Source organism: Bradyrhizobium sp. KB893862 SZCCT0404 (assembly GCF_018130885.1).
Classification (GTDB): Bacteria; Pseudomonadota; Alphaproteobacteria; order Rhizobiales; family Xanthobacteraceae; genus Bradyrhizobium; species Bradyrhizobium stylosanthis.
In genome coordinates, this window is the sequence record NZ_JAFCLT010000004.1 from 112,468 (window position 1) to 224,127 (window position 111,660).

Here is a 111,660-nt window from a genome sequence, read left to right on the forward strand (position 1 = left end):
TCGGCGCAAGCGGCAGCACGTAGCCCCATTGGTCCGACATCGCTTGCGTAAGCGTCCAGCCCTCGTCGTAGCTGGCGACCTCGTGATCGATGAACCAGATCTTGCCGAAATGCGCCTCGTCGATCGTCATGCAGATCGGGTTGCCGCCATGGTCGCTCATGATCCACAGCAGCTCGTCGATGGTCGGCCATTGCGGCGTCTTGCGCGTGCGGACCAGCGAGCAGACGTCGCTCCGCAATCCCAAGACCTCCTGGATCGCGCCGGCCCAGTGCCCTTCCGGCCAGTTGAACTCGGCCGAGCCCCGAAAATAACCGCCGGCGCAGGCCAGCAGGAACCGGCGATACTCATCCGGCAGGCGGCAGCCGATCGACTTCTCAAATGCCTCGAGCGCCGCCTGCGTCGGCCGCTTCGTGCCGGCGCGATCGACGCTTGCAATAAATTCGGAGATATCCATGCGACTCCATTCCTCGGCGCGAAACGCGCCAGGTTTGGTCGCAGCCCCCAGGGAACAAGTTCGACGGGATGGCCGTAGCCCGGATGGAGCGAAGCGCGATCCGGGACGGACTATCGCGCAGTGAAAGCTGCGAAAGCGCGCTCAGAGCAGCTTCGCGCTCACGAACAGCGCGCGCACCGCGTTGGTCGCCTGCACCGCCAGCATGGCATTGCCGGCCGCGCCCTCGAGGGCCGCAACTGCGTCCTCATGCAGCGAGCGGAATTCCATCCACTCGACTGATTTGAAATTGGTCAGGAATTGATAGGCCTGGCCGACGGTCGCAATCGCCAGCGTGTCTCCGTTCAGCTTGATCTTGAACGTCGTGCGCAGTGGGGTTTCGGAGTTTGCTGGATCACTCATGGGCTGCTTCTGAACGATGACGGCTTAACGAAGGGGAAACGGCAGCCCCGCCGCAGCAGGCAAATGTCAGACATCAAATATCAGGAGTCGGTGCTGGCGCGCTGCGAGGCGGTCGCCGATCCGCCCAGGCTCGGCACCACGACCAGGCGGTTGAACTCGCCATTGTCCCAGGCCTTCAGGAAGCGGTCATAGTCCTTGATCGAGACGCAGCCGTTGGAATCGCCGCGCGGACCGAGCATGTAATTGTGCGTGAGCAGGCCGACGCGGCCGAGTGCACTGGTCCCATCGGTCGGGGTCAGGCGCAGCGCGCGGACGCCGTGGAACAGCTTCTCGCGGGGCTTCAAATCGTAGGTCGCCGGCGGGGTCGCTCCCACCATGCGCTGGTCGACATGCTGGGGGTCGTCCATCAGCGCGCCCATGCCCGAATGCGCTTCCAGCGCGACGCCGCTCGGCAAGTAAAGCGCCTTGGCCGAGATGTCGTAGACCGCCGTGCGCGAATCATAACCCAGCGCGGCGAGATCAGGCGCCTTGCCGAACAGGCCGTCGCCGGGCGTCAGCGAGGCCAGCTTGATCTTGTCGGTGAATTTCTCGAAGAAGTTGCGGTTGTCGACCCTGGGATTGGTCTCGGCATAGGACTGGCTCGAGGCGATCTGGGCGGAGAAGTCGGCCTGGACCGGACGCGAGCGCGGCATCGGGACAGCGGCGTCGGCGCGCTGCGAGGGCTTCGCCTCCTCGGCCACATGCCGGTCGTCCTCGGTCAGGGTCGAGCGCCACTCGTCGCCCTGGAGCTTCTGGGCCAGCATCGCCTTGGCATCGCGCAGCTTGAGCTGGACCGCGTTCACGGCGGAGCGCTCCAGCGACCGCAGGCCGAGCTCGCGGGCGGGCGGGTTGGCCGACGCCGACGCGAAACGGTCCTCGAAGGACGGTGAATTGGCAGGCGGCAGCGCGGCGGTGACGAGCGGGGTCGAATCGCCGATATCGGCGACCCAGGCGGCAGCGCCGAGCGCCAGCGCGACGGCCGCCAAGGACAGCATTATCGTCTCCGCTCGCCCAATACGGCGGCGCGACAACAGCCTCTCGGCGCGTGCGCGGTCGGAAACCATCAGATCCCCAAATCGACCCCCGGGGGGGCCCAACCCCCGCCCGGAGACTCTATACCAGCTACCACATTGGGAGCCAAAAGTTAGGCATAATCGCGGCCGGATAGGCGGCACCAAGGTATCCCATGACCGATCCTTTCGACCTAGATCGCTTCGTCCGGGCCCAAAACCCGGTTTTTCGCGACGTCCAGGGGGAGCTGGCGAGGGGCCGGAAGCAGAGCCACTGGATGTGGTTCGTTTTCCCGCAAATCGCCGGCCTCGGCTTCAGCACCATGTCGCAGCGTTATGCCATCGGCTCCCACGCGGAGGCCGTGGCCTATCTCGCCCACCCCCTCCTCGGCCCGCGGCTGATCGAGTGCACGCGACTCGTGCTTGGGGTCGAGGGGCGGACCATCAACGCGATCCTCGGCGCGCCCGACGATGCCAAGTTCCGCTCGTCGATGACGCTGTTCGGCGCCGTGTCCGACGAGCCCGTGTTCGATCAGGCGCTCGCCCGGTATTTCGCGAGCGAGCGCGACGCTGCGACGCTGGAGATCCTCGCACGGCTCGATCGGCCGGCGTAGCGCCTGCGATCAGCGCCCTTGGAAGACGGCCGCGCGACGCTCGATGAAGGACTGGATGCCCTCCTTCGCATCCGCGCTGCCGAGCACGCGATCGCGAATTTTCGGAATGTAGGCGATCGCAGCCGCCTCGCCGGCTTCGACATATTTCGCTGCCGCTTCCTTCGTCACCTGGATGCCGAGCGGTGCGTTGCGCGCGATGATGGCGGCGAGCGCCATCGCCCGTTCGATCTGTTCACCCGCAGGCACGACCTCCTGCACGAGGCCGATCGCATGCGCGCGCTGCGCCGAGAACTCGTCGCACAGGAACAGATGATACATCGCATCGCCCCAGCCGGCGCGCGACAGGAAGCGGAAATGCGCGCCGCCGAGCGGCGCGATGCCGCGCTTGGCTTCCATCTGGCAGAAGCGTGAATCGTCGGCCGCGATCACGATATCGCCGGCGAGCATCAGCTCGATGCCGATGGTGAAGACGATGCCCTGCACCGCCGTGACGACGGGCTTGCGGCAGCGCTTGTTCAGCCCGAACGGATCGACGTTGCCCTCCTTGATGTTGCGCTTTTCTGCCGCGGGACCGAAGAATTTCGGCATGTCGAGACCGGCGGTGAAGTCCTTGCCTTCGGCGCAGATCACGCCGACGCGGTAGGCCTCGTTGTCGTGCAGCTCGGTGAGGGCATCGGACAAGCGCTCCATCATCGCCGGGGTGAACGCGTTCTTCTTCGCGGCATTGTCGATGATGATCTTGAAGACGTGGCCGTGCACCTCGGTGCAGATCTGACCTTCGCTCATATGCTTCTCTCCGGATCGTTGGTGTTGGCAGAACGTCAGGCCGGCGACTTGATCGCCGCGCGGATCGCCTCGATCCGCGCCGGCGTGAACACGCCGGAGTCCAGAAGCTGAAGGATCGAGAGCACCCCGCCGCGCGATCCCCAGCTTCCCTCATCGATGATCTCGAAATTGACCCACCAGGTCGGCGACGGCGCCGGCATGCCGCAGGCCTCCGCAAGCCGCGCCAGCACGTTGCGGATCACCTCCGCGCGCAGCTCCGCGGGCCACGCCGCGTTCATCACCGCGATATTCACCGTGATGATGTCGCGTGGTGGATCCTGGTCGCACAGCAACCGGCCGCCGATCGCCATGCAGTCGGACGGCAGGTCGCGGAAGTGCACCTGAAAACCCATTCGCGCCGCCGGTGCGTGCTGGCCGACCTCCGGCTCGAGCACGGCGTCGGTCAGGCTTTCCGCGAGACGCCGGCGCTGCGGCAGGCCGAGCCGCCCGGCCGGCGCGGTCACGGTGATGATGGTCAAATCGGCCCTCCTTCGCGAATATGACACTCGTCATATTTCAGGACGACTTGCCTATGTCAAGCGTCATAGTCTAGATGGAGGCAGCCAATCGTGGGACTTCCGATGACCGCCACCACACGCGACAAGATGATCGCCGGCGCCGCCGACCTGATGAGCCGCCGCGGCGTCAACGCCACCAGCATGCGCGACGTCGTCCGCCACACCGCGACACCGCGCGGCTCGATCAGCCACCACTTCCCGGACGGCAAACCGCAATTGATCGCCGAAGCCGTGACCTTCGCCGGCCGACAGGTGTCCATCCCCCTGGAGAAAGCCATGAACGAACGCGGCGTGATCGGCGGTCTCAGGGCTTTCGTCGCATCGTGGCGCCGCCAGTTGGCCACAACCGGCTTCGAGGCCGGCTGCCCCGTGCTCGCCGTCGCCGTCGACCGCTATGTCGGCGAGCCCGGCGACAAGGACGACGCGGCGGCGCAGCAGCATTTGCTCGATCTCGCCGACGACGTGTTCGCCGATTGGCGGCAGATCATGCGCACAGCCTTGCTCCGCGAAGGTTTGGCGGCCGGCCGCGCCGAGCGGCTAGCAACGCTCGTCGTCGCCTCGATCGAGGGCACGGTCGCGATGTGCCGCGCCAGCCGCAGCGCCGATGCGCTCGATCAGGTTCAGGAGGAGCTGGAGACAGTCCTGTCCGCCGCCCTCGCCCACACCACCAAATAGATTGGATGTACACCGATGGATCTGTCCCGACAGCGCGAACTCGCGCGCCATCTCGCCAGCCTGCGCCGCGAGAGCCGGCAGCAAAGTGGTCTTGATGCGCATCTTGTGCCGCCGGATGCCGACACCGCGTATCGCGTCGCGCAGATGGTGGAAGAGGAGCTGGGCTGGGATGTCGTCGGCTGGAAGATCGCCGGCATGAAGCCCGAGCTCCAGCGCCAGCTCCGCATCTCCTCGCCGATCTACGGGCGGGTGTTCGCGCCGCTGATCGAGGTCTCACCCGCGACTGTCGAGCACGCCAGGCAGTGCAGCCCGATTCCGGAGGTCGAGTATCAGGCACGGCTCGGCGCAGACCTGCCGCCACGCACCAAGCCTTACACCGTCGAAGAGATCGGCGATGCCGTCGCCTCGCTGCACCCCGGCATCGAGCTTGCCGAATGCCGCTTCGTCCACGACGCGGCGTTTCCACCGATGGCGGCGATCCTGGCCGACGGCGCGGGATCGGGGACCATCGTCCTCGGCGAGGCGATCGCCGACTGGCGCAGCCGCGACATCGCGAATCAGGCGGTCGTGTTGAACTGCAACGGCGTGGAAAGGCGCCGCGGCAGCGCCGCCGAGGCTATCGATCACCCGCTGGTGCCGCTGACCTGGCTCGCCAACGAGCTGTCGCGGACCGGCATCGGTCTCAAGGCCGGACAAACCATCAGCACGGGCACCCTGACCGGCATGCTGCGGCCAAAGGCGGGCGAACCCTACACCGCCGATTTCGGTCCGTTCGGAACCGTAAGCGCGACCTACGCCTAGACGAATGGACGCATGCAGGCGGGGCATGCCGGGCGGCAGCGTAAACCCCCGATTAATACCGGCTGCCTATCGTTCGCGCAGAATAATTTTCTCCCGCGCCAATTGCCGGACAGATCATGAAAATCGGAACGCTCCTGACCACCGCCATCGTCTCGCTCTCGACCGTGGGCGGCGGCCTCGCCGTCTACGTCGCCGTGACGAAGTACCAGACCATGGAGCGGATCACCGAGGCGCAAGGCCGGCTCGCCATCGTCCGCGCCGTCAGCGACATCCCGCGCTATCTCAATCCCGAACGCGGCTTCTCCACCAACATCCTCTACGGGCCCGCAACCATCGACCCCACACTGATTGCCGAGCAGAACAAGCTGCGCGGGCAGACCGACGGTGCCCGTGACAAGATGAATGCGCTGCGCAAGGAGCTGCCCGGCCCGTTCGACGACGGCACCACCATCGGCAGCAACATCGACGGCGTCAATTCGAAGTTCACGGCGCTGCGCGAGGCGATCGACAAGGCGCTGGCCGGGCCGGCCGAGGCGCGCAAGGACGCCGCCAAGAAGATCGTTTCCGACAATGCCGTGCTCAACGGCGGCGTGACCGCCCTGCTCAACGAGCAGGTCCGCCGCATGGCGATCCTCAATGGCGATGCCTACCGGCAGGCCAGTTACGCCAACATCGCCATGACGCTGCGCGACGTCGGCGGCTTCAACTCCAGCCTCCACAAGAACCTCGTCGGCGGCAAGAAGCCGGCGACCGATGCCGAGAAGGCCGACATCAGCCGCTCGCAGGGCCGCAACGACCAGATCGTGATGTCGCTGCAGGAATTGCGCGGCAATCCGGCAACTCCGGCAAACGTCGCCGCCGCGCTGGAGAAGTTCAACGCGATCTATGTCGAGGAGTTCGGCCGCGAGCTCAAGCTCGTCAAGGACGGTGCGGTCACCGGCAAGTACGAACACGACATGGACACCTACTACGCCTCGACGCAGCGTGGTCTCAGCACCATCATCGAGGTCCGCGACGCCTTCTACGACAATGCCGAGCAGATCCTCGCCGGCGCATCCTCCGCCGCACGCACCAGCTTCACGATCGCGCTTGTCGGCCTCCTCGCCGTGCTGATCGCCAGCGCGGGGCTCATCGTCATGGTCCGCCGCCGTGTCTGCGCCCCGATCGTCGGCCTGACGAACCGGATGTCGCGGCTGGCCGACGGCGACCTCGCCGACGAAATTCCCGGTGCCGAGCGCTCCGACGAAATCGGCGCGATGGCCGCGGCCGTCCAGGTCTTCAAGGACAACATGATCCGGGCGGACCGCCTTGCGGCGGAGAAGCAGGCCGAGAACGACGGCAAGATGCGCCGCGCGCAGGCGCTCGACGAGCTCACCCGCGCCTTCGAGGCCAAGGTCACCGAGCTGGTCGGCGGCCTGTCCCAGGCCTCCTCCACCATGGAAAGCACGGCGCAGTCGATGACCTCGACGGCGGCCCAGACCAACAGCCAGGCCGCGGTCGTCGCCGCCGCCTCGGAGCAGACCTCGACCAACGTGCAGACGGTCGCCAGCGCCACCGAGGAGCTGACCTCGTCGATCGCCGAGATCGGCCGTCAGGTCGCGCAGAGCACCGAGATCGCCGCCCGCGCCGTCGACAATGCCCGCCGCACCGGCGACACCGCGCGTGCCCTCGCCGATGGCGCGCAGAAGATCGGCGACGTCGTCACGCTGATCCAGAGCATCGCGGAGCAGACCAACCTCTTGGCGCTGAACGCGACCATCGAGGCCGCCCGCGCGGGCGATGCCGGCCGCGGCTTTGCCGTCGTCGCCTCCGAGGTGAAGTCGCTGGCCGGCCAGACCGCCAAGGCGACGACCGAGATCTCCGAGCAGATCACCGCGATCCAGTCGGCGAGCGACGAGACCGTGGCCGCGATCCGCAACGTCGCCGACGTCATCGCCGAGATCGACCAGATCGGCACCGCGATTGCCGCCGCCATCGAGGAGCAGGGTTCGGCGACGCGGGAGATCTCCCGCAGCGTCCAGGAGGCCGCCCGCGGCACCCAGGAGGTCAACAGCAACATCACCGGCGTGCAGCGCGCCGCCGACGACACCGGAGCTGCCGCGAGGGAAGTGCTGGGCGCTGCCGAGCAGCTCTCGACCCAGTCGCGCGATCTTGCCGGACAGTTCGACCGCTTCCTCGGCGAGGTCAGGGCAGCGTAAGACCCAGCCCAGCGGGTTTCGTAGTCCGGATGAAGCGAAGCAAAATCCGGGAAAGTCTCACCGCGCATGCGCCGCCCCGGATTGCGCTACGCTACATCCGGGCTACGGGACTGTCCTCGCGGTAACGGATCTCAATACGGCGGCGCCTTCCGCGCCCGCTGCGCCTTCGCCGCCTCGATCCACCACAAGAGATCATCGGCAAAGCGCGGGAACGAGCGCTCCAGCGCCTTGCCGCCCTCGCCGATCGGCTCGCCCTCCGCCGACAAGGTCTGCGCGATCGGGCCGACGCCGATGGTGCTCGACACCACCACCATGCCCATCTCCGACAGCGTGCCGTGCCAGGCGGTCGCCGCGCGGGCGCCCGAGAAGCGGCCGGCGGAATAGCTCACGATCGCGGCCGGACGCCAGAACCATTCTTCGAGGAAATGGTCGGTCAGGTTCTTCAATCCCGGCTGAATGCCCCAATTGTACTCGCCGGTGACGAAGACGAAGCCGTCGGCGCCGCGGATCTGCTCCGCCAGCTTCTCGAGCGCCTCGGGCGCGGCACCCTTGGGGTGTTCCTTGTACATGCGGTCGAGCATCGGCAGGCCGATCGCCTTGGCGTCGATGAACTCGACCTCCTCGCCGCGGCTGCGCAGGCGATTGATGACGAAATTCGCAAGGCGGATGCCCATGCGGTCGGAACGGTAGGAACCGTAGAGGACGAGGATGCGATTGCTCATGGCGACAAGCTAGCACGAAAGCCGGCGGCGAATCCCGTCGATTTATCGCGCTAGCGCCCGCGGCCGCGGTCGAGCGTTTGCGACGGCGCCTCGCCGAACTGGTCCCGGTAGCTTCTGGAGAAGTCACTGAGATGCCAGAAGCCGAAGGCGAGCGCGACCGCCTTGACGCTGTCGGCGCCGGCGAGCAGGCGCTGGCGCACCAGCCAGAGCCGGCGCAGCCGCAAATAGCGGTGCAGGCTCATGCCGCGATAGCGTCGCACGACGTCGTGCAGGGTGCGCACGGACAGGCCGAGCTTGCGTGCGATCTCCTCGCTGTAGATCGGCTGCGAGAGATCCTCGGACAGCAGCGCGCGGATGTCCTGGAACACCCTGAACTGACGCCCGTCGTTCGGCCGCCTGGTCCATCGCGCGGCCACCAGATTGGCAAAGACGTCGTCGACCGCGCCGAACAGCGACTCCTTCATCGCGGCGCCCTTCAACGGCACCTCGGCTGCCTCGATTGGCCCGGCCGCGGCCGCCACCACCTCCCGAACCACTTTCCGCAGCCGAAGCAGTGCCGGCATGCTGGTCTCGAAGATCTTGAAGCTGGACTGCGTCTCGGGCCAGCCGCGGTCCTTCACCTCGGGGTGAAAGACGATCGAGGCGATCTGCCGCTGCACCTCCTCGATGGTATTGTAGGCCGCGCCGTTGCTGCCGATGACGATGACCGCGCGGTCGCGCTGGGCACCGTTGAAGCGGATGGGAACCTCGAGATCGTCCATCGCAAAGCCAACGGCCGTGCAATCGGCAACCAGTTGCGCGTCCACCACGCGCGGAAACGCGCGCGTGACATTCACGTCGCAGCCGGGCAGGCGCAGGATCACCTGCTCGGCCGCGATGCGTCGCACGAACGGCGTAAACTCGACGTTCAACCCGCGTATCGAACTGCGAAACTCGTCGACATCGGAGAAACGAAATATCTTTGGCGCCAACCCCGGCGCATCTTCAATGTTGCTCATGACAAATGAAAAGCCGCGTCGCGAAATGACGCGTCCGGCAAATCTGCCGATCTCAATATCCCCCTTTCGGTAGCGCCCGGACCGAAAGAATCACCCTAGCCTGTTCCGGCCAATTGGCGAGGGTCTGTTGCAAAGGACAAGCTGACGGTTTGCGTCCTGCCAAATTTCGATAGCGTTTCAAATGCGAACGACGGTGTGGTGATACCCGAGGCGCCTCGCCCAGAATCCCGCGTCTGTGCTTCCAGAGAGTTCCACTGGGATCGCAGTCGCACAAGTCACGGCAGATGATGACTGCGAAGGCCCTGTCTTCGCCGGCGGGTCGACGATGTGGTCGCGCCCTCGTCAGGAACGCGGCGGTCTAATGCGTCGCGCGGTAACTGGCGCGGCGCGGGATCGAGCGGCATGCCAGACCTTCGGCCAGCAGCTTCATGTCCTCGGGTCTGCCGCTTCGGATCAGCCGGCCGAACTCATCGGGTGTGAAAGGAAGATTGGGATCATCGTCGATCGGGCGCCGCGCTCGCGGGCCGAACAACCGTCGCACCAGGCTAGCCAGCCGCCGCATATCAATTCCCTCGCGCCAGCAACAAACCTTTCAGTCCGCATATTGTTCCTCCCGCACGTTGGAGATTGCAAGAGGCCGCCAGCCGGTCCGCACCAAAAATTTCGGGAATAGAATTTTCTCCTCCGCGCAGCGCCGATCGACTCACACGCGTTAATCGGCAAAGCCGACATAGCGCACGAACTCGTTGTTATGCTCGCGATCCGAGCGCACCGCGTTCGCGGCGAAGTCGTCGTCGGGATAGCCCATCGCGACGCAGGTCATGATCACCTCGTCCTCCGGAATCTTCGCGACCTCGCGCACGATGTCCGAGCGCATGATGCCCTGGCCGTTGATGACGGAGCCGAGGCCGCGGTCCCACGCCGCAAGCACGATGCCGTAGCAGAGCGCGCCGAGATCGAAATGACAGACCGCGCCCGGATCGAGCACGCGATCATAGGTCAAGACCAGCGAGACCGGCGCGTCGAACTGGCGGAAGCCGCGCAGCACCCAGTCCTGCCGCATCGGCTTGTCGTCGCGCGCGATCCCCATCGCGCCGAACAGCTTCTTGGCGATGTCGACCTGTCGCGTGCGATGCACGCCCTGGTACTCGCCGTGGCTGATGATGTCGCGCTTGACCTTGGCGCCGCCGATCATCTCCTCCATGTTGCGGCGGCGCACCTCTTCAAGCGGATGACCGGTGAGCACGTGGACATGCCAGGGCTGGGTGTTCATCGACGACGGCGCGCGCTTGGCGCTTTCGATGATCGCCTCGATCACCGTGCGCGGCACCGGCTTCTGCTTGAAGCCGCGCACGCTGCGGCGCGACTGGATCAGCGTTTCGAATTCCACGTGTTTGGTCTCCCTGCCCGTTCATTTCGTAGCATCGCACCACGGTTGCCGGTGCGGCGCGCAAAATCTATGCTAACCCGCAAGCAAGACCAAGATCCCTGGAGGACTGCCCATGGCCGCGCCGCTCGATCCCGTCATCGCCCAGATCATTCCACTGATGCCGATGCGGGATACCACCACGATGACGCCACAGAGCGCCCGCGATTCCTTGCGCGCACTGGCTGCCTCGCGCGCCGCCATCCCGCCGCCGCCGGTCGAGAGTGTGCAGGATATCAAGGTGAAAGGCGGCGCGGGCCCACTCGATGCGCGCGTCTATCGGGTCGGCACGACGCCCGCGCCCACCGTGGTGTTCTTCCACGGCGGCGGCTGGGTCGCGGGCGATCTCGAGACCCATGACAGGCAGGCGCGCAATCTCGCGATCGAGACCGGCGCGGTCGTCGTCTCCGTCGACTACCGCCGTCCGCCGGAGACGCGCTTTCCCGGCGCCTTCGAGGATGCCTTTGCGGCGGTGCGCGACATCTTTGGCCGCGTCGCGGAATTTGGCGGCGACGCAAAACGCCTCGGCGTTGCCGGCGACAGCGCCGGCGGCAATCTCGCGGCAACGACGGCCCTCGCCTGCCGCGATGCCGGCATCAAGCTCGCCGCGCAGCTCCTGGTCTATCCCGTCACCGATATCGTCGGCGGCTACGTCGATGCGGGCGAGAACGCGCGCTTTCCTTCACGCGCCGAGAATGCCGACGGCTACTTCCTGACCCGCGCCACGATGGAGTGGTTCTGCGGGCATTATCTCGCCGACCCCGCTCACGCCGGCGACTGGCGTGCCTCACCGCTACGCGCGCCGTCGCTCGAAGGCCTTGCACCCGCGATCGTCACCACCGCCTGGTTCGATCCCCTCCGCGACGAGGGCGCCGCCTATGCGCGGGCGCTGGAGGCGGCCGGCGTGCGGGTCAAGCACCATGAAGGCCCCGGCCTGATCCACGGCTATTTCGGCATGGGCGACGCCTCGGACGTCGCGCGCGCCGAGGCGCAGCGCGCGCGGGCCGACTTCAAGGCACTGCTCATGCGAGGGGTGTAGGCTTGCCGCCAAGTCCGTAGCCAGTAGCCCGGATGGAGCGCAGCGCAATCCGGGATTCTTGCCACACGGGCGGCCGGGCGATCCGGTGGGTCAGGCCCCGGATTGCGCTTCGCTCCATCCGGGCTACGCGAGCAGCTACTGCCCGCGCGCCCGCTGCGCCGCCGTGTGGCCCCAGGCCTCGTCCCAATCCTGACCGGAGGCATCGACCACGCGGCCGTCGGCCTCGAAGAACTTGTTCGGCACCTGGAAGATCGCAAGGATCAGCGCGCCGTCCGGGCACCAGGCCGCGTGCCGGCTCCCCGCCTCGCGCCAGATGAATTCGCCGGCCTTGCAGGCGATACCCCGGGCGGGCCCCTCCTTGTCGACGAGCGCGCCTTCAATCACGTAGCTCTGCTCGATGCCGACATGCTCATGGTCGGGCAGCACCGATCCCGGTGCGAAGCGCATCAGGGCCGTCATCAGGCCGGTGCTGCGATCGAACAGCAGCGTCTTGGCCTCGCAGCCGGGAAAGCGCGTCTTCTGCCATTCCATGGCCTGGGGTTGAACCAGATGGGAATGCTGGTCGGCGGCCTCAGGGCTCGTCACGGCGTCCATGGCAACGCTCCGTTCCTGCTGCAGTCAGATGAGCCTAGCAGGTTCGCATCGCACGGTCTGCGCGCAGTGCAGCAAGCGGCAGGCGAATCCTGAAGCAGCCCGTAGGCTGCGTGCGCGTCAAGGTAAGACGCATTCAGCGCATGCGGGAAAATTTGCGCAGGCCCGGCCCGCCACGCTGCGATCCTGCTTGATTGCGCCACGATTTGCGGTTCCAATCCGTTCGCCATTTCTGGTTTAGGAGACACCCATGATGAAGCGGATTTTCCTGGCTGCGATCGTTGCCACCTTTGCAGCGGGCTCGGCCTTCGCGGAGGACACCTGCGAGAGCAAGGCGGTCGGCAAGGACGGCAAGCCGCTGGCCGGCGCCGCCAAGACCTCGTTCATGAAAAAGTGCAAGGCCGACGCCTGCGCGCCCAAGGCCGTGAGCGCGGACGGCAAGCCGCTCGCCGGTGCCGCCAAGAACAGCTTTATGAAGAAGTGCGAAGTCAGCGCGTAATCGCGCGGCAACTCCGAGCACTCTCGTGCCCCGGACGCAGCGCAGCGCTCTTCAGCGATGCGCTGCAGAGCCGGGGCCCACGCTTCCACGTGCACAGTCCGATAGATGGGTCCCGGCTCAGCGGAGCGGCACTGCGCGCCGCACCGCGTCCGGGACAAGCCCTCACTCCCGCCTGAACCGATAATCGAACGCCGCACCAAGCGGCTTGATCACGCCTACCGTCGGCGCCGGAAAATGAACCGGCAGGATCAGCGTGTCGGTGTCCGCAACCGACGCGAAGAACTTTCGCCGTGAGGTCGCCGACTGCTTCGGATCCCAGTCCGGCTTTGCCGACCAGTCCGGTTCGCGGCACTGGATCTGGTGATGCATGAGGTCGCCCGCGACGACCGCGCGCTGCCCCTTCGAGACGATGTTCACGCAGCAATGGCAGGGCGAATGGCCCGGCGTCGGCGTCAGCGTCACGGTGTCGTCGAGCGCGTAATCGTCGTCGACCAGCAGCGCCTGCCCGGCCTCGACGATCGGCAGGCAATTGTCGCGAAACACGGTGCCGGGCGGGTTGTTGCCCTTGGCATGCTCGGCCTCCCAGGCCGCGTACTCGCCCTTGTGGAAGACATATTTCGCGTTCGGGAACGTCGGCACCCAGCGCCCGTCGCGCAAGGTCGTGTTCCAGCCGGTGTGGTCGATGTGCAGATGGGTGCAGAACACGTAGTCGATCTGCTCTAAGCCGATGCCGAGCGCGAACAATTCGTTGCGCCAGCGCGCCTTGCCGGGGAAATCGAATGGCGGCGGGTGGCCCTTGTCCTCGCCGGTGCAGGTGTCGACAAGGATGGTGTAGCGCGGCGTGCGCACCACGAAGGTCTGGTAGGTGATCACCATCATGCCGCGCGCGGCATCGAACACCTCCGGCTCCATCGTCGGCAAATGGCGCTTGAAGACGCCGTCGTCATAAGCCGGAAAAAAATCTTGCGGCCGCCGCCATGGCCCCTCCCGCTCGATCACCGCATCGATGGTGATGTCGCCGATCCTGAGCTGCTTCACGCATTTTCTCCCGATTTTTCTCAAGCGTAGCGAACGAGTTCGCACCGTTCAAGACGCATGAGCGCGTGCATGCACTGGTGCGAGTTCCCAGCGCGAGCGCGACTGCTCGTCACTCGGACTCCGGCGACAGCATTCCACAGCTGCGCACATGCGTCGTTCAAGCGTCACACGCGCGTCGTCAGCCACGCTCGATAATCTCCGTGTCATCGCCGGTTAAGCGTGCACAGATTGCGCAACAAGAACATGGGGCATTCACGTGAAAAAGCTCTTCTGCCTGATCTCTTCCCTGTCGCTCGCGGCAACGCTGACCGGCGTTGCGGCGCCGGCACACGCAGATCAGGATGACAACGGCCGCGACCGCGGCTCCGATAATTTCCGCGATCGCGACCATGATCGAGGCCATCACCACGGCCGCAAATCGCCTGTGGTCCTCATCTCGCTCGACGGCGCAAAGCCCGATTTCATCCAGCAATTCATCGAGGAAGGCGTGCTGCCGCGCGATGGCGGACTGGCGCGGCTGAGCCGCCATGGCGCCGTGGCCTTGCAGAACATCACGGCCTCGCCGTCGCTCACCGCGGTCTCGCATATCGAGATCGCGACCGGCTCGACCTCGGTTCACAACGACATCCCCTCCAACACCTTCCAGGCGATCGTCGGCCCGATCACATCGAGCCTCAGCGGCTTCGCGGCGCCGATCGGCGGCTATCGCGAGAGCCCGCTTGGACCCTCGCCGCGGCCCTCGGCATTGCCCCTCTGGGTGCAACTGCGCCAGCAGGGCAAGAAAGTGGTCACCGCGACGTGGCCGGGCGGCGACGGCGCCGACATCTCGATCAACGGCACCGTGGTGCAGCCGGCGCAGCCGATCCGCGTCACCGACTACACCGTGCCGTTCGGCGCGTTCGGTGGGCTCGGCGCGCAGGGCTTCCAGTTCACGCAGTCCAATTTCATCCCCGATCCGGCGGTAGGCGCGGCGCTGCAGGCCGCGGGCCGCTTCTCGTTCAGCCCGGTGATGGCAACGCCGACGCCGATCGAGACGTTCTCATGCGCGTCGGTGCCGACCGCGACCTGCACCAACGCGGCGACGCAGGACGTCAAATACGCGATCCGCGTGGCGGCGATCGACACCACCAACGACAACAAGGTCAATTACGACACCCTCGTCTTCTTCGACGCCACGCGCGGCATCACGGCCGGCCCGTTCGCGCCGCCGTCGACTGGCCCTGCCTATGCGAAGATCGGCGGCGAGAATGCCCCGTTCTTCTTCGAGGGCAGCGGCGCCAAGGTCGGCGCCGCCTATTTCGTCTCGCAGCTCGCGCCTGATCTGTCGGTGGTGCACTTTGCCCGCTACGGCGCCAACTACATCCCGCGCAACACGCCGGTGCTGGCCGACGTCGACGACATCAACAACAGCGTCGGGTTCTGGCGCCCGCAGGCCGATTTCCGCATTCCGGAGCGGCTCAGCCCGGGCTTCACGGGCTTCCCCGACATCGAGATCGAGGCGATGTTCGAGGACATGGTCAAGACCTTCGTGCGCTACCAGGCCGACATCGGCGAGCGCGCCATCAAGAACAATCCCGATGCCGACCTCGTCATGATCTACATCGAGCAGCCGGACGGCTCCGAGCATCAGTTCCTGCTCACCGATCCCCGCCAGGGCACCAATCCCAGGGATCCGAACTCGATCGGCGCGGGCCAGGACGCCGCCAAGGTCGCCCGCTACAAATCCTACATCCGCTTCGCCTACCAGACCGCCGACAAGGCGGTGAAGCGGATTGCGGACGCGGCCGGGCCGGACAGCAATATCATCGTCGTGTCAGACCACGGCTTCGCGCCGTTCCACACCTCGGTCAGCATGACCAACATCCTGAAGAATGCCGGCATCGACACCAGCAAGGTGGCGATCCGCACCTCGGGTCCGGCGGTCAACATCTACGTCAATTTGCAGCAGCGCGAACAGGGCGGCACCGTCGATCCCGCCACCTACACGGCGCTGGTGACGCAGATTACCGATGCGGTGAAGAACGCGGTCGATCCCAATCCGAAATTCAACGGCTCGCTCGAGGGTAGCAGGCTCTTCACCGTGGTCGAGACCCGCCCGCTCCAATGCGAGGCCGGGATCGGGCAATGCACCAGCAAGACCATCGGCCAGGATTTCGGCGATGTGTTCGCGCTGATGGCCCCGGGCTACAATTTCGACGGCATCCAGAACCCCGGCGTCGCACGCCTCAGCGACGCCCCGTTCAACGCCGCGACCACCACGCTGTCGATGCCGAACTTCTACGGCGCCCACGGTCACGATCCGAAACTGCCGGTGATGAGCGCGACCTTCATCGCCGCCGGCCCGCAGATCCGCAACAACACGACCATCCGCCGCATGCGCAATCTCGACGTCGCCCCGACCATCATGCAGATCCTCGGCGTCAGGCCGCACCAGGTCGACGGTGAGGTGCTGCGCGAGATTTTGCGGTAGGGACCGAAGGTCCCAATGGAGGGGCGCCGATCGGCGCTCCTCCATGACGCTCGCCGCAAATCAACCTCAAATGCCACCGAGGGTGATTCCGGAAATGGGAATCATCCGTGGGCCGGAAACTGAAATACACGGCGGCAGCCCTGCTTGCCGTTGCAGCAGGCACCTACCTCAACAACACCAGCCTTCTGGCGCCGCATCGTGACGGCAGGCCGTTGCTGCTCGCCCATCGCGGCATGGCGCAGCGCTTCGATGAGCGCGATCTGAAGAACGATACCTGCACCGCCGCACGGATGCTGGCGCCATCCCACGACTATCTCGAGAACACCCTGCGCTCGATGCGCGCCAGCTTCGAGGTTGGCGCCGATGCGGTGGAGCTCGACGTGCATCCGACCACCGACGGGGAGTTCGCCGTCTTTCACGACTGGACGGTGGACTGTCGCACCGACGGCCATGGCATCACGCGCGAGCAGAGCATGGCGAAGCTGAAAACGCTCGACATCGGCTACGGCTACACCGCCGATGGCGGCAGGACCTTCCCGTTCCGCGGCAAGGGCATTGGGATGATGCCAACGCTTGCCGAGGTGTTTGCCGCCCTCCCCGACAAGCAACTCCTCATCAACGTCAAAAGCCGCGATGCCAGCGAGGGCGAGAAGCTCGCCGCCGTCCTGAATGCATTGCCTCCAGAGCGACGGCGGAGGATCATGGTCTACGGCGGCGATGAGCCGGTCGGGATGATCCGCCGCCTTACGCCCGACGGTCGCACGATTTCGCGCTCGGCGATCCGGAGCTGCCTGCTCGGCTATATCGGCTACGGCTGGACCGGCCTCGTCCCACCGGCCTGCCAAAACGCGATGGTGCTGGTGCCGGTCAACGTCGCGCCCTGGCTATGGGGCTGGCCTGATCGCTTCCTCGCCCGAATGAACGACGCCAATAGCGTGGTCTTCGTGCTCGGACCCTACAGCGGCGGCGAATTCTCGACCGGCATCGACACGCCGGAATTGTTTGGCAGCCTTCCGCAAGGATATTCCGGCGGGATCTGGACTAACGAGATCGAGGTAATCGCCGCAATTGCGGGCAAGGCGAAGCCTTAGCTCCGCAACCCCGGCGCCTCCTGCCCGGTCCGCGCGACATACTCCGTGTAGCCGCCGCCGTACTGGTGGATGCCGTCCGGGGTCAGCTCGAGCACGCGGTTCGACAGCGTCGCCAGGAAGTGGCGGTCATGCGAGACGAACAGCATGGTGCCCTCGAAATCCGACAGCGCCGTGATCAGCATCTCCTTGGTGGCGAGGTCGAGATGGTTGGTCGGCTCGTCCAGCACCAGAAAGTTCGGCGGATCGAACAGCATCTTCGCCATCACGAGCCGTGCCTTCTCGCCGCCTGACAGCACGCGGCAGCGCTTCTCGACGTCGTCACCGGAGAAGCCGAAGCAGCCGGCGAGCGCGCGCAAGGAGCCCTGCCCCGCCGTCGGAAACTGGTCCTCCAGCGACTGGAACACGGTGCGCTCGCCGTCGAGCAAATCCATCGCATGCTGGGCGAAATAGCCCATCTTGACGCTGCCCCCCAGGGCCACCGTGCCCTGGTCCGGCTCGCTCGCACCGGCAATGAGCTTCAACAGCGTCGACTTGCCGGCGCCGTTGACGCCCATCACGCACCAGCGCTCCCGGCGGCGGATCATGAAGTCGAGGCCGTCATAGATGCGCTTGCTGCCATAGCCCTTGTGGACACCCTTGAGCGCCACGACGTCCTCGCCCGAGCGCGGTGCCGGCAGGAAGTCGAATGCGACGCTCTGGCGGCGGCGCGGCGGCTCGACGCGCTCGATCTTGTCGAGCTTCTTGACCCGGCTCTGCACCTGCGCGGCATGCGAGGCGCGCGCCTTGAAGCGCTCGATGAACTTGATCTCCTTGGCGAGCATGGCCTGCTGGCGCTCGAACTGCGCCTGCTGCTGCTTCTCGTTCTGCGCGCGCTGCTGCTCGTAGAACTCGTAGTCGCCGGTGTAGGTGGTGAGCGAGCCCGAGTCGATCTCGATCACCTTGGAGATCACGCGGTTGATGAACTCGCGGTCATGCGAGGTCATCAGCAGCGTGCCTTCGTAATCGTGCAGGAACTTCTCCAGCCAGATCAGGCTTTCGAGGTCGAGATGGTTGCTCGGCTCGTCGAGCAGCATGACATCGGGACGCATCAGGAGGATGCGGGCCAGCGCCACGCGCATCTTCCAGCCGCCGGAGAGCTTGCCGACGTCGCCGTCCATCATCTCCTGGCTGAAGCCGAGGCCGGACAGCGCCTCGCGCGCGCGGCCGTCGAGCGCGTAGCCGTCCAGCTCCTCGAACCGGTGCTGCACCTCGCCGTAGCGGGCGATGATCTCGTCCATCTGATCGGCCTTGTCGGGGTCGGCCATATCGGCCTCGAGCGCGCGCAGCTCGGCCGCGACCTCGCTGACGGGACCGGCGCCGTTCATCACCTCGGCGACGGCGCTGCGGCCAGACATCTCGCCGACGTCCTGGTTGAAATAGCCGATGGTGATGCCGCGGTCGGTCGAGACCTGCCCCTCGTCGGGCAGCTCCTCGCCGGCGATCATCCGGAACAGGGTGGTTTTGCCGGCGCCGTTCGGCCCGACCAGGCCGATCTTCTCGCCCTTGTTGAGGGCGGCGGAGGCTTCGATGAACAGGATCTGGTGGCCGGCTTGCTTGCTGACGTTGTCGAGGCGGATCATGGGGTCATTTTGGGGGATTTTTGCGTTGCAGCGTCATAGGCCATGCGAGCCGCCAGGGGAAGCCCGGCGGGGTACGGACTGCCCCGCCAAGCGCAGATTCCTCCCGATTGGCCCGATGTTTACGCCCGCGCGGGGCTTCTGCCCGCTGTTGACGGGCTCGCTGCCCACCCCCTGGAGCCTTGGCGGCCCAACGCGGGCTGTTTCCCGAAGACAGCCTAGGCGAAGAAGGGATGCGGCGCGTCGCCGGTTCCCTTCGCCTTCATCACGGCGACGCACGCGTCGATCTCCTGATCGGACAGGTTGAGCCCGAATTCGCCGCGCAGCACGTCCCTGAATTCGTTCTCCGTCGCCAGCCGGCGTTTCTCCGCGTGCCCGTCCGCGTCGCGGACGGTGACACGCGCATTGTACATGGTGATCCGGCTTCTGTTCGGTCCCGGCTTCGCCACGATGATGTTGCCCTGATAGGGCGTATCCGGATGGGTCGCGGTGTACCAATTGGTGATCTCGTATTCGCCGTCGTAGCGGGGATATGGGATCACCCGGTAGATGTGCTGCCAGCCATGCTTGAGCCGTGCCTGGAGCGTCAGCTCGCCGCCGACATCGATGAAGCGCATGACCTCATGCGGCGTCTCCTGCTCGACCTCGGGCACGAGCCTGAGCGCGGAGGTCGGCGCCAGATTGCCGAAGCCGACATCCGCAAGACAAGCGCCTTCCGGCAAATCCACCTTCAGCAACATGTGGATCGCCGGGCGCGGTGCGTCGATCTCCAGCCCGCGCACGACCCGCCCCTGCAGGCTTGTGATGCTGTAACCGAGCGAGCGAAGTCCGGCCCGGAACAGCATGTTCTGTTCGAAGCAGTATCCGCCGCGCCTGCTCTCGATCATCTTCCGCTGAAGCGTCGGCACGTCGAGCCTGGGCGGCCGCCCGAGCATGATGTCGAGCGTCTCGTAGGCGATCGCATGCGCATGCGCGAAGATCAGTTGGTTCAGCGTATCGAGCGTTGGCGTGAGCGGCCCGGCATAGCCGATGCGTGCGAGCCAGGCATTCCGATCGAATTGTGTGTCGGACATCTCACCCGCTCCAGACGACCAGGGCGCCCATATTGCCATTCTCCCGCCCTGCGTCCAGCGGCCGCCCGCCGGGGTACGCTCGACCGGCGCCTTGGCTTGGCGGCATCAGGCGTATTGATCTTGATCAAAGCTCTTCAACGATCATGGCGGAGCCTGTGACTTGAGCTGCTTGGCCCCAGGCGCAGCGCGCGGAGCTGAACCATGCAATGCAACATTGCGCAGCCTCAGGACGATTGACTGCAGATTGCCGGAAACGGCGCCGCTTGCGGGAGTGACGACCGATGAAGCAATGGCTGCCGGGACTGGATACGCTTCGTCGCTATGAAGCCGCCTGGCTTCCGCGCGATGTTTTCGCCGGCGTGGTGCTGGCGACGATGCTGGTCCCGGTCGGAATCGCCTACTCCGTCGCATCGGGATTGCCCGGCATCTATGGCCTGTACGCCACCATCGTGCCGCTGCTGGCTTACGCCTTGTTCGGCCCGAGCCGCATCCTCGTGCTCGGCCCGGACTCGGCGCTGGCGGGAATATTGCTCGGCGTCATCACGCCGCTGGCTGCCGGCGACCCCATGCGCGCCGTGACGCTCGCCGGCATGATGGCCATCGTCTCGGGGCTGGCTTGCATCCTGGCCGGCGTCGCGCGTCTGGGCTTCGTCACCGAGCTTCTCTCCAAGCCGATCCGCTACGGCTACATGAACGGCATCGCGTTGACCGTCCTGATCAGCCAATTGCCAAAACTGCTCGGCTTTTCCATCGAGGGCGAAGGACCGTTGCGGAGCTTGTGGGCGATCGCGAGCGCGATCCTCGACGGGCAGATCAACTGGGTCGCCTTCGAGATCGGATTCGCGACGCTGGCCGCGATCCTGCTGCTGAAGAACACCAGGCTGCCGGGCATCCTGATCGCCGTCGTCGCGGCGACCGTCGTGGTCGGGGTGCTCGATCTCGGGACGCGGTACGGCGTCAAGGTGCTGGGGCCGCTGCCTCAGGGGCTGCCGGGCTTCGTTGTCCCGTGGATCTCCACGAGCGACATCGTCCCGGTGCTGCTCGGCGGCTGCGCCATCGCCATGGTGTCGTTTGCCGACACCAGCGTGCTTTCACGCGCCTACGCCGCGCGATTGGGGATGCGGGTCGACCCCAATCAGGAGATGGTGGGGCTCGGTGCGGCCAATCTGGCGACGGGCTTTTTCCAGGGTTTCCCGATCAGCAGCAGCAGCTCGCGGACGCCCGTTGCGGAAGCCGCCGGCGCCCACACCCAGCTCACGAGCGTCGTCGGCGCGCTGTCCATCGCCCTGCTTCTGCTGGTCGCGCCAAATCTGCTGGAGGATCTGCCCACCGCCGCATTGGCCGCCGTCGTCATCGCGGCGGCAATCGGCCTGTTCGAGGTTGCCGACCTCAAGCGGATCTATCGCATCCAACGTTGGGAATTCTGGCTGTCGATCGTCTGCTTTGTCGGCGTGGCGGTGCTCGGCGTCATTCCGGGGATCGGTCTCGCCATCGCACTCGCGATCATCGAATTCCTGTGGGACGGCTGGCGGCCGCACTCTGCCGTTCTGGGCCGAGCCCAGGGCGTCAAAGGCTATCACGACATGACGCGATATCCGGCCGCCCGCCGGGTCCCGGGGCTGGTCCTGTTCCGGTGGGATGCACCGCTGTTCTTCGCCAACGCGGAATTCTTCCGGGAGCGCGTCATGGATGCCATCGCGACCTCGCCGACGCCGGTGCGCTGGCTGGTGGTCGCGGCGGAGCCGGTGACGAGCGTGGACGTCACCGCCTGCGATGTGGTCGCCGAACTGGACCAGACGCTGCACGCGCAGGGCATCGAGTTCTGCTTTGCCGAGCTCAAGGACCCCGTGAAGGACAAGCTGAAACGATTTGGCCTGTTCGCGCAGCTTGGCGAACATTACTTCTTCCCGACCATCGGCGTGGCGGTCTCCCGCTATCTCGAGATCAACAACGTCGAGTGGAACGATTGGGAGGATCAGGCCGAGAACGACCTCGAACCGCTCGCGGGCCGAAATCTCAAGGCTGGTCCCTAGCCGGGATGTCGACCTCGCTTGCCGCACCTGGCGGAGCCTTGTCGCCGGACGACAGAAGGGCCAAGGCGGCCCTCTCCGCGTCGTAAGGAAAGATCCACTCCGCCGCCGACATCCAGCCGCGCATCCTCTGCGCCTGCTCCGCGGGATCACCGCCGGCGGACCGGTAGAACCGGCCGGCAAGGCGTGAGGCTGCCTGCACGCGGCTGGTCCGCTCCAGCCTGAGGTCCTGGTAAGCTTTCAGTCGCGCCGGAATCTCGCCGCGTCCGGCGTGCTCCAGCAGGACGGCAAGTGCGAAGCCGTCCTCGATGGCCTGTCCAGCGCCCTGGCCGAAATGCGGCACCATCGGATGGGCGGCATCACCGAGAAGCGTGACATGCCCGCGCGACCAATACGGCAATGGCGGCCGATCGTAGATGCCCCAGCGAAAGGTGTGGTCGAGCGCCGCGACCAGGTCCCGGACCGGCGCATCCCACCCCCCGTATTCACCCGCGAGCGCGCAGACGTCGCCCGGTGCGAACCAGGTCTCCTCCATGTCACGCGTGCTCGGGACGAACGCGACGATGTTGATCAACCGCCCCTGCGACACCGGAAAGCAGATGAAGCTGCGACCATCCCCCATCCACATGTTGAGGCCTCGCAGCTCCGGGCCGAGGGCGAATTTCTCCGCCAGCACCAGGCCGCGATACGCCACCACGCCTTCGCTGGTCGGCTGCGCCGCCAGCCCGATCTGCCGCTGGACCACCGAATGGATTCCGTCCGCACCGATGACCACGTCCGCATCGCAGACGGCGCCATTGGCAAAGGTCAAGCGCGCTCCGCTCTGCATCTCGCCGACGGCGATACAGCGATGTCCGAACCGCACCGGTCCTTTGACCGCACCGAGCAGCATGTCGAGCAACTCGACCCGGTGGATCTGATAGCTCAGCGCCGTGGACGCGCCCGGCCTCGAAACCGGCAGTCCCTGCGAGGTTCGCAGCGTCAGCCCCTGGCTCCTCGTGGTGATCCGCTCGATAGCCTCGCGAAGCGAGGTCCGTCGGAGCAATGTCAGCGCATTTGGAGGAATGGAGAGCCCTGCCCCGGCCTCACGCGGCGACTCCGCTCCCTCGAAGACGGTGACGTTCAGGCCCCGTGCGCTCAGCGCCAGCGCTGCAGACAATCCGCCGATCCCCGCCCCGACAATTGCGATATTGAGCCGGCCGGTCATGGCCCGATCCCATCGAACATCGCCATCTCGGGACTTGATCCGTGGTCAGTTGCCGACGACGTCATCGAGCAGCACCCATCTGGTGCCGTCGAAACGCGCCATCCTCGCCGTTCTCCAGCCGATCCGGCGCGATGGAGTCACGTTGATCGCGATGCCGGGCAGGAACGTCGGCAGTTGGAGCGCGCGGATGTTGGTGGCCTGCCTGATGACATTGTCCCGCGACAGGTCGTCGCCGCACTGCTTCAGGACCTCGACGATGACCTGAGCGGTCGCATACGGGAAAATGGATTCCTCGATGTCTTCAGCCGGTGCCCACTCCTTCATGAAGGCCCGATACTCGCGCATCCCGGCATCGTCATCCCACATGGGATCTTCGGATGTCTTCAGCCAGAACGCGCTGACCGCCCCTTTCGCGGCTGCAAGTCCCGCCGGACGCAGGACGGCTGAAATGCTGCTCACCCCGGACAGCAGCACATGCTGGACCTTCCAGTTGAGCTCATGCGCCTTGCGGATGGCCTGCGCCGCAAAGCGCGGGTTGGAGGCGTGAAACAGGGTATCGGCGCCGGAGGCCTTGAGCGCCACGATCTGTGAATCGACCGTCGGCTCCATGATGTCGTACGCGGCCTCCGCGACCACCATGCTCGAAGCGCGCGATCCCAGGCCGGCCTTGAACCCGGCCAAATTGCCCTTCCCGAGATCGTCGTTCTGATAGATCACGGCGACTTTCGCGTCTGGCTTGGACTTCAGCAAATACTCGGCGTAGATCCTGGTCTCGACCGGCTGTGGCACCATGAACGTGGTCGTCCATGGCAGGTTCTCGGGATCGTCGAGCTTGGGCGTGCTGGCGAGCAGCAGGATCTGCGGGACCTGCTTGCCGTTGAGATATTTCGCCACGGCAAGGTTGGTCGGCGTGCCGATCGATCCAACGATCGCGAGCACATTGTCGTCCTCGACCAGCTTTCGCGTCTGCTGCACCGTCTTGGTCGGCGAAAAGGCATCGTCGAGCGAAACGAGCGTCACCTTGCGCCCGTTGATGCCGCCCGCCGCGTTGATCATCTTGAGATAGGCCGCCTCAATCCGGCCGAAGCGGCTCAGCGACGAGATCGGGCCGCTGTAAGGAACCGTCTGCCCGATCCTGATTTCAGTATCGGTCACGCCGGGACCGTATTTCTTGTCCGCGCCGGCAACGGGCGAAAGGCCGGCAATCGACAGACTGAGCGTCGCAAGGATCAGGGGCCGGATCATGGAGGCGCACCTTGGTTTGGCGGCTTCGATCGGAAGCGTTTTGCTATCCCGTACTGTGAGATGATGCTGTACAATCGAAGCTGCGTCCCGAAACTTTGCCAAAATTTTCCGAAAGAAGTTTCACGAGCCGCCCTTGCTGAAGTCGTCGCACCATTCCATTGCCGTCGGCGACCGGGTCGTGGACCTGGCCAATGAGACCTTGCGCGACGGTGGCGGCGGCAACGTCCCCTTGCGTCCGCGCGCCTGGGCGGTGCTGCGGCTGCTGGCGACACGGCCCGGGCAACTGGTCGGCAAGGACGAGATCATGGACGCGGTCTGGTCGGACTGCGAGGTGACGGAGGACTCCCTCGTCCAGGCGATCGGCGACATCAGGCGCGCCCTGGGAGACGCTGGCCGCTCGGCGCTGAAGACACTGCCCCGCCGCGGCTACATGCTGGTGGTTGATGAAGGGCCGATCGATGCCCGCCTCGTCCACGGCGATACACCCCGCCTATCCGGTATCGAAGAGCAGCCGGCGTCTTCGTCGACGCCGCCCCATCTGTCCATCGTCGTGCTGCCGTTCGCCAACATCGGCGGCGATCCCGCCCAGGATTACTTCGTCGATGGCGTGACCGAAAGCCTGACCACGGATCTGTCGCGGATTTCCGGCTCGTTCGTCATTGCACGCAACACCGCATTCACGTTCAAGGGAAAGGCCGTCAACGTCAGGCAAATCGGCCGTGAGCTGAATGTGCGCTACGTGCTGGAAGGATCGGTCCAGCGAGGCAGAGATCGGTGCCGGGTCAACGTTCAGTTGACGCAGACGGAGACCGGAAGTCACGTCTGGGCGGAGCGCTTCGACAAGCCGGCCACCGACTTGCTGGACATGCAGGATGAGATCGTATCCAGGCTCGCCAACAACCTGAATGCCGAACTCATCAAGGCAGAAGCCCGCCGCGCGGAACGGTCGCCGCATCCGGATGCGATGGATTTGTATTTCCAGGGCCGGGCTTGCATCAACAAGGGCGTGACTCCGGTATTCCTGGCGCAGGCACGCGACTTCTTCATGCGCGCCCTCGCACTTGATCCCGGCAACATCGAAGCGGCGGTCGCCGCGGCCCAGATCGACGTGTCGATAGGATCAGCCTTCCTGACGGACGACCCATCCGTGCAGTTTGAAGCCGCAGAGGCTGGCTTGAACAAGGTGCTTCTTCACGCGCCCTCTCATCCGAGAGCTCACATGCTGCTCGGCGCTGTTCACATGCAAAGCATGCGCGCTCTGGGGGGCATCGCCGAATGCCGACAGGCGCTGCTGCTCGATCCGAATTTGGCCGACGCCCATGGATTTATCGGGCTCGCGAAATTTCTGCTGGGGCGCGGTGAAGAGGTCGAGGCGCACATCCATGAAGCGTTGCGGCTGTCGCCTCGCGATACGCGCGCCTATCTCTGGTACATGTTCGTCGGGCTCGGCAAGTTGAGCCTCTGCGCCGACCGCGAGGCCGCGGATTGGTTTCGCCGGAGCATCGAGTTCAACCGAAATCACGCGCTCGCCCATTTTCACTTCGCGGCTGCGCTGGCGCTGCTGGGAGACCAGAAAGAGGCAAGCGCCGCTGCCGCAGCAGGCCTTGCCCTCGACCCCGGCTTCACGATCCGCCGCTACCGCGCCAATCCCAAAGTCGACAATCCGGTTTATCTTGCCAAGCGCGCCCGCTTCTATGAGGGGATGCGCCTGGCCGGCCTGCCGGAGGAATGACTCAAAGCGCGCGCGACAGGATCGGCAACAACCGCACGTCTCCGCGGCCGTAACCCTGCCGCCGCATTGCGCCGCGCTCGTCCATGCTGCTTCGACGAGCGGGGAGCGTCAGCCGGTTCGCTACCTCACCGCAAACGGCGCCTGATAAGGCCGGCCGAACGGCACGCCGTTGATGACCGTCTGGACCGGCTTGAGCTGGACCTTCCCGTCTCGCTTGTTGTTGCGGGTGTCGAGGAAGCTGACCGGCCCCTCCACCAGCTCCATGATGGCGACGTCGCCGGGCGCACCGACCTGCAGCGTGCCGATTTTCGGCGCGCGGCTGATGATTTTCGCCGGGGCTGTCGTGGCCATGGCCACCACCTGCTCCAGCGTGAAGCCGAGCACCATGAACTTGCTCATCACGTTGGGCAGGAACGGAATGCCGGGCGAATTGCCGGAGAAGACGTGGATGTCGGAGGAAATGGTGTCCGGCGTGCATCCACCGGGGATCGCCACTTCCGCCACGGTGAAATCGAAGCTGCCGCCGCCATGGCCGACGTCGAACAGGACGCCGCGCTGCTTGGCCGCCAGGGCTGCGGGCAGCAGCTTGCCCTCCTGGACGATATTGGTGAAGACATTGGACATGTTCGGGGCGCCCGAATAGGCATGCGTCAGCACGTCGCCCGGGCGGAGCAGATCGAGGATCTGCGACATCAGCTCCTTGGACTCGACGCCGCCAATATGCACCATCATCTTCGCCGGCCAGCCGCACATCTCGCAGGCCTGGATGGCGCGCTTGAGCGGCTCGAGCCCGTGCTTGTAGATCACGTTCTCCGACATCCGCACCTTGACCCCGAGGAGGAAGTCCTGGTTCTCGGCGAGCGCCATCGCGCAGGCCTCGGTCTGCGCGGAGTCGATATTGTAGAGCTCGGCGACGGGAAACGCCGAAAGGCCGTTGTTGGCGATGTGGACGAAGGCGTACATCCGCGCCCGTGTCTGGGCCACGATGAAGCGGCGCAGCGCCGCCAGATTGTTGACGCCGGCATCGCCGGCCGACACGACGGTCGTCGTGCCCTGGAATTGCACCAGCTCGTCGGCGGGAATGCCGATCGCCGAGCCGTAGGGATAGACGTGGCAATGCAGATCGATGAGGCCGGGCATCACCAGCTTGCCCGACGCGTCGATGCTCTTCAGGGCGCGCTCGGCGGGGATCGTCTCCTGGACGGTTTCGATCACGCCCCAGCGGATGCCGATATCGCGCTTGGCGCGCAGCGACTGGCTGGGATCGAGGACCTCGCCCCCGCGGATCACCAGATCGTACTTGTCATTCGGTCCCATCGCGGCGCGCGCCGGCGCGGCGAGGCTGATGGCTGCGGCTGATGTCGAAAGTGCAAGGAAATCGCGGCGTGACAACGCGGACATGATAACCCCCCTGTGCTTTTATTCGCCGGTGCGGCCGGCTTTGACGAGCGATCCCACGGCGCCACTTCCGCGTTCAAAACGAACACGCTGAAACTGACGACCGTTCCCTCGGGTGATCCGATCCTATGACGACAAATGGGCGCTGAGAAGCCGCGAAATTATTCCAGCATCAGTGGACCTTCCGGGACAAGCGCCGACCAGGCGAGCCGGGCCGCTTTGGCCGTGTGTGCCGAGAGCGCCTTCACTAGGTCCACCATGGCGCGTAGGATGGGTTGAGCCGTTGCGAACCCATCAGGCTTCATTCTCGCGACCGGATCGAACTAACGAGTATGACGAGATACGACGCCCGCCCGTCGCCGCGATGGGTTTCGCAATGATCGAACCCAGGTCCGTCGTGTGGTATCCTCTATCGGCCGAGTGTCGCTACAAGGAGGCAGGATGACATGCGTATCGCTGTGATGGCGGCCGGTGCCCTCGGCGGTTATTTTGGAGCACGCATGGCTGCGGCAGGGCACAATGTGTCCTTCATCGCACGCGGCTCCAACCTAGCGGCAATCAGGAAAAATGGTCTCAAGATCGAGAGTGTGCTTGGCAATCTTCATTTGCCTGAACCCAATGTGACCGATGACCCGGCCGCAGTTGGCCCGGTCGATATCGTTCTGTTCGCGGTCAAGCTTTGGGACAGCGAGAAGGCGGCCAGGCTGTCTCTCCCCCTGGTCGGCCCGCACACCCGGGTGATTCCATTGCAAAACGGCGTCGATAGCGCGGAGAGGATCGCCCCAATTCTCGGCGCCGACAATGTGGTCGCCGGGAGTGCCTATATTGCTACTGTGCTGTCTGCGCCTGGCGTCGTCACCCACACGAGTCAGTTCGCGCGCATGGTCTGCGGGAGGACCGACGGAAGGCCCGATGGGTGTCTCGAAGCCTTTGCCGACGCCGCTCGTGTGGCCGGGATCGACATCTCGGTATCCGACGCGATTGACCGGGAGCGCTGGCAGAAATTTGTATTTCTCGTCGGGCTATCGGGCGCGACCGCGACGACTCGCCAGCCGCTGGGGCCAATCCTGGCCGACCCGGATACACGAGCGTTCTTTTACGCCTTGATGAGCGAGGTCGTGGCGGTCGCCCGCGCCAAGGGCGTTCCGATATCGGAGAATTTTGCCGAGGACAGAATGAAATTCGCCGAAGCCTCGCCACCGACCTTCAAGGCTTCCATGCTGCACGATCTCGAACGCGGCAACCGGCTCGAACTCGACTGGCTCGCCGGAAAGGTAGTGGAGTTCGGGCGCTCGCTTGGCGTTCCTACGCCAGCCAACAATGCGGTCTATGCCATGCTTAAGCTGCACCGGATGGGTAATGCCCACGCTAGCTGAGCAAATTATCCCAGAGCACTTCATCGCGGGTCACTCGGGCAACCCTGCCTTCCGAAGCCCCTCGATCAATCGCTTCGCCTTGGCCTGACCACCCCGGCCGATATAGGTCGATATCGTAAAGGTCGGATCGTGCTCGATCACGCCGGCCGCCGCCTCGCGCGCCTGCGCGTCGTGGCCGAGATGGGCAAAGGCGCTTGCGAGGCACCGGTATGATGCCGCATGAGCGGGATTCTGACGAACAGCCTTCTTCGCTGCCATGATCGCCTCGTCATGGCGGCCGAGTTCGATGAGGGCCATCGCCATTCCGATCAGCGACCGGTGCAGTTGCGGATCGACCGGGCTCAAACGAAAGGCATGTTCGAAGTTTCTGATCGCCTCTTCCGGATGCCCCGCAATCCGGTACACCCAGCCTCTGGCATGCCATGCGACAAATGAGTTCGGGTTGAGTGCGACCGCACGATCCGCCATCTCGATCTCGCTTTCCCAATCGCCGACCATGAAGGCCGAGACGACGGCAGCATAAGCCAGGGTCGCGGGGTCGCTGTCGTCGATGTTCAGCGCCAGACGAAAATGGCGAATGGCTTCCCTGCGATCGAATTGAGGATCGACGGAGTAGCCCATGGTCACATTGAGCGAGTGGCAGGACGCTGCCAAAGCGGCCGCCAAGGCGAACCGGGGGTCCTGCTCCAGGGCATTGTGCGTGAGCCTTATCGCCTCGGCGATCCCTTCGCGGGTGGAGGCGGAATAATGCGGCAAAGCCCGCAGATAGAAATCATAGGCCGTAAGGTTCTCCGGCCGCCGCCGCGCCGCCAATGCGATTTCAGTTTGAAGCAATTTCGGCTCGATGGCCGAGACCACGGCAACGGCGACCTCGTCCTGAAGGGCGAACACGTCCGTCAGGTCGCGCTCGAACCTGTCGGCCCAGATGTGTGCGCCCGTCACCGCATCGATCAACTGCCCGGTGATGCGAACCTTGCCCGGCGACTTGCGAACAGACCCCTCGAGAACATAACGCACGCCGAGGCTGCGCCCGACCTCCTTGATGTCGACTGCCCTGCCCTTGAACGTGAAACTCGAATTACGCGCGATGACGAACAGCCATTTGAACCGCGACAGCGCGGTGGTGATCTCTTCGACCATGCCATCGGCAAAGTACTGCTGCTCGGGATCGCCGCTCATGTTCTCGAAGGGCAACACGGCGATCGAAGGCTTGTCTGGCAGCGCAAGTGCGGCCTTTGGCGAATCCGTATCACCGGAGTGAGCCGTGACGGCAGGTGGCCTGTCCTCCTCGCGGACCACGCCGACGAAACGAAAGCCCTTTCGCGGCAGCGTCTTGATCAGGCGCTGCTCCTCGCCGGAATCGCCGATCGCGCTCCGGGCCGCGTTGAGGCGGGTCGTCAGGGCGACGTCGGACACGATGCGTCCGTTCCAGATGGCGTTGACCAAATCGTCCTTGCTGACGACACGCTCCCTCTGGCGGATCAGGTAGCCGAGCAGGTCGAAAACCTGCGGTGCGGTCGGGACGATATGGGACCCACGGCGGAGCTCGCATCGGTCGGTGTCGAGATCGTAGTCCTCGAACAAATAGCGCACGCTACCGCTCCCTCGTCACCTCACGGGTCGCCTCACACGTTCCGGCACTGTCGGGAAACGAAAGAATATGCCGCCGGTAAGGAAAATGTAAGCCGGATGTCAAGCGCAACCCGGAGCGTCCTGGCATCCTTGCCTTGTCCAGGCAGATACCGGGGAGATTTCAGATGGCTACAACCTTCGATATGTCGACGTCGCGACAGACGCTCACGCCAGTTCGACTTGGCTCGGTTCGCTTTGGGCTGGTTCGATTTGGGCTGAACCTGCTCACCACTTGCCGCACCACCCTTCGCGAAAGGCACGAACGCCGACGGCTAATGGCCAGGCTGGACGACCTGAGCGACATGGCGCTCCACGATATCGGTATCTCGCGCGGCGAGATCGACTACGTCGCCGCGAACCGGGACGTCGATCCAAGAGGCGCCGCGATCCGGATGACCTAACCGAGCAGGACGGGCTCAACCCATCCTACACGCTATGCTTTTAATCGTGGATGCGGCCAGCCCGCATTGCGAGGCTCAACCACCTTCCCTCCACGCACCGACCTTTTCCAAAGGCCGTGCGGAGACCGTCAGTTGCGCCGATGATCCGGCAGTACAGAACTTGGCTACTTGGCCATCCCCGTCGTAGTTCCCGTCGCAGTCGTATCTGGCGTGCCGGGTGTGCCTCCACGCCGCACTTCACGCGCGTCACGGCGGCCTTCGCGGCGCACTTGGCGCGCGTCACGACGATCTTCGCGGCGCTGGTGGCGCCCCTCGCGTCGATCTTGGCGCCTTTCCATGCCAACGGTCTGCGCCTCGGCGTTGGGCGCCATCAGCATGCTCGGTAGCGAGGCGATTGCGGTTGCCAAGCCAAAAGATGAAAGAAGCTTCCGTCGAGAAATCATGACTGCCTCCTTGCTTGACTGCCCCAAGCTTGAAAAGCTACTCGCCTTGCCAGGCTTCAACTTGATCTATGTCATTGGACGGTCGCACTGCCAGATCCGACGCTTCGACGGTCCCCCGCCCTCAAGCGCAGAGCTGCGACATGTCCACCGCTAGCAGCGATGCGGGCCTTGGTCGAGCACCCCGATACCTGCGACTTGACCACGACTTGGCTTCTATCCGCCCTTGATCCAGATCAAAGTCGACGATTGCTCGACGCTCAGCAATGTCAGCAACACAGAGCCGGCTCTGGTCTCCTTTCAATGGCTCGGTGCGGGAGGACTATCATGAACGGGAAGCGTCTATCGATTGGATCGAGCACAGTTATGGGGGTTGCGATCAGCGCTTTGTTGGGCCTCGCAGCTCTCTCCTTCTCACCGGCACCCGCCCACGCGGTGATCTACTGCACCTATGTTGGTTATCCGGCAGGCTGCGTGGCAAGGGCGGGGGTCGTGCTCCGACCGCGTCCAGTCGCAAGAGCTGCGGTGCGCCATAACGTTGGCGGGAATGCCAATGGCGGCGTCAATCGCGTTGGAGTGCGGCGGTGATGCCGTCCTGCGGCTCACGAGCGCAGCAGTTTCCGGCGAGACAGCTTCTTGATCCGCTGAATGTCGAACAGTCGATGGTGCACTCTTGGTACGTAACCTTCGAAGTTCAGCGTCGAGGGATATTGCCAAAGCCAAGGCATCCCCGGCTCACCAAGACGTTCGAGACGGAGAGCGAAGCCAAGTCATTTGCGAAGGAGAAACTCGGTCAAGGATTGATCGTGGTAGCGGGGACGCTCAATCCGCACGCCCCCAAGCAAATCATTCCGTCGAGCGCCGTGTCGGTTTGGCTTACGCAAAGTGCGGACGAGTCTAACGATCTGAGCGACTGACGAGCACCAAGTTCGCAAATGACTCGTAGGTGGAGATCGCGGCGGCCTCTGTCCGCATCGAAGTCACTTTAGAAATTGCCTTTGTGATCATGAGCGCCGCCATGCGTCTTGTGGTCACAGAAGGTCTCGTTTTGATCGGTCACTCACCATGGAGAAGGTCATCGCCATGAGATGCGGGTTAATCATCCTGACGTTCGCGGCCTCGGTTGTTCCGGCTTTTGCCACGGCAGCGTTCGCCGCAACGGTCGATATTCGCAGCATAACCTGTGGTGAGTATCTCGCCATGCCAGCTTCATCGTCGAGCAAATTTTCGGCTTGGATGACCGGCTGGTTCAGTTATCAAAGCAGCAGGACGTATGTAGATTTCGACTTGCATCGGGCAAACGTCGCAAGTGTAAGAACGTGGTGCCAATCCAACCCGAGTGCCAGCGTGATGGCAGGCCTGGAAAAATCGATAGGTGTAGCCGCGACACCTAATGCCACGCTCGATTTCAACAAGATCACGTGTGGAAATTGGTTGGGGTACGGTCCGGAGGATCGTGCTTTTGTTACGTATTTTATGAGCGGCTACTACAATGCGACGGCAAGTAGCAGTGTATTGGACTACGAGCGCCTTCAGAAGAACTCAAGCGCCGTCGCCGCGTACTGCAAGAAGAACAAATCCCGCACTCTGCCAACGGCGATTCAGAATAGAGCTAGCTAGACGGCCCAGTTTTTCTGGCCACTGGCAAGCGACAGAAGGACGACTACCACGGATGCAGTCGGCCGTTCGCATGGCCCCTGCCGTGGTACATCGGGGGTCTCGGCGTGACCATCTACCGCTACTTGCAGAACATGCCATTCGGGCCAGAGGAGGTCACTGTCCTGGTCACGGCCTATGCGCGCGCGCTGAAAGCGGCAGGACTCGTGGACCGCAACGACCCTATCGCCGAAATGATCGCCAAGAAGGTCATCGAGATCGCGCAGCGGGGCGTCAAGGACCCCGCGAAAATAGCAGATCTGACGATCATGGAGCTCAGAGCGAAGTAGCAAGCCACTCTCTCGGACGATCACGCCATCTCCGCTTTACGCAATGCCCCCGAGCCGCCCGGACTGGCGGTGGGCCGTGTCTGCCTTTGACATTGGCTGGGGCGAGGCGTGAGGGCCTGCTTCAGCTCACGAAACGGACCCCGATGCCAATGAGCGCACGCCCTACGCCCTTCGCATCAGCTTGAGCGAAGCCGCAAGGCGCAGGCTGCGCTTGCCGGCCAGCGCGATGCCTTCGAGCTCGCCGCTGTCTTCCGTGCAGGTCCCGGAGAAGCCGATCCCGACCTCGAAGCCGCCGAACACGGGGTTCTCGCCCTTCGCCGGCGTGTGCTCCTGGTTCAGCATCTCGCCCTTCCAGCGGCCGTCCGCCGAGGAATAGGAGCCGAGATAGTAGAAGAACGCATCGCCGCCGAGGATGCGGCCGTCGATCAGCAGCATCACGCCGGACAGCCCGGCATCGACGCCGTCGAGCGCCCTCAGGCTCATCCCGTAGAGCCCGTTGGCGATGCCGCCCTGCCCGATCGCGCCGCGCGGCGGCAGCGCCCCATCGTCGAGCCGGGTCAGATTGGCCCAGAAATGGGCGCCCGGCATCGTATTCGCACCGCCCTGCAGGCGGATCTCGTTGCCGTGCAGCCGCCCCCGCGCCCCGATCGAGGCGACGTCCGCTCCCATCAGCGGCTTGTAGCCGGGATCGAGGTTATGCCGCTCGGTGATGACCTCGGCGACGATCTCGCCATCCTGCTCGGAATAGGTACCGAGATGCGCAAAGCCCGAATTGCCGCCCAGCATCTTGCCGTCGTGCAGGCACATGATGCTGCGCCCGAACGCATCGTTGACGCCGTATTCAACCTTGTAGAGTCCGTCCAGCAATGCAATGAGCCCGCAAATCCAAAAAGAATCGCCGGCTACCTAGCATTGCTGCCGCAGCGATTCCACCCGGCTTTTCCGCGCAGGGCCCCTTCAGGGCTCGCTTCAAGGCTCCCTGGGACCGCTCTGCCACCTTGCCATTATGCCCCTGTTTTGCCCGACGGGTCAAATCGACTTCGTAAAATCAGCAGATGGGAATTCCGCTGTGATGTCAGGCCCCCCGCTACTGTGCATGGGGTTGTTTTCGAGATTTTGTTTTGGAGGGCTGTCCGGGCGCCTCAGTGCCGCTTGAAATACTGCACCTCGCGCTCGTGCTTCTCGGCCGCCGCGCGGCTCTTGAAGGTGCCGAGGTTGCGGCGCTTGCCGGTCTTCGGGTTCACCTTGCGTGAGTAAAGGCGGTATTCGCCGGATGCCAGCTTGCGGATCATGATCGCGTCTCCCGCTTGTCGGAGTTCAACGGCCCTTGCCGGAGCTGGTTCCTCCTCCCGGAGGCGGCTTCGAACCGTCAGGCGCAGGCGCGCGACCAAGGGGCATGAACCAGACATCGAACCAGACAGAGCCATCCCCCGAAGAGCAGATCGCGGAATTCGTCGCGAGCGCAGCGAAGCAGCCGCTGCTCGATGCCGCCTTCGAACTCTGGCGCTGGCGCTATCGATTGAACTCGATCGAGGGGCGCCCGACCGCCGAGGAAGTCCGCATCAATCGCACCCTCACGCCGCACCAGATGGGCGAGAAATACCGCTACGACCGCGACCACGCCCATGAGGGGCCGATGTTCGGCTACCTCAAGCGCGCCCATCCCCGCGCCGACGACGAGGCGATCCGCAAAGCCATCATCACCGCCGTCAAGTTCGAGGGCGCGACGGAGGCGCATTTCAAATGGGATGGCGATTTCTGGGCCTGCGTCGTGCGCGCCGTCTCGCAGGCCGCAGCGGAATATCCAGACTTCCTCGAGACGACCTATCGCGACGCCCGCAACAATCTCGCCTACTACATGAAGTGAGCTGAGCCAGCGTCGCCCTCACCTCTCCCGAAGCGAGAGCTGGCTCAGAAGCACAGCGTGGTGACGAGCTTGCCCTGCTTGTCCTTGATCGCATAGGGGCAGCGCAGCCGCTCCAGCGCCTTCTTCGCGTCCTCGTCGCCGAGCGCAGCGGCGCGCTCGTAGTAGGCCTTCGCGGCGTCCTTGTCCTTGGGGCCGCCGCGGCCGTCCTGCGCGAAGGCGCCCATCCGCTCCAGCGCAGCGGGATGGTTCTGCGCCGCCGCCTTCTCGAACAGCGCGCGCGCCGCGACGTCGTCCTTGGCGCCGCCAGTGCCTTCGGACAGCATCAGGCCGAGCTGATATTGCGCCTCCGCGTTGGTCTCCGCGGCCTTGCCGAGCAGCGCGCGGGCCTGCGCGGGATCGGCCGGTGCCGCGCCGCCTGCGCCGCCGAGCGCGGCAAGGTTGCTGACGCCGCGGGCATTGCCCGACTGCGCCGCCTTCTCGAACAATTTGCGCGCCTGCGCTTCGTCCTTGGCAACACCGGCGCCGGTGCCGTAGAGCACGCCGAGCTCGACCATCGCCGCGCTCGATCCCTTGTCGGCCGCCTTGCGCCAGGCCGCGATCGCCTCCGCCGTCTGCCGGTTCGCCGCATAGGCGCGCCCGAGCTCGAACATCGCACGGCGCGAGGATGATGCCGCCTGCCTGCAGAACTTGATGGCGGTCGCGACGTCGGACGTCGCGATCTCCGCAACGCCTCTCACGTCGGCCGGCTTGTCGGGGTCGCTGGGGTCGGCGGCAACCCGGTCGCACAGGACGAGGTCCGCCGATTGCGCATGCGCCGCGAGGGGCGCGGCGAGCGCGAAGACGATGGCAAGGAGATAGATCCGCATGGGCGTCACGTTGCGTCCGCGCTCCGGCAAATTCAAGGCTCGAGTCCCGACTGGCGCAGCACGGGCACGACGTCCGGAGACGCGAGGTAGCGCAGCAGCCGATCGGCCGCGTCGGCATGCTTCGCATTCGCCATGCGCCCGGCGGAGAACACCGCCGGTGTCTGCAGCTCGTGCGGGACCGGGCCCACCACCTCGATGCCACCGACCTGCTTCAGCTCGCTGATCTGCTGCACGGCAAGGTCGGCCTCGCCGCTGACCAGCCGCTCGGCCGTAAATCCCTGCTCGACGATGGCGGCCTTCGCGTTGATCTCGGCCGCGATCCCCATCCGCACGATCAACTGGGCGAAGTACACGCCGCTCGCACCGAGCCGCGAATAGGCGACGGACCGCGCCGCAAGCAGCGTCCGGCGTAATGCGGCTTCCGTGGCGATATCAGGATGCACCTGCCCCGCAAGCACGGCAATGCCGACATAGGAGCGCGCCAGGTCGGCCGTGCCGTCCGTGATCACGCGGCGCTCGGCGATCATCTCATCCAGGCCCTCGCGGGTGAGGATGACGAGATCGGCGGCCTCGTCCGCGCGCAGGCGCTTGAGCAGCGCCAGCGTCGGCGCGTAGTCCGCATCGACACGAATGCCGCTGGCGGCCTCGAACGCGGAGGACAGGCTCCGCATCGCGCCCATCAGGCCGAGCGTCGAGAGCATGCGAATGGTGTTTGTCATGTGGATTCCCGAAAGTACGATCAGGCGCGGTGCAACAGCTTGAGCGCGGCAGTGAGGCGGAGACTGCGCTTGCCGGCCAGCGCCGTCGCCTCCAGCACCGCCCCCTCCGCATCATACGAGCCGGAAAAGCCGATGCCGACCTCGTGGCCACCGAAGATCGGATCGTCCTTGGCCGGCGTGTGCTCCTGGTTGAGGATCTGGCCCTTCCAGCGGCCCTTCGCGGCGGTGTAGCTGCCGAGATAGTAGAACGCCGCATCGCCGCCGAGGATGCGGCCCTGGTTGAGCAGCATCACGCCGCTGAGGCCGCCGTCGACGCCGTCGAGCATGCGCAGGTGGATCGAGTAGAGGCCGTCGCCAATGCCGTCCGCACCGACGCTGCCGGCGATCGGCACCTCGTCCTCGGTGATCGGCGTCATCAGCGACTGGAACGGCACGCCCGGCAGCTCCTTCAGCTCGCCCTTGAGGCGATAGAGATCGCCGTCGGCCCAACCCTTTGCGATCAGGGTCGCATCATCCGTGCCGGCCATGGCACGGTAGTTCGGATCGGGGTTGTGACGAACGGTCTTGATGACGATGTCGACGCCGGCTTCGGTTCGCTCATAGGTGCCGATATGGGCGAAGGCCGTATTGCCGCCCAGCAGCTTGCCGTTCGCCACATGCATCACGCTCCGGCCGACCGCGTTGCCGAGCTGAAATCTCGTCTTGTAGAAGCCCTCAAACACCAGCCGTCCCCGGCCCCGCGCGTATCCTGCCGGCACTCTACCCCGCTTTGGGCGGCGATGGACAGGCTTCAGGCCGGCATGGCCGGCAGACCCACAACAACGGCTGTCACGAGAATGCAAAAATCCGCCGGAGCGTTGCCGCTCCGGCGGATTGAGATCCAACCCAGGCCAGCCCCCCAGCCCAGGCCGGGAGGATGTTAGGCCGCGGCCTTCTTGTCAGCCGGGACCGACGCGATCGTCTTCAGGATCTGCGAAGCGATCTGGTATGGGTCGCCTTGCGAGTTCGGACGGCGGTCTTCCAGATAGCCCTTGTAGCCGTTGTTGACGAAGGAGTGCGGAACGCGGATCGAGGCGCCGCGATCGGCAACGCCGTAGCTGAACTTGTTCCACGGCGCGGTCTCGTGCTTGCCGGTCAGACGCTTGTCGTTGTCCGGGCCGTAGACGGCGATGTGGTCCATCAGGTTCTTGTCGAAGGCCGCCATCAGCGCCTCGAAGTACTCCTTGCCGCCGACCGTACGCATGTACTCGGTCGAGAAGTTGGCGTGCATGCCCGAGCCGTTCCAGTCGGTGTCACCGAGCGGCTTGCAGTGGAACTCGATGTCGATGCCGTACTTCTCGGTGAGGCGCAGCATCAGGTAGCGGGCCATCCACATTTCGTCAGCGGCCTTCTTGGAGCCCTTGCCGAAGATCTGGAATTCCCACTGGCCCTTCGCGACTTCCGCGTTGATGCCTTCATGGTTGATGCCGGCCGCGAGGCAGAGGTCGAGATGCTCTTCGACGATCTTGCGGGCGACGTCGCCGACGTTCGAATAGCCGACGCCGGTGTAGTACGGACCCTGCGGGGCCGGATAGCCGGCCTCGGGGAAGCCGAGCGGACGGCCGTTCTTGTAGAAGAAGTACTCCTGCTCGAAGCCGAACCAGGCGCCGGCATCGTCGAGAATGGTGGCGCGCTTGTTGGAGGCGTGCGGGGTCTTGCCGTCGGGCATCATGACTTCGCACATCACCAGCACGCCGTTGGTGCGCGCACCGTCCGGGAACACGGCGACGGGCTTCAGCACGCAATCGGAGCTGTGGCCTTCGGCCTGCTGGGTGGAGGAGCCATCGAAGCCCCAGAGCGGAAGCTGCTCGAGCGTCGGGAACGACGCGAATTCCTTGATCTGAGTTTTGCCGCGCAAGTTCGGAGTCGGCGTATATCCGTCGAGCCAGATGTACTCGAGCTTATACTTGGTCATTGAGCCTCTCTGTAGATGATGCGAAAGGTGGGGTTGAGAGCCCCGCACGTTTGTACCCGGCCATCATCGGCCAGCCTCCTACAAGCATTTTGCGTGCCAAAAGGACGCAGTCCGGGAGGTTTTCCACCGCGGTCGATCCGGCCGGGCTTCGGCCGATCGTCCACAGCCGCCTGCGTCATAGCCGCGCACCTTCGCGTGAAGCTGCACCGCAAAAATCCCGCGGAAAACGCCTGATTCTGGAGCAGGCCGACGGGCGCCGGAAGTTGCCGATGAAACGCGCATCAACGTCCGGCAATTTTCGCAAAGCATCCACCCCCTGCCTAGCAACCTTTGGAATGGCCCAGGCGTTAGCCACTCGCACGGTGCCTTGGGGGGTGCAGCCAGTCGCTTGCTCAAAAATTGGGCGGAAACTGATTTCCTTTTCAGCACTTCCCTATTCGGGAGCCGCGGCCGATATGGGGATTCCAGTAACCACAATCGAACGAGTCGAGCGCACCATGGAGGCCAAGGCGCTTCGACCAAGGAGAATCGCAATGATGAACAATGGTCTGAGTCACGGATCTGCGAAGATCTACCAATTCCCCGTCGGGGGCCGCGCGGCTCTCGCCGGACGCCGCTATGGCGAGACCCGCCTTCCCGCCGATCAGCTTTCGCTTCCCGCGAACGTCTCGATCTGCAGCGACAGCTGGTACCACCAGGACGCGGTCGACGAAGCCGAGCCCAAATGGGAACGCTGATGCCAGTTGCCGGTTTGGTACCGCCCCGCTCTCGCAAGCGGCCGGCGGCAGTTTGAAAAAGGGTCGAAACAACGGTGTTTCGGCCCTTTTTGATTCCAGAATTCCAGCGAAGGCTCCCGGCTAGATCGCGGGCTTTTCGACCGTCGTACAGGTCGTGACCGGCCGCTTCAGGTGCTTCACCGTGATGGGCCCGGTCTTGGGAATCCTCAGCGTGACCCCCGCCCCCGAATAGCGCGCACCTGAGACCGCCAGCCGCTTGGCGAGCGTGACAGGCTCGCCGTCGATCTGGAGGAACGCGCGCTTGTCGTAGTCATAAAACCCCACGATGAACTGCGTACCATCGGCACAGCGGTAGGTTTTGAAAGTCTGCGCATCGGCCTGCCGCGCACCGGAAATTCCGCCCGCCAGCATGATGGTCGCCAAAACAATGGCCTTGTGCCGGCCCATGATCGCCCCCTGTAATAGACCTCAAGGACGCCAGACGTGCGTCCGGTGGAACCATAACCCAAGCTGAGCCCATGCAAGACTCTTCCCTGAAAGACTCCCCTGCCCGTCATCTCGCCCTTCAAGGCGCCAGCAATTTCCGCGACCTCGGCGGCTACAAGACCATCGACGGCCGCACCACGCGCTGGCGGCACATCTTCCGCTCCAACCATCTCGGCCAGCTCACCGCGGCCGATGTCGAGATCGTCCGCGCGCTCGGCGTGCGCAGCGCCTTCGATTTCCGCGGCGTCGAGGAGCGCACGTCCGGCGTCTGCGTCGTGAACGAGATCGCGGTGCACTCGCTGCCGATCGAGCCGACGGTGGTGGCGGCGCTGCGCGCCGAGCTCGTCGCGGGCACGCTGACCGCAGCGGTCGCGCTCGAGCTCATGCGCGAGTCCTATCGCAACTATGTCCGCCACAACACGCACAGCTTCCGCATGCTGTTCGGCCATCTGCTGGAGGACCGCGCGCCGCTCGTGATCCACTGCACCGCCGGCAAGGACCGCACCGGCTTTGCCAGCGCGCTGATCCTGCATGCGCTCGGAGTGTCCGAGGACGTCATTGCCGAGGACTATCTGCTGACCAACCGGCACTACAAGCGCGACGCGACGGCGGCCACCGATTTGCCCGAGGACGTCCGCAACGCCATCGGCAATGTCGAGGCGTCGTATCTTGCGGCCGCGTTCGAAGCCGTCGGCAAGGAGTACGGCGATCTCGAAACCTATCTGCGCGACGGGCTCAAGCTCGGCACCGCAGAGCGGACTGCGCTGAAGGAGCGTTACCTGCAGGCGTGATCCGCGGCGGTAGTATCAGGCCATCGGCCCGAGGGCCTTGATGATGGTGTTCTTGAGCGCCAGGGACACTTGTTGGGTGCTCCAATCGTTCTGGTGCAGCTTGTCGGGATCACCCGTGTCGATCAATTGCTCGAACGAGACATTGTTCTGCACGTGCCAATGCCGCATCAGCGACCAGCGCTGAAACAAATTCACTTCGGCCTCATTGGCAGCTTCGCGGATCAGCCGGACCATCTTGTCAGCGAGTTCAGCGCGGTCGTCCCAAAGCATCTTCGTCACATATTGGGGATCAATCACCAGAACCTCGAAGCCGCGCGCGCGCAGTTGCGCCAGGCCCTTCCTGATGTTCCCGGCGACGACATCCACGTCGTATTTGTCGTTGTGAAAGACCGCGTTGGTTCCGACCTGCCAGATGACCAATGCCGGATCATCGCGAAAAATATCGGTCTCGAACCGCCCGAGCTCTTCGTTTGCCTCTTCGCCGCCCTTGCCCCGGTTCAGCACGTCAATCCTGACGTCCGGCCGCTGCACCACGTCCTTGAAATACTGCCGCAGATACATCTCCAGCCGATACGGATACGGGACGACATCGGCCCGTCCGGCCGTTGACGACGAGCCCATGGCGACGATGCGCACGGGTCCCTTGCCGTCCAACGCCTGTCGAAGCCGCATCAGCGGGTATTTGAGGTCGACGATCGCAGCGGGAAATTCGATGGTCGGCAAATTGTCGGGCATGAAATGGCCTCCTCAACGATCTAAAGTTGCATTTATAGCCCAGTCCTAGAGTTGCCGCCATTGCAAGCGCAATTCACCCCGCGCAATAGTCGGTGAAGGTTCAAACGACGGAGAGCATCGTGCAGGGAAAAGTCATTGTCGTGACGGGCGCGCTTGGCGCACTCGGCAAGGTCGTCGCTGAGACCGCGCAGGCGCGCGGCGCGCAGATCGCCGGCATTGATCACGCGCCCTCGCAATCGCCAGCGACGCCCGCGCGCATCGAGATCGGCGGTGTCGACCTGTCCGATGCAATGCAGGCGAAGAACGCCGTCGATGCGGCCGCAAAGCATTTCGGCCGGCTCGACGCATTGATCAACATCGCGGGCGGCTTTGCCTTCGAGACCGTCGGCGACGGCGACATCACGACGTGGCAGCGCATGCATGCGCTGAACGTGCTCACCGCTCTCAATGCCTCGCGCGCCGCGCTGCCGCATCTCGCCGCGTCCAAGGCCGGCCGCATCGTCAACATCGGCGCCATGGGCGCGTTGCAGGCCGGCAACGGCATGGGTCCCTATGCAGCGTCAAAAGCCGGCGTGCACCGCCTCACCGAGGCATTGGCGAGCGAGTGGAAGGGCAAGGTCACGGTCAACGCCGTGCTGCCGTCGATCATCGACACCAGGGCCAACCGCGCCGACATGCCGAAAGCGGATTTCTCCAAATGGGTGACGCCGCAGGAGCTCGCCGAGGTCATCCTGTTCCTTGTCAGCGATGCCGCAAGCGGCATCACGGGCGCGCTGATCCCGGTCGGCGGACGGGTGTAATCAATCCGGCACCAGCAGCCTTAGATTGCCCTTGAAACGGATGCTCTGCTTGCCCGCGAGCGCAATGCCTTCGCCGTACGCGGTCTCATCATTGTAGGTACCGCTGAAGCCGATGGTCACGACCTTGCGGCCCCATACCGGGCGCTCGTCGAACGAAGGCGAGTGCTCCTCGTTGGTCAATTCGCCCTTCCATTTGCCGTCGGCCGAGGTGTAGCTGCCGTAGGCGAAGAAGAATGAATCGCCGCCCCGCATGGTGCCGTCGCGCAGCACCATGACGCCCTGGTTGCCGCCCTGGACGGCATCCAGCATCTCGATGCGGATGTGATAGAGCCCATTCCTGATCGTCATCTTTGCAAGGTGCCCGACTGTCCCGTTCACAGGATAGCCGCACCATCGGTTCCCGGGCAAATGCCGGGGGAGCCCGAAGTCCGATCCGGGCTAGACTGCCCGCAACTGATTCTCCGATCGGACCGTCCGTGGAAACCGCGCTTTACCTGCCCGTCAAACGCTTCCTCGAGGAGCTCGGCTTCACCGTGAAAGGCGAGATCGGCGGCTGCGATCTCGTGGGCCTCAGCGCCGGCGATCCGCCCGTCGTGGTGATCGGCGAGCTCAAGCTCGCCTTCAATCTCGAGCTGATCCTGCAGGCGGTCGACCGCGCCCCGGCCGGCGACGAGGTCTGGATCGCCGCCAAAATGTCCGTGCGCGGCAAGGGACGCGAGAGTGACGCGCGCTACCGCAATCTCTGCCGGCGGCTCGGCTTCGGGATGCTTGGGGTCACCGACCGCGGCCAGGTCGAGGTGCTGGTGAAACCGCCGACCGCGGCCCCACGCCGCGAGCCGAAGATTCGCTCGCGACTCGTGGCCGAACACCAGCGCCGCCAGGGCGATCCGGCGCTCGGCGGCAGCACCCGGGCACCGATCATGACGGCCTACCGGCAACAGGCGCTCGCCTGCGCCGCGGCGCTCGCCGTGGGGCCGCAGCGGGTGCGCGATCTGCGCGAGCGCTGTCCCGATGCCGGCAAGATCTTGCTTAACAATGTGTATGGCTGGTTCGAGCGGGCCGAGCGGGGAATTTACGGGCTGACCGAGGCCGGACATGCCGCCCTGAAACGCTGGCCACAGCACAGCGTCGCGATCGATACGGGTGCGGCGTCACGGCCCTGACACCCGACCGGCGCATAGCTGTGATGCCACAGTGTTTTCATATTGCAATGCAACATCTCCAGCACTAGGTATCCCGGCATCGAAACGAGGCCGTTATGAGCGCAGACTGGAATACCAAATATGGCACGCGGCGCGTGCGTCACGATCCGCCCACCCTGGACGAGGCGATCTTCGCCGCCGTCGGCATCACCGACGATCAGGAGCAGCAGGCCGAGATCGCCGCAGCCCTGATGGGCATGCCGCTCGATGTCGTCCAGGCTGAGGTCAAGAAGCAGGCCCGCACCAACAGCCGCATCACCGCGACGCGCGTGATCGCCGGCGAACAGGGCGCCCAGCGCTCGGTGGTTGTGGAGCGCCGCGTCGTCCGCCGCTTCAGCACCGCGGCGCGCACCGGCACCTGAGCTCTTATTTCGCGATCCCAATACAAAAGCGGACCGGTTTTGCCGGTCCGCTTTTTGATTCCAATATCCGCTTCTGAATTCAGGCGGCGCGATTGCCGTACATGCTGGAGATGATCTTCCAGCAGGTCGAGTTGAAGCTGAGCAGAGCGCGACCGGCCTTGAAGGGCGAGGCCGCGAGATCGGCGAGCTCGTCTTCGGTCGTTTTGACCAGATCGATCGTGCCGGTCGATTCGCCATGCCGGAACTGCAGATTCGCTCCGAACTTCCTGGCGAGCGCCCGCATCGCGTGGTTCTCGGCGCCGGTGGTGATGCGCAGGCGCTTGTAGCCCTTCCAGCGCGCTTCCGCGATCAGCCGGCTGAACAACACGGTGCCAACGTTCTGGCGGCGGGCGGAGGCTTCCACGCTGAAGGCAACTTCGGGCAGCGAATCGCCCTCCGGCGGATGCAGCTCGGCTGCACCGCGGACCACGCCGTCGACGATGTAGGCGACGATCACGGTGCCGTCCTCGGCGCAACGCGCGGCGTAGCGCTCGATGAAGCTGTCGTCGAGAAAGCCGTTGAAACGGTCATGCCGGCTTTCGGCATCGAGCCTGAGCAGGTGATCGCGCAGAAGCGGCAACTCTTCCTGCTGGCTCAGGGTCCGCACATAGCCCTGAACGGACGGCGCGCGAACGGTGTCTTCAAGTACCACGTCAAAACTCCTCTTGGTGTCCCTCGAGGAGGCGTTCGAATCCCTAGGCCCCCTATATTGTGCATCGCAACAAGGTTTTCAAGACGGGAACCTGCCCAACTTAGCGGCACCGGACGCGACTAATTCGTTAACAAAATCAAGGCCCCGTAGTCTTACAGGACCAGCTGCGTCTGGGTCACGACGGCCACCAGCTTGCCGTCCTCGGTCTCCAGCCTTGTGGTCCAGACCTGGGTCCGCCGGCCCCGGTGGACCGGGGTTGCGGTGGCGATCACGGTGGTTCCCTCCTTGGCGCCGCCGATGAAGTTGGTCTTGCTCTCGAGCGTGGTCGTGCCCTTGGCGTCCTCCGGCAGGTTGATCACGGTCGCCGCCGCGCCGACGGAATCGGCCAATGCCATCACCGCGCCGCCATGGATGGTGTGGTGAAGGGTGCAGAGGTCCGGCCGGACCATCATCCGCGCCACCACGCGGTCCTTCCCGGCCTCGACGAATTCGACGCCCTTGAGCTCGGCGAACGGCATCTTCATCGCTTTAAGTTTCTCGAGCGGCGTCATCGGATCTCCTCCCAATTCATTGTTGTCTCAACGTGAATGGCTTCGCGCGGCAAAGCAATGACGTCCGAGGTAATGCTCGCCGTGACATCCGCCGCGGCATCAGCGCATATGGTCCTCATGCGCCACTACCCGCCCCGCCGCATCGTTTGCCTGACCGAAGAGACGGTCGAGACACTCTACTTGCTCGGCGAGCAGGACCGCATCGTCGGCGTCTCCGGCTACGCGGTCCGCCCGCCGCAGGTGCGGCGTGAGAAGCCGCGGGTGTCGGCCTTCGTTTCAGCAGATATCCCAAAGGTCCTGGCGCTGGAGCCTGATCTGGTGCTCGCCTTCTCGGACCTGCAGGCCGGGATAGTCGCAGACCTCGTGCGCGCCGGCGTCGACGTCCACGTCTTCAACCAGCGCGACGTCGCTGGAATTTTTGCAATGATCCGAACGCTGGGCGCGCTGGTCGGTGCCGCCGGGCGCGCGGAGGAACTCGCTCAACGCTTGGAGATTCGTCTTGCCGCGATCGCGGCAACGCCACGCCCCTCGCCGCGTCCAAAAGTCTATTTCGAGGAATGGGACGATCCGCTGATCTCGGGCATCGGCTGGGTCTCCGAGCTGATCGAGATTGCCGGCGGTGAGGACGTGTTTCCGGAGTTGCGACATCGGCAGGCGGCAAAGGATCGCATCATCCCGGCGGAGGCGGTGCGCGAGGCCGCACCGGACGTAATCCTCGCCTCCTGGTGCGGCAAGAAGGTCGTCCCTGCCCGCATCCGCGCGCGCCACGGCTGGAGCGAGATCCCCGCCGTCCGCGCGGACCGCATCATCGAGATCAAGTCACCGATCATCCTGCAGCCGGGACCGGCAGCGCTCACGGACGGGCTTGATGCGATCGTTGCGGCGTTGTGGAGCAATCGCGAGTAGCGAGGCCACCACTGCTATCGTGTCCCGGACGCGCTGCAACGCGCCAGCGTTGCTGCGCTGAGCCGGGACCCATCTCGCATAGAGCACCGTGCGGCGTGGGCCCCGGCTCTGCAGCGCACCGCCAACAGGCGCTGCGCCGCGTCCGGGGCACGAGACTGTCCCTCACGTCACCGCATTGACGACCTGATATTCCGGCCGGCGCCACACCTCGCCTGCGATCACCTCCTCGATGATCTCCGCCGCCCGCACGATCTCGGCTTCGCCGATGTACAGCGGCGTAATCCCGAACCGCATGATGTCGGGCGCGCGGAAATCGCCGATGACGCCGCGGGCGATCAGGGCCTGCATGGCAGCGTAGCCGCCCTCGAAGGCGAAGGAGACCTGCGAGCCGCGACGCTCATGGGCGCGCGGGGTGACGAGCTTCAAGGACGGGCAGCGGCGCTCGACCTCCGCAATCAGGAGATCGCCGAGCGCCAGCGATCGCGCGCGGACTTCCGCGATATCGACGCGGTCCCAGATGTCGAGCGAAGCCTCCAGCGCCGCCATGGCCAGCACCGGCGGGGTGCCGACGCGCATGCGCTCGACGCCGCCGGCGGCGGCATAGGCAAGCTCGAACGCAAAGGGTTTTGCGTGGCCCATCCATCCCGACAGCGCGGCGCGCGCTGTGTCGGCGTGGCGCGGCGCCACGTAGAGGAAGGCCGGCGCGCCGGGGCCGGCGTTGATATATTTGTAGGTGCAGCCTGCGGCGAAATCGGCGCCGCAGCCGGCGAGATCGACAGGCAGCGCGCCGGCCGAATGCGCGAGGTCCCAGACGGTGACGATACCGAGCGCATGCGCTTTCGCCGTCAGCTTCGCCATGTCGTGGCGGCGGCCGGTGCGATAGTCGACCTCGGTGATGTACAGGACAGCGACCTCCTCCGACAGAGCGGCCTCGATCTCCTCCGGTGCCACCAGGCGCAATTGATGGCCGCGCCCCAGGGTTTCGATCAGGCCCTCGGCCATGTAGAGGTCAGTCGGGAAATTGCCGGTGTCCGACAGCACGACCTTGCGCGATGCGTTCATGTCGAGCGCCGCAGCGAGGGCCTGGTAGACCTTCAGCGACAGCGTGTCGCCGACCATCACCGAGCCGGCTTCCGCGCCGATCAGCCGGGCGATGCGGTCGCCGACATGGCGCGGCTGCGCGTACCAGCCTGCGGTGTTCCAGGCGCGGATCAGCTCGTTGCCCCACTCGGTGGTGATGACGCGGCTGACGCGCTCGGCAACGCCCAGCGGCAGCGCGCCGAGCGAATTGCCGTCGAGATAGATCACGCCGTCAGGCAGATGGAACAGGGCCTTGGTGTCGTCATAGACGCGATATCTGGTCATGGCCATTTCTACAGGATGGTGCGGACACGCCAGAGCTCGGGAAACAGCTCGACCTCGAGCATGCGCTTGAGATAGCTGACACCGCCGGTGCCGCCGGTGCCGCGCTTGAAGCCGATGACGCGCTCCACCGTCGTCACGTGGTTGAACCGCCAGCGCCGGAAATAATCTTCGAAATCGACCAGCTTCTCGGCGAGCTCGTACAGCATCCAGTGCGTCTCCGGCGCCTCGTAGACGATACGCCAGGCCTGCAGCACGCCTTCGTTGAAGCTGTGGGTCTCGCGGACGTCGCGCGCGAGCACGGCCGCCGGCATCTTGAGCCCGTTGCGGTCGGCAAGCCTGAGCACCTCGTCATAGAGGCTGGGCGTCGCCAGCTCCGCCTCGAGCAGTCTGGTCGTCTCCACATCGTGCGCGTGAGGCTTGAGCATCGCATGGTTGCGATTGCCGAGCAGAAATTCGATCAGCCGGTACTGGCGCGACTGGAAGCCCGAGGACTGGCCGAGCTGAGAGCGGAACCGCGTGTACTCGCTCGGCGTCATCGTGCGCAGCACGTCCCAGGCGTTGTTGAGTTGCTCGAAGATGCGCGACATCCGCGCCAGCATCTTCATCGCGGGGGCAACCTCGTCTTTGGCGATCGCGCGGCGCGCGGCGCTGAGCTCGTGGATGGCGAGCCGCATCCACAGCTCCGTGGTCTGATGCTGGATGATGAACAGCATCTCGTCATGCGCTTCCGACAGCGGATGCTGCGCGCCGAGGATCGCATCCAGCGCCAGATAATTGCCATATGACATGCGCCGGGCGAAATCGGTCTCGGCGCCTTCGTTCGTGGGATCGTAATCGCTGGACGTCATGGCTGGCCCTTTCGATCGATCGTACCCTGCCTAGTCGAGGCCGATCAGGCGCGCGGTGATCGGCGACGACGGATCCTTCAGTCCGTCGATGACGGTGAAATGGTTCAGCCCGGGATCGACGACCAGACTCGTCGGCACATCGAAACCGGTCCAGACATTGGCCATCAGGTCGGACTGGCGGATGAATTCGGGCCGCTCGCTGCCGCCGACCCAGGCGGTCACCGGCGAATGCCCGCGCGGCAGATGCAGCGCGGCGCTTTCGAGCGTCGCCTCCTCCATGGTCATGCGCAGCGTCTCGTTCATCTTCGTCTTCAGCAGCGGCCGCAAATCGTGCAGGCCGCTGATCGAGAGCGTGCCGGCAACGCGGTTGAACACGGCAGGCTCGAGCCGGCTGTCGTCGCACAGCATGCGCGTCACGAGATGGCCGCCGGCGGAGTGTCCGGCGAGCCGGATCGGCCCGGGGACGAGCGAGGCGGCCTTGGCGATGGCGGCCGCGATCTCCGCCGTGATGTCGGAGATGCGTGCGCCAGGGGTCAGCGTGTAACTCGGCAGCGCCACCGTCCAGCCATGATGCCGGGCGCCTTCGGCAAGATCGGTCCAGGTCGACTTGTCGAACCGCATCCAGTAGCCGCCATGGACGAACACGACGAGCCCCTTGCTGTCGCCGTTGCTGTCGCCGTCGGGCAGGATCAGGTCGAGCCGCTGCCGCTCACCGGAGCCGTAGGCGATGTCGGCGCGAAGATCCTTCAGCCCGGCGCGGTAGGCCGCCGCCCGCTCCGCCCATTGCGCGGGCATCTTGTCCGAGCCCGGGATATGGGCCGAATTGGCGTAAGCATCATCCCAATCGCGCATCGTTCATTCCTCGGCGGACTCAGGCCTGGCGACCATGCGCCAGTCTGCCACCGGCGCGGCCGGCATCCTAGTCTTTATTTTAAGCTTAAAGGATTTGGGGCGCCGGTGGATTGGGCAGCGGAGCGGCAAGATATTTCCGCCGCCATTGCGATGAACGCAGCGACGAAGCAATTCAGGCTTGTCCCGCGGAAGGCTGCTGGATTGCTTCGCTGCGCTCGCAATGACGACGGACACGGTGCCGTAGGTTGGGCAAAGCGACTTGTCCGCCGTAGCTCGCAGAGCGAAGGCGGACGCGTGCCCACGCATGTGGTCATGTCGGAGACAATTGGTGGGCACGGCGCGAGCGCGCCTTTGCCCACCCTACGAGAGCTGTGTCTAGGGCCCCCTTACGCCTTCTCCACCCCGCACCATTCCGCGATGAACAGCGCCATCGCCTTGGTGCTCTTCTTCAGCGAGTCCAGGTCGACATACTCGTTGAAGCCGTGCATCTCGCCGCCGCTGGCGCCGAAGCACAGGCTCGGGATGCCGTGGTTCAGGCCGTAGAAGCGGGTGTCGGTCAGCGCGGTGAAGACGAGATCCTCCGGCATGCCGCCATAGACCTTGTTGAAGGCCTTGCCGAACGCAGCCTCGGGCTCCGCCGCATTGGTCAGCTCATAGCCTTCCGACAGGAAGCCCGACCATTCGATCTCGGGCGGATTGTTGGCGAGGAAGCGGTGATTGCGCGAGGCGGCCGCGACGCGCGCCGCAATCTCCTTCTGGTGATCGGCGACCGACCAGCCCGGCAACACGGCGATGCGGCAATCGACGTCGCACCAGGCCGGCACGCTGGAGGCCCAGTCGCCGCCCTTGATGATCCCAGGGTTGAAGTTGATGGGATGGTTCAGCGTCTTGAAATGCTTGTCGGCCTTGGCGCGCTCGTTCCATTCGATCTCGAGCTTTTGCAGGGCGTGGACCAGATGATACGCCGCCATGATCGCGTTGGAGCCCGAGCCGGCAAAGGCGACATGGGTCGGATGCCCCTTCACGCGCAGGCGGAACCAGATCACACCGACCTGCGAGCGCACCATCTTGCCGCCGGTCGGCTCCGGGATGAAGCAGGCATCCGCGCGATAGCCGCGCTGCAGCGTCGAAAGCGCGCCGACGCCGGTGCTCTCCTCCTCGATCACGGACTGGAAGTGAATCCGCGCCGTCGGCTTGAGGCCCGCGGCCTTGATCGCATCGAGCGCATAGAGCGCGCCGATGGTGCCCGACTTCATGTCGCAGGCACCGCGGCCGAACATCTTGCCGTCCTTGATCACGGGCGAGAACGGCGGCGTCTCCCACAATTCCAGCGGCCCCGCCGGTACCACGTCGCAATGGCCCTGGAGGATCAGCGATTTGCCGGCCCCGGTCGCGGGACGATAGGTGCCGACCACGCTGCGCGCCTTCGAGAAATCGTGCTCGATCGGGCCGAAGCCGCGCAAATCCTTGAGATCGTCGACCTTGATGTGCCAGTCATCGACCTCGTAGCCGCGCGCGCGCAGGAGGTCGCCGATCATGTCCTGGCACGGCCCCTCCGCCCCGCGCGTCGAGGGGATCGCGACGAAATCGCGTGTGGTCGCAAGCTGGGCCTCGAAGCCGGCGTCGACGGCGTCCAGAATCCTTTGCTGCGTTTCGGCATTCATCAGGCAACTCCAGGCATTTCATTCCTCAGGGAGCGCGCAAGCTAGCCGATTTCAGCCGTTCGGGTACTCCACAAAATAAGCATCCCGCAATGCATCTTCGAGCAGGCGGCCTTCGGAATAGCCATCTAGCGTCGCAGGCCGGCGCACGCCGTCGAGCAGGCGCGTGCAAGGTTCCGGCGCGCCGAGCACGGTGCGCACCGGAATGCGCTCGGCATAGATCGGCAACGCATAATCCTCGTCGTCGTCGGCCACACCCTTGGCGCGGATTTTTGCCGAGGCCTCCTCGATCTCCATGGCGATGAAGGAGGTCGCCTTGATCTCCTGCGTGCTGCTCGCCCGCAGGCTCGCGGTGCGGTCCGGGAAGAAGCGGTCGACCATGGCGATCACCGCCCGCTCCTTCTCGGCGGGGTCCGTGACGAGATAGGCGGTGCCGAACGCCATCACCGCGCGATAGTCGGCGGAATGGTTGAAGCCGCAGCGCGCCAGCACCAGGCTGTCGAGATGGGCCACCGTCAGGCAGACGCGCTCGCCTTTGGTCTGGTTGCGCAGCATGCGGCTGGCGCTCGAGCCGTGCCAGTAGAGCCGCGTGCCCTCGCGCCAGAAGAAGGTCGGCGTGCAGTAGGGCTGGCCGTCGATCGCATAGGAGACGTGGCACAGCATCGAGGAATCCAGGATGCGGTGAACCGTCTCGTGATCGTAGAAGCCCCGGTCGTGACGGCGCTTGACCTGGTTGCGCGCTGAGGTCGGATAGGAATTTGGGCTCTCGGTCTGGCTCACGGCCGCTCCTGTCGGGATTGGAACAATTCCTGAGCAGTTGTAGCCATGGATTTGGTCTGCGATAGTTCCAATTCCATGCGAAAAATTCCGACCAATTCTCCGGCCAAATCGCCCTCGCCGGCCAAGGCCGAGCTGCCGCTCGATCTCAGCGGCCCGCACATCACCGCCGGCGCCTCTTCGGCGCATCGCCTCTATCAGGCGCTGTGCGAAATGATCGTCTCCGGCCTCGTCAAGCCCGGCGAACCGCTGCCGCCGTCGCGGACGCTGGCAACGCAAACCGGCTTTCGGCGCAACGCCGTCGTCACCGCCTATGAGCGCCTCATCGCCGACGGCTTTGCCGACGCAACGGTCGGCTCCGGAACGTTCGTTGCCGCACGGATTCCGGCGCGCACGGCCGGGCCGAAGCAGGCGAAGGTCGTGGTCGACGCGCCCCGGCAAGGCGCGTTCTCGCTCGGCTGCACCCATATCGACGAGCGCGCGGTGCAGCGCTTTCGCGCCTTCGTCGGCCGCCGCATGCGCGCGTTCGGCTCCGAGCATCTGCACTACGGCGATCCGCGCGGCAGCCGCGAGCTGCGCGCGGCGATCGCCGATCATCTGCTGTCGGCGCGCGGCCTGCGCTGCGACCCCGATCAGATCATGCTGACCTCAGGCACGCTACATGCGCTGCGCATCGTGCTGAGTGCGATCCTGAAGCCCAATGACCAGGTGTGGTGCGAGGACCCCGGTTACCCCGCTGCGCGAAAAACCATCGCGCATTGCGGCTATCGTGCCGTGCCCGTTCCCGTCGACGAGCACGGCATGCGCGTCGCCAAGGGCCGCACTGCGGCGCCCCATGCGCGCGCGGCCTATGTAACGCCGTCGCATCAGTTTCCGCTGGGGGTGCAGATGTCGATGCCGCGGCGGCTGGAGCTCTTGGACTGGGCGAGGCAAGCCGGCGCCTTCGTGCTGGAGGACGATTACGACAGCGAGTTCCGTTATGACGGCGCCCCGCTGATGTCGCTCGCCGGCATCGATCATCTCCAGCGCGTGATCTACATGGGCACCTTCGCCAAGACGCTGTTTCCGGGCCTGCGCATCGGCTATTGCGCCCTGCCCGAGCGGCTGATCGGCGACGTGACCGCCGCGCGCGCCGCGCTCGACCGCTTTCCCGGCACGCTGATGGAGGGCGCGGTCGCCGACATGCTCAACTCCGGTGCGTTCGCCGCAAACCTGAAGCGCGTCCGAAAGCTTTATCGCGAGGCGCGCGATGCGCTGGCCGGAACGCTGGAAGCCGCATCCGACGGCATGCTGTCCGTGCCGGTGCCATCACAAGGCCTGCATCTTGTCGCCCGGTTCGATCCGTCGGTCGAACTGTCGGTCGCAGCGGAGGCCAAGCGAGCCGCGGGCGCTGAGGGCTGGCTGCTCGCCGACACCTATTCGCGCACGCGCCCACTGCCCGGCTTCGTATTGGGATTCTCAGGACATGCGGTTCCCGGGCTCGTGGCTTCCGCCGAGCGGCTCGCGCGGGAATCGCGGGTCGCGTTGCGCGCGAAAGGCAGGCCGGCCCGGCGGGCGTAGCCAGGCTTCCCTATCAGAATCGCCGATCGCTCCCTACATTGCGGCATCCAGTCCGGGAGCCTTCACGATGTCACTGCGCCGCGCGGCCTGCCTTTCGCTTCTGATCTCCATCGCGCTTGCCTCGACGGCAGGCGCGGCCACTGTCGGGCGCGAGCAGGACATCGTGGATCTGAAGCTCGGCCAGCGCGTGCTCGTGGATGACGGGACCTGCCCCGCCGGTCAGGTCAAGGAAGTGCGCGGCGCGAAGATGACCGACAAGGGCGTCGCGCGCACGGCCTCATGCGTGCCGCGGCACGGGCCGAAAACGAAATGATGATCTGAGAAGTTACTTCGCCGGATCGAACATGCACTGAAGGGTCGGCTTGGCGATCTTGGTGAAGGTCGGGCCGATCTCGCTCTGCTTTGACGTCGGCACCCAATCGGTCTCGATCGTGGGCACGCCGGTCTCGCTGATGCCGCGCAGCAGCGCTTCGCGCAAATCGCGGTCCTCGACGACGGCGGCGGCATGGTCATGCAGGCAGCCGCAGACCTCTTCCGGGTGCTCCCAGCGCCCGAGCATGCGCGGCGCACATTGACGGACGAATTCGCTGCGTGGATCGGGCAGACGCGAGGGCGCGCGTACCTGCGCCTGCACGGAATTGATTGTCAGAAGGCAGATGAACGCTGCGGCGCTGAAACGAAGCGACATGATGGTGCTTGCCGGCTGATTTCTTGCGGGATCAGAAACGCGCGGCGACGACGATCGGCTGCTGCGCCGGCGTCATGACCGGCGTACCGCTGTACTGGAAGGTGCCGACACCCGGCAGATTGCCGTCGGGCATGCCCGCGAACGAGGAACCAGCCAGCACGAAGCCGAAAGCAAGGATGAAGCTGAGCGCGCGCATGGTCTTGTCCCTCAATTCCGCAGCCGACGATCCGCCGTCGTCGTTGTGACGCTGATAACCATGGGCGGTTTCGCGCGTGATGCGCCAAAAGCCGAAAATGGTTTCATCTTCCTGCGAATTGTTTCGTCCGGGCCGAGGCGACGAAACAATTCTCGGAAAATGCCAATCATTTCAGAGAGGACACCGGACGCCTCAAAACCGCCCGGCAGGCCGGAGCTGCGCGCAACGGCGCCGGCGCGCAGCGCGCCGTCATGCGTCCGCCTTGCACGCTTCACACGCGTTTTACGTTTTTCTGCTGAAGAGAAGCCAAACGAAGGCTGGATCCTGTCGAACCGGGAACGCTTCGGCCGCGACCCAAGCCATCGAAACCGAGACGCCTGGGAATCACGGGCGCATTCACGTGAGGAATGGCCATCATGATGGCACGAGATCGCGCAACGCCGCGCGAGGCGGACCAGCGGACGGACCGCGAGGGCCATGCGCCCGTCCGCAGCAGCGCCACTGCGAGAAACGAAATGGCGCTGCAATCGAGCCGCGGCTATGAGGCCGCGCCGCAAATGTTCGTACGGCTGACCGGCTCGCATCTAGCGAAACCGCGCGCCGGTCGCACCGTCGTCACTGAGTGAAGAATTCGCCGCATTTCTGGACGTTGGCGTCGGCAGGCCCCCACGGCATGATCGGCACCGTCGAAGTCGAGTTCTTCGGCGAGCCTTCGATCAGCTTGTCCGAATAGACCATGTAGACCAGCACGTTGCGCTTGGTGTCGCAGCCGCGCACGATCTGCATCTTCTTGAAGAACAGCGAGCGGCGCTGGCGGAACATGTCGTCGCCCTGCTCCATCTTGCCCTTGAACTTGATCGGACCGACCTGGCGGCAGGCGAGCGAGATGTCCGAGACCTCCTCGGCCAGACCGAGCCAGCCCTTGAACCCGCCCTTCTCCGGTATGGTGAAATGACAGGCGACGCCCTCGACCTCGGGGTCGTCGAGGCCATAGGTCGCAAGCTTGTCGTTCGGGCTCATCCATTTGAACACGGTGGAGCGGCGGAAGATCAGATCGGGCTCGTCGGCAGCTTGGGCAGACATTGTGGGCAGAGCCACGGCCAGGAGGAATAAAGCGAGGCCTTTCAAGCGGATGCCCGAGAGACCGGGGAAACGAGATGACATGAAGTTCTCCGGTAACAAGTCCTGGCAATGTAGGTATCGTCTGGCGGGTCAGGAAGACGACGGGGAGCCGGGCGCGGCCGCCGTTTACCGCTCCGTGAGGCTTTTTTGCTACGTCTTGGACAAAAGTAGCTGATGGCAGAACCGCCTTGCTGGTGAACGCGTATCCCCTCTGCGAGACTAACGTCTGATTTGGATTATGGATTCGAGGATGAATAGCGTGAACGGGTCCGGTTTTGCTGCCAAGCCGACGCGGCTCTGGCAGGTCGCCATTCTGACGGCGGCGGGTGTGCTCGGTACGGCGAGCCAGGCGGACGCGGCGTTCTACTACTGGACGGATTATTCCGACGGGTCCTACGCCTCCCGGCAGGATCGGCATCCCGACATCCCGCGCCAGAAGCCGCCGCAAAAGCGCGGCGCAGCGGGCAAGAAGGCGATCGTCCCCGAGAAGGAAGCCGGCACCAAGCCGCAAGGCCCCCTCGTCATCGTCGTCTCGATCGATCGGCAGAAGGTCACCGTCTACGATACCAACGGCGTGTTCGCGGAATCCCCGGTGTCGACCGGCATGAAGGGCCATTCGACGCCGATGGGTGTGTTCAGCGTCATCCAGAAGCACAAATTCCACCACTCCAACATCTACAGCGGCGCGCCGATGCCGTACATGCAGCGGATCACATGGTCCGGCGTCGCTATGCATGCCGGCGTGCTGCCGGGCTATCCCGCCTCGCACGGCTGCATCCGCATGCCGATGGCATTCGCGGTGAAGATGTGGAATTGGACCAAGATGGGCGCGCGCGTCATCGTCTCGCCCGGCGAGATGACGCCGCACAGCTTCCAGCATCCGCTGCTCGCTTCGGTGCGCGTGCCGCCGCAGCCCGCGGCGAGCCTCGAGCCGCAGACCAATGTCGGCGACAAGAGCGACAAGGGCGCCGCCGCCAAGGTCACTGAGGGCAAGTCAGCCGAGACCAAGACCGCCAGCGCCGACGCGGTGCTGGAACTGCGCTCGTCGGTCGGCCACACCGTGATGTCGGACGTGACCACGGGTAACGCGCCGGCGCGCGACGAAGTGGCGGCAACGGCTGACAAGGTTGACGCGCCCGCGAAGTCCGAGATGAAGACCGCCGAGGCATCGGACGCGGCCAAGCCGGCGAACGCCGAAGCCAAGCCCGGCGAGACCGCGGAAGCGCCCAAGGCGCCCGTGCAGACCGATGACAAGGTCGAGACGGCCAAGAGCGACACGACGAAGTCTGACGCGCCAAAGTCGGAGCCTGCGAAGACTGAAGCTGCCGATTCCGCCAAGAAGCCCGATGCGGCAACTGCCTCGCCCGACCCGAAGAAGGACGAGACGCGCATCGCCGATCCCGCGCCGGCGGCAAAGCCGGACGCCCCCAAGCGGGCCGGCCAGATCGCCGTCTTCATCAGCCGCAAGGATTCCAAGGTCTATGTGCGGCAGAATTTCGCGCCGCTGTTCGAGGCGCCCGTGACGATCGCCGCCAGCGACCGCCCGCTGGGCACGCATGTCTTCACCGCCGAGATCGACAAGGCCGACTCCAATGCGCTGCACTGGTCGGTGGTGTCGCTGCCCGTCACCGCCCGCTCCGCTGCGCGCGAGGACGACGGCCGCGTGACGCGCCGCAAGGGCGGCGCCGCCGTGATCCCGGTCGCCGCAAAGCCGGTGGTGACGCCGGACAGCCCGGCCGAAGCGCTCGACCGCATCTCCGTGCCCGCCGACACCATGGCGAAGATCAACGAGATGCTGACCACCGGCGGGTCGATCATCGTCTCCGACCAGGGCATCAACCAGGGTGAGACCGGCGAAGGCACCGATTTCATCGTCCGCCTGTACTAAGCGCTTTCGAGCGACGTCAGTACAGGCGTCCCATCGCTCCCGATAACGCGGTGTTGACGAGTCAGGTCGCGGCCGCGGAGTAACATGCGCCCCGGATCATTTCGGGGGACGCCGTCATGATGAATCGCAGGACCATGCTCGTCGCAGCGCTCGCAGGCACTGTCGCGCCGGTGACGCGCGCATTCGCCGATGCCGGCATGAGCCGGGTCTCGGCCTACGCCTTTTCCTTCCCCGCGCTGTCAGGCGACGACATCCGCCTCGCTGCATTCACCGGCAAGCCGCTATTGGTGGTGAACACCGCATCGCTCTGCGGCTACACCCCGCAATATGCGGGCCTGCAGGAGCTCTGGGGCGAGTTTCGCGCGCGCGGGCTCACCGTGATCGGCGTGCCCTCCAATGATTTCGGCGGACAGGAGCCCGGCGGCGCGAGCGAGATCACGGAGACCGCACACCACCAATATGGCGTGACCTTCCCGATCGCAGCCAAGGCCGTCGTGGTCGGCGCGAAGGCGCATCCGTTCTACAAATGGGCGGCAGAGGCGCGCCCACGGGAAGTTCCGCGCTGGAACTTCCACAAATACCTGATCGGCCGTGACGGCTATATCGCCGAGGTATTTCCGTCCTCGGTCGAGCCGGCCGACACACGGATCAAGACGGCCATTGCCAAAACCCTCGCCGATACGTGACGCACGCTGGCCCAATCCGGTTGGGCACAATTGTGGCGGGATGCCAAACAGGCGTTGCCATGGCGATGGCCCACCATCTAGGCTAGGATCGTTTGGGGCAGGATGGTTTTGCCGGAGGCAAAAAGCCACGGCGGAACAACGGGATCAATCTCGAGGACAACACCATGCGTGTGGCGGCAGGACTGATTTTGGCAAGCGCGATGTCTGTTGCGATGACGGGCGCCGCATGGTCGCAGACCCCGGCCGCAAAGCCCGCGGCCGCAACGCAAGCCGCACCGGCGGCAACGCCGGCCGCCGCACCGCCCGCTGCAGCTCCGGCTGCCGCGCCCGCAGCCGCTGCCGCGCCGGCAGGCTTCGTCAATCCGCCCCCGCCGAAGCAGGCGCCGCAGCCGGCGCGCGCGGCCTGCAACACCCAAGGCGCGCTCGGCGTTGCCCGCACCGTCGAGATCGACACCACGGGCGGCCCCGGCTTCGGCTTCGAGCACTTCAAGGAGCTCGACTTCCTGCGCGACAAGGAGGTGGTGCTGACCTTCGACGACGGCCCCTGGCCGAAGAACACGCCCGCCGTGCTGAAGGCGCTCGCCGACGAATGCACCACCGGCATCTTCTTCTCGATCGGCAAGCACGCGACCTATGAGCCCGAGATCCTGAAGCAGGTCTACGCGGCCGGCCACACGGTCGGCACCCACACCTGGTCGCACGCCAATCTCAACAACAAGAAGCTCACCGAAGCCCAGCGCAAGGAAGAGATCGAGAAGGGCATGTCCGCGGTGAAATGGGCGCTCGGCGGCATCTCGCCCTCGCCGTTCTTCCGCTTCCCGGCGCTGCAGCACCCGCCGGAGATGGTCACCTATCTCGGCAACCGCAACACGGCGATCTTCTCCTGCGATATCGACTCCTTCGACTTCAAGGCCTCCAAGCCCGAGAAGGTGGTGGAGACCGTGATGAAGAAGCTCGACAGCAAGGGCAAGGGCATCATCCTGATGCACGACTTCCAGAAGCACACGGCCGAAGCCCTTCCCGAACTGCTCAAGCGCCTGAAGGCCGGCGGCTACAAGGTGGTGGCGATGCGCGCCAAATTCCCGGCCTCGACGCTGCCCGAATACGACCAGGAGCTGATGAAGGACATCAAGCTGCCGACGGTGAGCAGCCGGCCGGTCAATTCCGTGGTGACGACCGTTTCCGAATAGCCGGCACTTGTCTCTTCGTCTCGAAGGCTACGTCATCGTCTCCGCGGACGGCATGCTCGCCGACGCGAGCCATGTCATGCCCGACACCCTGAAGTTCGAAGGCGACAAGCTGTTCTTCGAACAGGCGCTCGATCGCGCCGCATTGATCGTGCACGGCCGTCGCTCGCACGAGCAGCAGCCGAATTCGCCGAAGCGCAGGCGCCTGATCCTCACGCGCAAGATCAAGGCCCTCACCGTCGATCCCGAAATGCCCAATGCGACATTGTGGAATCCGGATCACGCGAGCTTCGAGGAGGCCTGTGCCTTCGCGGACGTCGCGTCCGGCATGGTTGCGATCATCGGCGGACCCGTCGTGTTCGACATGTTCATGGACCGCTACGACACGTTCTGGCTGTCGGAAGCCCCACACCTGCGCCTGCCGGGCGGCGAAGGCTGCTTTGTCGGCGTGCCCGAGCGGACGCCGCATGAGATCCTGGCGTCGCACGGAATGAATCCTGGCGCGCCCTACCTGCTCGATGCCGCGCATGACGTCACCGTGACGCCGTGGCGCCGCGCCTAACGCAGGCGGCCTGCGTTACGGCGTAGGCAAGTGATAGACCAGCGAGCAGCGCAGCGTGTGGATCGTGCCGCCCGCGCTGAGACTGGTGAACAAGCTATCCGTGAGATCATCGCGCGTCTCGACATGTGTCAGGCGATATTCGGCGCGGGCCGAGACCCTGTCGCTGAAGAAGCGCTCGAAGCCGCCGCCAAAAGTGGCGCCATGATATTCGCGCTCGGGGCTCGTGCTCTGAATTCCGAAGAAGCTGTAAGTGATGGACCGCGCGGTCGAGCCGCTGTAGCCGCCGAGCACATAGAGCATCGTCTCCGGCGAGACGAGATAGCCAACGCGGCCGCCGACGGTCCAGGCCCATTTCACCGACGCCAGATCCGACGTGACCGTCCCCCCTGCGCCAGCCCCCGTTGCCGTGACGCTGGCCCCGCCATTCGTGGCGAGATCGATCAGGCCGAAGGCGCCAACCACCCATCTTGGCGCGATCTGACGATCGTAGCCGATGGTGAAGGTGCCGCCGACGTCCGCGCCGCCGAGACCAGCCGCGTTGAAATCCAGCGCTCCGGGGATCGATGCCGCCACATGAGGTGTGACGGCATCGCCGCCGATGCCCGCGCCGACATAGACGCCGGTCCACGCCGGATTGATCGCCGACGCGGCCGCTGCGGTCGTCGCGGGACCGCCAAACTGGCCAAACCGGTAGGCCGCGCCAATCCGGATCACATGCTCCGACAGGTCGGTGGTCCAGACCGGGCCAAGCGGATCGACGGTCGTGTTGTGCCCGAGGTCGACATAGCGATACTCGCCGCGCAGCGACCAGTTGTTGGCGAGGCGATATTCCACGCCGGCACCCACCGTATAGCCGTGCGAGGTCTGGGCGGATTCCTGTGCCGTGAACGAGGGACCGCCGATGATCGTGTAAGTGACGCTCCAGTTGTTGATGCGCATCTGGCTGTAGCCGGCGAGGCCGTAGAGCAGGATATCAGGCGTCGCCAGAAATCCTGCACGGCCACCGATGGTCCAGCCCTGGTCGAGCGACGGCATGACTGCCGTGGCGATCTGCCCGAAGGCATTCCCGCCCACGCTCACAGTCGTCCGCTGGCGCGACCAATCGTAGTCGACGAAGCCGCCAACCACGAAACGCGGCGCAACATGGACGTCGAAGCCGACGAACGCGGACAATCCGAGATCGGCGCCCTGAAGACCGTCGAGGCTGAACAGCGAGGGACCACCGCCAACGGGCGTCAGGTTCGAGCGTCCCGATGCGAAGTCGAAGCCAAGTCCCGCACCGACATAGAACTGGGTCCAGTTGGCAACGGGTGCCACGAGGGGCCGCGCCTTCACGGGCAGATCGGCGGCATGGACCGCCGTGACGGCAAAGGCGGCGACCTGCGCGGCTCCGAGCAAGGTCACCGCACGTACCAGCCTTCGCTTCGAATGAACCAAGTCTCGCCCCCGTCGCCCCGTGCCGGTCGCGCCCATGCAACCGGTCGAGCCGTCGTATTCGGTTCCGGGAGAGTCCGACAAGGCTAGAAACGCGCGCGCTCCTCAGCGGCTGCCATTATGTGGAACCGCTGTGATCTCAAAGCCATAACGTGTGAACGAAGGTTCACGCCACGCGCATCTGCGCGTGCCGCGTCGGCTACACGTCGCCGTAAGCCGCCTCGGCCGGACGCGTGGTGCGGCCATAGCCGATGATCATGCAGAGCGCACCGATGATCGAGAGGTTCTTGAGCGCGTCGACCAGCATCTTGGCGTTGTCGGGCGGCACCTGATTCCAGAAATCGTAGAACAGCACGGTCGCAACGGCGACGTAGACGATCAGCAGCATCGCAAAGAAGCGCGCGCCGAAATTCAGCGCGATCATCAGCCCGGCGATGATCTCGAGCCCGCCGACCGCAATCGCCAGCAGCTGCGGCGTGGTCATGGCGGTCGCCGTCTCGACCTGCTTGGCGTAGGGCGCGATCGCGTCGGGCACCACCAACTTGGTGGCGATGTAATCGGCTGTTGCCTGGATGGCGAAGAGCTTGGTGGCGCCCGTGTAGATGAACAGCACGGCGAACAAGATCCGCCCGAAAGTCACGAACGCTGGCATGATCGGCCTCTTGGCTCAGGCTTTTTGAAATTGGAACTTGGACTACGCGATTATGGAGAGTCCGTTTGCGGTTTTCAAACGGGGAAATGGAAAACTGCAAGCAATTCAAAAGTTGGCGGCGCGGGTGCTGCGATGGCGCTCCCTAGCGGAATCGAACCATAGCAGCGCGTTCTGCCCGCCCTCTCCGCGTCATGGCCGGGCTCGACCCGGCCATCCACGACTTGCCCGGCCGAACAAAGAACGTGGATGCCCGGGACAAGCCCGGGCATGACGCGTTCGCGAAAGCGTCGACCTTACGTGAACAGCGTCGGCTGCTGCCTCGCCGCGCGCTCCTGCGCTTCCACGACTGCCACCGCGGTCATGTTGAGGATGCCGCGCGCGGTCACCGAGGGGGTGAGGATGTGCGCCGGGCGCGCCGGCCCGACCAGGATCGGACCGACGGGCAGCGCGTCCGCCAGCGACTTGATCATCTGATAGGCGACGTTGGCGGTGTCGAGGGTCGGCATGATCATGATGTTGGCTTCGCCCTCGAGCTTGGAGTGCGGCAACACCATGCGGCGCGCAGCGGCGGAGAGCGCGGTGTCGCCCTGCATCTCGCCGTCGGCCTCGATCTCCGGGTGCTTCTCCTTCAGGAGCTGCGTCGCCCGGCGCATCTTGCGCGAGGATTCGGTGTCGTAGCTGCCGAAATCGGAGTGCGAGACGAAGGCGATCTTCGGCTTGATGTTGAAGCGCTGGACGTGCACCGCGGCGAGCGAGGCGATCTCGGCGAGCTCTTCCGCGCTCGGATTGGGGCGGACCTGCGTATCTGCGATGAAGAAGGCACCCTTGCTGGTGATCAGCAGCGCCAGCGCGGCGTAGTCGCTGATCCCCGGCGAGAAGCCGACGATCTCGCGGACATGGCGCAGATGGCTCATGTAGCGGCCCTCGACGCCGCAGAGCATCGCGTCCGCCTCCCCGCGCGTGACCGCGAGCGCCGCGATCACCGTGTTGTTGGTGCGCACCACCGTGCGCGCCGCATCCGGCGTCACGCCGCGGCGGCCGGCGACCTCGACATAGGACTGCACGTAGGAGCGATAGCGCGGATCGTCTTCGGGATTGACGAGATCGAAATCCTTGCCCGCCTTGATCGACAGGCCGAAGCGCTTGATGCGCGCCTCGACGACCGAGGGGCGGCCGACCAGGATCGGCGTCGCCAGCTTTTCTTCCAGCACCACCTGCGTCGCGCGGAGCACGCGCTCGTCCTCGCCTTCGGCGTAGATCACGCGCACCGGCTGGGTCTTGGCCTTGGCGAACATCGGCTTCATGACGAGGCCGGAGCGGAAGGCGAAGCGCTCGAGCAGCGCGGTATATTCGTCGAAATTGGTGATGGGCCGCGTCGCGACGCCCGATTCCATCGCAGCCTTCGCCACGGCCGGCGCGATGCGCAGGATCAACCTGGGATCAAAGGGGCTGGGGATCAGCGAGCCCGGGCCGAAGCCCTGCGTCTCGCCGGTGTCGAAGCCCTGCGCGACCGCATCGGACGGGGCCTCGCGCGCGAGCTGCGCGATGGCTTCGACCGCGGCATGCTTCATCTCCTCGTTGATGGCGCTGGCGCCGACATCAAGCGCGCCGCGGAAGATGAAGGGGAAGCACAGGACGTTGTTGACCTGGTTCGGATAGTCGGAGCGGCCGGTGCAGATCATCGCGTCGGGGCGCACCTTGCGCGCCTCCTCCGGCATGATCTCCGGCGTCGGGTTGGCGAGCGCCATGATCAGCGGCTTGTCGCCCATTGCCTGCGCCATCTCCGGCTTGAGCACGCCCGGTGCCGACAGCCCGATGAAGATGTCGGCGCCGCCGATGACGTCGCCGAGCGTGCGCTTGTCGGTCTTCTGCGCATAGACCGCCTTCCAGCGGTCCATCGAGGTGTTACGGCCCTCATGGACGAGGCCGTCGATGTCGCAGACCCAGATGTTCTTGCGCTGCGCGCCCATCGACACCAGCAGGTTCAGTGTCGCGATCGCCGCGGCCCCCGCCCCCGACGCCACGATCTTGACGTCCGATAGCTTCTTGCCGTTCAGCCGGAGGCCGTTGGTGATGGCGGCGGCGACGATGATGGCGGTGCCGTGCTGGTCGTCATGGAAGACCGGGATCTTCATGCGCTCCTTCAGCCGCGCCTCGATCTCGAAGCACTCCGGCCCGCGGATGTCTTCCAGGTTGATGCCGCCGAAAGTCGGCTCGAGCGCCGCCACGGTCTCGACCACGCGGTCGATGGTGTCGGCGGCGATCTCGATGTCGAACACGTCGATGCCGGCGAACTTCTTGAACAGGACCGCCTTGCCCTCCATCACCGGCTTGGAGGCCAGCGGGCCGATATTGCCGAGCCCGAGCACTGCGGTGCCGTTCGAGACCACGGCGACCAGATTGGCGCGGGTGGTCAGCGTGGCGGCCTCGGCCGGGTTCTTGGCGATCTCGGTGCAGGCCGCGGCGACGCCGGGAGAATAGGCAAGCGCGAGGTCGCGCTGGTTGGCAAGCGGCTTGCTTGCCTGGATCTCGAGCTTTCCGGGGCGCGGCAGACGATGGTAGGCGAGCGCCGCCTGGTGGAGATCATCAGAATAGGACGACATGCGGTGTCTCGCCTCGCGTTACCGGCCTCAAAATGCACGATCCGGAGCGGTCGTCCAAGCGGGCGATATTTCCGGGTCGTGGAAACGGGATGAAGCACGGCCGCAGGCCCGGTGGCAACATCCGATTGCGGCCCCATCAACAGGGCGCATGGTCAAATATCTGATAGCGCTAGCTTTCCGCTAGCTTTCTCTGGACCGCGCCGCGCTTCCCGAATATGGCAGGTTGCGCGGTGCAAAACGAGCAACTGGAGCTGGGAATGAAGCGGATCCTGATCGGCCTGGTCGTGGCAGCCGCGCTCGCCGCCGGCGGCTGGTTCGGCTTCAACCTCTACGTCCAGCACCGCGCCACGGCCGAGGTCGAGGCCGCCTTCGAGCGGATGCGCAGCGGTGGCGGCAAGGCGAGCCATGGCAAGATCACGTTCGAGCTCGCCACCCGGACGCTGACGATCGAGGATATCGCGGTCGAGCCCACCCAGCCCGAGCTGGCCAACGTCAAGGTCGCAAAGGTCACCGCCGTCGGCATACGCCAGCCGGACGAGGCCCATTTCTCGGCCGACAGCATCGAGGTATCCGGGGTCGAAGCCGCCTTCACATACACAGAGCGGACGAAGCTGAAGGCGAGCTACAAGATCCCCGAGATCACCGCGCGCGACTTTTCCGGTCCCACCCGTGCGGCCAGCGCTCCGCTGTCCGGCACGGTCATCGACATGTACCGCTTCATCCTCGCGCAATACGCGACCATCTCGGCGTCCTCGATCGTGGCGCCGACCATCGCGGCGACCGTCGATGCGGGCGCCGGCAAGGCCGGCAGCGGAGACTTCCTCTATTCCGGTCTAGAGGTCCGGAACATCAATCGCGGCAAGGTCGAAACGGCGAAGACGGACCGTATCACCTACTCGCTCGATGTGACCCAGCCGGGCAAGCCCGAGAAAATGAAGGGCGAGCTATCCGGTCTGGCTGTCTACGATTTCGACGGCCACACATTGGCGGCTGCGCTCGATCCGCAAGGGTCGAGCGACGACAGTTTCCGCAGGATCTATCGACGCGTCGCGGCCGCTTCCTACGCGGTGACAATGGCGGCAGGCGTGCGCGTTCAAATCGCCGATGTCGGCATCGACGACATCGCGATCCGGCCCTCGAAATTCCGTCCGGCTGAAATCATGGCGCTGGTGCCGGCTGACGGCTCGATCCCGACGCCGGCGCAGTCGCGCGACATGATCGAGAAGGTGGCCGACTTTTTCGACGGCTTTCAGATCGGCAAGGCCGAAATCGGCAAGCAAACCATCGAGACGCCGCAAGGGACGGCGAGGCTCAACGCCGTCAAATACGATCCGGAGAAGATCGCGCTGGAAGGCCTCGATATGCCGATGCCGCAGGGGCAGCTCAAGATGGAGCGCTTTGCACTGAAGTCCTTCAGCGCGGCCAATCTGATGCGCTGGGCGGCAAGCGTCAGGACATCCGGTCAGACGCCCTCTCCGGACCAGATGATGGGACTGTTCCGCGTGCTCGAGGGCGCCGAGATCAAGGGCGTGGTCTCGCCCTACAAGAACACCCGGCAGCTCATCACCATCGACACGATCAGCTTGAACTGGGGGCAGCTGGTCGGCTCGGTCCCGACCAAGGCCAACCTCGTCGTAAAGATGGTGACGCCCACCGATCCCGCCAATCCGGCGCAGCGGCCGCTGATCATGGCCGGCGTGGACAAGCTCGCGATCGACCTCGATCTCGGCGCCGCCTGGACGGAGTCGTCGGGCGCCTTCGCGCTCGCTCCGGCCACGCTCGATCTCGGCAATCTCGCGCGGGCGCAGGCGAGCCTCGCGCTCGCCAACGTGCCGCGCGGCCTGTTCACCACGACAGATCCGATGGAGGCCATGGGTCATTTGGCGGAGGCCGAGACCGGCGCGATCGAGCTCTCGCTGCACGACAGCGGCGTGGTCGATCTCGTGGTGGCGCAGTTCTCGCGGATGCAGAACCTCAGTCGCGACGCCGCGCGCAGCAAGATCGTCGAGATGATCCGCGCCCAGGGCGAGCGGATCGCCGCCTCCAATCCCGACACCAGGGTTGCCGTGGACGCGCTCGCCGGCTTCGTCGAGACCTCGGGGCAGACGCTGACGATCAGGCTGACGCCACTCGGCAAGGTGCCGGTGATCCAGCTCTTGGACGCGCTGAGCGACGAGCCGATCGTCGCGCTGGCGCAGTTCAGGATCGAGGCGTCGACGGGGCTGTAGATCGAGTTGTCGCGTGTCCCGGACGCGCTGCGGCACGCAGTGACGCTGCGCAGAGCCGGGACCTAGAAAGCTTGTTACTCGCGGAGACATGGGCCCCGGCTCAGCAGCGCACCACTAACGTGCTGCGCTGCGTCCGGGGCACGAGCAACCGGCTCGCCTCACTTCTGCGGCAGGTTCACCCGCACATGCAGCTCGCGGAGCTGCTTTGTCGTCGCTTCCGACGGCGCGCCCATCAGGAGGTCCATCGCCTGCTGGTTCATCGGGAACAGCGAGATCTCGCGCAGGTTCGTGGTGCCGCAGAGCAGCATCACGATGCGGTCGACACCCGCGGCCATGCCGCCATGTGGCGGCGCGCCATACTGGAACGCGCGGTACATGCCGCCGAAGCGGTCGACCACTTCCTGCTCGCCGTAGCCGGCGATCTCGAACGCCTTCACCATGGCTTCCGGCACGTGGTTGCGGATGCCGCCCGAGGCGATCTCGTAGCCGTTGCAGGTGATGTCGTACTGGAACGCCTTGATGGTCAGCGGATCCTGGCCCTTCAGCGCGTCCAGGCCGCCCTGCGGCATCGAGAACGGGTTGTGCGAGAAGTCGACCTTCTTGTCGTCCTCGTTGTACTCGTACATCGGGAAGTCGACGATCCAGGCGAGCTCGAACCGCTCCTTGTCGGTGAGGTTCAACTCCTCGCCGACCTTGTTGCGGGCAAGGCCTGAGAACTTCCAGAACTTGTCGGGATCGCCGGCGACGAAGAAGGCGGCATCGCCCTCCTTGGTGCCGATCTGCGCGCGGATCGCCGCGGTGCGCTCAGGCCCGATGTTGTTCGCAAGCGGACCAGCGCCCTCGCCGCCCTCGCGCCACATGATGTAGCCGAGGCCGGGCTGGCCTTCGCCCTGCGCCCACGAGTTCATGCGGTCGCAGAACGCGCGGCTGCCGCCGCCCGTGGCCGGGATCGCCCAGACCTGGTTCTTGGGATCTTCGAGCATGCGCGCAAAGACCTTGAAGCCGCTTCCGCGGAAGTGCTCGGAGACGTCCTGCATCTCGATGGGGTTGCGCAGGTCCGGCTTGTCGCTGCCGTACTTCCGCAGCGCCTCGGCGAACGGAATGCGGCGCCAGTTCTTGCTCACCGGCTTGCCCTTGGCGAACTCCTCGAACACGCCGGTGATCACGGGCTCCATCGCCGCGAACACGTCTTCCTGCGTGACAAAGCTCATCTCGACGTCGAGCTGGTAGAACTCGCCCGGCAGACGGTCGGCGCGCGGGTCCTCGTCGCGGAAGCAGGGCGCGATCTGGAAGTAGCGGTCGAAGCCCGACATCATCAGCAGCTGCTTGTACTGCTGCGGCGCCTGCGGCAGCGCGTAGAACTTGCCGGGATGGATGCGCGAGGGCACCAGGAAGTCGCGCGCGCCCTCCGGCGAGGACGCGGTCAGGATCGGCGTGTTGAACTCGAAGAAGCCCTGCCCCTCCATGCGCCGGCGCATCGACTTGATGATCTCGACGCGGGTCATGATGTTCTGGTGCAGCTTCTCGCGACGCAGGTCGAGGAAGCGGTACTTCAGGCGGATGTCTTCGGGGTATTCCTGGTCGCCGAACACCGGCAGCGGCAGGTCGCCGGCCGGGCCCAGCACCTCGATCTCGCTGACATAGATCTCGATCTTGCCGGTCGGCAGCTCGTCATTGTCGGTGCCATCGGGGCGGCGGCGGACCTTGCCGTCCATCTTGACCACGAATTCCGAGCGCAGCTTTTCGGCCAGCGAGAACGCCGGCGAGTCCGGGTCGACCACGCACTGGGTCAGGCCGTAATGGTCGCGCAAATCGATGAACAGCACGCCGCCATGGTCGCGAACGCGATGGACCCAGCCCGAGAGGCGGATGGTCTCGCCGATGTTGCTCTCGCGGAGCGCGCCGCATGTATGTGACCGGTAGCGATGCATGGTCGTCCCAAAATCAATGTCGGAGGAAGCGAATCGGACGGCCTGAAACGACCGGTCCGAAGTTGCGGCAGGGTTTACCCGACGAGGCGGGGGGCGGCAACCAAGGGAACGGCCTGATTTGGGCTAGAAGCGCCCATTTTTGGCCGATCTGGCCTCAAGGCTTTGCCATCAGGTGTTCCCCGCCTATCTTTACCTCCATGACCGTCCATTTCCCCTTCCAGAACTCGTATTCGGCCCTGCCGGACAGCTTCTTTGCCCGCGTCGCGCCGACCCCTGTCGCCGCCCCCCGGCTGATCAAGCTGAACCGCCCGCTGGCGGTCCAGCTCGGGCTCGATCCGGACCTCCTGGAGACCCCTGAGGGGGCCGAAATCCTGGCCGGCAAGACCGTCCCCGCCGGGGCCGATCCCATCGCCATGGCCTATGCCGGCCACCAGTTCGGGCAGTTCGTGCCCCAGCTCGGTGACGGCCGCGCCATCCTGCTCGGCGAGGTCATCGACCGGGACGGCGTCCGCCGCGACATCCAGCTCAAGGGCTCGGGCCCCACCCCGTTCTCCCGCCGCGGCGATGGCCGCGCGGCGCTCGGGCCGGTCCTGCGCGAATACATCGTCAGCGAGGCGATGTTTGCGCTGGGCATCCCGACCACGCGCTCGCTCGCCGCCGTCGTCACCGGCGAGCACGTCATCCGCGAGACCGCCCTGCCCGGCGCGGTGCTGACCCGCGTTGCCTCCAGCCATATCCGCGTCGGTACCTTCCAGTTCTTCGCCGTCCGCCGCGACACCGGGGCGATCCGCCGGCTCGCCGATCACGTCATCGCCCGTCACTATCCGCACCTGCTGCATGCGGCGCGGCCCTATCACGACCTGCTCGCGGCCGTCGTCGCGCGCCAGGCCGATCTCGTCGCGCGTTGGCTCTTGGTCGGCTTCATCCACGGCGTGATGAACACTGACAACTCGTCGATCTCGGGCGAGACCATCGACTACGGCCCCTGCGCCTTCATGGACGCCTACAATCCTTCGCAGGTGTTCTCCTCGATCGACGAGATGGGCCGCTACGCCTACGCCAACCAGCCGCGCATCGCGCTGTGGAATCTGACGCGCCTCGCCGAATGCCTGCTGCCGCTGTTCTCGGACGACCAGGAGAAGGCGGTCGCCGAGGCCCAGGACATTCTCGGCGCCTTCGGCGAGATCTTCAGCGACGCCTATCAGGCCGGCCTGCGCAAGAAGGTCGGCCTATTCACGGAGCGCGACGGTGACGAGGCGCTGATCCAGGACCTGCTCGATGCCATGGCGAAGAACCAGGCCGACTTCACCCTCACCTTCCGCAAGCTCGGCGACGCCGCGGCCGATGACGGCACTGATGTGCGCGCGCAGTTCATGGAGCCCGCCGCCTTCGACGAATGGGCCGGCCGCTGGCGCGCGCGCATCGCGCTGGAGCCGCAGAGCGCAGCCGAGCGGCAAGCCGCAATGCACGCCGTCAACCCGATCTTCATCCCGCGCAACCACCGCGTCGAGGCCGTGATCCAGGCCGCGGTGAACAACAACGACTACGCGCCGTTCGAGGAATTGGTGAAGGTGCTGGCAAAGCCGTTCGAGGACCAGCCGGATGACGCCGCCTACGCCGATCCGCCGCTGCCGGACCAGCGGGTGCTGCAGACGTTCTGCGGGACGTAGCGACGATTCCCGGTGCGTAGGGTGGATTAGCCGAAGGCTGCGCGAAGCGCAGTCCGCTGGCGTAATCCACCACTTTTCCGAACGAGTCGAAAGCAAGGAGGTGGATTACGCTTCGCTAATCCACCCTACGGACCGGCGCAACCTTCATACCCGCTCGCCAAACTCGCCGACAGCCTTCACGTCGCCGCCCCAATCCGCCGGAAACAATCCCTCGCGGACATCGCGGTGAAACGACGAGTACGGCCAGTCGCCTACCTTCGAGACATAACCGTGCTTGACGGGATTGTACTAGCAATACTCGACATGGCGCGCATAGTCGGCTTCGTCACGAATGAGATGCTCCCAAAACCGACGTTGCCAGATGCCGCGCTCGTTGCGTGCCGCACGAACCGCGCTCAGCCGTTCGGTCGACGGTAGCGACTTGGCGAAGCGTGTCTTGATCAAGCGCCAACGCACCGAAAAATTGGAGTCGCCTGGCGGCAATTGCCAAATCGCGTGGAGATGATCCGGAAGAACCACGAAAGCGTCGATCTCGAAGGAATGGCTTTGACGTGTTGCGGCGACTGCGCGCCGCAGAATGTCGATCTGGTCGGTCAAGAGAGCCTTGCGCCGATCGAGCAGATTCACGGTGAAGAACCAGCATCCTCCGGGGACGAATGCACGGCGGTAATCGGACATCTGCAACCGATATCACAACTTGAAGTTGGCCCACAGTGGTGGATTACGCCTTCGGCTAATCCACCCTACGGCCTTGGCCGTTGTGGACACGGGAACCGCTGTCATCAAACTGAAACACACGCGCTCTAACGGGCTGGCAGGGTCGTCTTGCCGGAGGCGCCCATCCTCCAACCGTCCCGACAAAGCGTGCCATGCCCTTCAAGTTCATCCACATCACCGACACGCATCTCGCGAACCCCGGGCTGAAGCTCTATGGGCTCGATCCGCGCGCCCGGCTGGATGCGGCGATCGCCGACATCAACAAGCACCAGTCCGATGCCGCCTTCGCAGTCGTGACCGGCGATCTCACCCATTGGGGCGAGGCTGAATCCTACGCCAATTTCGCCGACGCGATGGCTGCGCTGAAAATCCCGTACATCGCCATGGTCGGCAATCACGACAAGCGCGTCGCCTGCCTCGACGGTCTTCGCTCCGCGCCGCGCGATCCCAACGGGTTCGTGCAGGGCACCCGCACCACCGAGCACGGCCTGTTCGTCTTCCTGGACACGCTGGACGAGACCAGCCACGCCGGCGAGATGTGCGGAAAGCGCCTCGGCTGGCTCGCGAGCACGCTGGCGGCCGCGCCCGCCGACCAGCAATTCGTCGTGTTCATGCACCACCCGCCCTTCCCGGTCGGCGTCCACGCCATGGACGAGATCGCGCTGAAGCAGAGCGCCGAATTCGCCGAAGCGATCGCGCCGTATCGATCCCGCATCCGCCACCTGTTCTTCGGCCATGTGCACCGGCCGATCTTCGGCAGCTACGGCAACATCCCGTTCTCGACGCTGCGCGGCACCAACCATCAGGTCTGGTTCGAGCTCGACGCCAAGGCCACCGACCATCTGGCGAGCCACGAGCCGCCGGCCTATGGCGTCGTCCTGATCGACGATCAGAACCTCGTCGTGCACAGCCACGATTTCCTCGACACCAGTCTGCGCTTCCCCTTCGAGCCACCGGCAGGAGTGGATGGCCGCGACTATGCGCTCAATTTCCCGGCGCGATGAGATGAGCCTCGCTGAACCCGCGGCTCTCCCGGTCGCGGCATCAGTGGCACCGCGTCTGCACGTCCTGAAGCGGTTTTCGAGCCGTTTCAAAACCTCGCTGCCGGCCTATCTGCTGCTCCTGCCCTCGCTGGTGTTCCTCGCGCTGTTCACCTATGGCGCGATGGGGCGCGTGTTCATCGATGCGCTCTACCAGCGCGCCACGCCGAAGGCGCCGGTTCGCTTCGTCGGCCTCGACAACATCAGCGCCGTGCTCGCCGACCCCGCCTTCATCGGCGCCGTCGTCAACAATTTGATCTATGCCGTCGGCACGGCGATCCCGAGCATCGGACTTGCGCTGCTGTTTGCGCTGGCGCTGTCACGCACCCATGCCGTGAACAGTGCGCTACGCGCCGCTCTGTTCCTGCCGGTGCTGATCCCGATGGTGGCCGCGTCGGCGCTGTTCCTGTTCATCTTCCTGCCGAATGTCGGCCTGCTCGACCACTACATCGGCCGGCTACTTCCGGTCCTGCCGAACTGGCTCGGCGACCCCGACATCGCGCTCTATGCGATCATGGTCATCACCATCTGGAAGAACGCGGGCTATTATATGCTGTTCTTCCTCGCCGGCCTCCAGGCCGTGCCCGAGGACGTGATGGAAGCCGCGCATCTCGACGGCGCGGGGCCCTATCGGCGCTTCCGCCACATCATCCTGCCCGAGCTCAAGCCCACCTTCCTGTTCGTCATCGTGATCGCCACGCTGAATGCGGTGACGCAGGTCGACCACGTCTTCATCATGACCAAGGGCGGCCCGTCCAACTCGACCAATCTGGTGCTGTTCTACATCTACCAGCAGGCGGTCGAGCACTACGACATCGGCAAGGCCTCTGCGGCAACGCTGCTGACGCTTGCCGCGCTGATGGGCCTCACCGCGCTCTCCTTCCGCACCATGGCCAACCGCGAGGGCGGGCCATGAAGCTGCTCGATGCGCTCTGGAAGGACGCCCCGCTCGCCACGCGCGGCGAGATCACGCCCAAGCTCGGCTTCCTGCTGACCGTGCTGCTCGCGATCGTCTGGCTGATCCCGTTCCTGTGGATGGGCGTCGCGACGCTGCGACCGGCCTCGGACGGCATCAACGCCATGGCCGAGCTGATGCCGAGCCTGAAGCCGACGCTCGACAATGTCAGGGATGCCTGGGAGATCGGCGACTTCCCGCGCTACGCCCTCAACACCACGTTCATCTGCGCGGGCATTCTCCTCGTGCAGTTCGTCACGATCACGCTGGCGGGCTTTGCCTTCGCGCGCCTGAGCTTCACCGGCAAGACGCTGATCTTCTACATGTTCCTGATGCAGCTGATGCTGGTGCCGGTGCTGCTGATCGTGCCGAACCTGAAGCTGGTCGCGCAGCTCGGCCTCTACGACACGCTGACCGGCGTGATGATGCCGTTCTTCGCCTCCGCCTTCGGCACCTTCCTGATGCGCCAGGCGTTCGAGGCGATCCCGACCGAGCTGGAAGACGCCGCGCTGATCGACGGCGCCAGCCTGTTCCAGCGCATCCGCCACATCTACGTGCCGCTGTCGATGCCGAGCTTCTCGGCCTTCGCCATCATCTCCGTCACCAGCCACTGGAACGACTTCCTGTGGCCGCTGATGGTGATCAATTCGCCGGACAAGCGGCCGCTCACGGTCGGGCTCTCGGTGTTCACCGCGACCGCGGAGGGCACCCAGGCCTGGGGCACCATCGCCGCGGGCACGCTGATGGTGATCGCGCCGCTGCTCGTCACCTTCCTGATCTTCCAGAAGCGTTTCATCAGTTCTTTCGTCACCTCAGGCATCAAATAGGAGAGTTTTCGATGCTGTTTACCCGCAGGCTCATGCTTGGCCTCGCCATGGCTGGCACAATGGCAGGCGTCCTCGCCGTTCCGGCGATGGCCGAAGGTCCGACCGAGATCGACCTGTTCTTCCCCGTTCCCGTCGACGGCAAGCTCGCCCGCGACATGGGCACCTTGATCAAGGAATTCAACGAGACCCATCCCGCGATCAAGGCGACCGCCGTCTACACCGGCTCCTATGACGACACGCTGATCAAGACGCGCGCATCGATCAAGGCCGGCAAGCCGCCGGCCGCCGTGATCATGTCGGCCAACTTCCTGCTCGACATGCAGATCGAGAACGAGCTCACCAATCTCGATCCCCTGATCGCCGCCGACGGCATCACCAAGGACCAGTTCCTGGGCCAGTTCTTCCCGGCGCTGCAGGGCAACGCGGTGATCAACCGCTCGGTCTACGGCGTGCCCTTCCACAATTCGACGCCGCTGCTCTACATCAACGCCGACAAGGCCAAGGAAGCGGGCCTCGATCCGAGCAAGCCGCCCCAGACCTGGGCCGAGCTCACCGATTGGGCCAAGAAGCTCACCAAGCGCGAGGGCGACAAGGTGACCCAATGGGGCATCGCGATCCCCTGCGCCTATGACTATTGCGGCTGGATGATGGAAACGCTCACCATGAGCAATGGCGGGCGCTACTACAACGAGGAGTTCGGCGGCGAAGTCTACTACGACACGCCCTCGATGCTCGGCGCGCTGACCTGGTGGAACGACCTTGTCACCAAGCACAAGGTGCATGCGCCCGGCGCCACGCCCGGCCCGGCCGTCAGCACCTCCTTCATCTCCGGCAATGCCGCGATGATGATGCTGTCCACGGGCTCGCTGACCTATGTGCGCGACAACGCCAAGTTCAACTACAAGGTCGCCTTCATCCCGCGCAACGTCCGCAACGCGGTGCCGATCGGCGGCGCCTCGCTGATCGTGCCGGCCGGCCTCGAGGCCGACAAGCAGAAGGCCGCCTGGACGCTGATCAAGTGGATGACCTCGCCCGAGAAGAGCGGCTGGTGGAGCCGCGCCACCGGCTATTTCGCGCCCAACATGGCCGCCTACAAGACGCCCGAGATGGTCGACTTCCTCAACAAGAACCCGGATGCCAAGACCGCCGTCGAGCAGCTCGACGTCGCAAAACCGTGGTTCGCGACCTACAAGACCGTCCCCGTCCGCAAGACCCTCGAGGACGAGGTGATGCTGGTCCTCAACGGCAAGAAACAGCCGAAGGAAGCTCTCGCCGCCGCCCAGAAGGCCGCGGATGAGACGCTGAAGCCGTACAACGCGGAGACATCGCTGAAGCTGCCGTAAGGCGTTTTGTAGGGTGGATTAGCCCGCGGCTGCGCGAAGCGCAGTCGCGGGCGTAATCCACCTCTTCTGCCCCCCGCGGACATGAACAGTGGTGGATTACGCCTTCGGCTAATCCACCCTACCGCTCCTCAGATCGTCACCACGATCTTGCGAGATCATGCCCGCCGGCAGGCTAAGGCTCGACGATCTCCAGGCGATCGCCGATGCGGCTGTACAGGGCATGGGTCTCGCCTGGCTGCCCTACTGGCTGGTCCGCGAGCGCCTCGCCACCGGCGTGCTGGTCGGTCTCTTCGGTGGCCAACCCGAATTCCTCTACGACTGCCACGCGCTTTGGCCGCGCTCCCCCCGCATGTCGCCGAAGGTTCGCGCCGCCGTGGATACGCTGGCCACAGCCCTGCCGAAGCTGATGACGTAAGATGTGGGCGGGCCGACCACCTAGGCCGATTCTGCCCCTGCCGAGCCCCGTTAACCCCTCGTCCACCATCCGGCCCGCCCCTCCGCCGGTAACCATCGCAATTAACAGACCATCAACGCACCGCCGACAAATCTAGCGATGTTTCTGGAGATTTCCGCCGTGGATCTGTTGGTTTTCGAGTTCCTGGGGCTGGCACTTGTGGCCATGTGCGTGGTCGTGGTGGCGCTGCCCTGCGCCCGCAAATCCTCGCACCGGATCCGCTACGAATAGGAATTTCGTCGGAAACAGGCGATTCCAGCGGGTTGCAAGGCTCGAATTCGCTTAGAGCCCCTTGACATCACAGCACTTTCGGCAGAACGGCTGATACCACGTGTCATGGGCCGTTCATGGATTTGATTACCACCACCGCTGACCTCGCGGCTGCCTGCAGCCGGCTGGCCAAGCACCCCGTCATAACAGTCGATACCGAGTTCCTCCGCGAAACCACCTATTACCCGCTGCTATGCGTGGTGCAGATGGCGAGCGCCGAGGAAGCGATCGTCATTGACGCCCTCGCCGAGGGCATCGACCTCAAGCCGTTCTTCGAACTGATGGCCAACGAGGGCGTGCTGAAGGTGTTCCACGCCGCGCGCCAGGACATCGAGATCATCTGGCACCAGGCCAACATCATCCCGCACCCGGTGTTCGACACCCAGGTCGCCGCCATGGTGCTCGGCTATGGCGACAGCATCGCCTACGACCAGCTGGTCGAGAAGGTGACCGGTCACCGCCCCGACAAGACCCACCGCTTCACCGACTGGTCGCGCCGGCCGCTGACCAAGGAGCAGATGCATTACGCGGTGTCCGACGTCACGCATTTGCGCGATGTCTTCGCCGCCCTCGACGCCGACCTGAAGAAGCGCCGCCGCAGCGAATGGGTCTCCATCGAGATGGAGATCCTGACCTCGCCGCGAACCTACGACTTCCACCCCGAGCGGGCCTGGGAGCGGCTGAAGACGCGCGTGCGCAAGCCCAAGGACCTCGCCGTCCTGATGGAGGTCGCCGCCTGGCGCGAGCAGGAAGCGCAGAGCCGCGACGTGCCGCGCGGCCGCGTGCTGCGCGACGAGGCGATCACCGACATCGCCACCCACGCGCCGAACACGCTGGAGAAGCTCGCGAACCTGCGCTCCGTGCCGAAGGGTTTCGAGAAGTCCAAATGGGGCGCTGATATCGTCGCCGCGGTCGAGCGCGGCCTGGCGCGGGATTTCTCGACGCTGCCGAAGCTGGAGAAGCCGCGCAACAATTCCAACGGCGCGGCCATCGTCGAGCTCCTGAAGGTGCTGCTGCGGATGACCGCCGAGCGCCACGCGGTGGCAAGCAAGGTGATCGCCACCGTCGACGACCTCGAAGAGATCGCGGCCGACGATGCCGCCGACGTCCCCGCCTTGCGCGGCTGGCGCCGCGAGCTGTTCGGCGAGGCCGCCCTGAAGCTCAAGCGCGGCGAGCTGGCGCTGGCGATCGAGAAGGGTCGCGTGATCGGGGTTCAGCGGGCGTAGGCCCTCCCCAGCGTCGTCCCGGCGAAGGCCGGGACCCATAACCCCAGGAAGTGGTTTGGCGACGACTGGGCGTTATTCGTTCGCCGGTACGACGACCGCCCGACCTCGATGGATCACGCGGTAGGGTCCCGGCCTTCGCCGGGACGACACCGATCATATGGCGAGCGGCTTCGCCTCGAATGACCCGCCCCTACGCCGGCGTCAGCTTCGCCACTTCCGGCTTCATGTCGTTCAGCACGCCCGCGATCGCGGCGACCAGATCGTCGATCTGGGCCTTGGTGGTGATCAGCGGCGGGCAGATGGCGATGGCATCCAGCATGTTGCGCGAGATCACGCCGCGCTCCTGCAGCATGCGGCTGGCCATGCCGCCAACGGCGCCGGGCGTCGCCGCGGCCGTCTTGCGGGTCTTGTCGAGCACGAGCTCGAGCGCTGCGATCATGCCGACGCCGCGGACCTCGCCGACCAGCGGATGACTGGTGAGCTCGCGCAGCTTGCCCTGCATGTAGCCGCCGAGCTCGGCGGCATGCGCGACCAGGCCGCGCTCCTCGATGATCTTGAGGTTTTCCAGCGCGATCGCCGAGCCGACCGGATGGCCGCCCGCGGTGAAGCCGTGGCCGAGCACGCCGATCTTGTTGCTCTCATCCGCGATCGGCTCGAACATGCGGTCGTTCATGATGATCGCCGAGAGCGGGAAATAGCTCGAGGTGATCTGCTTGGAGACCACGATCGCGTCCGGCTTGATGCCGTAGGTCTCGCAGCCGAACATCTTGCCGGTGCGGCCGAAGCCGCAGATCACCTCGTCGGCGACCAGCAGGATGTCGTACTTCTTCAGGACCGCCTGGATCTTGTCCCAATAGGTCGCCGGCGGCACGATGACGCCGCCCGCCCCCATCACCGGCTCGCCGAAGAACGCGGCGATCGTGTCCGGGCCTTCCTTCTGGATCAGCGCGTCGAGCTCCTCGGCCCGGCGCGTGGCGAACGCCTCCTCGCTCTCGCCGGGCGCGCCGTCCTTGTAGAAATGCGGCGAGCCCGTGTGCAGGATGTTCGGCAGCGGCAGGTCGAACGAGCGGTGGTTGTTCGGCAGGCCGGTGAGGCTCGCCGAGGCGATGGTGACGCCGTGATAAGCGCGCATCCGGCTGATGATCTTCTTGCGTTGCGGCTGGCCGAGTGCATTCGAACGATAGGCGATCAGCTTCAGCACGGTGTCGTTGGCTTCCGAGCCGGAATTGGTGAAGAACACCTTGCTCATCGGCACCGGCGCGAGCGCCACCAGCTTCTCGGCGAGATCGATCGAGGGACCGTGCGATTTGGCGGAGAACGTGTGGTAGAACGGCAGCGCCTGCATCTGCTTGTGCGCCGCCTCGACCAGGCGCTTCTCGTTGAAGCCGAGCCCGACGCTCCACAGCCCCGCCATCGCCTCGAAATAGCGCTTGCCCGCCGCGTCGAACACATACGGACCATCGCCGCGCTCGATCACCAGGGGACCGGCCTGCTGATGGGTACGGGCATTGGTGTAGGGATGGAGCTGGTAGGCCACATCCCGGGCCTCTTGCGAATTGGGCAGCATGGACATTGCGGGATTCCTTGAAGTCGTCACGTCGCAGGCACAGCCAGCGATCATCACGCGATGATCGGATTACTTGGGTAGTTACTTGGCTATTGCGACAGCGCAGAACTTGCAACGTCAATTCGTCGGCAGCAAGCGCTCGGCAGCGTTGCACAAAGCCGCATGCGGGGCCGGCCCTCAGGCCGCGCTGTCGTCGTCCCCGTCATCGGAGGCGGCTACGGCCTCCCTCACCTCGACCAGCGCCATCGAAAGCAGGTAGACCGTCGTGGGCAAGCCGACGCGGCGCGCCGCCTCGACGGCACGCGACAGGTCGCTCGCCAGCTCCTTGAGCTTGTCTCCCCGTGACAATGTCCAACCCCATCCGCCGGTCGCGGCCGCCTACACCGCGACGGCGCCGCTGGTTCTGATCAGTTCGGCGCTGGCGTGGATTGTAGCAAAATTTCCGACGACATTCACTACCGCTTGCTTGTAGGCGGCAGCATCGCCCGCGCCCGGTTTCCGGCAGGCCACGGCATCGGCAGCCACCTGGTAGCGATGGCTGCGGTGAAACCCGTCAACGGCGGTGGCCAGGATGGTTTCGTCCAGCGAGAAGCCGATCAGCACGCAGCGCACGTTACGGATGTTGGACATGTAGTCCACGAACCGGGACGAGCTATAGGCCGAGGGCAGCGGATGTTCGAACGTCATCTCGCCCGGCCGCGGCTTCGCCTCGGCGATCCAATCGGTCAGCCTGGATGCCGGATTGAACCAGGCCGCCTGCGCGATGCGCTTCAGATGCATCACCGGCCAGAGGTTCTGGCGCCACAATGCGAGGAGTTCCAGGCAGCGCATGGTGGCGGCCTCGCCGTCGAGGATGACGTGGCGGCGACCGGGGGTCAGATATTCGGCCTGGAGATCCGCACAAACCAGGATCGGCGGGTCGTCGGTGATGGATGCCAGCATTATCTTGCGTTTGACTGCACCAGTTTCAACGATCGGAGAGCGCGAGGTCCCGCAGCGGCGAGGTCACCGCCCGCCCCGCGGAGGCATCGAGGACGCCCGGCCGGTCCCAATCGCCCTCGGGACGGATGATCACGTAAGGATCGCTGTCCAGCGTGATGGCATCTGGCCCCGGCTCGATCTCCAGCAGCATTTCCGTGTAGGAGAAATCCGAGAAGGTGATCTTGCGGTTGTGGCCGAGCGGCTTGGCGCCGAAATGTGCCCAGAAATCGACCAGCCGGTCCTGCGCCTGACCGTAGATCTTGCGAAACCCCTTGCGCTTCACGTAGTCGACGCTCGCCTGCACGAGCTTGAACGAGACCCGCGAGCGGCGGTACTGGTGCCGCACCGCGAGCCGCTCCACCTTGGCGAAATCGCCGAAGAAGCGCACCCGCAGGCAGCCGGCCGGCTCGCTGCCGACATAGCCGATGAAGTGCGCGGCAACCATGTCGTTGCCGTCGAACTCCTCCTCGAACGGACAATCCTGCTCGGCGAGATAGACCGCCGAGCGGATGGCGGTCACGAGCATGAGATCGCTGGGATCGCGCGCGAGACGGATGGTGATGGCGCGGGAGTCGGGCTTCGCGAGAGGAATCCTAGTACCGTGCATCTGCAAAACTCCTTGCTTGGATCATTACGCCCGGCATGCGCATCGGCTGCCGGTGCCAGGGGCGCTCGTAGCACCACAGGTCGGGTTGGAAGCTCGGGACCGGTTCGAACCCGGTCGCTCTCATGATCTCGCGTCCGGCCACGGTTGATGGCTGCGCATAGCAATCCGCGCCGCGAAATCTTACCTGCCGCAGATGAGCCGCCGCCTTGCCGAGACCTGCGATGCCCCGCCCCGTTGCGGCGATCGCCCAGATGTAGATGGCTGCAACGTCTTCCCTTGCGGAAGCGAGGTATTCAGTCTCGGGCGCGGTGAGGCAGATCTCGTCGAGCAGCAGCGCATCGTGCCCGCGGTCGTTGAGGAACAGGAAGGCCATGCCGCCGAGCAGACGGCCCTTCCGGCTGAATGTCAGGATGCTCTCGGGATCGAATGTGTAGTATTTCGCGAGGTCCGCCGTCCCGATCCGCACACCCGGCACCAGCCGGCGCGCCATGTCGGAAAGCGTCGCAATTTCGGAAAATTGCGCACAGCGGACATCGACCTCCGGACTGAGCGGCAACGCGTCGAAATCATGCCTTGCGGCAAACGAGCCCCTTTCCATACCCGGATCGCCCCTCTATCGTTCGCGGCTTTCATGCCCCGCTATATCGAGCTTAGCGGCTGGGGATCAGGAGTATGCAGCAGTTATTGCACCGGGGTGCTGCGATGATGCAGCACCGTGAAGAAGCCCTGGGCGCGTCCTGGGATGATTTGAAGCTGTTTTTAGCGTGCGCAAAATATAAAAGTTTCCGCAACGCCGCTGAAGAGCTCGGCCTCACCTCGACGACGCTGATGCGCCGGATCGATCGGCTCGAGGAGAGCATCGGCTGCAAGTTGTTCCTGCGCGACCAGAGCGGGCTGACGCTCAGCGACGAAGGCACCGCGATGATTGCCGACGTCGCGCACATGGAGCGTCACGCCTTCAACGTCTTCCGCCGCGCCTCGCGCTCGTCGAACGATACGTCGGGCACCGTACGCGTCGCGGTGACGGAAGGTCCCGGCAATTTCTGGATCCTGCCGCGGCTGATCGATTTCCAGAAGACCTATCGCAAGATCACCGTCGACCTGCGCTGCGCGATGGAGCAGGCCGACGTCGCGCGCCTGGAGTCGGACATTGCGATCCAGCTCGAGCCGCCGACCAATCCCGACCTGATCGTGGCCAAGCTCGGCCGCCTGCACATCTATCCGTTCGTCTCCAAGGAGTACGAGAACCTTTACGGCCTGCCCGCAAACCTCGCCGACTTGAAGAACCATCGCATCATCAAGCAAAGCGCACCGCAGGTCGACGACAGCGCCTATGCCCGCGTGCTCGGGCTGAAATCGCTCGAGGGCATCGTCGGCATCAAGACCAACTCATCGGTCGGCGTCCTCTATGCGGTGGAGCGCGGCGCCGGCATCGGATTCCTGCCGACCGTGTCGATCGCGCTCGGCGCGCCGCTCGTCGCCGTCGATCTCGGCGTGAGCCATCACGCCGATCTCTGGCTCACCTATCACAAGGAGTTTCGCGGCTCGGAGCGCCACAAGATCGTGGTCGACTGGCTGAAGAAGATCTTCGATCCCAGGGTCCACCCCTGCTTCCGCGACGAATTCATTCATCCGAACGCGCTGGTGTCGATGATGACGGCTGCGCGCGAGGGTTTTGGATTGACCGGCTACGTCGCGGCAACGCCGGTTTAACCTGGTTCGCCGGACGGGTCCGACTGCAAGCAATGCATCAGCCGAAGCGCACGCCGATGCGCTTCGGCTTGCGCCAGACCACGGTGCAGCGCCGCTCCGCCGATTCCATTTCGATCACCAGACGGAAATTGTCGGGAACCAGCGCAAGATTTGCATCCTCGATGGAAGCGCCGCCGGCGGAAATATCGCGGACCATGCAGGTCAGCCTCTTCCCGGGAAAACTGATCTTGGCAGCACGTCTCACGGCGCGCCGCGGTAACCCGCGATTGTCGCGCCCGCTGGTCGCCTCCTTGTTGCCTCGCGCGCGGTTCGATGCGGCGATGTCCAGCTGCTTCGCGGCCACGCTCGGCCTGATCAGGCCCGAGAAGACAGTCGTGGCCTGCATCTTGAAATCGCCGACGACCTGGCGACGCGTGTTGACGTTGGTCAGCTGCAGCGACGCCAGGATTTGTTCGACGACGCCATCACGACCAAACGGCAGCAGCAGCCGGTGACAATCCACGCGTTGACCGTTGGGGCCAATGGTCGAGATGATCGCGTAAACGGCGCCCCCCTTGCTCGTGCAATGCTTCGCGGCATCCAGCGTCACGCGCCGCAGCGACATCGGCACGACCTCTTCCATCGTCTTGCCGGCCCAATCCGAGTTGAAAGCCTGCGATACGTTCTCGCCCTGATACAACGCGCGGAATTTCTGGCGAGGCCGCTGGCCCTCGACATTCCAGACGACGAGTTGCTTTGGATCGTGCGGCAACGCCATTGCATCGAGCTCAGTGAAAGCCGGAAAACGCCGGCCGTCCGCCAGCCGATCCCAATAATCGGTGAGCGCGCGCTGGGAGGGCGATTTGATCGCCCCAGGCGAAATGAGCTTGAGCGTCATCCGGTTCATCCGACCTGCGTGAGGCGCAAACACTGCAGGAAGTGACTTAAGGATGGCTGAAAACGGCCCTCGAACCGCTCGTCATGCCGATCCGTTTCCCGATCCTGGGGAGCCAGCCGACCTACCAAGATACCGCGACTCAGCCGCTATGCTCTTGCCGTCTTCTTCGCGAGCGACAGCGTCCGGATGATGCCTCGCCTCACCACCGATATTCGAAGCCGACCGTTCCCTGGTGCGACGTCAGCTCGTTGCGGAACTTGCCGTCGTAGTTGACGTAGAGCCGTGCGGTGTTGGTCAGGCTGAGCGAAGCCGAGGCGCCGGCATCCATGCCGTAACGGCTCTCGCCGATGCCGGGGACGATGATGCTCTGGGTCCCGAGACTCACCTGCACCGATCCAAGGTCCTGATAGAAATTGTCGACGAACTTGCCGTAGGCCGACAGGTCCAGGATCTTCTGGTCGAAGATGAAATAGCGCCCGATCTCGGCACCGACCATGACGCGTGCGCGCGCGAGCGCCGTCGAGCCCACGTTGAGCGGATCGAGCCCGCCGGCCTCCTGGAACGCGGCGCTGGTGGCGCGCACATATTCGAGCGCGCCCTTGGGCACGACGCGCATCTGGTCCTTGGTCCAGTAATAGCTGATCTCGGTCAGAGCGCCGTCGACTGCGGCGCGATAGCCGGCGGTCGCGAGGCCAAAGCCGGTATCGCGGCTGGAGTGGACCTTGCCGAAGCCGTGGACCACCGCGAAGGCCCATGTCCACGGCCCCTTGTCGATCGAGCCGTTGAAGCCGAGCTGGGTCAGATCGAGCGTTGCCGACTGCAGCGCCAGCGGAACGTCGATGTCGGTGTGGCTCTGATCGATGGAGAAGCCGAGATTGACGCCGGGTGCAACGCGCGCGCCGAAACCGGCGACACCGCCGAACGTCCTGCGCTTGTCGCCGACGAAGTCGCCCTGGGCGTCGGTGCGGACCGAGATGCCATAGCCCTCGAACCAGGTCCGGTAGCGGGGATCTTCCGTGGTCGCGGACGCACCGCCGCCGCCGGGATTGGTCCGGAACGTCCGGTCGAAACCATTGGAGGCCTGGTTGCCCAGCCGCTCCAGAAATCCCGACCCGAAATTGAGCATGCTGTTGCCGGCCGACTGATTGAAGTTGGTCGAGGTGGGCATCGGGATGGGGGTCGGCGACGGCGTGGGCGTCGGGGTCGGAGTGGGCGTCGGGCTTTGTGCAAGGACGGGCGCCGCCGCAGCCATCGTCACGACCAGCGCAAGCGCGATGACTGCAAAAGTCCTGGCGACCGCAGCCCTCACCCGGACGCGGCCCAGCCCAATCATCTGCCGTGTCCCGAAGGGCTGCAAGGCGCAGCGCATGACGACCAATCCCGAAGCAAATCGCGGCCCGCAAAAATGCAACATGGGCGGCTCGCGCATGCGGCGATTTGTGCCGAACTGCCACGGAGGGTCAACCGGTTGGCACGCTGTTGCCGAGGCTATTGCCTCGATTGTGGTTCCGCGGCCACAGGTCGCAAATAGCCGACGACGGCGCCCGCCCCGGTCTTGAAATTCGCGCGCTGCTTGCTAACGCGCGATTTTCGTGTTGCAATATCCGACACAATCGGAATTGGCCGCTCGACTGTGCGTTTCGCGACGATGAGACTCGAACAGACTTCCGGAAGCCCGTTTGTGGCGTGGCACGCGAAAAAGCGGCCGCGTCTTTTTTCTGTCTAGTGGAGGAGACTGAGGATGCCACAAAAGGGCACCGTCAAATGGTTCAACCCGACCAAGGGCTATGGGTTCATCAAGCCGAACGGCGGCGACAAGGACGTGTTCGTCCATATCTCGGCCGTCGAGCGCGCCGGACTCTCGACCCTCAACGAAAATCAGGTGGTTGAATACGACCTCGTGGAGAACCGCGGCAAGTCGTCCGCGGAGAACCTCAAGGTCTCCTGATTTTCTCTCAACGACACGCGAGAGATCATGACGTTGCCCCCGGCTCTGCCGGGGGATTTTGTTTGGGGAGACGAAACGTTTCGGCGCTTCAGCTCACCACCGGCGCAACCAGAAAATTCTCCGACGCTGCGCTCCCCGCCGTCCTGCACACATCGCCCTCGATGCGGACCTTGCCGGTGGCCAGCAGCCGCAGCGCTTCGGGATAGATGCGATGCTCGACTTCGAGGATGCGCTCCGACAGCGTGTCCGCGGTGTCGTGGTCGCCGACGGGAACCGCGCCCTGCATCACGATCGGGCCGGCATCGGTTTCGGGGATCACGAAGTGCACCGTCGCACCGGACAGCTTTACGCCGGCGCGCAGGGCCTGGCCGTGCGGGTCGAGGCCGGGGAACGAAGGCAGCAGCGAAGGATGGATGTTGAGCATCCGCCCGTACCAGGCCATCGTGAACTCGGCCGTGAACAGGCGCATGAAGCCGCCGAGACAAATCAGCTCGATGCCGTGCTGGTCGAGGGCTGCCTGCAGCACCTTCTCGAAGCCGGCGCGGTCCTTGCCGAACGGCTTGCTCTCGATCACCAGCGTGTTGACGCCGCCCGCCCTGGCCCGTTCGAGCCCGAGCGCATCGGCCTTGTTCGAGATGACGAGCGAGATCTCCGCCGGGAAATCCGCGGCAGCGGCGGCCTTGATCAGCGCGGCCATGTTGGAGCCGCGGCCGGAGATCAGGATGGCGACACGGCGCTTCATCACAGCGCCAGTCATCACAGCGCCATATCGAGATGGCCGTTGTAGACGACGCGATGCTCGCCCTCGGCCGGGATCACGGTACCGAGCTGCGCCACGGTCTCGCCGGCATCGGTGAAGACCCGGACGACCTCGTCGACCTTGTCAGGCTCGACGATCGCGATCATGCCGATGCCGCAGTTGAAGGTCCTGAGCATTTCGAGCTCGGCAATGCCGGCCTGCGCCGCCAGCCATTTGAACACCGGCAGCACCGGCAGGCGTGCCAGATCGATGCCGACGCCGAGATCTTTCGGCAGCACGCGCGGGATATTGTCGGTGAAGCCGCCGCCGGTGATGTGGGCGAGCCCCTTTACCGCCCCGGTCTCGCGGATCGCGCGCAGGCAGGATTTGACATAGAGCTTGGTCGGCGTCAGCAGCGCGCCGCCGAGCGTCATGACCGGCGCGAACGGCGCAGGTGCCTCGAAGCCGAGGCCGGACTGTTCCACGATCTTGCGCACCAGCGAGAAGCCGTTGGAGTGCACGCCCGACGAGGCCAGGCCAATCACCGCATCGCCCGCGGCGATGTCCTTGCGCGGCAACAGCGTGCCGCGCTCGGCGGCGCCGACGGCAAAGCCGCCGAGATCGTAATCGCCATCCTTGTAGAGGCCGGGCATCTCGGCGGTCTCGCCGCCGATCAGCGCGCAGCCGGACTCGCGGCAGCCCTCGGCAACACCGGCGACGATCGAGGCCGTGGCCTCCGGATCGAGCTTGCCGCAAGCGAAATAGTCCAGGAAGAACAGCGGCTCGGCGCCCTGCACCACGAGGTCGTTGACGCTCATGGCGACGAGGTCGATGCCGATCCCGCCATGCAGGCCGGTCTCGATCGCGATCTTGACCTTGGTTCCGACGCCGTCGGTGGCGGCGACCAGGACAGGGTCCTTGAATCCGGCCGCCTTGAGGTCGAACAGGCCGCCGAAACCGCCGATTTCGGCATCGGCGCCCGGCCGTGCGGTGGCGCGCACCATCGGCTTGATCAGGTCGACCAGGCGGTTGCCCGCGTCGATATCGACGCCTGAATCGGCGTAGGTAAGGCCGTTTTTGCGGTCGGTCATGCCGGATTTCCAGTGGGTTTGCGGCTGGTTACGTCGAATTCCGGGGATGCGCAATGGCTCGCATGGCGCTCCCGGCCGTACTATGTAGATATCAACCGGTTCAGCCTCCCAGGGGGCCGGATTCGAGGTCAGACCGGGTGCCGGGAAGCGCTTTCGTGAGTATTCCGAACATCATCACGCTGGGCCGCATCATGCTGGTCCCGATCATCGTCTGGGCCATCGTGTCGAGCCAAATGGAGGTGGCATTTGCCGTCTTCCTGATCGCGGGCATCAGCGACGCCGTCGACGGCTTCCTGGCCAAGCGCTTCAACATGCGCAGCGAGCTCGGTGCCCTCCTGGATCCGCTCGCCGACAAGGCGCTTCTGGTCTCGATCTACCTGGCGCTCGGCATCTGGGGCGACATCCCGCGCTGGGTCGTGATCCTGGTGGTGTCGCGGGACATCATGATCGTCACGGCCGTGATCGTGTCCTGGCTGTTCGACAAGCCGGTCGAGATGAAGCCGTCGAAAGTATCCAAGCTAAACACAGCCGCCCAGGTCGCCTACGCCGCCCTGGTGCTGGCGTCTCTTGCCTTCGGCTTCAAGCCCGCGCCCTATGATATTATCCTGATGGGCTTCGTGACGGTCTTCACGCTCTCCTCCGTGTCGCTCTACCTCGTCGAGTGGCTGCGGCACATGAGCACCATCGAGGCCAAATGAGAGGCGACGCGGCCCCGCAAAAGGCCAACTCCCGCTCGATACGTCCGATCTCTTCAAACGAGCCGGCCCGCCGGCATGGAGCACAGCAAGCGTGGCAGGCCGCGTTCATCCCCGACAATTGGCGTTCGCGCTTCCGCATGCGGAGAGCCTCAGCCGGGACAATTTCCTCGAAGGTCCCGCCAACGCGGCCGGTCTCGGCCTGATCGAAGGCTGGCCGGAATGGCCGAACCGGATCATGTGGCTGGCCGGCCCCGAAGGCAGCGGCAAGAGCCATCTCGCCGCGATCTGGGCCGAGATATCGGGCGCCCGCTCGACCACGGCCAATGCGCTGACCGCGGCCGGCGTGCCCGGCGCGCTCGCAACCGGCGCCCTGGTGGTCGAGGACCTCAAGGCCGGGGATTTCGACGAGCGCGCCGTCTTCCACCTGATGAACCTCGCCCGCGAGGACGGCGCCTTCGTCCTGTTCACCGGGCGCGAGGTACCGGCCTCGCTCGAGATCGAGCTCCGTGACCTGCGCTCGCGCCTGCGCGCCGTACCCGTCGTCACGCTGCTGCCGCCCGACGACCAGCTGTTCCGCGGCCTGATCGTCAAATTCTGCGCCGACCGCCAGCTCGCCGTGGACGAGAGCGTGGTCGGCTACCTCGCCACCCGCCTCGAACGGTCCTCGGCCGCCGCCCGGCAAGCCGTGGAGCGGCTCGACAGCGAAGCCCTGCGGCTCGGCCGCCCCGTCACGAGGGCGCTGGCCGCCGAGTTGCTGCGGGACGCCTGACGCCGTCCGCACCGGTCCAGCAACGCCGCTTGACGCCGCACGGCGGCGGAACATCAATGTCATCGAAACGTCATCGCTCTAACACATGCTCCCGCCGATTTTGCGCGTAAGCCGCAAAAGGGGGTGAACTGGATGGATCGACTTCTCATGGACTCCGCGCAAGCTGTTGAAATCAAAGACAAAGCCCCGGAGACCGAGGCGCTGCCGGCGATCGCGTCGAGCCCGGAGCGATTCATCAACCGCGAGCTCTCCTGGCTGCATTTCAACCGCCGTGTCCTGGAGGAATCGGTCAATCCCAGCCATCCCGTGCTGGAGCGGGTCCGATTCCTGTCGATTTCGGCAAACAACCTCGACGAATTCTTCATGGTCCGCGTCGCAGGCATCAAGGCCCAGGTGCGTGAGGGCATTGCCGAGCGCGCCCCCGATGGCCTGACGCCGTCCGAGCAGCTGGCGCTGATCAACCGCACCGTCTCCCAGCTCGCCTCCGACCAGCAGGCGATCTGGCGCGACCTGCGCGGCACGCTGGCCGACGTCGGCATCGTCCTGGTGGACGGCAAGGACGTCACCAAGGCGGAACGGACCTGGATCGAGGAATACTTCCTCAACAACGTGTTCCCGCTGCTGACGCCGCTCGCGATCGACCCGGCCCACCCCTTCCCGTTCATCCCGAGCCTCGGCTTCACCATCGCGCTCCAGCTCACGCGCGCCGCCGACGGCAAGCAGATGAACGCGCTGATCCGCATGCCCGGCAAGATCGACCGCTTCATCCGGTTGCCGTCCGAGGGCAAGGCCGTCCGGCTCATCTCGCTGGAGCAGGCGACCGGCCTGTTCATCAACCGCCTGTTCCCCGGCTACAATCTCCACGGCCAGGGCGCCTTCCGCATCATCCGCGACTCCGAGCTCGAAATCGAGGAAGAGGCCGAAGACCTCGTCCGTCTGTTCGAGACCGCGCTGAAGCGCCGCCGCCGCGGGTCGGTGATCCGGCTCGAGATCGACGCCAAGATGCCGGAGGAGCTGCGCAACTTCGTGCAGCACGCGCTGTCGGCCGCCGACGACGAAGTGTTCCTCGTCGACGGCGTGCTCGCCATGAACGAGCTCTCGCAGCTCACGCGGCTGGATCGCCCCGATCTCGAATTCACCCCTTACGTGCCGCGCCATCCCGAACGCGTGCGCGAGCATGGCGGCGATATCTTCGCCGCGATCCGGCAGAAGGACCTCGTCGTCCACCACCCCTACGAATCCTTCGACGTCGTCGTGCAGTTCCTGCAGCAGGCCGCGCGCGACCCTGATGTCGTCGCGATCAAGCAGACGCTGTACCGCACCTCCAACAACTCGCCGATCGTGCGCGCGCTGGCGGAAGCCGCCGAAGCCGGCAAGTCCGTCACCGCGCTGATCGAGCTCAAGGCGCGCTTCGACGAGGAAGCCAACATCCGCTGGGCGCGCGATCTCGAGCGCGCCGGCGTGCAGGTCGTGTACGGCTTCCTCGAATTGAAGACGCACGCCAAGCTTTCGATGGTGGTGCGCCGCGAGGGCGGCAGCCTGACCACCTACGTCCACACCGGCACCGGCAACTACCATCCGGTGACGGCACGCATCTATACCGACCTCTCCTACTTCACCTCGGACCCGACCATCGGCCGCGACGCGGCGCGCGTGTTCAACTTCATCACCGGCTACGCGGCGCCGAGCGATCTGGAGAAGATGGCGGTGTCGCCGCTGACGCTGCGCAAGCGCATCATCGAGCACATCCAGGGCGAGACCGCGCATGCGCGGCACGGCCGTCCCGGCGCGGTCTGGATGAAGATGAACGCGCTGGTCGACCCCGACATCATCGACGCGCTGTACGAGGCCTCGCAGGCCGGCGTGCAGGTCGAGCTCGTGGTGCGCGGTATCTGCTGCCTCCGTCCCGGCATCCCCGGCCTCTCCGAGAACATCCGCGTCAAGTCGATCATCGGCCGCTTCCTGGAACACGGCCGAATCTACTGCTTCGGCATGGGCCAGGGCCTGCCGAGCGCGAAAGCGGCTGTGTATATCTCCTCGGCCGACATGATGCCGCGCAACCTCGACCGCCGCGTCGAGGTGCTCTGCCCGCTGCAAAATCCCACGGTGCATCAGCAGGTTCTCGAACAGATCATGGTCGCGAACCTCAAGGACAATGAGCAGAGCTGGCAATTGTTGCCGGACGGGTCCTCAACGCGTATGAAGACCGCGAAGGGCGAGGAGCCTTTCAATGTCCACAACTACTTCATGACAAATCCGAGTCTGTCTGGCCGTGGAAAGTCGCTCAAGGAATCCTCGCCGCGTCGTCTCACGCGCCGGAATGAACGTCACCAGTCCTGATCCGGGATCGGCGACGTGACGCGGCCGCGCAAGCGCGGCGCCAGCGTCGCGGTCATCGACATCGGTTCCAACTCGGTTCGTCTCGTCGTTTACGAAGGGCTGGCGCGGAGCCTCATTCCGATCTTCAACGAGAAGACGCTGTGCGGCCTCGGGCGCGAGGTGCAGAGCACGGGCCTGCTCGCGCCTGATGCCGTCGACAAGGCGCTGACCTCGCTCAAGCGTTTTCGCGCGCTGTGCCGCGTCATGCAGGTCGGTCGTGTGTTCGCGATCGCGACCGCGGCCTGCCGCGACGCCTCCAACGGCCCCGACTTCATCGCCAGGGCCGAGCGCATCTGCGCGGTCAAGATCGAGATCCTGTCGGGCCCGCGCGAGGCGCGGCTGTCGGCGCTCGGCGTGATCTCCGGCATCCATCATCCCGACGGCATCGTCGGCGACCTCGGCGGCGGATCGCTGGAGCTGATCGACGTGCGCCGGAACAGCGTCCGCAGCGGCGTGACGCTGCCGCTCGGCGGCCTCGCGCTGCAGGACCTTGCGCATAAGTCGCTCAAGCGCGCCGACCGCATCGTGCGCGAGGAGATCGACGAGGTCGAGCTGCTCGCCGCCGGCCGCGGTCGCACCTTCTACGCCGTCGGCGGCACCTGGCGCGCACTCGCGCGCATCCACATCATCCAGAGCGGCTACCCGCTCCAGGTCATGCACGGCTACTCGATTTCCGCAGCCGAGGCGCTCGACTTCTCACGTCGGTTGCGACGCCTCGCCGCCGCCGACATGCTTGCAGACATCGAGATCGTCGCCGATGCCCGCCGTCCGCTCCTGACCTATGCGGCCCTGGTGCTCGAGCACATCATCCGGGTCGCCAAGCCGAAGACCATCGTGTTCTCGACCTTCGGCGTGCGCGAGGGCCTGCTGCACGAGAAGCTGTCGGAGACCGAACGCAACAAGGACGGGCTGATCTGTGCGGCCGAAGAGCTGAATGAGCTGCTGTCACGTTCGGCCAAGCATGCCCGCGAGCTGATCGCCTGGACCGACCGCCTGGTGCGCGTGGTGAAGCTGCGCGAGACCGAGGAGGATCGCCGCCTGCGCCACGCCGCCTGCCTGCTCTCCGACATCGGCTGGCGCGTGCATCCCGATCATCGCGGCGAGCAGACGCTGAGCCTCGTCGTCAACGGCAATTTCGGTGCGATCACCCACACCGAGCGCGCCTTCGTCGGCCTGTCCGTGTTCTACCGCTATGCGGGCCTCAGCGAGGAAAACCAGCCGCCGGTCACCATGCAGGAGCTGCTGACGCCGGCGCAGCTCGAGCGCGCCCGCCTGCTTGGCGCTGCGTTCCGTGTCGCTCATCTGATCTCGGCCGCGCGGCCGGGCGTCTTGCCCGCCACGCATTTCCGCAGCCAGGGCCGCAAACTGATGCTGGTGTTCGAGCACCGGCTCGTCGATCTCGTCGCCGACCGCGTCGGCAGCCGCTTCAAGCAGCTCGCCCGCCTCGTCAGCCGCGCCGGCTCGATCGTCAGGCGGTAGGCGAACTCGCCCTGATCCTCCCCGGCCGCCTCTTGAGCCACATGATCGCGCCGCTGACGAAGAGGACGAGTGGCGCGAAGCCGGCTGCGAACACCAGCAATCGTCCGGGCAGTCCAAACGTCGCGCCGTTGTGGATCCAGAGCTGTTCGGCCAGATAGCGGTCGCCCAGCGACAGGGCATCCGGCGTTCGATCCTGCACCACCGCGCCGCTCCATGGATCGAGCCAGATCGCCCCGCGCGCCCGCACGGCGGGATCGGCGCCGTCGGGACGGAACTGCACGCGCCACGTGTTACGCGTTGCGGTCGGCGGGTTCAGCATGGCGACCGCCCTGCCCGGCTTGGCCTCCTGCGCGCGTTGCATGATCGCATCCGGTGAGAGCAGCGGCGCTCCGGCCGAGGGCGGCGCTGCGATCCGCGGCGCAGGATCGGGCGTCAGCTGCGACACCAGGCCGACGATCGGGCGCACCACATCGGGAAAGACGATGCCGACGCCGGTGACCGACAGACCGAGGAGCACCAGCAGCGCCCAAAAGCCCGCCGCACCGTGAAGGTCCAGCGCAAATCGAAGCAACGAGACGTTCTTGCGCACCGAGACCGATCGCCAGAACCGGCCCGGCTTCCGCCACCACAAGAAGAGGCCCGATACGGTCAAGCCGAGCAGCGTGAATCCGGCCACGCCGACCAACTCCCTGCCCCACCACTCGTAGAGCAGCAGCGTGTAGTGGAGACGATAGACCTTGAGGGCGAACGCGTTGACGTAGTCACGCCGTCCGAGCACGTTTCCGTTCGAAGGATCGACCATTGTCGTCCAGCGGTTCGGGTAGCGGCCTGCTGCGGTTTCATGCGTATGGATCACAATCCAGACCGGCCAGGTCCGGTCCGGCGCGAGGATCGTGGCGATCGGCGCCGGATCCGCTGCAGCCGCGGCGCGTATCACCTCGCTCAAGGCAACCCGTTGCTCGGGCGCCGCGGGCGTGTAAAGCGCCGGGTTCAGGGCCGCGTCGATTTCGCGATAGAAGACGATGAAGCTTCCCGTGAGGCCGATCAGCACCATGACGATGCCTCCGGCCAGTCCCAGCCATCGATGAGTCCACAGCAGCCCGCGCCGCGCACGTCCGGCGAGGTTCGGGGGCCGCACCATCGTCATTGCATGCGTCAAGCCGGCCTGGCTCAGAAATCAGTCGACATCGACAACAGTGCGGTTCGCGGCATGCCTTGCGCCAGTGCGGAGAAGCTCGCGACGCCGGCCCAATAGTTGGTGTCGAACACGTTCTGAACCAGAGCCCTGACCGTGACGGGCCGGTTGTTGATACGCGTGGTGTAGCGGGCGCCAAGGTCGAGCCGGGTCCAGGACGGAACGACCTGCGTGTTTGCTCCATCCAGATATTGGTGCCCGGTGTAGATGGTGTTTGCGGTCAAGGTCAGTCCGGGTGCGAACGGCGTATCCCACTCGGCGGACAGGTTCGCCTGCACCTGGGGAACACCGATCGGCGTCTTGCCGAGATTGGCCAGCGTGCTCGTCTTCGTCAGCTCCGCGTCGATCAGCGTCACGCCGCCGAGGACGCGAATGCCCGGCTGCACTTCTCCGAACACGGTGAACTCCACGCCGCGATTGCGCTGCTCGGCATCGGCCCGGAAGATCTTGTCGGCACCCAGCTGTCCCGACGGCTTGGTGATCTCGAACAGGCTGACCGTGGTGGCGAGCATGCCGAGATCGACCTTGACGCCTGCTTCCTTCTGCTTGCTGAAATACGGCGCCAGGACTTCTCCCTGGTTGGTCGCCGTCGTCGGTGCGACGTCGCCCTTGCTGAGCCCTTCGATGTAGTTGGCGTAGAGCGAGACGTTGCTCCAGGGCTTGACGACCAAGCCGACCATCGGCGTGTACGCCGTCTGGTCATAGGCGGAGGTCACGGCTCCCGTGGCGGTGTTGTAGTTGTTCGACCTGACGCCCTGTTGCCTGACGCCCACGGTCAGCTGAAGGCGCTCCTGGAAGACCGACAACGTGTCTGCCAGCGCAAGACCCGTCAGCTCAGTGTCCGACAGCTTCGGAACGGTCGCCGGAGCCGGAACGAGCTGCTCGGGACGGGCGATCGGCGAATAGATGTTGGACAGCACCGGCGTCCCGGTCACCGAGCCCCGTCCAATCTGATCGGTGTAATAGCTGCCCTGGAAGGTCACGACGTGACTGATCGCGGCGGTGTCGAACCGGGCACGTACGCCGGCGTCGGCCACGTCCCTGTCGATGTCGAACTTGAAATGCCCCGGTGTCGTGGTGGTGTTGCCCGCCGCGTTCAGGATCGTCGGCGTACCGAACAGACGATCCACCCTGGTCCTGCCGCCACCGCCGTCGGCGAAAACCGTCACGGCGTCGGTCACGTCGTATTCGACGCGCGCCAGCAGCGAGTTGTCGTGCACCTTGGCCCATTCCCAGGCCTGCGTGACATTGCGCCGCCCAACCGGCGCGGTCGGGACGGCGACGCCCGTTGCGACCAGGAACGGCCGCGTCGGGGCGTCGAACTTTTCGTCCTGATCGATGAAATCGACCGACGCCCTGAACCTCTCGCCGCGATAGTCGAACGCCGCGGCGCCGACATGCGCCTCACGGCTCTGGTTGTCCAGCGGCGTATCGCCGTTGTGGTAGCTGCCATTGACGCGAATGCCGAATTCGCGGTTCTCGCCGAACCGCCGGCTCACGTCGAGGTGCGTACCGAGCTGCGAGTTCGTCGCGTAGTCGGTCGTGACCCGCGTGAGATCGACATCTCCGGCACGCTTCGGAACGATGTTGATGGTGCCGCCGACGCTGCTGTTCGGCGCCATGCCGTAGAGCAGCGCGGTCGGTCCCTTGATGATCTCGATGCGCTCGACGTAGTCGGTGAACACGCGGTAGTTCGGCGCGACGCCATAGACGCCGTTGAAGGCGATTTCTCCGACGTTGCCCTCGCCGATCGGAAAGCCGCGGATGAAGAAGGAGTCGAGAATGCCGCCGGTCTGCCCGGTGAAACGGACCGAAGGATCGTTGCTGACGACGTCAGCGACCGTAACGGCCTGCTGATCCTCGATCTTCTTGGCCGTGTAACTCGTGATGTTGAACGGCGTGTCCATGAAATCCTTGTTGCCGAGCAAGCCGACCTGGCCCCCGCGGGCGACCTGCCCGCCCGCGTAGGACGGCGGCAGTGAGCCCGGTTTCGGCGCGGCGGGATTTCCTTCGGCCTGAACCGTAGGCCGCTCGGCTGCACGCGATCTGCCGCGGGCCGCGGTTCGGCCCGGATTGGATCGTGGACGCGCGCGCGGCTTCGGCGCGTCCGCAGTCACGGTCACCGCCGGCAACGTGGTCGCGCGCTCCGCCTCCGTCGCTGCGCCTTGCGCGCTGGCGTACCGCGGCAGCCCGGCGCCGAACAGGGTGATCGAGGCCACGGTGACAGCGAAGGCCATCGGGCTGCAATATGTCGGACGTGCTTTGACGGTGGCGGCAAGAACAGCAACAGGACGGCAAATGACTCGCGGCGGCATCGCAACAGCTTCCGATTTCATGAACATGAACGACGGAGCGACGTGCCGCGGGCCGCGTTATCGAGTCAACGAAAGCGGCCTTCGATCTCAGCAGTTTATAATGAGATAAACTCTAGATCGCCCGGAGGTTGCGAACGCGGTGAGTCACGCTGCGACATGTCGAAGCGCGACAGGCGTAATCGCTTGACGGGAGAGTTCCGTGAGAGTCCGCGCGCAGCGGCAACGCTTGCCGGCGCGCCTGCGCCGGCAAGACTGATTACGTTGACCGACTACGCGGAGGAATTATTCAGCCGAGGCCTTGGCGTGCTGCTCGGAGGATTCGAGCGCGGCCGCGCTCAGGCTGCGCCGGCGCCAGATGGTGCCGACGACCAGCACCACGACGACACCGAGCGCCGCGCAGAGATATTCGCCGCCCGATCCGCCATGGCCGAACTGCAGCGGGATGTGCAGGCCTGACAGCATCTTGTCCAGGGAGACGCCGAGCGGGCCGTCGAACAGCGTGTGCAGCTTGGGGGCGACACCGGGATCGGTCGCGATCACTTCGCCCGCGATCCAGCCGAGCAGCGCCGCACCGGCCCACACCAGCACCGGCAGCTTGGCGAGCAGCGCCATGATCAGTGCCGCACCGGCAACGATCAAGGGAACGCTGATGGCGAGGCCGAGGATCAGCAGCGGCACGCTGCCATTGGCGGCGGCAGCCACCGCAATGACGTTGTCGAGGCTCATGACGATGTCGGCGACGACGACGATCTGCACCGCCTGCCACAGATGCGAGGCCGACTCGACGTCGTCCTCGTTCTCGTTTTCCGGCACCAGCAACTTGGCCGCGATCACGATCAGCGCGAGACCGCCGACGAGCTTCAGATACGGCAGCTCCATCAGGCTCGCGACGATGCCGGTGAAGATGATCCGCAGCAGCACGGCTGCGCCGGCACCGAAGATCATGCCCCACAGCCGATGCCGCGGCTTGAGGCCGCGGCAGGCGAGCGCGATCACCAGCGCGTTGTCGCCGGACAGGAGGATGTTGATCCAGATGATCTTGCCGACCGCGATCCAGAAGCTCGGCTCGGCCATCTCATTGCGGAACTGGGTGAAGAATGCCCCGATCGTAGCGGGATCGAAGATCTGCCAGAGCCAGTTCACAATGAGTCCTTTCCCCCGTCGGTATTAACTGATCGGCTGACGGATCAGCCGACGATCTCGTTGCCCGAGAAGAACTGCGCGATCTCGATCGCGGCGGTCTCCGGCGCATCCGAGCCGTGAGCCGAGTTCTCGCCGATCGACTTTGCGTAGAGCTTGCGGATGGTGCCCTCGGCCGCCTTGGACGGATCGGTCGCGCCCATCGCGTCGCGGTACTTGGCGATCGCGCCCTCGGCTTCCAGAACCTGGACCACGACCGGGCCCGAGGTCATGAACTCGACCAGCTCGCCGAAGAACGGGCGGGCCTTGTGGACGGCATAGAAGGTCTCGGCCTGTTCCTTGGTCATGCGGATGCGCTTCTGCGCGACGATGCGCAGGCCCGCCTTTTCGATCACGGCGTTGACCGCACCGGTCAGGTTACGCGCGGTCGCGTCGGGCTTGATGATCGAGAAAGTGCGTTCGATGGCCATAATCTTGTCCTTGGAAGAAAGCGGTGGTTGTCGAGTTGCGGGGCTTATATCGGCGCCTACGCGCTACGGCAAGCGACCCCCGAAACGGCCCGCACAGGCGCTTCGCCGCAGGCCGGCCCTCCCCCTGCCCGGCATGGATTACCGAGATTTCACCCAGATGAACCCAATCTGAAGGCCCCATTCAGCCTTTGGTTCAGCCTTGGCGGCGTAAGGTCGGGTCCATCGAAACCGAAGCCCGATCATCAGGCGGACCGTTTCGGCGGCCTTTTCATCGACGCGATAGCCCCGCGCCGGCAGTTTTGAGGAGATCACCATGTTGAGGAAACTTTCGCTTGCCGCTGTCGCCGCGGTTGCGCTGGGTGCCGCGCTGGCCCCGACCTCGGCCTCCGCGCACTGGCATGGCGGCGGTTGGGGCTGGCACGGTGGTGGCGGCTGGCACGGCGGCGGCTACCGCTGGGGCGGACCGCGCTTCTACGCCCCCGTCTCCTACGGTTATGGCGGCTGCTACGTGCGCCGGCTGGTCCCGACCCCCTGGGGCCCCCGCTGGCGGCTGATCAACCGCTGCTACTGAGCCCGACAGCACATTTCCAAGGGTACCTCAGCCCCCCAAGGTACCTTCCAAGCGAAGCCCCGGCGTTCCCCTGCGCCGGGGCTTTGTCTTTGGACTGAAGCGGCCATTTCATGCAATTTTTACTAGAATGCCGAGCGTTTCCCACGGTCAGCGAAACCATTTTGGGGGGCAACGACTTGGTACCGTGTCTTTACTTTGAGAACACGGAACCCAGCGATGGCCGGCCTTTTTGCCAATGACAGCGAACAGATCGACCGGCGCACGAGCCGCTCCATCTGCGATGCCGTGGGCGAACGGCTGCAACAGAGCCTCCGCCCCGAATCCCGCCTCCCGACCCATCTGGAATCTCTCCTGAACGAGCTCAGGAAGCGCGATCGGGATGGCGATGCGCACTGACTGAGGCGCACAAAAACGGGTTGCGTTCGAGGCGCCTTGCGGTGACAAGGCCGCATGCTGTCCATTACCGACCTCTCCATCCGCCTCGCCGGACGCCTTCTCATTGACCAGAGTTCCGTGCAGATCACGCCGGGCTCGCGCGTCGGCATGGTCGGACGCAACGGCACCGGCAAATCGACCCTGTTCAAGGTGATCCGGGGCGAGCTGGCGGCGGAGCATGGAACGGTGACCCTGCCGCCGCGTTGGCGCGTCGGCAGCCTCGCGCAGGAAGCCCCGAACGGCCCCGAAAGCCTGATCTCGGTCGTGCTCAAGGCAGACCTCGAGCGCGACGCATTGCTTCACGAAGCGGAGAGCGCGACCGATCCGCACCGCATCGCCGAGATCCAGACCCGGCTGGTCGACATCGACGCGCATTCGGCGCCCGCGCGCGCGGCGGCGATTCTCTCCGGCCTCGGCTTCTCCGCAGCGGATCAGCTGCGCCCCTGCGCCGAGTTCTCCGGCGGCTGGCGCATGCGCGTCGCGCTGGCTGCGACGCTGTTCGCAGCCCCCGACCTTCTGCTGCTCGACGAGCCCACCAACTATCTCGACCTCGAAGGCACGCTGTGGCTGGAGGATCATCTCGCGCATTATCCGCGCACGGTGATCGTGATCAGCCACGACCGCGACCTCCTGGAAAGTTCGGTCGACCAGATCCTGCACCTCGAGCGCGGCAAGCTCACGCTCTACAAGGGCAGCTATTCCTCCTTCGAGGAGCAGCGCGCCGCGCGCGAGCTGCTCGATGCCAAGGCGGTCAAGCGGCAGGAAGCCGAACGCGCCCGTCTGCAGGCCTTCGTCGACCGCTTCAAGGCCAAGGCTTCGAAGGCGCGGCAGGCACAATCACGCGTGAAGATGCTGGAGCGGCTGAAGCCGATTACCGCGCTGGTCACCGAGGACGTGCGCGAGATCAGCTTTCCCGCGCCCGAAAAGATCCTGTCGCCGCCGATCATCGCGGTCGACAACGCCGCCGTCGGCTACGATCCGGCAACGCCGGTGCTCGGCCGTGTCACGCTTCGCATCGACAATGACGACCGCATCGCGCTGCTCGGCGCCAACGGCAACGGCAAGTCCACGCTGGTCAAGCTGCTGGCCGGACGCCTCGCGCCCTTCTCCGGCAAGGTGACGCGCGCGGACAAGCTGTCGATCGCCTATTTCGCGCAGCACCAGCTCGACGAGCTGAACGAGGATGCCTCGGCCTACGACCATATCCGCAAGCTGATGGGCGATGCGCCCGAAGCAAAGGTGCGGGCACGCGCCGGCGCGATCGGCTTCTCCGGCAAGGCCGCCGACACCAAGGTCGGAAAACTGTCGGGCGGCGAAAAGGCCCGTCTCCTGCTGGGGCTTGCGACCTTCTTCGGCCCCAACATGATCATCCTGGACGAGCCGACCAACCATCTCGACATCGACAGCCGCGCCGCGCTTGCGGAGGCGATCAACGAATTCCCCGGCGCCGTCATCATGGTCTCGCACGACCGCTATCTGATCGAGGCCTGCGCCGACCGGCTCTGGATCGTGGCCGACCGCACCGTCACCAATTACGACGGCGACCTCGATGAATATCGCCGCCTGGTGCTGTCCACGCGCAACGCCGAAGCGCCGCGCGAGCGCAGTGCGCCAAGCGAAAAACCGCAGCGCCCGAAGTCAGACAACCGCGGCTCGCTGAAGAAGCGCATCGCCGAAGCCGAGAGCGAGATCGCCCGCGTCACCGACATCATCGCCAAGATCGACACCGCACTCGCTTTGCCCGACATCTTTACCCGCGATCCCAAGCAGGCCGCGCAGCTGTCAAAGGCCCGCGCCAATGCCGCCGATGCGCTGGCGCGCGCGGAGGAGCAATGGCTGGAGGCGAGCACAGAGTTCGACGAGGCGACGGGGTAGATTCAAAACTGCGAAAACAACCCCATGCACAGTACGGGTAATTTACTACCAGGCTATAAGCGACTGAACAGTAGGCTTAATCCGCATACTGCCCCGCGGCCTTGATAATCGGCGCCCAGCGATCAACCTCACTCGCCAGCATCGCGCCCAACGCCTCGGGCGTCGCCTTGTCCTGCGGGACCGGCTCGGTGTTGATGTCGTTGAATCGCGCGATCAGCGCGGGATCCTTCAGCGCGGCCTGGAGCGCCGCCGTCAGCTTCTGAACGACCGCGGGCGGCGTGCCCTTGGGGGCATAGAGGCCGTGCCAGACGCCGAGTTCGAATCCCTTGAGGCCGGCCTCATCGGCGGTTGGCAGGTCGGGCAGGCTCTTCAGCCGCTCCTTGGTGGTGACCGCATACGCCTTGACCTGCTTGGCCGTGATCGGGCCGGTCGTGTTGGTCGCCTGGTCGCAGGTGAGATCGATCTGCTTGCCGAGCAGATCGTTCATGATCGGACCGTTGCCCTTGTACGGCACCGTCGTGAGCTGCTTCTGGATCGCCGTCATGAACAGCATGCCGCAGAGATGCGATGCCGCACCTAGCCCGGCATTGGCGTAAGTCAGCTTGTCGCCCTGCTGCTGGGCGTAGGTGACAAGGTCCTTGAGCGTGTCGGCCGGGAAATCCGGACGCGCGATGATGGTCATCGGCGCATTGGTCACGAGGCCGATCGGCGCAAAGGCGGTCTTCGTGTCGTAGCTCAGATTGCGATACAGCGTGGCCGCCGTCGAGATGCCGACATGATGGACCAGCAGCGTGTAGCCATCCGGCTGGGCGCGCGCAGCGCGGGTCGTGCCGATCGTGCCGCCGGCGCCGGTCGCGTTCTCGACGATGATTTGCTGTCCCAGCGATTTCGCCATGCTTGCCGCGGTCAGGCGCGCGATGGTGTCGGTCGGCCCGCCGGCGGCGTATGGCACCAGCACGGTGATGGGCCTCGTCGGATAGTCCTGGGCGACCGCCGCGCCAGACGGCAAGAGCAGAGCCGCTACGAGGGCAATGAACCGCATGGTTTCCTCCAGTTTTTTCTCATGCCATATGAGCCCATTCCCGGCCGCACCGCCATCAGGGAAAGCGACTTCGGCAAAAGTGTCGCAATCGCGATCGTGACCGCATCGCCGGCGCAGGCCCACCCATGAACTCTCCGGAAAATCGCTTCGCCCTTCTCCGCGTCAGACTTTAGGTTGCTCAGTGGAATCCAAGATAACCGGGGCACGGGTCGAGGTGCGACTTCAGCAGCATTTTCATCTGTTGGCAGCGGCCCTGCTTGCGGCGTTCGCCGCGACCGCTGCGCTCGTCGTCCCATTTCTCATGCAGATCGAAGAGGCGATCAACATTGTCGTGGTCACGCAGGTCCTGACCCTGACAATGACGACGTTCATGGTCGCAACGGCCCACGCCATGCTGTTCGGTCTTCCACTCTTCCTTTTCGTCCGCAGCAAGCGATCGCAGGTCGGGATTGGGGCCTGCGCGCTCGGAGGCTTCGTCGTCGCAGCACTGCCATTCGGCGTCCTGGCTCTGATGTCCATGCTCAGCATCCAGACCGCCTCGTCCAACGGCAAGCCGACCATCGTCAATGGCGTGCCCACCCTGCTCTTGTGGATCGAGTACATCCGCGCCGTGGGACTGACGGCTTTGCCGGGTCTTGTTGGCGGCCTCGCTTTCTGGGCCGCCATGCGGTCCGGGTCCCGCCGGCGATCGTGGACTGTCGTCTCTGCTGCCGCCCTACTGACCTGCGGCGTCTTTATCCTGCCGGTCGTCGTAAGGGATAGAAGCTGCCACAACAGCTTCAGAGACGGACGCACGTCGGTCTCGCCGCAAGTCTATGCAAATCTGCAGGTGCCTGCCGAAGACTGGCGAACCCTCGAGCAAACATTCGCAGACTTCGGTCGCGCGCATGCTCTGTCAATTCGCGGCGACGAACAGCTTCGAGATGGACGCAGCACGTGGCGCTCGCTGGACCTCTGCAACGAGGCGGGCATCAGCATCAATTTGTACGATGAGCCGTGGCTCGCGCACGTGCACTCGCCTCGCGCCGGTGAAGGCATGAAGCTCAGCATCTCCGCGCTCAAGCCGGACACGGACTGGAAACCGCTCGCCCGTCATCTCCTCGGCGAGATCGAGACAGCCTGGCCCCGGAAAACCACATTCCGGGGACCGAGCGGTCAAATCCTGTCGTTCGATGATGCAATGAAGGGACGACCCTAGCCGTCCCGTAAGGCGCGCTACGCCTGCTTCTTCTTCGGCTTCGGCTTGGTCGCCTTCGGCACCACCTGCGGCTCGGGATTGCCCTCGATCGAAGACAGGCGGCCCGACGTGAAGGTGTAGATGCCCGCGCGCGGGCCGGTGTTCCAGGTGACGACGGCAACGCGGCGGCCGGCAGCATCGCCGGAGAGGCTGACGTTCGAGGGCGAGCCGATGCCGCGCACCACGTCGCATTCGGTGTGGCCGAGCGCGACCGTGCCGCCCACCGGCGCTGGTGCCGTCGTCGACGCGTTGGCATCGGCCGGTCCGGGCGACGGCGTCATGCCGGGGCAAGCGCCATCGGCGCTGACGAGATCCTCAGCTGCCACCGGCTTGTCCGGGGTCAGCGGCGGCGATTCGATCGAGATGTTTCTGATGAAGACTCGGCCCGGCCGCTGGAACCATTCGGTGTCCTTCGACAGCAGATCGGGGGCGCCGCCCGAGCAGCCCGCGACCAGCGGTGCTACGGCAGCCAACGCAACTATGAGCGAGCTGGGAAGCTTTTGATGTCGCACGATAAACTAAATTCCCCGCATGAAGGACGAGCCCTAAGCGCTTGTCCCAACACCACTTTGCGGCACGAAGGTGACAGAAGCCAGCATCGCCCGAAAAGTGCAAATTATCATTAATTGCGATCGGCCGCTAATTCCGGCGCTGCCACCGCCCCCGCTCGTCGGCCTGCCAATAGGTGACATCAAATCCCCGCGCCTTGCAATCCGTCCAGGCGCTCCGGGCCAGCGCCAGCGCATCCGGATCGTCGCCGTTGAACAACAGCACCATGCGCTCATAACCCTGCGCGTCCGGCGGCAGTGCGGCGTTGTCGACCAGGAACCGCACATTGGCGCCGTTGGGATTGCCCTCCTCGATCGCCAGCACGATCGGCTGATCGGCCGCGTCGTTCACCCGCCACGTCGCGTGCGGCAGGAAGGAATCGTCGCGATAGGTCCACAAGTGCGCGTCGAGCGCATCGGCGCGCTCCTCCGACGTCGACTGCACCACGACGCGCCAGCCGCGCTCGAGCGATTTCTCGAGAAGCGGCGGCAACACGTTCTCCACCGTCATGTTTTGCAGATGGTAGAACAGGACTTCAGTCATCTCGGCTCATTTGCGCTCGTAGTGATCTGCCACCAGACGATCAAGAAGCCGGACGCCGTAGCCGCTGCCCCAGCTCTGGTTGATGTCCGTCTTCGGCGCGCCCATGGCGGTGCCGGCGATGTCGAGATGCGCCCAGGGCGTGCCGTCGACGAAACGCTGCAGGAACTGCGCCGCGGTGATCGAGCCGCCATGACGGCCGCCGGTGTTCTTCATGTCGGCGAACTGGGAATCGATCAGCTTGTCGTATTCGGGGCCGAGCGGCATGCGCCAGACCTTCTCGCCGCTCTCGATGCCGGCCGCCAGCAGGCGCTCGGCCAACTCGTCATTGTTGGAGAACATGCCGGCATGATCGGTGCCGAGCGCGACAACGATCGCGCCGGTCAGCGTCGCCAGATCCACCATGAATTTCGGCTTGGCCTTCTTGGCGACGTACCAGAGCACGTCGGCGAGCACCAGGCGGCCTTCGGCGTCGGTGTTGATGATCTCGATGGTCTGGCCCGACATCGAGGTGACGATGTCGCCCGGCCGCTGCGCATTGCCGTCGGGCATGTTCTCGACGAGACCGATGGCGCCAACCACGTTGGCCTTGGCCTTGCGGGCTGCGAGCGCGTGCATCAGGCCGACGACGCAGGCCGCTCCGCCCATGTCGCCCTTCATGTCCTCCATGCTGCCGGCCGGCTTGATCGAGATGCCGCCGGTGTCGAAGCAGACGCCCTTGCCGACGAAGGCAACCGGGGCCTCGCCCTTCTTGCCGCCGTCCCAGCGCATGATGACGGTGCGGCTCGGCCGCGCCGAGCCCTGGCCGACACCGAGCAGCGCGCCCATGCCGAGCTTGTCCATCGCCTTGACGTCGAGCACCTCGACCTTGACGCCTAGCTTGCGGAGCTGGCCGGCGCGGCGCGCGAACTCCTCGGGGAACAGCACGTTCGGCGGCTCGTTGACGAGATCGCGCGCGATGATGACGCCGTCGACGACGTGGCCGGCCGAGGCAAACGCCTTCTTCGCCGCCGTGGGATCGCCAGCCGCCAATGAGATGTCGGCGCGCGAGCCGCCCTCCTCGCCGTCCTTCTTCTTGGTCTTGTAACGGTCGAACTTGTAGGCGCGCAGGCGCAGGCCCGAAGCGATCTCGACCACCTGCTCGCTCGTCATCGCCCCATTGGGGAGTTCCGCCATGATGGTCATGGCCGCGGCTCCCGCGGTGAGTTTGCTCGCCGCCACGCCGCCGAATTTGAGGAAATCGTTCGCTTTCAGGTTCGCGGCCTTGCCGGCCCCGATCACGATCAGGCGAGTCGCCTTCACCCCCTCCGGGGCCAGGATGTCCAGCGCAGCCCCGCTTTTGCCCTTGAAGGCGGCCGCCGAGGCCGCGCGCTTCACGAGGTCGATGGCGCCGCCCAGCGCCTTGGCGGTCGCCGGGCCGACCTTCAGGCTGTCGTCACAAAACACGACCAGAATGCCACGGGCGGCGGCAGACAACGGGACGAAGCCGACCTTGATGGCATCGGACATGGCTAACTCCTCAAAAACATGGGGCTTTCCGTCATTCGGCGGTCCCGGCCACGGGCCGGAGCTGAACGGCGATTCACTGGACTTCCCCTACTATGGGCCACCGGCCCGGCAGATGCCAAGCACCGCCCGTGGCCGCGAGGCCACAAGAGGGAAATATTAACCATATATTGATGGTGCCACGGGGCAGCCATTTTGTTGACGGATCAAAGGGATGGTAGTGAGAAAGTAAGCCGGCGGAAGAGGTGTTCGCCCGACCTTGGGGATCCCATATCGGGATTGGTTAGGCAGCTGGAGTTCCGGCTGGGATTTGGGACTTGGTGGGATTCGTGCGGTAGCGCATGGGGTCAATCGATAGGTATATCTTCCGCACGACGCTGGCGTCGTTTGCGCTCGTCCTGGTCAGCCTCACCGGCGTGATCTGGATTACGCAGGCGTTGCGCGGCATCGACCTGATGACGAGCCAAGGTCAGACCATTCTCACCTTCCTCGGCATCACCAGCCTCGTCATTCCCGCGCTCGTCCTGATCATCTCGCCGATCGCGCTGATGATCGCGATCTCGCACACGCTGAACAAGCTCGCGACCGATTCCGAGATCATCGTGATGAATGCCGCCGGCTTCTCGCCGTTCCGGCTGTTCTATCCGTTCTTCTACGCCACCTGCGTGGTGGCGGCGCTGGTCGCCTTCATCGCGGCGTATCTGGCGCCCGACGGCATGCGGCGGATCAAGCAGTGGGACGCCGAGATCACCGCGGACGTGCTCACCAACATCCTCCAGCCCGGCCGCTTCGCCCAGCTCGACAAGAACCTCACCATCCGGATCCGCGAGCGTCAGCCCGGCGGCATCCTCGCCGGCATCTTCATCGACGACCGCCGCGACCCCAACGAGCGCGTCTCGATCGTCGCCGAGCATGGCGAGGTCGTGAAGAACGAGACCGGATCGTTCCTGGTGCTGGAGACCGGCAATCTCCAGCGCTTCGAGGCGGGCAAGCGCGATCCTGCGCTGGTGGCGTTTGGCCGCTACGGCTTCGACATGTCGAAATTCTCCGGCCAGGGCCGCGACGTCACGCTGGGAATTCGCGAGCGCTATCTCTGGGAGCTGCTCTCGCCGGCCGAGGACGATCCCGTCTACACGCAGATCCCCGGGCAGTTCCGCTCGGCCCTGCATGACAGCCTCCTGGCTCCGATTTATCCGTTTGCCTTTGCCGTGCTGACCTTCGCCTTCCTCGGCGCGCCGCGCACCACCCGCCAGAGCCGCAACTTCTCGATCGGCGGCTCGGTGCTTGCCGTGTTCGGCCTGCGCATGGCCGGCTTTGCCTGTTCGGTGATGGCGGTGAAGTCGCCGGGTGCCGTGCTGGTCCAGTACGCGATGGTGTTCGGCGCCATCGGCGTCGGGCTGTGGATGATCATCGGCGGAATCGTGGTCGAGCCGCCGCCCCGCCTCATGGAGGCCATCAACAGGTCCAACGCGCGCATCGCGCGGCTGTTCGGACGGCCGGTCACCGCATGAGCATGCTCACCAACACACTCGGGCGCTACTTCGCCGGCCGCTTCGTGGTCGCGGCGCTTGGCGTGTTCGCCAGCATCTTCCTGCTGCTGGTGCTGGTCGACTACATCGAGATGGTGCGCAAGACCTCTGGCCTCGCATCCGCGTCCGCGATCATGGTGGCCGAGACCTCGCTGTTCCGGGTGCCGCAGCTGCTGGAGAAGCTGACGCCGTTCTGCATGCTGATCGGCGCCATGACCTGCTATCTCGCCCTCTCCCGCCGGCTCGAGCTCGTGGTGGCGCGCGCCGCCGGCATCTCCGCCTGGCAGTTCATCTCGCCGGCGCTCGGCAGCGCGTTGCTGATCGGGGTCATCGCCACCGTCGCCTACAATCCGATGTCCGCGAACCTGCGCGAACTCTCCAAGCGCATGGAGGCCGAGCTGTTCGGCTCGGCGCCCGGCGGCGGCATCCAGGATGCCTCCGGCTTCTGGCTCAATCAGGTGACCAGCGACGGCCAGACCATCATCAATGCGGCGCGCAGCGAGCAGCAGGGCATCCGCCTCACCGGGCTGACGTTGTTCCGCTTTGATACAGAGCAGCACTTCGTGGAGCGCGTCGAGGCGCGCGAGGCCGAGCTCGAACCGGGCCAGTGGATCTTCAGGGGCGTCCGCCGCTACACGCTCAACGGTCCGCCGGTGGAGCAGGCCGGCTTCTCGATTCCGACCACGCTGACCGAGGCGCAGGTCCGCAACAGCTTTTCCACACCCGAGACTGTGTCCTTTTGGCAACTACCGAGCTACATCCGCTCCTCCGAGAGCTCAGGCTTCGCGACAGCCGGATATCGACTCCAGTATCACAAGCTGTTGGCACAGCCGTTTTTGCTGGCCGCCATGGTGATGCTCGCGGCCTCCGTGTCGTTGCGCTTCTTCCGGATGGGCGGCGTGCAGAAGATGGTTTTGAGTGGCGTGGGCGCAGGCTTTCTGCTCTACGTTCTGTCGAAAGTGACTGAAGACTTGAGCAAGGCTGAGTTGATGCATCCGATCGCTGCGGCGTGGTTGCCCGTGGTGGTGGGCGGCCTCACCGGCTTTTTGGCCTTGTTGTACCAGGAGGACGGTTAGTGACTGCCGTCCGTCGAGGACCCGTGTCTCGTTTGGCGCGGCGCACCGTGGCGCGCGCGAACCGGTGCGGTTTGTCTGTTCGCAGGCTCCTGCTGGCCGTGGCCGCCGTGGCATCGCTCGGCGCCCTGATCGACGCAGCCGTCGTGACGCCCGCCTCCGCCCAGAGCTTCACCTACAATCCGCTGCCGCCGCGTCCGAAGCCGCCGAAGGTCGCCAACGACAACCAGATGCTGGTTCAGGCGACCGAGGTCGATTACGACTACAACAATTCGCGCGTCTCCGCGGTTGGCAACGTCCAGCTGTTCTACAACGGCACCAGCGTCGAGGCCGACCGGGTCATCTACGACCAGAAGACCAAGCGGTTGCATGCCGAAGGCAACATCCGCATGACGGATGCCGACGGCAAGATCACCTATGCCGAGATCATGGATCTCTCCGACGACTACCGCGACGGTTTCGTCGATTCGCTGCGCGTGGACACCGCCGACCAGACCCGCATGGCCGCGAGCCGCGCCGACCGCTCCAGCGGCAACTACACGGTGTTCGAGAACGGCGTCTACACGGCCTGCGCGCCCTGTAAGGACGATCCGAAGAAGCCGCCGCTGTGGCAGGTCAAGGGTGCCCGCATCATCCACGATCAGCAGGAGAAGATGCTGTACTTCGAGACGGCGCAGCTCGAATTCTTCGGCGTGCCGCTCGCCTACATGCCGTATTTCTCGACGCCCGACCCGACCGTGAAGCGCAAGACCGGCTTCCTGATGCCGGGCTTCACGTCCTACACGACGTTCGGCTCCGGCGTGGAGATCCCGTTCTACTGGGCGATCGCGCCCGACATGGACATGACCTTCAGCCCGCGCATCACCTCCAAGCAGGGCGTGCTGTTCCAGACCGAGTTCCGCCAGCGCCTGATGGACGGCGCCTACCAGATCCGCCTCTACGGCATCGACCAGCTCGACCAGAAGCAGTTCACGGGCCTGCCCGGCGACCGCCAGTTCCGCGGCGGCGTCGAGACCAAGGGCCAGTTCGCGCTCAACGACAAATGGGTCTGGGGCTGGGACGGCGTCCTGCTCTCCGACTATTATTTCATGTCGGATTACCGCCTCGCGCAGTACCGCGACCCGCTCGGCTCGTTCCTGAACCTGCCGACCGACGCGCTGTCGCAGCTCTATCTGACCGGCGTCGGCAACCGCAGCTTCTTTGACGCGCGGACGATGTACTGGCTGAGCTTCTCCGGCAACCAGGACAAGGTCCCGGTCGTCTACCCCGTGATCGACTACTCGAACGTGCTGAACTATCCGGTGTTCGGCGGCGAGTTCAGCTACAAGACCAATTTCGTGAACCTGTCGCGTGAAAACGCGGTGTTCGATCCGATCACGACGCTCGCCAACACCAACAGCCTGTGCGCCACCGCCTCGGCCGATCCGCTCGCGCGGACGCCGTCGCAGTGCCTGCTGCGCGGCTTCCCCGGCACCTACACCCGCCTCACCGCCGAGGGGCAGTGGCGCAAGTCCTTCACCGATCCGCTCGGCCAGATCTGGACGCCGTTCGCGAGCCTGCGCGCCGACGCGATCAACTCCTCGGTCTCCAACCAGCCGGGCGTGTCGAACTATCTGCCGGTCGGCGACACCCAGGCGTTCCGCCTGATGCCGACCGTCGGCCTCGAATACCGCTACCCCTTCATCAACGTGCAGCCGTGGGGCTCGACCACGGTCGAGCCGATCGCGCAGATCATCATCCGCCCGAACGAGACCTATGCCGGCAAGCTGCCGAACGAGGACGCGCAGAGCCTGGTGTTCGACGCCTCCAACCTGTTCAACGTCGACAAGTTCTCCGGCTACGACCGCGTCGAGGGCGGCGGCCGCGCCAATGTCGGCGTGCAGTCCACCACGCAGTTCGACAAGGGCGGTGCCGTCAAGGTGCTGTTCGGCCAGTCCTACCAGCTGTTCGGCATGAACTCCTTCGCGGTCCAGGACGCCATCAATACCGGCCTCGATTCCGGCCTGGACAAGCCGCGCTCCGACTACGTGGCGGGCGCCAGCTACTCGCCCAACCGCACCTATACGTTCAGCGTCCGCTCCCGCATGGACGAGCAGACCTGGAACGTGCAGCGCTTCGAGGCGGAAGGCCGCGCCAATTTCGACCGCTGGTCGGTCAGCATGATGTACGGCAATTACGCACCGCAGCCGGAACTCGGTTATCTGACGCGGCGTGAGGGCATCCTGACCAGCGGCTCACTGAAGGTCGCGACCAACTGGGTGGTCACCGGCTCGGCGCGCTGGGACCTCGAGGCCAACAAGCTGAACCAATATGTGCTCGGCGCCGGCTATGTCGACGATTGCTTCGTGCTGGCCGCTAACTATGTAACCTCGTATAGCTACTCGGCGGGCTCGACCCCGCCCGTGCTGAGCCACGCGTTCATGTTCCAGATCGGCCTGCGCACGCTGGCGACCTCGTCGACAGCCAGCAGTTCCGCCGGCCTCCAGTAAACGGTTTGACGTGCCGGCCGCGCGTTCCCGATCGCAGGTTCACCGCGGCTGACATCCGAGCGATATATCCATGACGATTGCCTTGCCCTCGTTCCGCCTCCTTCTGGTCCTCGCCGCCCTGGCCCTCGCCGGCGCGCCGGCGCGCGCACAGAACATCGTCGTCATGGTCAACGGCGATCCCATCACCGACTACGACATCGAGCAGCGCTCCAAGCTCGACCAGCTGACGACGCAGAAGACCCCGAGCCGTCAGGAGGTCATAAACGAGCTGATCGACGACAAGGTGAAGCTGAAGGAAGGCAAGAAATACGGCGTCGACCCCGGCATCTCCGACGTCAACCAATCCTTCGAGGGCATGGCGCAGCGCATGCGCATCACGACGGATCAGCTCGCCAAGTCGCTGGAGTCCAAGGGCGTCCGTCCTGAAACCCTGAAGGGACGCATGAAGTCCGAGATGGTCTGGACCAGCCTCGTGCGCGGCCGCTTCAAGGAGAAGCTGCTGGTCGGCGAGCGCGACGTCGCGCAGGCCGTGCAGGCCCAGACCGGCGACAAGCTCCAGATCGAGGGTACCGAGTACAAGATGCAGCCGATCGTGCTGATCGTGCCACGCGGCTCGTCTCCGGCGTTCCAGGAGACGCGGATGAAGGAAGCCGAGCAGTATCGCTCCCGTGTCGGAAGCTGCGAGGAAGCCAATTCGCTGTTCCGCTCGACGCCGAACGCCACCATCCGCGAGAGCGTCACCAAGACCACCGCGGACCTGCCCGAGGCGCTGCGCAAGGTGCTCGACGACACCGCGATCGGCCATCTGACCGCGCCTGAAGTGACCAAGGCCGGCATCGAGATGGTCGTGCTGTGCTCGCGCAAGCCGACCATGATCGACACGCCGAAGAAGCGCGAGGTCCGCGAGAAGATGTACCAGGAGAAGTACGAGAAGACCCAGAAGGCCTATCTCGACGAGCTCCGCAAGGCGGCGATGATCGAATATCGCAACCGCTGATGGCCAACGCCCCGATAAAGCCCCTCGCCCTGACCCTGGGAGAGCCCGCCGGCATCGGCCCCGACATCACCATCGCAGCCTGGCTCCGCCGCCGCGAGCTGAACCTGCCCGCCTTCTACCTGCTCGGCGACGAAGCCTTCGTCGCGCAACGCGCCAAGGCGATCGGCGCCGATGTCAGGATCGCCGCGGTGAGTGCGAGCGAAGCCGTCTCCACCTTCGCCGAGGCCCTGCCTGTGGTCGCGACCGGCGAGCGCGCGACGGCCGGGCCCGCCAAGCCCGACGCATCCAGCGCGCCGGCTGCGCTCGCCTCGATCCGCCAGGCGGTCGACGACGTGCGCGCGGGCCGCGCCGGCGCCGTCGTCACCAACCCGATCGCCAAGAGCGTGCTCTACCGCGCCGGCTTCCGCCATCCCGGCCACACCGAATTCCTCGCCGAACTCGCCGCACAAAACGGCCGCGTGCCGCAGCCGGTCATGATGCTGTGGTCGCCGCGGCTCGCCGTGGTGCCGGTGACCATCCACGTCTCCTTGCGCGAGGCGCTGAACCAGCTCACCAGCGATCTGATCGTCTCGACCGTGCGCATCGTCGCGGCCGAGCTGAAGGCGCGCTTCGGCATCGCGCGGCCGCGCATCGCGATCTCCGGCCTCAACCCGCATGCCGGCGAGGACGGCTCGCTCGGCCACGAGGAGCAGACGGTGATCGCACCGGCGCTCAAGGTTCTGCGCAATGACGGCATCGAGGCGAAGGGCCCGCTGCCCGCCGACACCATGTTCCACGAGGCCGCGCGCGCCGGCTATGATTGCGCGGTCTGCATGTATCACGACCAGGCGCTGATCCCGATCAAGACGGTCGCCTTCGACGACGCAGTCAACGTCACGCTCGGCCTGCCCTTCATCCGCACCTCGCCCGACCACGGCACCGCCTTCGACATCGCCGG

At 65.1% G+C, this 111,660-nt stretch carries 110 protein-coding genes and 2 pseudogenes (2 of these 112 cut by a window edge); 53 read left to right on the top strand and 59 right to left on the bottom strand.

What is annotated here, in order from left to right; genetic code table 11:
- The 3 genes from JQ617_RS18340 to JQ617_RS18350 all read right to left on the bottom strand — a co-directional run.
- Window positions 1–454 carry the 5' portion of an SMI1/KNR4 family protein gene (locus tag JQ617_RS18340; protein WP_212027538.1) on the bottom strand. It extends 50 nt beyond the left edge of the window, so the window shows 454 of its 504 coding nt (coding positions 1–454); its start codon is at window positions 452–454; its stop codon lies beyond the left edge, outside the window.
- Between the two features lie 141 nt (window positions 455–595).
- Window positions 596–853, bottom strand: a complete 258-nt coding sequence (locus JQ617_RS18345) for a hypothetical protein (protein ID WP_063683912.1) — start codon at window positions 851–853, stop codon at window positions 596–598.
- An 80-nt stretch (window positions 854–933) separates the two neighbouring features.
- Window positions 934–1,887: a DUF2778 domain-containing protein gene (locus JQ617_RS18350; RefSeq protein WP_212027539.1), complete on the bottom strand. Its 954-nt coding sequence runs from the start codon at window positions 1,885–1,887 to the stop codon at window positions 934–936.
- 191 nt (window positions 1,888–2,078) lie between these two features.
- On the opposite strand from JQ617_RS18350, the gene JQ617_RS18355 reads away from it, so the two are divergent.
- The gene (locus JQ617_RS18355) at window positions 2,079–2,516 is read left to right on the top strand and encodes a DUF1810 domain-containing protein (protein ID WP_212027540.1); all 438 of its coding nucleotides are present in this window, start codon (window positions 2,079–2,081) and stop codon (window positions 2,514–2,516) included.
- Between the two features lie 9 nt (window positions 2,517–2,525).
- On the opposite strand, the gene JQ617_RS18360 is transcribed toward JQ617_RS18355, so the two are convergent.
- Together JQ617_RS18360 and JQ617_RS18365 are read right to left on the bottom strand one after the other, a co-directional pair.
- Window positions 2,526–3,302 (bottom strand): crotonase/enoyl-CoA hydratase family protein, encoded by a 777-nt coding sequence (locus JQ617_RS18360; RefSeq protein WP_212027541.1) that lies wholly within the window; start codon window positions 3,300–3,302, stop codon window positions 2,526–2,528.
- A gap of 35 nt (window positions 3,303–3,337) precedes the next feature.
- Window positions 3,338–3,820: a tautomerase family protein gene (locus tag JQ617_RS18365; RefSeq protein WP_212027542.1), complete on the bottom strand. Its 483-nt coding sequence runs from the start codon at window positions 3,818–3,820 to the stop codon at window positions 3,338–3,340.
- Window positions 3,821–3,922: 102 nt separating this feature from the next.
- Between JQ617_RS18365 and JQ617_RS18370 the strand changes: the two genes are divergently transcribed.
- From JQ617_RS18370 to JQ617_RS18380, 3 genes are all read left to right on the top strand, one after another.
- A complete protein-coding gene (locus JQ617_RS18370) occupies window positions 3,923–4,534 on the top strand; it encodes a TetR/AcrR family transcriptional regulator (protein ID WP_212027543.1) in 612 nt (203 codons plus the stop codon).
- 15 nt (window positions 4,535–4,549) lie between these two features.
- Window positions 4,550–5,335, top strand: a complete 786-nt coding sequence (locus tag JQ617_RS18375; protein ID WP_212027544.1) for a 2-keto-4-pentenoate hydratase — start codon at window positions 4,550–4,552, stop codon at window positions 5,333–5,335.
- Between the two features lie 116 nt (window positions 5,336–5,451).
- Window positions 5,452–7,533 (top strand): methyl-accepting chemotaxis protein, encoded by a 2,082-nt coding sequence (locus JQ617_RS18380; RefSeq protein WP_212027545.1) that lies wholly within the window; start codon window positions 5,452–5,454, stop codon window positions 7,531–7,533.
- Between the two features lie 131 nt (window positions 7,534–7,664).
- On the opposite strand, the gene JQ617_RS18385 is transcribed toward JQ617_RS18380, so the two are convergent.
- The 4 genes from JQ617_RS18385 to JQ617_RS18400 all read right to left on the bottom strand — a co-directional run bounded on the left by JQ617_RS18385 (window position 7,665) and on the right by JQ617_RS18400 (window position 10,643).
- Window positions 7,665–8,255, bottom strand: a complete 591-nt coding sequence (locus tag JQ617_RS18385) for an NADPH-dependent FMN reductase (RefSeq protein ID WP_212027546.1) — start codon at window positions 8,253–8,255, stop codon at window positions 7,665–7,667.
- A gap of 50 nt (window positions 8,256–8,305) precedes the next feature.
- The gene (locus JQ617_RS18390) at window positions 8,306–9,253 is read right to left on the bottom strand and encodes a helix-turn-helix domain-containing protein (protein WP_212027547.1); all 948 of its coding nucleotides are present in this window, start codon (window positions 9,251–9,253) and stop codon (window positions 8,306–8,308) included.
- A gap of 358 nt (window positions 9,254–9,611) precedes the next feature.
- Window positions 9,612–9,815 carry a hypothetical protein gene (locus tag JQ617_RS18395; protein ID WP_212027548.1) on the bottom strand — a complete coding sequence of 68 codons (204 nt, stop codon included), beginning with the start codon at window positions 9,813–9,815 and terminating at the stop codon, window positions 9,612–9,614.
- Between the two features lie 150 nt (window positions 9,816–9,965).
- Window positions 9,966–10,643: a nitroreductase gene (locus JQ617_RS18400; protein ID WP_212027549.1), complete on the bottom strand. Its 678-nt coding sequence runs from the start codon at window positions 10,641–10,643 to the stop codon at window positions 9,966–9,968.
- A gap of 112 nt (window positions 10,644–10,755) precedes the next feature.
- On the opposite strand from JQ617_RS18400, the gene JQ617_RS18405 reads away from it, so the two are divergent.
- Window positions 10,756–11,718, top strand: coding sequence for an alpha/beta hydrolase (locus tag JQ617_RS18405; RefSeq protein ID WP_212027550.1), 963 nt, complete (start codon window positions 10,756–10,758; stop codon window positions 11,716–11,718).
- 135 nt (window positions 11,719–11,853) lie between these two features.
- Here JQ617_RS18405 and JQ617_RS18410 read toward each other — a convergent pair whose 3' ends face one another.
- Complete coding sequence (locus JQ617_RS18410) at window positions 11,854–12,312, bottom strand: cupin domain-containing protein (RefSeq protein WP_212027551.1); 459 nt, start codon at window positions 12,310–12,312, stop codon at window positions 11,854–11,856.
- Between the two features lie 247 nt (window positions 12,313–12,559).
- On the opposite strand from JQ617_RS18410, the gene JQ617_RS18415 reads away from it, so the two are divergent.
- Window positions 12,560–12,808 carry a hypothetical protein gene (locus JQ617_RS18415; RefSeq protein WP_063683934.1) on the top strand — a complete coding sequence of 83 codons (249 nt, stop codon included), beginning with the start codon at window positions 12,560–12,562 and terminating at the stop codon, window positions 12,806–12,808.
- A gap of 162 nt (window positions 12,809–12,970) precedes the next feature.
- Here JQ617_RS18415 and JQ617_RS18420 read toward each other — a convergent pair whose 3' ends face one another.
- The gene (locus tag JQ617_RS18420) at window positions 12,971–13,846 is read right to left on the bottom strand and encodes an MBL fold metallo-hydrolase (protein WP_212027552.1); all 876 of its coding nucleotides are present in this window, start codon (window positions 13,844–13,846) and stop codon (window positions 12,971–12,973) included.
- A 256-nt stretch (window positions 13,847–14,102) separates the two neighbouring features.
- On the opposite strand from JQ617_RS18420, the gene JQ617_RS18425 reads away from it, so the two are divergent.
- Window positions 14,103–16,316 (top strand): alkaline phosphatase family protein, encoded by a 2,214-nt coding sequence (locus tag JQ617_RS18425; protein WP_212027553.1) that lies wholly within the window; start codon window positions 14,103–14,105, stop codon window positions 16,314–16,316.
- A gap of 107 nt (window positions 16,317–16,423) precedes the next feature.
- Window positions 16,424–17,407: a glycerophosphodiester phosphodiesterase family protein gene (locus tag JQ617_RS18430; protein WP_212027554.1), complete on the top strand. Its 984-nt coding sequence runs from the start codon at window positions 16,424–16,426 to the stop codon at window positions 17,405–17,407.
- Here JQ617_RS18430 and JQ617_RS18435 read toward each other — a convergent pair.
- Together JQ617_RS18435 and JQ617_RS18440 are read right to left on the bottom strand one after the other, a co-directional pair.
- Window positions 17,404–19,026, bottom strand: a complete 1,623-nt coding sequence (locus tag JQ617_RS18435) for an ABC-F family ATP-binding cassette domain-containing protein (protein WP_212027555.1) — start codon at window positions 19,024–19,026, stop codon at window positions 17,404–17,406. The two genes, JQ617_RS18430 and JQ617_RS18435, sit on opposite strands and share 4 nt — an antisense overlap.
- A gap of 215 nt (window positions 19,027–19,241) precedes the next feature.
- On the bottom strand, window positions 19,242–20,096 hold the full coding sequence (locus tag JQ617_RS18440) for an arylamine N-acetyltransferase family protein (RefSeq protein WP_212027556.1): 855 nt from the start codon (window positions 20,094–20,096) through the stop codon (window positions 19,242–19,244).
- Window positions 20,097–20,377: 281 nt separating this feature from the next.
- Between JQ617_RS18440 and JQ617_RS18445 the strand changes: the two genes are divergently transcribed.
- Window positions 20,378–22,129, top strand: coding sequence for a SulP family inorganic anion transporter (locus JQ617_RS18445; protein WP_212027557.1), 1,752 nt, complete (start codon window positions 20,378–20,380; stop codon window positions 22,127–22,129).
- On the opposite strand, the gene JQ617_RS18450 is transcribed toward JQ617_RS18445, so the two are convergent.
- Both JQ617_RS18450 and JQ617_RS18455 read right to left on the bottom strand, forming a co-directional pair.
- Entirely contained in the window at window positions 22,113–23,333 is a 1,221-nt protein-coding gene (locus tag JQ617_RS18450; protein ID WP_212027558.1) for an FAD-dependent oxidoreductase, read from the bottom strand. The genes JQ617_RS18445 and JQ617_RS18450 overlap by 17 nt on opposite strands.
- Window positions 23,334–23,378: 45 nt before the next feature.
- A complete protein-coding gene (locus JQ617_RS18455) occupies window positions 23,379–24,578 on the bottom strand; it encodes an ABC transporter substrate-binding protein (RefSeq protein WP_212027559.1) in 1,200 nt (399 codons plus the stop codon).
- A gap of 133 nt (window positions 24,579–24,711) precedes the next feature.
- Here JQ617_RS18455 and JQ617_RS18460 point away from each other — a divergent pair, with 133 nt between their 5' ends.
- Window positions 24,712–26,310: a winged helix-turn-helix domain-containing tetratricopeptide repeat protein gene (locus JQ617_RS18460; protein ID WP_212027560.1), complete on the top strand. Its 1,599-nt coding sequence runs from the start codon at window positions 24,712–24,714 to the stop codon at window positions 26,308–26,310.
- Window positions 26,311–26,430: 120 nt separating this feature from the next.
- Here JQ617_RS18460 and JQ617_RS18465 read toward each other — a convergent pair whose 3' ends face one another.
- Complete coding sequence (locus JQ617_RS18465; protein WP_212027561.1) at window positions 26,431–27,711, bottom strand: amidohydrolase family protein; 1,281 nt, start codon at window positions 27,709–27,711, stop codon at window positions 26,431–26,433.
- A 443-nt stretch (window positions 27,712–28,154) separates the two neighbouring features.
- On the opposite strand from JQ617_RS18465, the gene JQ617_RS18470 reads away from it, so the two are divergent.
- Window positions 28,155–29,084, top strand: a complete 930-nt coding sequence (locus JQ617_RS18470; RefSeq protein WP_212027562.1) for a ketopantoate reductase family protein — start codon at window positions 28,155–28,157, stop codon at window positions 29,082–29,084.
- 30 nt (window positions 29,085–29,114) lie between these two features.
- Here the strand turns inward: JQ617_RS18470 and JQ617_RS18475 are convergent, their stop codons facing one another.
- Entirely contained in the window at window positions 29,115–30,677 is a 1,563-nt protein-coding gene (locus JQ617_RS18475) for a winged helix-turn-helix domain-containing tetratricopeptide repeat protein (RefSeq protein ID WP_212027563.1), read from the bottom strand.
- Window positions 30,678–30,841: 164 nt separating this feature from the next.
- Between JQ617_RS18475 and JQ617_RS18480 the strand changes: the two genes are divergently transcribed.
- From JQ617_RS18480 to JQ617_RS18495, 5 genes are all read left to right on the top strand, one after another.
- A complete protein-coding gene (locus JQ617_RS18480; RefSeq protein ID WP_249157242.1) occupies window positions 30,842–31,117 on the top strand; it encodes a YjiS-like domain-containing protein in 276 nt (91 codons plus the stop codon).
- A 767-nt stretch (window positions 31,118–31,884) separates the two neighbouring features.
- Window positions 31,885–32,145 carry a hypothetical protein gene (locus JQ617_RS40000; protein WP_502754884.1) on the top strand — a complete coding sequence of 87 codons (261 nt, stop codon included), beginning with the start codon at window positions 31,885–31,887 and terminating at the stop codon, window positions 32,143–32,145.
- Window positions 32,145–32,474, top strand: a complete 330-nt coding sequence (locus tag JQ617_RS18485) for a hypothetical protein (protein WP_249157301.1) — start codon at window positions 32,145–32,147, stop codon at window positions 32,472–32,474. Before JQ617_RS40000 ends, JQ617_RS18485 begins: the two co-directional genes overlap by 1 nt.
- 148 nt (window positions 32,475–32,622) lie before the next feature.
- A complete protein-coding gene (locus JQ617_RS18490) occupies window positions 32,623–33,177 on the top strand; it encodes an HdeA/HdeB family chaperone (protein WP_249157243.1) in 555 nt (184 codons plus the stop codon).
- A gap of 104 nt (window positions 33,178–33,281) precedes the next feature.
- Window positions 33,282–33,503: a hypothetical protein gene (locus JQ617_RS18495; protein WP_212027900.1), complete on the top strand. Its 222-nt coding sequence runs from the start codon at window positions 33,282–33,284 to the stop codon at window positions 33,501–33,503.
- 162 nt (window positions 33,504–33,665) lie between these two features.
- On the opposite strand, the gene JQ617_RS18500 is transcribed toward JQ617_RS18495, so the two are convergent.
- Window positions 33,666–34,370, bottom strand: coding sequence for a hypothetical protein (locus JQ617_RS18500; protein ID WP_063683946.1), 705 nt, complete (start codon window positions 34,368–34,370; stop codon window positions 33,666–33,668).
- 275 nt (window positions 34,371–34,645) lie between these two features.
- Complete coding sequence (locus tag JQ617_RS18505) at window positions 34,646–34,795, bottom strand: hypothetical protein (protein ID WP_007609497.1); 150 nt, start codon at window positions 34,793–34,795, stop codon at window positions 34,646–34,648.
- A 104-nt stretch (window positions 34,796–34,899) separates the two neighbouring features.
- Between JQ617_RS18505 and JQ617_RS18510 the strand changes: the two genes are divergently transcribed.
- On the top strand, window positions 34,900–35,370 hold the full coding sequence (locus tag JQ617_RS18510) for a hypothetical protein (protein ID WP_249157244.1): 471 nt from the start codon (window positions 34,900–34,902) through the stop codon (window positions 35,368–35,370).
- Between the two features lie 44 nt (window positions 35,371–35,414).
- On the opposite strand, the gene JQ617_RS18515 is transcribed toward JQ617_RS18510, so the two are convergent.
- From JQ617_RS18515 to JQ617_RS18530, 4 genes are all read right to left on the bottom strand, one after another.
- Window positions 35,415–36,236 carry a tetratricopeptide repeat protein gene (locus JQ617_RS18515; protein WP_212027565.1) on the bottom strand — a complete coding sequence of 274 codons (822 nt, stop codon included), beginning with the start codon at window positions 36,234–36,236 and terminating at the stop codon, window positions 35,415–35,417.
- 32 nt (window positions 36,237–36,268) lie between these two features.
- A complete protein-coding gene (locus JQ617_RS18520) occupies window positions 36,269–36,955 on the bottom strand; it encodes a substrate-binding domain-containing protein (RefSeq protein WP_212027566.1) in 687 nt (228 codons plus the stop codon).
- A 20-nt stretch (window positions 36,956–36,975) separates the two neighbouring features.
- Entirely contained in the window at window positions 36,976–37,677 is a 702-nt protein-coding gene (locus tag JQ617_RS18525; protein WP_212027567.1) for a GrlR family regulatory protein, read from the bottom strand.
- Window positions 37,678–37,874: 197 nt separating this feature from the next.
- Complete coding sequence (locus JQ617_RS18530) at window positions 37,875–38,909, bottom strand: glutamine synthetase beta-grasp domain-containing protein (RefSeq protein WP_063683952.1); 1,035 nt, start codon at window positions 38,907–38,909, stop codon at window positions 37,875–37,877.
- Between the two features lie 533 nt (window positions 38,910–39,442).
- Here JQ617_RS18530 and JQ617_RS18535 point away from each other — a divergent pair.
- Window positions 39,443–39,646 (top strand): DUF2735 domain-containing protein, encoded by a 204-nt coding sequence (locus JQ617_RS18535; protein WP_212027881.1) that lies wholly within the window; start codon window positions 39,443–39,445, stop codon window positions 39,644–39,646.
- 120 nt (window positions 39,647–39,766) lie between these two features.
- Here the strand turns inward: JQ617_RS18535 and JQ617_RS18540 are convergent, their stop codons facing one another.
- Entirely contained in the window at window positions 39,767–40,093 is a 327-nt protein-coding gene (locus JQ617_RS18540) for an MliC family protein (RefSeq protein WP_212027568.1), read from the bottom strand.
- A gap of 86 nt (window positions 40,094–40,179) precedes the next feature.
- Here JQ617_RS18540 and JQ617_RS18545 point away from each other — a divergent pair, with 86 nt between their 5' ends.
- Complete coding sequence (locus JQ617_RS18545) at window positions 40,180–40,923, top strand: tyrosine-protein phosphatase (RefSeq protein WP_212027882.1); 744 nt, start codon at window positions 40,180–40,182, stop codon at window positions 40,921–40,923.
- Window positions 40,924–40,938: 15 nt separating this feature from the next.
- Here the strand turns inward: JQ617_RS18545 and JQ617_RS18550 are convergent, their stop codons facing one another.
- The gene (locus JQ617_RS18550; RefSeq protein ID WP_212027569.1) at window positions 40,939–41,658 is read right to left on the bottom strand and encodes an SGNH/GDSL hydrolase family protein; all 720 of its coding nucleotides are present in this window, start codon (window positions 41,656–41,658) and stop codon (window positions 40,939–40,941) included.
- 119 nt (window positions 41,659–41,777) lie between these two features.
- Between JQ617_RS18550 and JQ617_RS18555 the strand changes: the two genes are divergently transcribed.
- The gene (locus JQ617_RS18555) at window positions 41,778–42,458 is read left to right on the top strand and encodes an SDR family oxidoreductase (RefSeq protein WP_212027570.1); all 681 of its coding nucleotides are present in this window, start codon (window positions 41,778–41,780) and stop codon (window positions 42,456–42,458) included.
- Here the strand turns inward: JQ617_RS18555 and JQ617_RS18560 are convergent, their stop codons facing one another.
- Window positions 42,459–42,806, bottom strand: a complete 348-nt coding sequence (locus tag JQ617_RS18560) for a GrlR family regulatory protein (protein ID WP_063683960.1) — start codon at window positions 42,804–42,806, stop codon at window positions 42,459–42,461.
- A gap of 128 nt (window positions 42,807–42,934) precedes the next feature.
- On the opposite strand from JQ617_RS18560, the gene JQ617_RS18565 reads away from it, so the two are divergent.
- Both JQ617_RS18565 and JQ617_RS18570 read left to right on the top strand, forming a co-directional pair.
- Window positions 42,935–43,621: a DUF2161 domain-containing phosphodiesterase gene (locus JQ617_RS18565; RefSeq protein WP_212027571.1), complete on the top strand. Its 687-nt coding sequence runs from the start codon at window positions 42,935–42,937 to the stop codon at window positions 43,619–43,621.
- A 95-nt stretch (window positions 43,622–43,716) separates the two neighbouring features.
- Window positions 43,717–44,022 (top strand): hypothetical protein, encoded by a 306-nt coding sequence (locus JQ617_RS18570; RefSeq protein ID WP_212027572.1) that lies wholly within the window; start codon window positions 43,717–43,719, stop codon window positions 44,020–44,022.
- Window positions 44,023–44,101: 79 nt separating this feature from the next.
- On the opposite strand, the gene JQ617_RS18575 is transcribed toward JQ617_RS18570, so the two are convergent.
- Together JQ617_RS18575 and JQ617_RS18580 are read right to left on the bottom strand one after the other, a co-directional pair.
- Complete coding sequence (locus JQ617_RS18575) at window positions 44,102–44,713, bottom strand: GNAT family N-acetyltransferase (RefSeq protein ID WP_212027573.1); 612 nt, start codon at window positions 44,711–44,713, stop codon at window positions 44,102–44,104.
- A 152-nt stretch (window positions 44,714–44,865) separates the two neighbouring features.
- On the bottom strand, window positions 44,866–45,264 hold the full coding sequence (locus JQ617_RS18580) for a PaaI family thioesterase (protein WP_028144953.1): 399 nt from the start codon (window positions 45,262–45,264) through the stop codon (window positions 44,866–44,868).
- Between the two features lie 117 nt (window positions 45,265–45,381).
- Between JQ617_RS18580 and JQ617_RS18585 the strand changes: the two genes are divergently transcribed.
- Window positions 45,382–46,170, top strand: coding sequence for a cobalamin-binding protein (locus JQ617_RS18585; RefSeq protein ID WP_212027883.1), 789 nt, complete (start codon window positions 45,382–45,384; stop codon window positions 46,168–46,170).
- A gap of 162 nt (window positions 46,171–46,332) precedes the next feature.
- Here the strand turns inward: JQ617_RS18585 and kynU are convergent, their stop codons facing one another.
- From kynU to JQ617_RS18610, 5 genes are all read right to left on the bottom strand, one after another.
- Complete coding sequence (gene kynU, locus JQ617_RS18590; RefSeq protein WP_212027574.1) at window positions 46,333–47,535, bottom strand: kynureninase; 1,203 nt, start codon at window positions 47,533–47,535, stop codon at window positions 46,333–46,335.
- A gap of 8 nt (window positions 47,536–47,543) precedes the next feature.
- On the bottom strand, window positions 47,544–48,383 hold the full coding sequence (gene kynA, locus JQ617_RS18595) for a tryptophan 2,3-dioxygenase (protein WP_212027575.1): 840 nt from the start codon (window positions 48,381–48,383) through the stop codon (window positions 47,544–47,546).
- Window positions 48,384–48,413: 30 nt separating this feature from the next.
- Window positions 48,414–49,235, bottom strand: coding sequence for a hormone-sensitive lipase (locus tag JQ617_RS18600; protein ID WP_212027576.1), 822 nt, complete (start codon window positions 49,233–49,235; stop codon window positions 48,414–48,416).
- 386 nt (window positions 49,236–49,621) lie between these two features.
- On the bottom strand, window positions 49,622–50,899 hold the full coding sequence (locus JQ617_RS18605; RefSeq protein ID WP_212027577.1) for an ArgE/DapE family deacylase: 1,278 nt from the start codon (window positions 50,897–50,899) through the stop codon (window positions 49,622–49,624).
- A 51-nt stretch (window positions 50,900–50,950) separates the two neighbouring features.
- Window positions 50,951–51,676 carry a pyridoxamine 5'-phosphate oxidase family protein gene (locus tag JQ617_RS18610; RefSeq protein WP_063683975.1) on the bottom strand — a complete coding sequence of 242 codons (726 nt, stop codon included), beginning with the start codon at window positions 51,674–51,676 and terminating at the stop codon, window positions 50,951–50,953.
- A gap of 75 nt (window positions 51,677–51,751) precedes the next feature.
- On the opposite strand from JQ617_RS18610, the gene pdxR reads away from it, so the two are divergent.
- Entirely contained in the window at window positions 51,752–53,233 is a 1,482-nt protein-coding gene (gene pdxR, locus JQ617_RS18615; protein ID WP_212027578.1) for a MocR-like pyridoxine biosynthesis transcription factor PdxR, read from the top strand.
- Window positions 53,234–53,300: 67 nt separating this feature from the next.
- Window positions 53,301–53,546, top strand: a complete 246-nt coding sequence (locus JQ617_RS18620; protein WP_145659185.1) for a DUF6719 family protein — start codon at window positions 53,301–53,303, stop codon at window positions 53,544–53,546.
- 12 nt (window positions 53,547–53,558) lie between these two features.
- Here the strand turns inward: JQ617_RS18620 and JQ617_RS18625 are convergent, their stop codons facing one another.
- The 4 genes from JQ617_RS18625 to JQ617_RS18640 all read right to left on the bottom strand — a co-directional run bounded on the left by JQ617_RS18625 (window position 53,559) and on the right by JQ617_RS18640 (window position 55,281).
- Complete coding sequence (locus tag JQ617_RS18625; protein WP_212027579.1) at window positions 53,559–53,921, bottom strand: hypothetical protein; 363 nt, start codon at window positions 53,919–53,921, stop codon at window positions 53,559–53,561.
- A gap of 31 nt (window positions 53,922–53,952) precedes the next feature.
- Entirely contained in the window at window positions 53,953–54,117 is a 165-nt protein-coding gene (locus JQ617_RS18630) for a hypothetical protein (RefSeq protein ID WP_167358220.1), read from the bottom strand.
- 11 nt (window positions 54,118–54,128) lie between these two features.
- Window positions 54,129–54,596, bottom strand: coding sequence for a hypothetical protein (locus JQ617_RS18635; protein WP_212027580.1), 468 nt, complete (start codon window positions 54,594–54,596; stop codon window positions 54,129–54,131).
- Between the two features lie 136 nt (window positions 54,597–54,732).
- Window positions 54,733–55,281: a CreA family protein gene (locus JQ617_RS18640; protein WP_212027581.1), complete on the bottom strand. Its 549-nt coding sequence runs from the start codon at window positions 55,279–55,281 to the stop codon at window positions 54,733–54,735.
- Window positions 55,282–55,489: 208 nt separating this feature from the next.
- Here JQ617_RS18640 and JQ617_RS18645 point away from each other — a divergent pair, with 208 nt between their 5' ends.
- The 4 genes from JQ617_RS18645 (at window position 55,490) to JQ617_RS18660 (ending at window position 59,562) form a co-directional block, all read left to right on the top strand.
- Window positions 55,490–57,127: a L,D-transpeptidase family protein gene (locus tag JQ617_RS18645; RefSeq protein WP_212027582.1), complete on the top strand. Its 1,638-nt coding sequence runs from the start codon at window positions 55,490–55,492 to the stop codon at window positions 57,125–57,127.
- A 116-nt stretch (window positions 57,128–57,243) separates the two neighbouring features.
- A complete protein-coding gene (locus JQ617_RS18650; protein WP_212027583.1) occupies window positions 57,244–57,813 on the top strand; it encodes a glutathione peroxidase in 570 nt (189 codons plus the stop codon).
- 164 nt (window positions 57,814–57,977) lie between these two features.
- Window positions 57,978–59,003, top strand: coding sequence for a polysaccharide deacetylase family protein (locus JQ617_RS18655; RefSeq protein WP_212027584.1), 1,026 nt, complete (start codon window positions 57,978–57,980; stop codon window positions 59,001–59,003).
- A gap of 7 nt (window positions 59,004–59,010) precedes the next feature.
- Window positions 59,011–59,562, top strand: coding sequence for a dihydrofolate reductase family protein (locus JQ617_RS18660; protein ID WP_212027585.1), 552 nt, complete (start codon window positions 59,011–59,013; stop codon window positions 59,560–59,562).
- A 15-nt stretch (window positions 59,563–59,577) separates the two neighbouring features.
- Here JQ617_RS18660 and JQ617_RS18665 read toward each other — a convergent pair whose 3' ends face one another.
- From JQ617_RS18665 to JQ617_RS18675, 3 genes are all read right to left on the bottom strand, one after another.
- Window positions 59,578–60,966 carry an outer membrane protein gene (locus JQ617_RS18665; protein ID WP_349630635.1) on the bottom strand — a complete coding sequence of 463 codons (1,389 nt, stop codon included), beginning with the start codon at window positions 60,964–60,966 and terminating at the stop codon, window positions 59,578–59,580.
- Window positions 60,967–61,195: 229 nt separating this feature from the next.
- Window positions 61,196–61,648: a DoxX family membrane protein gene (locus JQ617_RS18670; RefSeq protein ID WP_212027586.1), complete on the bottom strand. Its 453-nt coding sequence runs from the start codon at window positions 61,646–61,648 to the stop codon at window positions 61,196–61,198.
- Window positions 61,649–61,941: 293 nt separating this feature from the next.
- Window positions 61,942–64,251 (bottom strand): NADP-dependent malic enzyme, encoded by a 2,310-nt coding sequence (locus tag JQ617_RS18675; protein ID WP_212027587.1) that lies wholly within the window; start codon window positions 64,249–64,251, stop codon window positions 61,942–61,944.
- A 257-nt stretch (window positions 64,252–64,508) separates the two neighbouring features.
- Here JQ617_RS18675 and JQ617_RS18680 point away from each other — a divergent pair, with 257 nt between their 5' ends.
- A complete protein-coding gene (locus tag JQ617_RS18680) occupies window positions 64,509–66,479 on the top strand; it encodes an aq_1923 C-terminal domain (protein WP_212027588.1) in 1,971 nt (656 codons plus the stop codon).
- A gap of 158 nt (window positions 66,480–66,637) precedes the next feature.
- Here JQ617_RS18680 and aspS read toward each other — a convergent pair whose 3' ends face one another.
- Window positions 66,638–68,410 (bottom strand): aspartate--tRNA ligase, encoded by a 1,773-nt coding sequence (aspS, locus tag JQ617_RS18685; protein ID WP_166816645.1) that lies wholly within the window; start codon window positions 68,408–68,410, stop codon window positions 66,638–66,640.
- Window positions 68,411–68,607: 197 nt separating this feature from the next.
- Here aspS and JQ617_RS18690 point away from each other — a divergent pair, with 197 nt between their 5' ends.
- Window positions 68,608–70,080, top strand: a complete 1,473-nt coding sequence (locus JQ617_RS18690) for a protein adenylyltransferase SelO (protein ID WP_212027589.1) — start codon at window positions 68,608–68,610, stop codon at window positions 70,078–70,080.
- 144 nt (window positions 70,081–70,224) lie between these two features.
- On the opposite strand, the pseudogene JQ617_RS18695 reads toward JQ617_RS18690, so the two are convergent.
- A pseudogene (locus JQ617_RS18695) lies at window positions 70,225–70,758 on the bottom strand (REP-associated tyrosine transposase).
- 191 nt (window positions 70,759–70,949) lie between these two features.
- Here JQ617_RS18695 and JQ617_RS18700 point away from each other — a divergent pair.
- The 7 genes and pseudogenes from JQ617_RS18700 (at window position 70,950) to rnd (ending at window position 76,912) form a co-directional block, all read left to right on the top strand.
- A complete protein-coding gene (locus JQ617_RS18700) occupies window positions 70,950–71,801 on the top strand; it encodes a phosphodiesterase (protein ID WP_212027590.1) in 852 nt (283 codons plus the stop codon).
- A 1-nt stretch (window position 71,802) separates the two neighbouring features.
- A complete protein-coding gene (locus JQ617_RS18705; protein WP_212027591.1) occupies window positions 71,803–72,753 on the top strand; it encodes a carbohydrate ABC transporter permease in 951 nt (316 codons plus the stop codon).
- On the top strand, window positions 72,750–73,619 hold the full coding sequence (locus tag JQ617_RS18710; RefSeq protein ID WP_212027592.1) for a carbohydrate ABC transporter permease: 870 nt from the start codon (window positions 72,750–72,752) through the stop codon (window positions 73,617–73,619). The genes JQ617_RS18705 and JQ617_RS18710 overlap by 4 nt, the downstream gene beginning before the upstream one ends.
- Before the next feature lie 11 nt (window positions 73,620–73,630).
- Complete coding sequence (locus tag JQ617_RS18715) at window positions 73,631–74,962, top strand: ABC transporter substrate-binding protein (protein ID WP_212027593.1); 1,332 nt, start codon at window positions 73,631–73,633, stop codon at window positions 74,960–74,962.
- A gap of 151 nt (window positions 74,963–75,113) precedes the next feature.
- Window positions 75,114–75,377: pseudogene (locus JQ617_RS18720) on the top strand (LysR substrate-binding domain-containing protein); the annotation flags it as partial.
- 138 nt (window positions 75,378–75,515) lie between these two features.
- Entirely contained in the window at window positions 75,516–75,647 is a 132-nt protein-coding gene (locus JQ617_RS40255) for a hypothetical protein (RefSeq protein ID WP_283806135.1), read from the top strand.
- A gap of 116 nt (window positions 75,648–75,763) precedes the next feature.
- Complete coding sequence (gene rnd, locus JQ617_RS18725) at window positions 75,764–76,912, top strand: ribonuclease D (RefSeq protein WP_063684009.1); 1,149 nt, start codon at window positions 75,764–75,766, stop codon at window positions 76,910–76,912.
- Window positions 76,913–77,102: 190 nt separating this feature from the next.
- Here the strand turns inward: rnd and JQ617_RS18730 are convergent, their stop codons facing one another.
- From JQ617_RS18730 to JQ617_RS18750, 5 genes are all read right to left on the bottom strand, one after another.
- The gene (locus JQ617_RS18730; protein ID WP_063684010.1) at window positions 77,103–78,485 is read right to left on the bottom strand and encodes an aspartate aminotransferase family protein; all 1,383 of its coding nucleotides are present in this window, start codon (window positions 78,483–78,485) and stop codon (window positions 77,103–77,105) included.
- Between the two features lie 171 nt (window positions 78,486–78,656).
- Window positions 78,657–78,827: a hypothetical protein gene (locus JQ617_RS18735; protein WP_167358221.1), complete on the bottom strand. Its 171-nt coding sequence runs from the start codon at window positions 78,825–78,827 to the stop codon at window positions 78,657–78,659.
- Between the two features lie 30 nt (window positions 78,828–78,857).
- Window positions 78,858–79,421, bottom strand: a complete 564-nt coding sequence (locus tag JQ617_RS18740; protein ID WP_212027594.1) for an isochorismatase family protein — start codon at window positions 79,419–79,421, stop codon at window positions 78,858–78,860.
- Between the two features lie 25 nt (window positions 79,422–79,446).
- Complete coding sequence (locus JQ617_RS18745; RefSeq protein ID WP_212027595.1) at window positions 79,447–80,067, bottom strand: GNAT family N-acetyltransferase; 621 nt, start codon at window positions 80,065–80,067, stop codon at window positions 79,447–79,449.
- Window positions 80,054–80,665, bottom strand: a complete 612-nt coding sequence (locus JQ617_RS18750) for a hypothetical protein (RefSeq protein ID WP_063684014.1) — start codon at window positions 80,663–80,665, stop codon at window positions 80,054–80,056. Before JQ617_RS18750 ends, JQ617_RS18745 begins: the two co-directional genes overlap by 14 nt.
- Window positions 80,666–80,739: 74 nt before the next feature.
- On the opposite strand from JQ617_RS18750, the gene JQ617_RS18755 reads away from it, so the two are divergent.
- Window positions 80,740–81,780 (top strand): LysR family transcriptional regulator, encoded by a 1,041-nt coding sequence (locus JQ617_RS18755; protein WP_212027596.1) that lies wholly within the window; start codon window positions 80,740–80,742, stop codon window positions 81,778–81,780.
- A 37-nt stretch (window positions 81,781–81,817) separates the two neighbouring features.
- Here the strand turns inward: JQ617_RS18755 and JQ617_RS18760 are convergent, their stop codons facing one another.
- Together JQ617_RS18760 and JQ617_RS18765 are read right to left on the bottom strand one after the other, a co-directional pair.
- Complete coding sequence (locus JQ617_RS18760) at window positions 81,818–82,657, bottom strand: PilZ domain-containing protein (protein WP_212027597.1); 840 nt, start codon at window positions 82,655–82,657, stop codon at window positions 81,818–81,820.
- Between the two features lie 199 nt (window positions 82,658–82,856).
- On the bottom strand, window positions 82,857–84,026 hold the full coding sequence (locus JQ617_RS18765) for an autotransporter outer membrane beta-barrel domain-containing protein (RefSeq protein ID WP_212027598.1): 1,170 nt from the start codon (window positions 84,024–84,026) through the stop codon (window positions 82,857–82,859).
- 372 nt (window positions 84,027–84,398) lie between these two features.
- Between JQ617_RS18765 and JQ617_RS18770 the strand changes: the two genes are divergently transcribed.
- Window positions 84,399–84,605, top strand: a complete 207-nt coding sequence (locus tag JQ617_RS18770; protein ID WP_008551638.1) for a cold-shock protein — start codon at window positions 84,399–84,401, stop codon at window positions 84,603–84,605.
- 88 nt (window positions 84,606–84,693) lie between these two features.
- On the opposite strand, the gene purN is transcribed toward JQ617_RS18770, so the two are convergent.
- A complete protein-coding gene (gene purN, locus JQ617_RS18775; protein ID WP_212027885.1) occupies window positions 84,694–85,347 on the bottom strand; it encodes a phosphoribosylglycinamide formyltransferase in 654 nt (217 codons plus the stop codon).
- A 14-nt stretch (window positions 85,348–85,361) separates the two neighbouring features.
- Window positions 85,362–86,435: a phosphoribosylformylglycinamidine cyclo-ligase gene (purM, locus tag JQ617_RS18780; protein ID WP_063684017.1), complete on the bottom strand. Its 1,074-nt coding sequence runs from the start codon at window positions 86,433–86,435 to the stop codon at window positions 85,362–85,364.
- A 155-nt stretch (window positions 86,436–86,590) separates the two neighbouring features.
- Here purM and JQ617_RS18785 point away from each other — a divergent pair, with 155 nt between their 5' ends.
- The 4 genes from JQ617_RS18785 (at window position 86,591) to ppx (ending at window position 91,760) form a co-directional block, all read left to right on the top strand.
- Window positions 86,591–87,133 (top strand): CDP-alcohol phosphatidyltransferase family protein, encoded by a 543-nt coding sequence (locus JQ617_RS18785; RefSeq protein WP_082884913.1) that lies wholly within the window; start codon window positions 86,591–86,593, stop codon window positions 87,131–87,133.
- 91 nt (window positions 87,134–87,224) lie between these two features.
- On the top strand, window positions 87,225–87,902 hold the full coding sequence (locus tag JQ617_RS18790) for a P-loop NTPase family protein (RefSeq protein WP_212027599.1): 678 nt from the start codon (window positions 87,225–87,227) through the stop codon (window positions 87,900–87,902).
- 147 nt (window positions 87,903–88,049) lie between these two features.
- Window positions 88,050–90,242 (top strand): RNA degradosome polyphosphate kinase, encoded by a 2,193-nt coding sequence (locus tag JQ617_RS18795; protein ID WP_212027886.1) that lies wholly within the window; start codon window positions 88,050–88,052, stop codon window positions 90,240–90,242.
- 15 nt (window positions 90,243–90,257) lie between these two features.
- Entirely contained in the window at window positions 90,258–91,760 is a 1,503-nt protein-coding gene (gene ppx, locus JQ617_RS18800; protein WP_212027600.1) for an exopolyphosphatase, read from the top strand.
- On the opposite strand, the gene JQ617_RS18805 is transcribed toward ppx, so the two are convergent.
- The 4 genes from JQ617_RS18805 to ndk all read right to left on the bottom strand — a co-directional run bounded on the left by JQ617_RS18805 (window position 91,750) and on the right by ndk (window position 96,880).
- The gene (locus JQ617_RS18805) at window positions 91,750–92,907 is read right to left on the bottom strand and encodes a PepSY-associated TM helix domain-containing protein (RefSeq protein ID WP_283842074.1); all 1,158 of its coding nucleotides are present in this window, start codon (window positions 92,905–92,907) and stop codon (window positions 91,750–91,752) included. The two genes, ppx and JQ617_RS18805, sit on opposite strands and share 11 nt — an antisense overlap.
- Window positions 92,908–92,930: 23 nt before the next feature.
- Window positions 92,931–95,192 carry a TonB-dependent receptor gene (locus JQ617_RS18810; RefSeq protein ID WP_502754885.1) on the bottom strand — a complete coding sequence of 754 codons (2,262 nt, stop codon included), beginning with the start codon at window positions 95,190–95,192 and terminating at the stop codon, window positions 92,931–92,933.
- 360 nt (window positions 95,193–95,552) lie between these two features.
- Window positions 95,553–96,413 (bottom strand): TerC family protein, encoded by an 861-nt coding sequence (locus JQ617_RS18815; RefSeq protein ID WP_212027601.1) that lies wholly within the window; start codon window positions 96,411–96,413, stop codon window positions 95,553–95,555.
- A 44-nt stretch (window positions 96,414–96,457) separates the two neighbouring features.
- The gene (ndk, locus tag JQ617_RS18820; RefSeq protein WP_212027602.1) at window positions 96,458–96,880 is read right to left on the bottom strand and encodes a nucleoside-diphosphate kinase; all 423 of its coding nucleotides are present in this window, start codon (window positions 96,878–96,880) and stop codon (window positions 96,458–96,460) included.
- Between the two features lie 313 nt (window positions 96,881–97,193).
- Here ndk and JQ617_RS18825 point away from each other — a divergent pair, with 313 nt between their 5' ends.
- The 3 genes from JQ617_RS18825 (at window position 97,194) to JQ617_RS18835 (ending at window position 99,761) form a co-directional block, all read left to right on the top strand.
- A complete protein-coding gene (locus JQ617_RS18825; protein WP_212027603.1) occupies window positions 97,194–97,451 on the top strand; it encodes a sulfur globule protein precursor in 258 nt (85 codons plus the stop codon).
- Window positions 97,452–97,667: 216 nt separating this feature from the next.
- Window positions 97,668–97,847, top strand: a complete 180-nt coding sequence (locus tag JQ617_RS18830) for a hypothetical protein (protein WP_063684034.1) — start codon at window positions 97,668–97,670, stop codon at window positions 97,845–97,847.
- A 54-nt stretch (window positions 97,848–97,901) separates the two neighbouring features.
- Complete coding sequence (locus JQ617_RS18835) at window positions 97,902–99,761, top strand: ABC-F family ATP-binding cassette domain-containing protein (protein WP_212027604.1); 1,860 nt, start codon at window positions 97,902–97,904, stop codon at window positions 99,759–99,761.
- 76 nt (window positions 99,762–99,837) lie between these two features.
- Here JQ617_RS18835 and JQ617_RS18840 read toward each other — a convergent pair whose 3' ends face one another.
- Complete coding sequence (locus tag JQ617_RS18840; protein ID WP_212027605.1) at window positions 99,838–100,803, bottom strand: tripartite tricarboxylate transporter substrate-binding protein; 966 nt, start codon at window positions 100,801–100,803, stop codon at window positions 99,838–99,840.
- 181 nt (window positions 100,804–100,984) lie between these two features.
- Here JQ617_RS18840 and JQ617_RS18845 point away from each other — a divergent pair, with 181 nt between their 5' ends.
- Entirely contained in the window at window positions 100,985–102,001 is a 1,017-nt protein-coding gene (locus JQ617_RS18845) for a hypothetical protein (RefSeq protein WP_212027606.1), read from the top strand.
- A 17-nt stretch (window positions 102,002–102,018) separates the two neighbouring features.
- On the opposite strand, the gene JQ617_RS18850 is transcribed toward JQ617_RS18845, so the two are convergent.
- The 3 genes from JQ617_RS18850 to JQ617_RS18860 form a co-directional block, all read right to left on the bottom strand.
- Window positions 102,019–102,513: a hypothetical protein gene (locus JQ617_RS18850; RefSeq protein WP_212027607.1), complete on the bottom strand. Its 495-nt coding sequence runs from the start codon at window positions 102,511–102,513 to the stop codon at window positions 102,019–102,021.
- A 166-nt stretch (window positions 102,514–102,679) separates the two neighbouring features.
- A complete protein-coding gene (locus JQ617_RS18855) occupies window positions 102,680–103,132 on the bottom strand; it encodes a DNA polymerase III subunit chi (RefSeq protein ID WP_063684043.1) in 453 nt (150 codons plus the stop codon).
- A 6-nt stretch (window positions 103,133–103,138) separates the two neighbouring features.
- Window positions 103,139–104,638: a leucyl aminopeptidase gene (locus JQ617_RS18860; RefSeq protein ID WP_212027608.1), complete on the bottom strand. Its 1,500-nt coding sequence runs from the start codon at window positions 104,636–104,638 to the stop codon at window positions 103,139–103,141.
- A gap of 338 nt (window positions 104,639–104,976) precedes the next feature.
- Here JQ617_RS18860 and lptF point away from each other — a divergent pair, with 338 nt between their 5' ends.
- The 5 genes from lptF to pdxA form a co-directional block, all read left to right on the top strand.
- On the top strand, window positions 104,977–106,146 hold the full coding sequence (gene lptF / locus JQ617_RS18865; RefSeq protein ID WP_212027609.1) for an LPS export ABC transporter permease LptF: 1,170 nt from the start codon (window positions 104,977–104,979) through the stop codon (window positions 106,144–106,146).
- On the top strand, window positions 106,143–107,240 hold the full coding sequence (gene lptG, locus JQ617_RS18870) for an LPS export ABC transporter permease LptG (protein WP_063684048.1): 1,098 nt from the start codon (window positions 106,143–106,145) through the stop codon (window positions 107,238–107,240). The genes lptF and lptG overlap by 4 nt, the downstream gene beginning before the upstream one ends.
- Complete coding sequence (locus tag JQ617_RS18875) at window positions 107,240–109,726, top strand: LPS-assembly protein LptD (RefSeq protein WP_212027610.1); 2,487 nt, start codon at window positions 107,240–107,242, stop codon at window positions 109,724–109,726. The genes lptG and JQ617_RS18875 overlap by 1 nt, the downstream gene beginning before the upstream one ends.
- Before the next feature lie 70 nt (window positions 109,727–109,796).
- Window positions 109,797–110,723, top strand: coding sequence for a SurA N-terminal domain-containing protein (locus JQ617_RS18880; protein WP_212027611.1), 927 nt, complete (start codon window positions 109,797–109,799; stop codon window positions 110,721–110,723).
- Window positions 110,723–111,660, top strand: partial view of a 4-hydroxythreonine-4-phosphate dehydrogenase PdxA gene (pdxA, locus tag JQ617_RS18885; protein WP_212027612.1) — the 5' portion only. 76 nt of this gene lie beyond the right edge of the window; only the first 938 of its 1,014 coding nucleotides appear in the window; the start codon lies at window positions 110,723–110,725; the stop codon falls past the right edge of the window. The genes JQ617_RS18880 and pdxA overlap by 1 nt, the downstream gene beginning before the upstream one ends.

What these genes read in the sequence shown, in the direction of transcription:
- JQ617_RS18345 (WP_063683912.1), bottom strand. Translation starts at nt 853, where the DNA reads ATGAGTGATCCAGCAAACTCCGAAACCCCACTGCGCACGACGTTCAAG.
- JQ617_RS18350 (WP_212027539.1), bottom strand. Translation starts at nt 1,887, where the DNA reads ATGCTGTCCTTGGCGGCCGTCGCGCTGGCGCTCGGCGCTGCCGCCTGG.
- JQ617_RS18355 (WP_212027540.1), top strand. Translation starts at nt 2,079, where the DNA reads ATGACCGATCCTTTCGACCTAGATCGCTTCGTCCGGGCCCAAAACCCG.
- JQ617_RS18360 (WP_212027541.1), bottom strand. Translation starts at nt 3,302, where the DNA reads ATGAGCGAAGGTCAGATCTGCACCGAGGTGCACGGCCACGTCTTCAAG.
- JQ617_RS18370 (WP_212027543.1), top strand. Translation starts at nt 3,923, where the DNA reads ATGACCGCCACCACACGCGACAAGATGATCGCCGGCGCCGCCGACCTG.
- JQ617_RS18375 (WP_212027544.1), top strand. Translation starts at nt 4,550, where the DNA reads ATGGATCTGTCCCGACAGCGCGAACTCGCGCGCCATCTCGCCAGCCTG.
- JQ617_RS18380 (WP_212027545.1), top strand. Translation starts at nt 5,452, where the DNA reads ATGAAAATCGGAACGCTCCTGACCACCGCCATCGTCTCGCTCTCGACC.
- JQ617_RS18385 (WP_212027546.1), bottom strand. Translation starts at nt 8,255, where the DNA reads ATGAGCAATCGCATCCTCGTCCTCTACGGTTCCTACCGTTCCGACCGC.
- JQ617_RS18390 (WP_212027547.1), bottom strand. Translation starts at nt 9,253, where the DNA reads ATGAGCAACATTGAAGATGCGCCGGGGTTGGCGCCAAAGATATTTCGT.
- JQ617_RS18395 (WP_212027548.1), bottom strand. Translation starts at nt 9,815, where the DNA reads ATGCGGCGGCTGGCTAGCCTGGTGCGACGGTTGTTCGGCCCGCGAGCG.
- JQ617_RS18405 (WP_212027550.1), top strand. Translation starts at nt 10,756, where the DNA reads ATGGCCGCGCCGCTCGATCCCGTCATCGCCCAGATCATTCCACTGATG.
- JQ617_RS18410 (WP_212027551.1), bottom strand. Translation starts at nt 12,312, where the DNA reads ATGGACGCCGTGACGAGCCCTGAGGCCGCCGACCAGCATTCCCATCTG.
- JQ617_RS18415 (WP_063683934.1), top strand. Translation starts at nt 12,560, where the DNA reads ATGATGAAGCGGATTTTCCTGGCTGCGATCGTTGCCACCTTTGCAGCG.
- JQ617_RS18435 (WP_212027555.1), bottom strand. Translation starts at nt 19,026, where the DNA reads ATGATCCGCCTCGACAACGTCAGCAAGCAAGCCGGCCACCAGATCCTG.
- JQ617_RS18440 (WP_212027556.1), bottom strand. Translation starts at nt 20,096, where the DNA reads ATGTCCGACACACAATTCGATCGGAATGCCTGGCTCGCACGCATCGGC.
- JQ617_RS18445 (WP_212027557.1), top strand. Translation starts at nt 20,378, where the DNA reads ATGAAGCAATGGCTGCCGGGACTGGATACGCTTCGTCGCTATGAAGCC.
- JQ617_RS18450 (WP_212027558.1), bottom strand. Translation starts at nt 23,333, where the DNA reads ATGACCGGCCGGCTCAATATCGCAATTGTCGGGGCGGGGATCGGCGGA.
- JQ617_RS18455 (WP_212027559.1), bottom strand. Translation starts at nt 24,578, where the DNA reads ATGATCCGGCCCCTGATCCTTGCGACGCTCAGTCTGTCGATTGCCGGC.
- JQ617_RS18465 (WP_212027561.1), bottom strand. Translation starts at nt 27,711, where the DNA reads ATGTCCGCGTTGTCACGCCGCGATTTCCTTGCACTTTCGACATCAGCC.
- JQ617_RS18470 (WP_212027562.1), top strand. Translation starts at nt 28,155, where the DNA reads ATGCGTATCGCTGTGATGGCGGCCGGTGCCCTCGGCGGTTATTTTGGA.
- JQ617_RS18480 (WP_249157242.1), top strand. Translation starts at nt 30,842, where the DNA reads ATGGCTACAACCTTCGATATGTCGACGTCGCGACAGACGCTCACGCCA.
- JQ617_RS40000 (WP_502754884.1), top strand. Translation starts at nt 31,885, where the DNA reads ATGAACGGGAAGCGTCTATCGATTGGATCGAGCACAGTTATGGGGGTT.
- JQ617_RS18485 (WP_249157301.1), top strand. Translation starts at nt 32,145, where the DNA reads ATGCCGTCCTGCGGCTCACGAGCGCAGCAGTTTCCGGCGAGACAGCTT.
- JQ617_RS18490 (WP_249157243.1), top strand. Translation starts at nt 32,623, where the DNA reads ATGGAGAAGGTCATCGCCATGAGATGCGGGTTAATCATCCTGACGTTC.
- JQ617_RS18505 (WP_007609497.1), bottom strand. Translation starts at nt 34,795, where the DNA reads ATGATCCGCAAGCTGGCATCCGGCGAATACCGCCTTTACTCACGCAAG.
- JQ617_RS18510 (WP_249157244.1), top strand. Translation starts at nt 34,900, where the DNA reads ATGAACCAGACATCGAACCAGACAGAGCCATCCCCCGAAGAGCAGATC.
- JQ617_RS18515 (WP_212027565.1), bottom strand. Translation starts at nt 36,236, where the DNA reads ATGCGGATCTATCTCCTTGCCATCGTCTTCGCGCTCGCCGCGCCCCTC.
- JQ617_RS18520 (WP_212027566.1), bottom strand. Translation starts at nt 36,955, where the DNA reads ATGACAAACACCATTCGCATGCTCTCGACGCTCGGCCTGATGGGCGCG.
- JQ617_RS18530 (WP_063683952.1), bottom strand. Translation starts at nt 38,909, where the DNA reads ATGACCAAGTATAAGCTCGAGTACATCTGGCTCGACGGATATACGCCG.
- JQ617_RS18535 (WP_212027881.1), top strand. Translation starts at nt 39,443, where the DNA reads ATGATGAACAATGGTCTGAGTCACGGATCTGCGAAGATCTACCAATTC.
- JQ617_RS18540 (WP_212027568.1), bottom strand. Translation starts at nt 40,093, where the DNA reads ATGGGCCGGCACAAGGCCATTGTTTTGGCGACCATCATGCTGGCGGGC.
- JQ617_RS18550 (WP_212027569.1), bottom strand. Translation starts at nt 41,658, where the DNA reads ATGCCCGACAATTTGCCGACCATCGAATTTCCCGCTGCGATCGTCGAC.
- JQ617_RS18560 (WP_063683960.1), bottom strand. Translation starts at nt 42,806, where the DNA reads ATGACGATCAGGAATGGGCTCTATCACATCCGCATCGAGATGCTGGAT.
- JQ617_RS18570 (WP_212027572.1), top strand. Translation starts at nt 43,717, where the DNA reads ATGAGCGCAGACTGGAATACCAAATATGGCACGCGGCGCGTGCGTCAC.
- JQ617_RS18580 (WP_028144953.1), bottom strand. Translation starts at nt 45,264, where the DNA reads ATGACGCCGCTCGAGAAACTTAAAGCGATGAAGATGCCGTTCGCCGAG.
- JQ617_RS18585 (WP_212027883.1), top strand. Translation starts at nt 45,382, where the DNA reads ATGCGCCACTACCCGCCCCGCCGCATCGTTTGCCTGACCGAAGAGACG.
- kynU (WP_212027574.1), bottom strand. Translation starts at nt 47,535, where the DNA reads ATGACCAGATATCGCGTCTATGACGACACCAAGGCCCTGTTCCATCTG.
- kynA (WP_212027575.1), bottom strand. Translation starts at nt 48,383, where the DNA reads ATGACGTCCAGCGATTACGATCCCACGAACGAAGGCGCCGAGACCGAT.
- JQ617_RS18600 (WP_212027576.1), bottom strand. Translation starts at nt 49,235, where the DNA reads ATGCGCGATTGGGATGATGCTTACGCCAATTCGGCCCATATCCCGGGC.
- JQ617_RS18605 (WP_212027577.1), bottom strand. Translation starts at nt 50,899, where the DNA reads ATGAATGCCGAAACGCAGCAAAGGATTCTGGACGCCGTCGACGCCGGC.
- pdxR (WP_212027578.1), top strand. Translation starts at nt 51,752, where the DNA reads ATGCGAAAAATTCCGACCAATTCTCCGGCCAAATCGCCCTCGCCGGCC.
- JQ617_RS18620 (WP_145659185.1), top strand. Translation starts at nt 53,301, where the DNA reads ATGTCACTGCGCCGCGCGGCCTGCCTTTCGCTTCTGATCTCCATCGCG.
- JQ617_RS18625 (WP_212027579.1), bottom strand. Translation starts at nt 53,921, where the DNA reads ATGTCGCTTCGTTTCAGCGCCGCAGCGTTCATCTGCCTTCTGACAATC.
- JQ617_RS18630 (WP_167358220.1), bottom strand. Translation starts at nt 54,117, where the DNA reads ATGCGCGCGCTCAGCTTCATCCTTGCTTTCGGCTTCGTGCTGGCTGGT.
- JQ617_RS18635 (WP_212027580.1), bottom strand. Translation starts at nt 54,596, where the DNA reads ATGGCCCTCGCGGTCCGTCCGCTGGTCCGCCTCGCGCGGCGTTGCGCG.
- JQ617_RS18640 (WP_212027581.1), bottom strand. Translation starts at nt 55,281, where the DNA reads ATGTCATCTCGTTTCCCCGGTCTCTCGGGCATCCGCTTGAAAGGCCTC.
- JQ617_RS18645 (WP_212027582.1), top strand. Translation starts at nt 55,490, where the DNA reads ATGAATAGCGTGAACGGGTCCGGTTTTGCTGCCAAGCCGACGCGGCTC.
- JQ617_RS18650 (WP_212027583.1), top strand. Translation starts at nt 57,244, where the DNA reads ATGATGAATCGCAGGACCATGCTCGTCGCAGCGCTCGCAGGCACTGTC.
- JQ617_RS18655 (WP_212027584.1), top strand. Translation starts at nt 57,978, where the DNA reads ATGCGTGTGGCGGCAGGACTGATTTTGGCAAGCGCGATGTCTGTTGCG.
- JQ617_RS18670 (WP_212027586.1), bottom strand. Translation starts at nt 61,648, where the DNA reads ATGCCAGCGTTCGTGACTTTCGGGCGGATCTTGTTCGCCGTGCTGTTC.
- JQ617_RS18675 (WP_212027587.1), bottom strand. Translation starts at nt 64,251, where the DNA reads ATGTCGTCCTATTCTGATGATCTCCACCAGGCGGCGCTCGCCTACCAT.
- JQ617_RS18680 (WP_212027588.1), top strand. Translation starts at nt 64,509, where the DNA reads ATGAAGCGGATCCTGATCGGCCTGGTCGTGGCAGCCGCGCTCGCCGCC.
- aspS (WP_166816645.1), bottom strand. Translation starts at nt 68,410, where the DNA reads ATGCATCGCTACCGGTCACATACATGCGGCGCGCTCCGCGAGAGCAAC.
- JQ617_RS18690 (WP_212027589.1), top strand. Translation starts at nt 68,608, where the DNA reads ATGACCGTCCATTTCCCCTTCCAGAACTCGTATTCGGCCCTGCCGGAC.
- JQ617_RS18700 (WP_212027590.1), top strand. Translation starts at nt 70,950, where the DNA reads ATGCCCTTCAAGTTCATCCACATCACCGACACGCATCTCGCGAACCCC.
- JQ617_RS18705 (WP_212027591.1), top strand. Translation starts at nt 71,803, where the DNA reads ATGAGCCTCGCTGAACCCGCGGCTCTCCCGGTCGCGGCATCAGTGGCA.
- JQ617_RS18710 (WP_212027592.1), top strand. Translation starts at nt 72,750, where the DNA reads ATGAAGCTGCTCGATGCGCTCTGGAAGGACGCCCCGCTCGCCACGCGC.
- JQ617_RS18715 (WP_212027593.1), top strand. Translation starts at nt 73,631, where the DNA reads ATGCTGTTTACCCGCAGGCTCATGCTTGGCCTCGCCATGGCTGGCACA.
- JQ617_RS40255 (WP_283806135.1), top strand. Translation starts at nt 75,516, where the DNA reads ATGTTTCTGGAGATTTCCGCCGTGGATCTGTTGGTTTTCGAGTTCCTG.
- rnd (WP_063684009.1), top strand. Translation starts at nt 75,764, where the DNA reads ATGGATTTGATTACCACCACCGCTGACCTCGCGGCTGCCTGCAGCCGG.
- JQ617_RS18730 (WP_063684010.1), bottom strand. Translation starts at nt 78,485, where the DNA reads ATGTCCATGCTGCCCAATTCGCAAGAGGCCCGGGATGTGGCCTACCAG.
- JQ617_RS18740 (WP_212027594.1), bottom strand. Translation starts at nt 79,421, where the DNA reads ATGCTGGCATCCATCACCGACGACCCGCCGATCCTGGTTTGTGCGGAT.
- JQ617_RS18745 (WP_212027595.1), bottom strand. Translation starts at nt 80,067, where the DNA reads ATGCACGGTACTAGGATTCCTCTCGCGAAGCCCGACTCCCGCGCCATC.
- JQ617_RS18750 (WP_063684014.1), bottom strand. Translation starts at nt 80,665, where the DNA reads ATGGAAAGGGGCTCGTTTGCCGCAAGGCATGATTTCGACGCGTTGCCG.
- JQ617_RS18755 (WP_212027596.1), top strand. Translation starts at nt 80,740, where the DNA reads ATGCAGCAGTTATTGCACCGGGGTGCTGCGATGATGCAGCACCGTGAA.
- JQ617_RS18760 (WP_212027597.1), bottom strand. Translation starts at nt 82,657, where the DNA reads ATGACGCTCAAGCTCATTTCGCCTGGGGCGATCAAATCGCCCTCCCAG.
- JQ617_RS18765 (WP_212027598.1), bottom strand. Translation starts at nt 84,026, where the DNA reads ATGCGCTGCGCCTTGCAGCCCTTCGGGACACGGCAGATGATTGGGCTG.
- JQ617_RS18770 (WP_008551638.1), top strand. Translation starts at nt 84,399, where the DNA reads ATGCCACAAAAGGGCACCGTCAAATGGTTCAACCCGACCAAGGGCTAT.
- purN (WP_212027885.1), bottom strand. Translation starts at nt 85,347, where the DNA reads ATGAAGCGCCGTGTCGCCATCCTGATCTCCGGCCGCGGCTCCAACATG.
- purM (WP_063684017.1), bottom strand. Translation starts at nt 86,435, where the DNA reads ATGACCGACCGCAAAAACGGCCTTACCTACGCCGATTCAGGCGTCGAT.
- JQ617_RS18795 (WP_212027886.1), top strand. Translation starts at nt 88,050, where the DNA reads ATGGACTCCGCGCAAGCTGTTGAAATCAAAGACAAAGCCCCGGAGACC.
- JQ617_RS18805 (WP_283842074.1), bottom strand. Translation starts at nt 92,907, where the DNA reads ATGACGATGGTGCGGCCCCCGAACCTCGCCGGACGTGCGCGGCGCGGG.
- JQ617_RS18810 (WP_502754885.1), bottom strand. Translation starts at nt 95,192, where the DNA reads ATGGCCTTCGCTGTCACCGTGGCCTCGATCACCCTGTTCGGCGCCGGG.
- ndk (WP_212027602.1), bottom strand. Translation starts at nt 96,880, where the DNA reads ATGGCCATCGAACGCACTTTCTCGATCATCAAGCCCGACGCGACCGCG.
- JQ617_RS18825 (WP_212027603.1), top strand. Translation starts at nt 97,194, where the DNA reads ATGTTGAGGAAACTTTCGCTTGCCGCTGTCGCCGCGGTTGCGCTGGGT.
- JQ617_RS18830 (WP_063684034.1), top strand. Translation starts at nt 97,668, where the DNA reads ATGGCCGGCCTTTTTGCCAATGACAGCGAACAGATCGACCGGCGCACG.
- JQ617_RS18835 (WP_212027604.1), top strand. Translation starts at nt 97,902, where the DNA reads ATGCTGTCCATTACCGACCTCTCCATCCGCCTCGCCGGACGCCTTCTC.
- JQ617_RS18840 (WP_212027605.1), bottom strand. Translation starts at nt 100,803, where the DNA reads ATGCGGTTCATTGCCCTCGTAGCGGCTCTGCTCTTGCCGTCTGGCGCG.
- JQ617_RS18855 (WP_063684043.1), bottom strand. Translation starts at nt 103,132, where the DNA reads ATGACTGAAGTCCTGTTCTACCATCTGCAAAACATGACGGTGGAGAAC.
- JQ617_RS18860 (WP_212027608.1), bottom strand. Translation starts at nt 104,638, where the DNA reads ATGTCCGATGCCATCAAGGTCGGCTTCGTCCCGTTGTCTGCCGCCGCC.
- lptF (WP_212027609.1), top strand. Translation starts at nt 104,977, where the DNA reads ATGGGGTCAATCGATAGGTATATCTTCCGCACGACGCTGGCGTCGTTT.
- lptG (WP_063684048.1), top strand. Translation starts at nt 106,143, where the DNA reads ATGAGCATGCTCACCAACACACTCGGGCGCTACTTCGCCGGCCGCTTC.
- JQ617_RS18880 (WP_212027611.1), top strand. Translation starts at nt 109,797, where the DNA reads ATGACGATTGCCTTGCCCTCGTTCCGCCTCCTTCTGGTCCTCGCCGCC.